This is a genomic window from Streptomyces sp. NPDC048211 (assembly GCF_043202315.1).
Lineage (GTDB): Bacteria > Actinomycetota > Actinomycetes > Streptomycetales > Streptomycetaceae > Streptomyces.
This window is the reverse complement of sequence record NZ_JBIDAD010000001.1, coordinates 812,616-926,848: the sequence shown is the minus strand read 5'-3', so window position 1 is coordinate 926,848 and position 114,233 is coordinate 812,616. Positions and strand designations below refer to the sequence as shown.

The 114,233-nt window shown below is 71.2% G+C and carries 100 protein-coding genes, 2 tRNA genes, 1 pseudogene and 1 riboswitch; of the genes and pseudogenes, 42 read left to right on the top strand and 61 right to left on the bottom strand.

The features are described 5' to 3' along the window. Positions 1-66: 66 nt before the first annotated feature. Positions 67-219 carry a helix-turn-helix domain-containing protein gene (locus ACGFZA_RS04300; protein ID WP_393677635.1) on the bottom strand — a complete coding sequence of 51 codons (153 nt, stop codon included), beginning with the start codon at positions 217-219 and terminating at the stop codon, positions 67-69. 20 nt (positions 220-239) lie between these two features. Here ACGFZA_RS04300 and ACGFZA_RS04295 point away from each other — a divergent pair, with 20 nt between their 5' ends. After that, positions 240-362, top strand: a complete 123-nt coding sequence (locus ACGFZA_RS04295) for a hypothetical protein (protein ID WP_393677667.1) — start codon at positions 240-242, stop codon at positions 360-362. A 1-nt stretch (position 363) separates the two neighbouring features. Next, positions 364-924, top strand: coding sequence for an NUDIX domain-containing protein (locus tag ACGFZA_RS04290; RefSeq protein WP_393677014.1), 561 nt, complete (start codon positions 364-366; stop codon positions 922-924). A 75-nt stretch (positions 925-999) separates the two neighbouring features. Here ACGFZA_RS04290 and ACGFZA_RS04285 read toward each other — a convergent pair whose 3' ends face one another. After that, complete coding sequence (locus ACGFZA_RS04285; protein ID WP_385276291.1) at positions 1,000-1,383, bottom strand: hypothetical protein; 384 nt, start codon at positions 1,381-1,383, stop codon at positions 1,000-1,002. A gap of 407 nt (positions 1,384-1,790) precedes the next feature. Further along, complete coding sequence (locus tag ACGFZA_RS04280; protein WP_385276294.1) at positions 1,791-3,293, bottom strand: MFS transporter; 1,503 nt, start codon at positions 3,291-3,293, stop codon at positions 1,791-1,793. A gap of 101 nt (positions 3,294-3,394) precedes the next feature. On the opposite strand from ACGFZA_RS04280, the gene ACGFZA_RS04275 reads away from it, so the two are divergent. Further along, positions 3,395-4,006: a TetR/AcrR family transcriptional regulator gene (locus ACGFZA_RS04275; protein ID WP_393677011.1), complete on the top strand. Its 612-nt coding sequence runs from the start codon at positions 3,395-3,397 to the stop codon at positions 4,004-4,006. Between the two features lie 10 nt (positions 4,007-4,016). Here the strand turns inward: ACGFZA_RS04275 and ACGFZA_RS04270 are convergent, their stop codons facing one another. From ACGFZA_RS04270 to ACGFZA_RS04245, 6 genes are all read right to left on the bottom strand, one after another. After that, entirely contained in the window at positions 4,017-4,649 is a 633-nt protein-coding gene (locus ACGFZA_RS04270) for a nucleotidyltransferase domain-containing protein (protein WP_393677009.1), read from the bottom strand. A gap of 5 nt (positions 4,650-4,654) precedes the next feature. Further along, positions 4,655-5,590, bottom strand: coding sequence for an SDR family oxidoreductase (locus ACGFZA_RS04265; protein WP_393677007.1), 936 nt, complete (start codon positions 5,588-5,590; stop codon positions 4,655-4,657). Then, the gene (locus tag ACGFZA_RS04260) at positions 5,587-5,943 is read right to left on the bottom strand and encodes a DUF952 domain-containing protein (protein WP_393677005.1); all 357 of its coding nucleotides are present in this window, start codon (positions 5,941-5,943) and stop codon (positions 5,587-5,589) included. Before ACGFZA_RS04260 ends, ACGFZA_RS04265 begins: the two co-directional genes overlap by 4 nt. Positions 5,944-5,952: 9 nt before the next feature. Beyond that, a complete protein-coding gene (locus ACGFZA_RS04255) occupies positions 5,953-7,305 on the bottom strand; it encodes a choice-of-anchor A family protein (protein WP_393677002.1) in 1,353 nt (450 codons plus the stop codon). 151 nt (positions 7,306-7,456) lie between these two features. After that, positions 7,457-8,458, bottom strand: a complete 1,002-nt coding sequence (locus ACGFZA_RS04250) for an NAD-dependent epimerase/dehydratase family protein (RefSeq protein WP_393677633.1) — start codon at positions 8,456-8,458, stop codon at positions 7,457-7,459. 244 nt (positions 8,459-8,702) lie between these two features. Then, a complete protein-coding gene (locus ACGFZA_RS04245) occupies positions 8,703-9,653 on the bottom strand; it encodes a LysR family transcriptional regulator (protein ID WP_393677000.1) in 951 nt (316 codons plus the stop codon). Between the two features lie 258 nt (positions 9,654-9,911). Between ACGFZA_RS04245 and snpA the strand changes: the two genes are divergently transcribed. Beyond that, on the top strand, positions 9,912-10,592 hold the full coding sequence (gene snpA, locus ACGFZA_RS04240) for a snapalysin (RefSeq protein WP_385276316.1): 681 nt from the start codon (positions 9,912-9,914) through the stop codon (positions 10,590-10,592). A 68-nt stretch (positions 10,593-10,660) separates the two neighbouring features. Here the strand turns inward: snpA and ACGFZA_RS04235 are convergent, their stop codons facing one another. The 5 genes from ACGFZA_RS04235 to ACGFZA_RS04215 all read right to left on the bottom strand — a co-directional run bounded on the left by ACGFZA_RS04235 (position 10,661) and on the right by ACGFZA_RS04215 (position 16,004). After that, positions 10,661-11,020 carry a GntR family transcriptional regulator gene (locus ACGFZA_RS04235; RefSeq protein WP_385276319.1) on the bottom strand — a complete coding sequence of 120 codons (360 nt, stop codon included), beginning with the start codon at positions 11,018-11,020 and terminating at the stop codon, positions 10,661-10,663. A 2-nt stretch (positions 11,021-11,022) separates the two neighbouring features. Then, positions 11,023-12,015: a DUF1648 domain-containing protein gene (locus tag ACGFZA_RS04230; RefSeq protein ID WP_385276322.1), complete on the bottom strand. Its 993-nt coding sequence runs from the start codon at positions 12,013-12,015 to the stop codon at positions 11,023-11,025. 400 nt (positions 12,016-12,415) lie between these two features. Continuing rightward, positions 12,416-13,084 (bottom strand): DUF6304 family protein, encoded by a 669-nt coding sequence (locus tag ACGFZA_RS04225; RefSeq protein ID WP_385276325.1) that lies wholly within the window; start codon positions 13,082-13,084, stop codon positions 12,416-12,418. A gap of 326 nt (positions 13,085-13,410) precedes the next feature. Beyond that, positions 13,411-14,457 (bottom strand): family 2 encapsulin nanocompartment cargo protein polyprenyl transferase, encoded by a 1,047-nt coding sequence (locus tag ACGFZA_RS04220; protein ID WP_393676996.1) that lies wholly within the window; start codon positions 14,455-14,457, stop codon positions 13,411-13,413. A 140-nt stretch (positions 14,458-14,597) separates the two neighbouring features. Continuing rightward, positions 14,598-16,004, bottom strand: coding sequence for a family 2B encapsulin nanocompartment shell protein (locus ACGFZA_RS04215; RefSeq protein ID WP_385275292.1), 1,407 nt, complete (start codon positions 16,002-16,004; stop codon positions 14,598-14,600). A gap of 179 nt (positions 16,005-16,183) precedes the next feature. Here ACGFZA_RS04215 and ACGFZA_RS04210 point away from each other — a divergent pair, with 179 nt between their 5' ends. The 4 genes from ACGFZA_RS04210 (at position 16,184) to ACGFZA_RS04195 (ending at position 19,650) form a co-directional block, all read left to right on the top strand. Further along, positions 16,184-16,633 (top strand): RrF2 family transcriptional regulator, encoded by a 450-nt coding sequence (locus ACGFZA_RS04210; protein WP_385275289.1) that lies wholly within the window; start codon positions 16,184-16,186, stop codon positions 16,631-16,633. A gap of 91 nt (positions 16,634-16,724) precedes the next feature. Continuing rightward, positions 16,725-17,921, top strand: a complete 1,197-nt coding sequence (locus tag ACGFZA_RS04205) for a globin domain-containing protein (protein WP_393676993.1) — start codon at positions 16,725-16,727, stop codon at positions 17,919-17,921. A 179-nt stretch (positions 17,922-18,100) separates the two neighbouring features. After that, a complete protein-coding gene (locus ACGFZA_RS04200; RefSeq protein WP_385275284.1) occupies positions 18,101-18,691 on the top strand; it encodes an N-acetylmuramoyl-L-alanine amidase in 591 nt (196 codons plus the stop codon). Positions 18,692-18,732: 41 nt separating this feature from the next. Continuing rightward, complete coding sequence (locus ACGFZA_RS04195; RefSeq protein ID WP_385275281.1) at positions 18,733-19,650, top strand: 1-aminocyclopropane-1-carboxylate deaminase/D-cysteine desulfhydrase; 918 nt, start codon at positions 18,733-18,735, stop codon at positions 19,648-19,650. 175 nt (positions 19,651-19,825) lie between these two features. Here ACGFZA_RS04195 and ACGFZA_RS04190 read toward each other — a convergent pair whose 3' ends face one another. Next, on the bottom strand, positions 19,826-21,427 hold the full coding sequence (locus ACGFZA_RS04190; protein ID WP_385275278.1) for a Na+/H+ antiporter: 1,602 nt from the start codon (positions 21,425-21,427) through the stop codon (positions 19,826-19,828). A 35-nt stretch (positions 21,428-21,462) separates the two neighbouring features. Here ACGFZA_RS04190 and ACGFZA_RS04185 point away from each other — a divergent pair, with 35 nt between their 5' ends. The 3 genes and pseudogenes from ACGFZA_RS04185 to ACGFZA_RS04175 all read left to right on the top strand — a co-directional run. Continuing rightward, the gene (locus ACGFZA_RS04185) at positions 21,463-21,723 is read left to right on the top strand and encodes a UBP-type zinc finger domain-containing protein (protein ID WP_385275276.1); all 261 of its coding nucleotides are present in this window, start codon (positions 21,463-21,465) and stop codon (positions 21,721-21,723) included. Positions 21,724-21,954: 231 nt separating this feature from the next. Continuing rightward, positions 21,955-22,368 (top strand): anti-sigma regulatory factor, encoded by a 414-nt coding sequence (locus tag ACGFZA_RS04180; protein ID WP_067163834.1) that lies wholly within the window; start codon positions 21,955-21,957, stop codon positions 22,366-22,368. Next, positions 22,329-23,345 (top strand): annotated as a pseudogene (locus tag ACGFZA_RS04175) (RNA polymerase sigma factor SigF); the annotation flags it as partial. The gene ACGFZA_RS04180 and the pseudogene ACGFZA_RS04175, both read left to right, overlap by 40 nt. A 191-nt stretch (positions 23,346-23,536) precedes the next feature. Here ACGFZA_RS04175 and ACGFZA_RS04170 read toward each other — a convergent pair. Next, entirely contained in the window at positions 23,537-23,929 is a 393-nt protein-coding gene (locus tag ACGFZA_RS04170; RefSeq protein ID WP_385275786.1) for a hypothetical protein, read from the bottom strand. Positions 23,930-24,173: 244 nt separating this feature from the next. Here ACGFZA_RS04170 and ACGFZA_RS04165 point away from each other — a divergent pair, with 244 nt between their 5' ends. Together ACGFZA_RS04165 and ACGFZA_RS04160 are read left to right on the top strand one after the other, a co-directional pair. Then, entirely contained in the window at positions 24,174-25,142 is a 969-nt protein-coding gene (locus ACGFZA_RS04165) for a diacylglycerol kinase family protein (protein WP_327708920.1), read from the top strand. Between the two features lie 318 nt (positions 25,143-25,460). Continuing rightward, positions 25,461-25,718: a WhiB family transcriptional regulator gene (locus ACGFZA_RS04160; RefSeq protein WP_003953983.1), complete on the top strand. Its 258-nt coding sequence runs from the start codon at positions 25,461-25,463 to the stop codon at positions 25,716-25,718. Positions 25,719-25,876: 158 nt separating this feature from the next. Here ACGFZA_RS04160 and ACGFZA_RS04155 read toward each other — a convergent pair whose 3' ends face one another. Beyond that, entirely contained in the window at positions 25,877-27,343 is a 1,467-nt protein-coding gene (locus tag ACGFZA_RS04155) for a sensor histidine kinase (RefSeq protein WP_385275783.1), read from the bottom strand. A 364-nt stretch (positions 27,344-27,707) separates the two neighbouring features. Continuing rightward, on the bottom strand, positions 27,708-28,778 hold the full coding sequence (locus ACGFZA_RS04150; protein WP_385275272.1) for an SIS domain-containing protein: 1,071 nt from the start codon (positions 28,776-28,778) through the stop codon (positions 27,708-27,710). Positions 28,779-28,995: 217 nt separating this feature from the next. Between ACGFZA_RS04150 and nagB the strand changes: the two genes are divergently transcribed. Beyond that, positions 28,996-29,781: a glucosamine-6-phosphate deaminase gene (gene nagB / locus ACGFZA_RS04145; protein WP_385275269.1), complete on the top strand. Its 786-nt coding sequence runs from the start codon at positions 28,996-28,998 to the stop codon at positions 29,779-29,781. A 205-nt stretch (positions 29,782-29,986) separates the two neighbouring features. Here the strand turns inward: nagB and ACGFZA_RS04140 are convergent, their stop codons facing one another. The 4 genes from ACGFZA_RS04140 to ACGFZA_RS04125 all read right to left on the bottom strand — a co-directional run bounded on the left by ACGFZA_RS04140 (position 29,987) and on the right by ACGFZA_RS04125 (position 34,832). Continuing rightward, on the bottom strand, positions 29,987-31,522 hold the full coding sequence (locus tag ACGFZA_RS04140; protein ID WP_385275267.1) for a glycoside hydrolase family 3 protein: 1,536 nt from the start codon (positions 31,520-31,522) through the stop codon (positions 29,987-29,989). 9 nt (positions 31,523-31,531) lie between these two features. Beyond that, a complete protein-coding gene (locus ACGFZA_RS04135; protein ID WP_385275265.1) occupies positions 31,532-32,395 on the bottom strand; it encodes a carbohydrate ABC transporter permease in 864 nt (287 codons plus the stop codon). Next, complete coding sequence (locus tag ACGFZA_RS04130) at positions 32,392-33,405, bottom strand: carbohydrate ABC transporter permease (RefSeq protein ID WP_385275262.1); 1,014 nt, start codon at positions 33,403-33,405, stop codon at positions 32,392-32,394. The genes ACGFZA_RS04135 and ACGFZA_RS04130 overlap by 4 nt, the downstream gene beginning before the upstream one ends. A gap of 128 nt (positions 33,406-33,533) precedes the next feature. After that, complete coding sequence (locus ACGFZA_RS04125; RefSeq protein WP_385275296.1) at positions 33,534-34,832, bottom strand: sugar ABC transporter substrate-binding protein; 1,299 nt, start codon at positions 34,830-34,832, stop codon at positions 33,534-33,536. Positions 34,833-35,113: 281 nt separating this feature from the next. Here ACGFZA_RS04125 and ACGFZA_RS04120 point away from each other — a divergent pair, with 281 nt between their 5' ends. The 6 genes from ACGFZA_RS04120 (at position 35,114) to ACGFZA_RS04095 (ending at position 42,364) form a co-directional block, all read left to right on the top strand. Further along, positions 35,114-35,878 carry a GntR family transcriptional regulator gene (locus tag ACGFZA_RS04120; RefSeq protein WP_385275789.1) on the top strand — a complete coding sequence of 255 codons (765 nt, stop codon included), beginning with the start codon at positions 35,114-35,116 and terminating at the stop codon, positions 35,876-35,878. A 244-nt stretch (positions 35,879-36,122) separates the two neighbouring features. After that, entirely contained in the window at positions 36,123-36,377 is a 255-nt protein-coding gene (locus tag ACGFZA_RS04115) for a DUF3311 domain-containing protein (protein ID WP_093706373.1), read from the top strand. Next, positions 36,374-38,008, top strand: coding sequence for a monocarboxylate uptake permease MctP (gene mctP / locus ACGFZA_RS04110; RefSeq protein WP_393676983.1), 1,635 nt, complete (start codon positions 36,374-36,376; stop codon positions 38,006-38,008). The genes ACGFZA_RS04115 and mctP overlap by 4 nt, the downstream gene beginning before the upstream one ends. Positions 38,009-38,131: 123 nt before the next feature. Then, entirely contained in the window at positions 38,132-38,644 is a 513-nt protein-coding gene (locus ACGFZA_RS04105) for a GNAT family N-acetyltransferase (protein WP_393676981.1), read from the top strand. A 52-nt stretch (positions 38,645-38,696) separates the two neighbouring features. Continuing rightward, a riboswitch (cobalamin riboswitch) is annotated at positions 38,697-38,833 on the top strand. A 139-nt stretch (positions 38,834-38,972) separates the two neighbouring features. Then, positions 38,973-41,351, top strand: coding sequence for a ribonucleoside-diphosphate reductase subunit alpha (locus tag ACGFZA_RS04100; protein ID WP_393676979.1), 2,379 nt, complete (start codon positions 38,973-38,975; stop codon positions 41,349-41,351). After that, entirely contained in the window at positions 41,351-42,364 is a 1,014-nt protein-coding gene (locus ACGFZA_RS04095) for a ribonucleotide-diphosphate reductase subunit beta (protein ID WP_385275308.1), read from the top strand. The genes ACGFZA_RS04100 and ACGFZA_RS04095 overlap by 1 nt, the downstream gene beginning before the upstream one ends. 5 nt (positions 42,365-42,369) lie before the next feature. Here ACGFZA_RS04095 and ACGFZA_RS04090 read toward each other — a convergent pair whose 3' ends face one another. After that, positions 42,370-42,582 (bottom strand): hypothetical protein, encoded by a 213-nt coding sequence (locus ACGFZA_RS04090; protein ID WP_393676976.1) that lies wholly within the window; start codon positions 42,580-42,582, stop codon positions 42,370-42,372. 81 nt (positions 42,583-42,663) lie between these two features. Here ACGFZA_RS04090 and ACGFZA_RS04085 point away from each other — a divergent pair, with 81 nt between their 5' ends. Beyond that, positions 42,664-43,638: a helix-turn-helix domain-containing protein gene (locus ACGFZA_RS04085; protein ID WP_385275314.1), complete on the top strand. Its 975-nt coding sequence runs from the start codon at positions 42,664-42,666 to the stop codon at positions 43,636-43,638. A gap of 103 nt (positions 43,639-43,741) precedes the next feature. Next, a complete protein-coding gene (locus ACGFZA_RS04080; RefSeq protein ID WP_393676974.1) occupies positions 43,742-45,649 on the top strand; it encodes a family 20 glycosylhydrolase in 1,908 nt (635 codons plus the stop codon). Positions 45,650-45,693: 44 nt separating this feature from the next. On the opposite strand, the gene ACGFZA_RS04075 is transcribed toward ACGFZA_RS04080, so the two are convergent. The 9 genes from ACGFZA_RS04075 to ACGFZA_RS04035 form a co-directional block, all read right to left on the bottom strand. Continuing rightward, the gene (locus tag ACGFZA_RS04075) at positions 45,694-46,425 is read right to left on the bottom strand and encodes a D-Ala-D-Ala carboxypeptidase family metallohydrolase (protein ID WP_385275320.1); all 732 of its coding nucleotides are present in this window, start codon (positions 46,423-46,425) and stop codon (positions 45,694-45,696) included. Positions 46,426-46,593: 168 nt separating this feature from the next. Next, positions 46,594-47,232, bottom strand: a complete 639-nt coding sequence (def, locus tag ACGFZA_RS04070; RefSeq protein WP_385275323.1) for a peptide deformylase — start codon at positions 47,230-47,232, stop codon at positions 46,594-46,596. 106 nt (positions 47,233-47,338) lie between these two features. Then, positions 47,339-48,331 (bottom strand): hypothetical protein, encoded by a 993-nt coding sequence (locus ACGFZA_RS04065; RefSeq protein ID WP_219567555.1) that lies wholly within the window; start codon positions 48,329-48,331, stop codon positions 47,339-47,341. Between the two features lie 90 nt (positions 48,332-48,421). Next, entirely contained in the window at positions 48,422-49,714 is a 1,293-nt protein-coding gene (locus ACGFZA_RS04060) for an HD-GYP domain-containing protein (RefSeq protein ID WP_393676970.1), read from the bottom strand. Next, the gene (locus ACGFZA_RS04055) at positions 49,711-51,141 is read right to left on the bottom strand and encodes an HD-GYP domain-containing protein (RefSeq protein WP_393676968.1); all 1,431 of its coding nucleotides are present in this window, start codon (positions 51,139-51,141) and stop codon (positions 49,711-49,713) included. The genes ACGFZA_RS04060 and ACGFZA_RS04055 overlap by 4 nt, the downstream gene beginning before the upstream one ends. 116 nt (positions 51,142-51,257) lie before the next feature. After that, the gene (gene rsrA / locus ACGFZA_RS04050) at positions 51,258-51,578 is read right to left on the bottom strand and encodes a mycothiol system anti-sigma-R factor (protein WP_385275332.1); all 321 of its coding nucleotides are present in this window, start codon (positions 51,576-51,578) and stop codon (positions 51,258-51,260) included. Continuing rightward, positions 51,575-52,231, bottom strand: a complete 657-nt coding sequence (locus tag ACGFZA_RS04045; RefSeq protein ID WP_018105559.1) for a sigma-70 family RNA polymerase sigma factor — start codon at positions 52,229-52,231, stop codon at positions 51,575-51,577. Before ACGFZA_RS04045 ends, rsrA begins: the two co-directional genes overlap by 4 nt. A 306-nt stretch (positions 52,232-52,537) precedes the next feature. Then, positions 52,538-53,188 carry an alpha/beta family hydrolase gene (locus ACGFZA_RS04040; RefSeq protein ID WP_385275335.1) on the bottom strand — a complete coding sequence of 217 codons (651 nt, stop codon included), beginning with the start codon at positions 53,186-53,188 and terminating at the stop codon, positions 52,538-52,540. 49 nt (positions 53,189-53,237) lie between these two features. Continuing rightward, positions 53,238-54,053 carry an SOS response-associated peptidase gene (locus ACGFZA_RS04035; protein WP_385275338.1) on the bottom strand — a complete coding sequence of 272 codons (816 nt, stop codon included), beginning with the start codon at positions 54,051-54,053 and terminating at the stop codon, positions 53,238-53,240. A 65-nt stretch (positions 54,054-54,118) separates the two neighbouring features. On the opposite strand from ACGFZA_RS04035, the gene ACGFZA_RS04030 reads away from it, so the two are divergent. The 4 genes from ACGFZA_RS04030 (at position 54,119) to ACGFZA_RS04015 (ending at position 57,831) form a co-directional block, all read left to right on the top strand. Continuing rightward, complete coding sequence (locus ACGFZA_RS04030) at positions 54,119-54,832, top strand: M50 family metallopeptidase (RefSeq protein ID WP_385275341.1); 714 nt, start codon at positions 54,119-54,121, stop codon at positions 54,830-54,832. Positions 54,833-54,978: 146 nt separating this feature from the next. Beyond that, positions 54,979-56,319: a 3-phosphoshikimate 1-carboxyvinyltransferase gene (gene aroA / locus ACGFZA_RS04025; RefSeq protein ID WP_385275344.1), complete on the top strand. Its 1,341-nt coding sequence runs from the start codon at positions 54,979-54,981 to the stop codon at positions 56,317-56,319. Between the two features lie 3 nt (positions 56,320-56,322). Continuing rightward, positions 56,323-57,339, top strand: coding sequence for a ribosome small subunit-dependent GTPase A (rsgA, locus tag ACGFZA_RS04020; protein ID WP_326658055.1), 1,017 nt, complete (start codon positions 56,323-56,325; stop codon positions 57,337-57,339). Positions 57,340-57,507: 168 nt separating this feature from the next. Beyond that, complete coding sequence (locus ACGFZA_RS04015) at positions 57,508-57,831, top strand: multidrug efflux SMR transporter (RefSeq protein ID WP_266414540.1); 324 nt, start codon at positions 57,508-57,510, stop codon at positions 57,829-57,831. A 34-nt stretch (positions 57,832-57,865) separates the two neighbouring features. Here ACGFZA_RS04015 and ACGFZA_RS04010 read toward each other — a convergent pair whose 3' ends face one another. Beyond that, on the bottom strand, positions 57,866-58,486 hold the full coding sequence (locus ACGFZA_RS04010; protein WP_393676963.1) for a TetR/AcrR family transcriptional regulator: 621 nt from the start codon (positions 58,484-58,486) through the stop codon (positions 57,866-57,868). A gap of 122 nt (positions 58,487-58,608) precedes the next feature. Between ACGFZA_RS04010 and hisN the strand changes: the two genes are divergently transcribed. Beyond that, positions 58,609-59,409 carry a histidinol-phosphatase gene (gene hisN / locus ACGFZA_RS04005; RefSeq protein WP_385275350.1) on the top strand — a complete coding sequence of 267 codons (801 nt, stop codon included), beginning with the start codon at positions 58,609-58,611 and terminating at the stop codon, positions 59,407-59,409. 196 nt (positions 59,410-59,605) lie between these two features. Beyond that, entirely contained in the window at positions 59,606-60,007 is a 402-nt protein-coding gene (locus tag ACGFZA_RS04000) for a cyclic nucleotide-binding/CBS domain-containing protein (RefSeq protein WP_385275353.1), read from the top strand. Between the two features lie 127 nt (positions 60,008-60,134). Here the strand turns inward: ACGFZA_RS04000 and ACGFZA_RS03995 are convergent, their stop codons facing one another. Then, positions 60,135-61,637, bottom strand: a complete 1,503-nt coding sequence (locus ACGFZA_RS03995) for a catalase (protein ID WP_393676960.1) — start codon at positions 61,635-61,637, stop codon at positions 60,135-60,137. 123 nt (positions 61,638-61,760) lie between these two features. On the opposite strand from ACGFZA_RS03995, the gene ACGFZA_RS03990 reads away from it, so the two are divergent. The 4 genes from ACGFZA_RS03990 to ACGFZA_RS03975 all read left to right on the top strand — a co-directional run bounded on the left by ACGFZA_RS03990 (position 61,761) and on the right by ACGFZA_RS03975 (position 65,302). Continuing rightward, complete coding sequence (locus tag ACGFZA_RS03990; protein WP_393676958.1) at positions 61,761-62,180, top strand: Fur family transcriptional regulator; 420 nt, start codon at positions 61,761-61,763, stop codon at positions 62,178-62,180. Between the two features lie 256 nt (positions 62,181-62,436). After that, a complete protein-coding gene (locus ACGFZA_RS03985; RefSeq protein WP_393676956.1) occupies positions 62,437-63,255 on the top strand; it encodes an ABC transporter ATP-binding protein in 819 nt (272 codons plus the stop codon). Beyond that, positions 63,252-64,121 (top strand): ABC transporter permease, encoded by an 870-nt coding sequence (locus ACGFZA_RS03980; protein ID WP_385275365.1) that lies wholly within the window; start codon positions 63,252-63,254, stop codon positions 64,119-64,121. Before ACGFZA_RS03985 ends, ACGFZA_RS03980 begins: the two co-directional genes overlap by 4 nt. Before the next feature lie 65 nt (positions 64,122-64,186). After that, complete coding sequence (locus ACGFZA_RS03975) at positions 64,187-65,302, top strand: ABC transporter substrate-binding protein (RefSeq protein WP_393677629.1); 1,116 nt, start codon at positions 64,187-64,189, stop codon at positions 65,300-65,302. 73 nt (positions 65,303-65,375) lie between these two features. On the opposite strand, the gene ACGFZA_RS03970 is transcribed toward ACGFZA_RS03975, so the two are convergent. The 4 genes from ACGFZA_RS03970 to ACGFZA_RS03955 all read right to left on the bottom strand — a co-directional run bounded on the left by ACGFZA_RS03970 (position 65,376) and on the right by ACGFZA_RS03955 (position 70,875). After that, positions 65,376-65,449: transfer RNA gene (locus tag ACGFZA_RS03970), tRNA-Met, on the bottom strand. Positions 65,450-65,544: 95 nt separating this feature from the next. Further along, positions 65,545-67,602 carry a tetratricopeptide repeat protein gene (locus ACGFZA_RS03965; RefSeq protein WP_393676954.1) on the bottom strand — a complete coding sequence of 686 codons (2,058 nt, stop codon included), beginning with the start codon at positions 67,600-67,602 and terminating at the stop codon, positions 65,545-65,547. Positions 67,603-67,815: 213 nt separating this feature from the next. Next, positions 67,816-67,889, bottom strand: a tRNA-Met gene (locus tag ACGFZA_RS03960). 52 nt (positions 67,890-67,941) lie between these two features. Then, positions 67,942-70,875: a UPF0182 family protein gene (locus ACGFZA_RS03955; protein WP_393677627.1), complete on the bottom strand. Its 2,934-nt coding sequence runs from the start codon at positions 70,873-70,875 to the stop codon at positions 67,942-67,944. A 127-nt stretch (positions 70,876-71,002) separates the two neighbouring features. Between ACGFZA_RS03955 and ACGFZA_RS03950 the strand changes: the two genes are divergently transcribed. Then, positions 71,003-71,572: a PPA1309 family protein gene (locus ACGFZA_RS03950; protein ID WP_326738626.1), complete on the top strand. Its 570-nt coding sequence runs from the start codon at positions 71,003-71,005 to the stop codon at positions 71,570-71,572. Between the two features lie 27 nt (positions 71,573-71,599). On the opposite strand, the gene ACGFZA_RS03945 is transcribed toward ACGFZA_RS03950, so the two are convergent. The 4 genes from ACGFZA_RS03945 to ACGFZA_RS03930 form a co-directional block, all read right to left on the bottom strand. Continuing rightward, the gene (locus ACGFZA_RS03945; protein ID WP_385275376.1) at positions 71,600-72,688 is read right to left on the bottom strand and encodes a PDZ domain-containing protein; all 1,089 of its coding nucleotides are present in this window, start codon (positions 72,686-72,688) and stop codon (positions 71,600-71,602) included. A 144-nt stretch (positions 72,689-72,832) separates the two neighbouring features. Further along, positions 72,833-73,021: a hypothetical protein gene (locus ACGFZA_RS03940; RefSeq protein WP_328950384.1), complete on the bottom strand. Its 189-nt coding sequence runs from the start codon at positions 73,019-73,021 to the stop codon at positions 72,833-72,835. 128 nt (positions 73,022-73,149) lie between these two features. After that, positions 73,150-73,611 (bottom strand): molybdenum cofactor biosynthesis protein MoaE, encoded by a 462-nt coding sequence (locus ACGFZA_RS03935; protein ID WP_385275379.1) that lies wholly within the window; start codon positions 73,609-73,611, stop codon positions 73,150-73,152. A 200-nt stretch (positions 73,612-73,811) separates the two neighbouring features. Further along, positions 73,812-74,966 carry an SDR family oxidoreductase gene (locus ACGFZA_RS03930; protein WP_385275382.1) on the bottom strand — a complete coding sequence of 385 codons (1,155 nt, stop codon included), beginning with the start codon at positions 74,964-74,966 and terminating at the stop codon, positions 73,812-73,814. 190 nt (positions 74,967-75,156) lie between these two features. Between ACGFZA_RS03930 and ACGFZA_RS03925 the strand changes: the two genes are divergently transcribed. After that, the gene (locus tag ACGFZA_RS03925; protein ID WP_393676949.1) at positions 75,157-76,611 is read left to right on the top strand and encodes a zinc-dependent metalloprotease; all 1,455 of its coding nucleotides are present in this window, start codon (positions 75,157-75,159) and stop codon (positions 76,609-76,611) included. Then, positions 76,608-77,168 carry an NUDIX hydrolase gene (locus ACGFZA_RS03920; RefSeq protein ID WP_393676947.1) on the top strand — a complete coding sequence of 187 codons (561 nt, stop codon included), beginning with the start codon at positions 76,608-76,610 and terminating at the stop codon, positions 77,166-77,168. Before ACGFZA_RS03925 ends, ACGFZA_RS03920 begins: the two co-directional genes overlap by 4 nt. Before the next feature lie 148 nt (positions 77,169-77,316). On the opposite strand, the gene ACGFZA_RS03915 is transcribed toward ACGFZA_RS03920, so the two are convergent. The 4 genes from ACGFZA_RS03915 to ACGFZA_RS03900 form a co-directional block, all read right to left on the bottom strand. Next, positions 77,317-78,072, bottom strand: coding sequence for an AIM24 family protein (locus ACGFZA_RS03915; protein ID WP_385275389.1), 756 nt, complete (start codon positions 78,070-78,072; stop codon positions 77,317-77,319). Positions 78,073-78,091: 19 nt separating this feature from the next. Then, positions 78,092-78,772 (bottom strand): AIM24 family protein, encoded by a 681-nt coding sequence (locus ACGFZA_RS03910; RefSeq protein ID WP_385275392.1) that lies wholly within the window; start codon positions 78,770-78,772, stop codon positions 78,092-78,094. An 11-nt stretch (positions 78,773-78,783) separates the two neighbouring features. Further along, positions 78,784-80,400, bottom strand: a complete 1,617-nt coding sequence (locus ACGFZA_RS03905) for a TerD family protein (RefSeq protein WP_385275394.1) — start codon at positions 80,398-80,400, stop codon at positions 78,784-78,786. 133 nt (positions 80,401-80,533) lie between these two features. Next, a complete protein-coding gene (locus ACGFZA_RS03900; RefSeq protein ID WP_385275397.1) occupies positions 80,534-81,157 on the bottom strand; it encodes a M48 family metallopeptidase in 624 nt (207 codons plus the stop codon). Positions 81,158-81,359: 202 nt separating this feature from the next. Between ACGFZA_RS03900 and ACGFZA_RS03895 the strand changes: the two genes are divergently transcribed. Continuing rightward, positions 81,360-82,505 carry a ThiF family adenylyltransferase gene (locus ACGFZA_RS03895; protein WP_393676943.1) on the top strand — a complete coding sequence of 382 codons (1,146 nt, stop codon included), beginning with the start codon at positions 81,360-81,362 and terminating at the stop codon, positions 82,503-82,505. 41 nt (positions 82,506-82,546) lie between these two features. After that, positions 82,547-84,076, top strand: coding sequence for an ABC1 kinase family protein (locus ACGFZA_RS03890; RefSeq protein ID WP_393676941.1), 1,530 nt, complete (start codon positions 82,547-82,549; stop codon positions 84,074-84,076). Between the two features lie 108 nt (positions 84,077-84,184). Here the strand turns inward: ACGFZA_RS03890 and ACGFZA_RS03885 are convergent, their stop codons facing one another. From ACGFZA_RS03885 to ACGFZA_RS03865, 5 genes are all read right to left on the bottom strand, one after another. Continuing rightward, positions 84,185-84,388, bottom strand: a complete 204-nt coding sequence (locus ACGFZA_RS03885) for a hypothetical protein (RefSeq protein WP_385275406.1) — start codon at positions 84,386-84,388, stop codon at positions 84,185-84,187. Between the two features lie 354 nt (positions 84,389-84,742). After that, positions 84,743-85,066 carry a hypothetical protein gene (locus ACGFZA_RS03880; RefSeq protein ID WP_385275797.1) on the bottom strand — a complete coding sequence of 108 codons (324 nt, stop codon included), beginning with the start codon at positions 85,064-85,066 and terminating at the stop codon, positions 84,743-84,745. A 32-nt stretch (positions 85,067-85,098) separates the two neighbouring features. Next, entirely contained in the window at positions 85,099-85,467 is a 369-nt protein-coding gene (locus tag ACGFZA_RS03875; protein WP_326738612.1) for a WhiB family transcriptional regulator, read from the bottom strand. Between the two features lie 173 nt (positions 85,468-85,640). Then, positions 85,641-85,976: a hypothetical protein gene (locus ACGFZA_RS03870; protein ID WP_385275410.1), complete on the bottom strand. Its 336-nt coding sequence runs from the start codon at positions 85,974-85,976 to the stop codon at positions 85,641-85,643. A 166-nt stretch (positions 85,977-86,142) separates the two neighbouring features. Beyond that, on the bottom strand, positions 86,143-88,332 hold the full coding sequence (locus ACGFZA_RS03865) for an ATP-dependent DNA helicase UvrD2 (protein ID WP_385275413.1): 2,190 nt from the start codon (positions 88,330-88,332) through the stop codon (positions 86,143-86,145). Positions 88,333-88,553: 221 nt separating this feature from the next. On the opposite strand from ACGFZA_RS03865, the gene ACGFZA_RS03860 reads away from it, so the two are divergent. Continuing rightward, on the top strand, positions 88,554-88,811 hold the full coding sequence (locus ACGFZA_RS03860) for a glutaredoxin domain-containing protein (protein WP_326738609.1): 258 nt from the start codon (positions 88,554-88,556) through the stop codon (positions 88,809-88,811). A 639-nt stretch (positions 88,812-89,450) separates the two neighbouring features. On the opposite strand, the gene nudC is transcribed toward ACGFZA_RS03860, so the two are convergent. From nudC to ACGFZA_RS03845, 3 genes are read right to left on the bottom strand one after another with little or no spacing between them, the layout of a single operon-like run. After that, positions 89,451-90,395 (bottom strand): NAD(+) diphosphatase, encoded by a 945-nt coding sequence (gene nudC, locus ACGFZA_RS03855; RefSeq protein ID WP_385275416.1) that lies wholly within the window; start codon positions 90,393-90,395, stop codon positions 89,451-89,453. A 44-nt stretch (positions 90,396-90,439) separates the two neighbouring features. Further along, the gene (locus ACGFZA_RS03850; RefSeq protein ID WP_393676936.1) at positions 90,440-91,834 is read right to left on the bottom strand and encodes a dipeptidase; all 1,395 of its coding nucleotides are present in this window, start codon (positions 91,832-91,834) and stop codon (positions 90,440-90,442) included. A 10-nt stretch (positions 91,835-91,844) separates the two neighbouring features. Next, on the bottom strand, positions 91,845-95,366 hold the full coding sequence (locus tag ACGFZA_RS03845) for a UvrD-helicase domain-containing protein (RefSeq protein WP_393676934.1): 3,522 nt from the start codon (positions 95,364-95,366) through the stop codon (positions 91,845-91,847). A 213-nt stretch (positions 95,367-95,579) separates the two neighbouring features. Here ACGFZA_RS03845 and ACGFZA_RS03840 point away from each other — a divergent pair, with 213 nt between their 5' ends. Next, on the top strand, positions 95,580-96,485 hold the full coding sequence (locus ACGFZA_RS03840) for an SAM-dependent methyltransferase (protein ID WP_393676932.1): 906 nt from the start codon (positions 95,580-95,582) through the stop codon (positions 96,483-96,485). Positions 96,486-96,667: 182 nt separating this feature from the next. Here ACGFZA_RS03840 and ACGFZA_RS03835 read toward each other — a convergent pair whose 3' ends face one another. Both ACGFZA_RS03835 and ACGFZA_RS03830 read right to left on the bottom strand, forming a co-directional pair. Next, complete coding sequence (locus ACGFZA_RS03835) at positions 96,668-100,093, bottom strand: ATP-dependent helicase (protein ID WP_393676930.1); 3,426 nt, start codon at positions 100,091-100,093, stop codon at positions 96,668-96,670. Positions 100,094-100,321: 228 nt separating this feature from the next. After that, positions 100,322-100,732, bottom strand: a complete 411-nt coding sequence (locus tag ACGFZA_RS03830; protein WP_385275430.1) for an MGMT family protein — start codon at positions 100,730-100,732, stop codon at positions 100,322-100,324. A gap of 221 nt (positions 100,733-100,953) precedes the next feature. Between ACGFZA_RS03830 and ACGFZA_RS03825 the strand changes: the two genes are divergently transcribed. The 3 genes from ACGFZA_RS03825 (at position 100,954) to ACGFZA_RS03815 (ending at position 107,115) form a co-directional block, all read left to right on the top strand. Beyond that, a complete protein-coding gene (locus tag ACGFZA_RS03825) occupies positions 100,954-103,752 on the top strand; it encodes a lysylphosphatidylglycerol synthase domain-containing protein (protein WP_393676928.1) in 2,799 nt (932 codons plus the stop codon). A 75-nt stretch (positions 103,753-103,827) separates the two neighbouring features. Further along, positions 103,828-105,414, top strand: a complete 1,587-nt coding sequence (locus ACGFZA_RS03820; protein ID WP_385275436.1) for an alpha/beta hydrolase — start codon at positions 103,828-103,830, stop codon at positions 105,412-105,414. A gap of 129 nt (positions 105,415-105,543) precedes the next feature. Further along, on the top strand, positions 105,544-107,115 hold the full coding sequence (locus tag ACGFZA_RS03815; RefSeq protein WP_393676925.1) for an alpha/beta hydrolase: 1,572 nt from the start codon (positions 105,544-105,546) through the stop codon (positions 107,113-107,115). Between the two features lie 63 nt (positions 107,116-107,178). On the opposite strand, the gene moeZ is transcribed toward ACGFZA_RS03815, so the two are convergent. The 5 genes from moeZ to ACGFZA_RS03790 form a co-directional block, all read right to left on the bottom strand. Next, on the bottom strand, positions 107,179-108,357 hold the full coding sequence (moeZ, locus tag ACGFZA_RS03810) for an adenylyltransferase/sulfurtransferase MoeZ (protein WP_385275442.1): 1,179 nt from the start codon (positions 108,355-108,357) through the stop codon (positions 107,179-107,181). A gap of 85 nt (positions 108,358-108,442) precedes the next feature. After that, positions 108,443-109,285, bottom strand: a complete 843-nt coding sequence (locus ACGFZA_RS03805; protein WP_385275445.1) for a spherulation-specific family 4 protein — start codon at positions 109,283-109,285, stop codon at positions 108,443-108,445. Continuing rightward, complete coding sequence (locus tag ACGFZA_RS03800; protein ID WP_385275448.1) at positions 109,273-110,238, bottom strand: NAD-dependent epimerase/dehydratase family protein; 966 nt, start codon at positions 110,236-110,238, stop codon at positions 109,273-109,275. The genes ACGFZA_RS03805 and ACGFZA_RS03800 overlap by 13 nt, the downstream gene beginning before the upstream one ends. Positions 110,239-110,375: 137 nt before the next feature. Further along, entirely contained in the window at positions 110,376-111,725 is a 1,350-nt protein-coding gene (locus tag ACGFZA_RS03795) for a hypothetical protein (protein WP_393677625.1), read from the bottom strand. Positions 111,726-112,206: 481 nt separating this feature from the next. Beyond that, a complete protein-coding gene (locus tag ACGFZA_RS03790) occupies positions 112,207-114,051 on the bottom strand; it encodes a DUF3492 domain-containing protein (protein ID WP_385275803.1) in 1,845 nt (614 codons plus the stop codon). Positions 114,052-114,233: the final 182 nt, after the last annotated feature.

Here is a 114,233-nt window from a genome sequence, read left to right as displayed (position 1 = left end):
AGTCGCGCACCTGATCTCCCTGCCTCGTAACGCAGGGCCGCCGACGGTCGGGGTCCGGAGCGGGGGCTACTCGCGCACGAGATCAACGAGCGTAGTTCCGAGGGCGTCGGCTTTGCGGATGAGGTGGCTGTATCGCGGGTCGCCGCCGCGCTCGATGCGCTGGAGCGTCCGACGTTTGATATCGGCACGAGCAGCGAGGCCACGAACAGCAGGCCGCAGCCGCCGACGAGGCGATGGGCATGACCTCCGACCGCACCCGCAAGGCGATCACCTCGATCCGCTCCATGCTCGCGGTGTACCAGCGCCGCCGCGTTCCAGGCGTACCAGATCTCGCCCGTCATGGCCGCGAGGCCCGCACCTAACATGCCCAACAACCCGCTCGACGAAGGGAACCCCGTGGCCCAGCAGACCGAAGACCGCCCCCCAGCCCTCAAGCCGGCGCTCGACTCGATGACACTGCTGGTCGCGGCCGTCATCGTCCACGACAAGGCCACCAACCGCGTCGTGCTCCTCCAGCGCAGCGAGAACGCGAAGTTCGCCCAGGGAATGTGGGACCTGCCCGTCGGCAAGAGCGAACCAGGCGAGCCCATCACCGAGACGGCAGTCCGCGAGCTCTACGAGGAGACCGGCCTCACGGTGAAGTCCGAGTCTCTCAAGGTCGCGCACATCATTCACGGAGCCTGGGGGGTTGAGTCCCCCAATGGCTTCCTCACGGTCGTCTTCGCCACCCACGAATGGACCGGCGAACCCGAGAACCGCGAACCCCGCAAGCACTCCCAGGTCCGCTGGGTCGGCGTCAACGCCATCCCCGAGGAGTTCGTGGAGACCACCGACAGCGCGCTCCATCGCTACCTCGGAGGCGGTCCGCAGGTCTCCCTGAACGGCTGGAGCCAGGCTCACCTCCATTCCCGGTCCAGCACCTGACTGTCGTCTGCATGCCTTGATCAACCAGTGCGGTTCTTTCTTCGCCGACGACGCCGTTCGGCCCGCCGCGCGGGATCAGCTCGTGGCGGCGTCCCGTGCCGTCGCGGCGTCCTGCGCCGTCGCCGCTTCCAGCGCACCGCGCAGGCGGCGGATCTCGGCGATCAGGCGGGGGATGTCCTGGCGGGCATTGGCGATGAACTGGGCGTTCTCGTCCCAGCGTTCATCCGCGACATCGACGTAGCGCGGCTGCTGGACAAGAGTGGCGGCCACGATCTCGTGGTGGTCGAAGCCGGGCCATCGTTCGCCGCGTCCGGTGTCGGGAACGGTGCTGACGGCGACGAGGCCCATGGCCCAGTCGTCGTCGAGGATCCGGAGGTACCAGGGACCAGGGGTCGTGGCCTCGGTGAGCTCCTCGATATCGGCAAGTTCTTCGTCCGTCAGCGGTTCAGGTGTGCTCATCAGCCCTGCCAAATCCTCGCGTTCGACCAAGTGCCCGGCCTCGGACCGCGCACCGGCGGCCCCGGCCGACCCCGTGAGCGGAGGGACCAAGGCCGCGCCGGCCACGACCGGGCCCGGAGGGGATGGGGCTGACCGGATTCGAACCGGCGTCCTCCCCCATGCGGTGAAGGCGCGACGACCACTGCGCTACGGGCCCCATCCCGGCCTGGAGCGTACAAGCCGCCCCTGCCGCGCCGCTCCGAATTATGCGGCCCATCGACGGATCGCTCGGCTCGACGTCGGCCCGGCGAACGAGGCTATGCCCATCGTCGAGGCGACGGGACCCGTCCCCGGACGCGCCGGACGCGGGGCCGCTGCGGCCCCGCGTCTTCGGTCGGTCGTGTGCGTACAGTGCGCGCTCCCCGCCGTCACCGCAGGTCGCCGCTCCTCGCGCTCCGGGGGCGGAGGAAGGCTCCGGCGAGCAGGGCGCCGGCGAGGACCAGGGCGGAGTTGACCAGGATCGCGACCGAGACTCCGGAGAGGACACCCTCGGGTCCCGTGTCACCGAGCGCGGACATCCGGGCGGTGGCGATGGCGCTCATGACCGGGATGCCCAGGGTGATGCCGACCTGCTGGGTCATCGTGGCGAGGCCGGTGGCCAGGCCCTGTTCGTCGTCGGGGAGGCCGGAGGTGGCGGTGACCATGAAGCCGACGATCATCAGCATGTTGCCGATGCCGCCGATGAACGTGGCGGCCAGCAGGAGCCAGATCCAGGCCCCCGAGGTGCCGAGCGCCACCAGCGAGAGCGTGGCCACGGCCTGGATGATGCCGCCGGCGACGATGGTCGTCCGGTTGCCGAAGCGGCCGACGGCCCGGCCGCCGAGCGTGCCGCCGATCACGGTGCCGATGCCCAGGACTCCGAAGGCGAGGCCGGTCGCGAGCGGCGAGTAGCCGAGGACCTCCTGCAGGTAGAGCGTCAGCAGGAAGACCAGCGAGGTCTCGGTGACGAAGGCGATGAGACCGGTGGCGTTGCCCCAGATGACGCTGCGGCGCTTGAGGATGCGTACGGGGACGAGCGGTGCGGCCGCCTTCTTCTCGACGAACCAGAAGCCGATGAGCAGGGCGATGCCGGCGGCGAGCGCGGCCAGGGTGGTGGGCGTGGTCCAGCCGGTGGCACCGGCCTGGGTCAGGCCGAAGACCAGGAGCAGCAGTCCGCCGGTGACGGTCGCGGCGCCGGGGACGTCGAGCTTGGGCCGCTCGGCGGGGCGCGAGTCGGTGATGACGGACGGGGCCAGGGCGACGACGAGGGCGGCGACGGGGACGTTGATGAAGAAGGCCCAGCGCCAGGAGAGCAGGTCGGTGAGGAGCCCGCCGAGGATCGCGCCCGCCGTGAAGCCCGCGGACATCAGCGCTCCGTTGAGGCCGAGGGCGCGTTCGCGCAGCGGGCCCTCCTTGAACGCGGTGGTCAGCAGGGCGAGTCCGGCCGGGGTGACGGCCGCGGTGGCGAGGCCCTGGAGGACTCGCGCGGTGAGCAGGACCTCGGGGGAGGTCGCCAGTCCGCCGAGCGCCGAGGAGAGACCGAGGACGACCATGCCGCCCACGAAGAGGCGCTTGCGGCCCACGAGGTCGGCGATGCGGCCGAACAGGAGGGTGAATCCGGCGGCGGCCAGGGCGAAGGCGGTGGCGATCCACTGAAGGTTCGGGAGGGAGAAACCGAGTCCCTCGCCGACGACGGGCAGTGCGACGTTCAGGATCGAGAAGTCCACGGCGATCATGAACTGGGCGCCGAGGAGGAGAGCGAGGACGAGCTTCTGCCGTCCGGTCATACGGGGGGACGCCGACGGCGCGGCGGTGGTGTCGGGAGCGGCGACTGCGGCGACCGTGGGGGCAGCATCGGCGCTGCGCTGCGGGGTCTGACTGGGTGCGGACATGGTCGTCCTTCCTCGGACGGGAGTTTTAACGGTTCTGTGGTTCCGTTAAGATGGAACGACCGTAGCAGAGGAACGGCCATTAATGGAACTGGAGGACCGTTATGACGTCCGACCGTGTGGAACCCGGTACCGTCCGGCCCGGCGGGCGCACCGCCCGCGTCCGCGAATCCGTCCTGCGCGCGGCGGGTGACGCGCTGGCCGAGCAGGGCTTCGACCGGCTCGACCTCGCCGATGTCGCGCGCCGTGCGGAGGTCGGCAAGACGACCGTCTACCGGCGCTGGTCGACCACCACCGGCCTGATCGCCGACCTTCTGGACGACATGGCCGAGCAGTCCCTGCCACGGGCCCGCACCGGTTCACTGACCGAGGACCTCAGGGCCAACGCCCGGCTCGTGCTCTCCACGCTCACCGACCCGCGCCAGGGCGCCCTGTTCCGCTCCGTGATCGCCGCGGCGACCTGCGACGCGCGCACGGCACAGGCGCTGCACCGGTTCTACGCGGTCCGCATCAAGGAGTGGTCGGGCTGTGTCACCGAGGCCGTCGAGCGCGGCGAGCTCCCCGCCGGCACCGATCCGGACGAGGTGATCCGCGCCGTCTCGGCCCCCCTCTACTACCGCCTGCTGGCCAGCGGAGACCCGCTCGACGAGGCGGCCGCCGACCGCGCCGCCGAGGCCGCGGTCGTGGCCGCGAAGGCCGGTACGTACGTGATCTGAGCCCGCCGCCTCACCCGCGGAAGTGTTCGTCGGCCGCCCGCAGCCGGGCCGCCCAGGGGTGACCGGCGCCCTCGGCCAGGGTGATCGTCTCGGTCAGCCAGGCCCGGCGGTCCGCACCGAGAACGGGCAGGGCTGCCGCGAAGTCCTGCTCGTCCTTGGGCCGCCGGGACCTGGCCTTGTAGAGGAGCTGCACCTCGGGAGCGAGGTAGGGCACGCCGTCCCCCGAGACCCTGCCGAGCCGGTCCAGCGGAAGGCGGATCCTCGGGTCGCGGCGGAACACCCAGTCGCCGTCCTCCGCGTCGTCGAGCATGAACTGCACGCGCCACGGCTCGCCCGCGCCCGGCCGGCACCAGATGTCGTGGACCTGCGGGGGCAGGATCTCGCCGGGGAGCCAGGGCCGCAGGGTGCCGGGCGGATCGGCGGCCCACCACTGTCCGTCCGGCAGGATCCGCTGGACGGCGAGCTGGTCCCGGCGCAGCAGCAGCACGTCGATGTCGCCGTGGTCCCGGAAGGCGCGGCCCACGGCCAGCTCGACCGCGTACCCGCCCGCGATCCACCACGGTGTGCGCAGTGGGGAGAGCAGGCGCACGGCGTCGCCGAGGGGCATCGGGTCCCAGGGACCCCAGGGGGTTTCCGTGCGCATCCCCGTCAGCCGGGGGTGAGGAGGTGGCGGTAGCTGTTCGGATGCTCGCGGAGGTACGTGGCCAGGTTCATGGCCGGCCTGCCGGTGAGCGCCGGCACGGCGTCCGAGACCGTCGCCATCTCCCCCGCCGCGATCGCTTCGTACGACGTCACCCAGCCGGCCACCTCCCAGTCCTGGGCGCCGTACCGGGACCGCGAGGCGTAGGCCTCCTCCCGGGTCTCCGGCACGTAGGTGATGGTCCGTCCGGTGACCCGGCTCAGCTCCTCGGCGGCCTCGGCGAGGGTGAACGCCTCGGGTCCGGTCAGGTCGTACGTCTCTCCGTCGTGCGTCGGGCCGGTGGGGTCGGTGCCGGCCAGCAGGACGGCGGTCGCCGCGTCGGCGATGTCCTCGTGGGCCACCGCGGCGACCCTGCCGTCGCCGGCCGGGCCGCGCAGGACACCGTCGGTGCCGGTCATCGCCGGGAGGCCGGCCAGATACCAGCTGTCGCGCAGGAAGGTGTGCCGGACACCGGAGACCCGGATATGGGCCTCGGTGTCCCAGTGGTCGCGGGCGAAGGTGAACGTCGCGTCGGGTGCGGCGCCGAGGAAGGAGACGTACACGATCCGTTCGACGCCCGCCGCGACCGCCGCGTCGACGGCCGTCGTGTGCTCGCGCACCCGGTCCGGACTCTCGTGGGCCGAGACGAGGAACAGCGTGTGCGCTCCGGCCAGGGCGCGGCGCATGGCCTCGCCGTCACCGTAGGGGGCGGCCGGGGCGGTGTCGGCACCGGGGAGTTCGGGGAGCCGGGACGGGTCGCGGCCCAGCAGTCTCACGGGGACACCGGCCCGGGTCAGCCGCTGCGCGACGCGGCCGCCGAGTGCGCCGCTCGCACCGGTGACCGCGGTGAGGGGGCCGTTCGTGACGTCTTCGGAATCCTGCGTGCGGTGGTCTGTGGGGTTCATGAGGGGTTGCCTTCCTTGTGCGGCCAGGGGCGCACCTCCACGACCGCCTCGACCGGGACCGGTCCGTAGATGTGCGGGAACTCCTCGCCGCCGGGCGGGAGCGACTCGTACCGCACGGGCGCGGGGAGCCGTTCGGTGTCGATGACGAGCACCACCAGGTCCTGGTCACCGGACCCGGCCCGGCTCCCGGCCCCGTACAGCAGTTCGGCCACACCGGCGAGCTGGTGCGGCAGCGAGCAGTGGATGAAGCCCTCTTCGTGCAGGGTGCGGCCGCGGGTGGACATCTCGTACGTCCCGATCCCGCGGGCCGCCTCCCACAGCGGGCGTTCGGTCAGGTGCAGCAGTTCGGCCATGGGCCAAAACTAGCCGCGGCGGCGTCCCCTGCGGGCCATCAGCGCGGCCGCCGATCCAGCGATCAGCAGACCCGCCGCGATCCCGCCGATCACCCATTCACCGCCGCGCGCGCCCGTGTCCGGGAGCTGTCCGCCGGGATGGGGCGGTCCGGGCGGGCCGGGCGGGCGGCTGTCCGTCGGGGTGGGGTGCGGGGCCGGTGTCGACTCCGAGGGGGACGGCCCCGGGCTGTCGGACGGGGTGGGCGTCGGCGAATCCGTCGGCGACGGGGTGGGCGTCGGCGAATCCGTCGGCGACGGCGTGGGCGAGTCCGTCGGCGTCGGCGACGGCGACGGCTCCTCGCCGCAGTCCGGCAGATCGCCGTCGAACGGATAGGCGTGCAGCTCCTGGCCGCCCGACTCCCCTTCCGAGGTGTGGGTCAGCGAACCGGCGCTGTAGAAGCGTCCGTTGGTGCCGCTCATCGCGAGCGTCGCCATGCTGGACTGCTGCCCGATCAGCACGCTGCCCTGGAACTGCCCGGTGCCCTTCAGCCCGATCGCGGTCGCGTCCGGGAAGTTCCACATCAGGTGCTCGCGGAGCCCGGACTGCGGCAGCGAGCCCATGTACGTACTGATGTTGCGCGTGCTGCCGTAGACGTTGACCAGCACGGTCGCACCGTCCGGGACGTTGTCGAAGACGATGCCCTGCTGGCCGCCCGCGGCCGTGGTCAGATCGGCGTCCACCGCGAAGACCTGAAGAGCGGAGGTGCCGTCACCGGTAAAGACCGTCTCGGCGCCGCTGTTCTGCACCGTCCCGGTCACCGGACGGCGGTGCTCCTCGTTGTCGTCGTACGCGTAGCAGTGGCTGGCAGCCGTCAGCTGGTCGCGCAGTGCGGTGTACGGATCGGTGGCGTCGGCGTCGTGGACCGGGTCGGGGATGACCGTCCCCGTGAGGTCCTGGGCGTAGCGGACCACCCCGCTGTTCGGCCCCTCCTCGGCCAGGAGCCGTTTACCGCTCTGAATCGTCACGTCACCGCCCACCGTCAGGTAGTCGGAGCCGTTGGGGGGCGGGACCCGTGATCCCCCGCCGGCGACGCCGACGTTGTAGATCTCGGAGACGCCGTCCCGCTTCATCATGTCGAACTCACCGAGGGTGACGATCTTGCCCTCGGCCTCCGCGGCGGCTTCCCTGACCAGGTAGTCACCACCGACGAAGATGTTGATGTTGCTGTCGTGATAGATCACGTCGTCGCTGTTCGGATCGGGCCACGTGGCAGGACAGTCGTCGCCGAGGCACGGACCGAGGCCGCCGGGCAGCGGAGCGGCGGCAGCAGTCGGGGCGAAGGCTCCCACCATGACTGCCGCCGCCGCTACCGTCACCGCCACGCGGTGGTTTTTACCGTTTCTGCGATCTTTTGCTCCCATACAGCGCAATATGCAGCTTTTTCGCGCGCACATCGGTCATGCCACGCCGGGCGGCGGACGGCCATTCACCGAGTGCCTGCGGCCGTGTGCCGCCTCTCCGGGGCCGTTGGCGTCAGCCCTCCAGCAGCTTGGCCTCGGTCGCCGGGTCGACACCCTTCAGCGGCCGGTCGGCGCGGTGCGGCGCCGTACCGCCGATGTCGCACAGCCAGGCCCAGGTGTCGGCGACGGTCTCCTCGACCGGGCGGCAGCGCAGCCCCGCTCCGTGCGCCCGGCTGACATCTCCCTGGTGGAGGGTGTCGTACAGCTCCCCCGGCGGCAGCCAGACCGGCAGCCCCGTCCAGGGCTCGACGCCCGCCGCGAGGATCCGGTCCGCGTCGGTCCAGCGCAGCTCGGCATCGGAACCGGTGGCGCGCACACAGGCGTTCAACAGACCACCCATCGTGGTGTGCCCGGGGCGGCTGACCAGGTTGTACGGCCCGGCCAGCCCCCTCCCGGGGGCATCCAGCAGCCATTCGGCGAGGTCGCGCACGTCGATGTACTGCAGGTCCAGGTCCGGTGTGCCGGGCGCGAGCACGGGGCCGCCCCGGGCGATCCGCGTCAGCCACCACGGCAGTCTGCCGACGTTCTCCCAGGGGCCGATGATCAACCCGGCCCGGGCGAGGAGCGCCCGGTCCCCGAAGGCGTCCAGCACGGCCAGTTCACCACCGCGCTTGGCCAGGGCGTACGAGACGTCGCCCCCGGCGTCCGGCGAGGCGCCCTCCACCAGCGGACCGTCCTCGGGCAGGCCCGCCGGGGCCGGGTAGTCGTACACCGACCGGCTGGAGACGTACGTGTAGCGCGCGGCCCGGCCGGCGAGCAGCCGGGCGGCGTCCCGCACGGCCGAGGGCGCGCCGCTCCAGGTGTCGACCACCAGGTCCCAGGTGAAGGTGCCGTCGCCCGGCTCGGCGACCCCGGCGAGCGCGGCGAGACCGCCCTCCACGGTGCGGTCGCCGAGCAGCTCGGCCACTCCGGGCGGGGGTGCGTGACGACCGCGGTGGAACACCGTGATCTCCCACCCGCGTGCCAGCGCGGCCTCGGTGACGGCCCTGCCGACAAATTCCGTACCACCCAGTATCAGAAGCCTCATGCCCCGACTCTGCCCGCTCGCACCCCGGACCGGAACGGTCCTCGCTCTCGGCTGAATCGCCCCGAAGCGGCGCCGGAGAGCAGCGATTCGGCGTCCGGGCGGCGCGACACGGCTCCCCGCGCCCCGGGGCGGCGGCGCGCCCGAGCGGCACGATGCGGCTCCCCGACCCGCAGGGCTTTGGCGCGCCCGAGCGGCACGATGCGCCCCCTCGCGCCCCGGGGCGGCGGCGCGCTCAGCTCCGGGCGAGCGGGCTGCGGTGGCGCACCAGCCACTGGTGATATCCGGCCGCACGCTGGGCCGCCTCGCGGTAAGCGGCCTCCAGTTCGCCGTACACCACCGTCATGTCGGCGCCCGGCCGGGAGACCAGGAGCAGCCGGACGGCGAGCGGGTCGTCGCGCAGCGGGCGGATCGCCATGTCGTCGCGGGGGCCCGAGGTGGGCTGGCACGGCGCCACCGCCTCACCGAGGACGACGAGCGATGCGGCGGTGAGGTAGTCGCCGTGCAGTACGGTCGGCGCGACCCCCGCGGCACCGAACACCCGGCGCAGACCTTCCCATTCGCCGTCCACCGTGGGGTCGACCATCCATCGGTCGGCGGCCAGGTCGGCCAGGTCGACGACGGGCAGCGCGGCAGCCGGATGATCGCGGGCCATGGAGATGAACTGCGGTTCACGGTCCAGCAGAACGCGCTGGTCCAGGCCGTCGGGGACGGACAGCGGGCAGCCCTCCACCTCGTGCACGAAGGCGACGTCGAGCCGGCCCTCCCCGACCGCACGCAGGAGCGCGCCGGCCGACACGTCGACCCGCAGCGAGATGTCCGTGCCGGGCAGCCTGAGCCGCAGTCCGCGCAGCCAGCCGCCGACGACCCGGCTGGCTGTGCAGCCGATCCGCAGGTGCGGCCCGCCGGCCCCGGCCGCGTCCGCCTCCGCCTTCGCGTCGGTGACCAGCGCGCTCATGCCGTCGACGAGGGGGCGGGCCCTGCTGAGGACGGCGCTGCCCAGCAGGGTGGGGCGGCAGCCGGTGCGTTCACGGCTGAACAGTTCGGCGCCCAGGGCGTTCTCGATCCGGCGCAGCTGAGTGGTGAGCGAGGGCTGGCTGACACCCAGTCTGCGGGCCGCCCGGTGCAGGCTGCCGGTCTCGGCGATGGCGCACAGCGCCCTGAGGTGCCTCACCTCAAGCTCCATGCTGCTGAGGGTAGGGCGGCGGAGTCGTACCGCACCAGATGCCGGAACCCCATCAAATGCCTTCAATTCAGCGACTGTTGGGGCGGCGTACATCAGGCGTGCGCTCATGGGGCCCGAAGGGGCGATAGGGCGGCGCTATCGCCGGTTGGCATCATCCGCGCGGCGCCTCATTCCCCGACACTCGCTGCGTACCACCCCCGTCCGTGTCCGCTGACCGGACGGGGTCCCCCCTGGCAGGTAACCGGCAGGAGACCCCCCATGAGACACCCCAGGACCGTCATGTCGGCCGTGATCGGCCTCGGCTTCGGCCTCGCCGCCGCACTGGGCACCGCCCCCGCGATCGCCTCCGCCACCCCGGCGCCGGTCGCTCCCCCCACATCCGCCTCGGCGCTCCACTCCGCGTACACCTCGCACTCCGGATCGCACGAGAGCGCGGCCGCCAACAAGGCGTTCTTCGAGGCGGTGGCGAAGTCGGTGGCGGAGAAGCGCGCCGCCCAGCCGGGCGTGCAGGCCGTCACCATCGTCTACAGCACCGCCAACGCGCCGAGCTTCCGCACGGAGATATCCAACAGCGCGCAGATCTGGAACAGCTCGGTCTCCAACGTCCGGCTGCAGGAGGGCTCCAACGCCGACTTCTCGTACTACGAGGGCAACGACCCGAGCGGCTCGTACGCGAGCACCGACGGTCACGGCAACGGCTACATCTTCCTGGACTACGCGCAGAACCAGCAGTACGACTCCACCCGCGTCACGACCCACGAGACCGGGCACGTCCTCGGCCTGCCGGACCACTATTCGGGCCCGTGCAGCGAGCTGATGTCCGGCGGGGGCCCCGGCCCCTCGTGCACCAATCCGTATCCGAACTCCAATGAGCGCAGCCAGGTGAACTACCTCTGGCAGAACGGCTTCGCGGCCGCGCTCGCCCGTAGCGGGTCCTGACCGCACCGTGAAGGGCCACCGCGCAGGACGCGGTGGCCCTTCACGGCTGCCGTAGGCGACCGCGGACGTCAGCCGGCGGTGAACCGGCTACGGACCAGAGTCAGCAGCTCGTCCTCCGTCATCCCGAGTTCACGCGCCTCGGCGACCATCTCGCGCACCCGTTCCAGCAGCCTGGCGCGGTGCGGGGAGGCGCCGTCGGCGACGACCGCTCCGCGGCCGCGGCGCAGCTCGATCAGCCCTTCCTCGCGCAGCCGCTGATAGCCGCGCAGGGCGGTGTGCACGTTGACGCCGAGCGATTCGGCGAGCGCCCGGGCGGCGGGCAGCCGTTCACCGGGGGCCACCGCCCCGTCGGCGACGGCACGGCGCACACAGGCCGCGATCTGGTCGCCGAGCGGCACGGTGGAGGTGGGGTCGACCCTGAAGAGCATGGTCAGCGCCCCGTCCGGCGCCGGTCGATCAGCGTGTTGAGGAGCGCGGCAGCAGTCGCCGAGTCGTCGACCGTCACCGCGAAGTCCCGGCCGTCGGCCAGCCGTGCGACGATCCCCTCACCGGAACGGATCATGACGCCTGTGCGTCCCGGCCGGATCCGGTATCCCCAGCCTCCGTACTCGGCGAGTGGCCTGATGTCCCGGCTGGCCGCCGCCTCGATCCGGTCGAGCGGCACGTGGACGCGCGGCCACGGCAGCATCCCGGACACGGTGATCCCGCGCCGGTCCACGGCCACGGACGGACGGGCGAAGCTCACGAGGAGCACTCCGACCAGGAGAGCCGGAACCGCGGCGACCCAGCCCGCGGTGAACTGCAGCGCGACCCCTCCCGCACAGGCCAGGAACGCCACCGGCAGCAGCCACCGGTTCCCGGCGCTGCGCGCCCACCCCGCGACCTCCCCGGCAGCCAGCGCGATCCGTTCGCCGCCCCCGTCCCCGCCCCCGTCCAACCCGTCCGCCGGCGGCTCCGGTACGGGAAGGAGCGCGGCGAACAGCAGCCCGACCCCGAAGGCGAGCACCGCGACCCCCAGCGCTGCGGCCAGGTGCCACATCGGAAACGAGACGTCCTGTGCGCGGCCCCGCGCATCCTGGGCGGCGTCCACGTTGACGAGCAGGACCACCGCCATCAGGTAACCCAGGAACCCGGCGGTGGCGTATCCGCCGGCGACCACCCTGCGGAGCTCACGGCCGCGGAACCGTCCCCCGGCGGCCATCAGGGTCCACAGTGCGCCGATACCGACGAGCAGCACCGTGGTGACGACGACGTACGCGGTCCGGCCGGCGTAGTCGTTCGCCCGGCCGTCGCCCACGAAGTGGCTGGCCAGCTGCGCGGGCAGCCGGTCACGACGCGTGGCGAAAAGGATGAGGTCCACGGCAAGGGCAAGCAGGAACGGCAGAGCGGTGAGAGCCGCGCGGCCGATGTTCTTCCGGTTCATCAAAACCTCCATTGTTTGCATGTTAGTAGAACAATGGAGGCCCGGCAATGCGCCGATCTCGCAATCTCGCGGTCAAGGGCTCGGGAGATCGGAGGCTTGGGAGATCGGAGGGTTGGGAGGGGCGGGCCGAGCGGGGCGGGACGGACCCGGAACCAGGAGGAGCAACGGGCCTAGCCGGCCGCCGAGCGGCCACAACAACGAAGAACCGGCCCAACGGTGTCACTCCGTCAGGCCGGTTCGAGGAACCAGGTGGTTCGTGGGATCAGGGAGTTCGGGGGATCAGCCGGTTCGGAGGATCAGGCGGTTCGGAGGATCAGGCGGTTCGGGGCAGGGCGAGAGAAGGGAGAAGGGCAGGGGAAGGAGAGGGGGAAGAGGCAGAGGCGCCGGCCCTCTGGTGCGGTCAGGCCGTTTCGAGCGGGAACGCACCGCGATGGCCGGTGCCCGCGCCCGCCTCCGGGCGCGGTTCGAACTCCCGGCAGCTCCAGATCTCCTGGACGAATCCGCTGCGCCGGTCCCACAGGTCGAGGAGGTCGTCCTCGCCTGTCGCCCCTCGGTAGGCCTCCTTGGCCCCCCGGAAGCAGGCAAGGCCGCCGGAGAGGCCTCGACCGGGTGCCGGGAAGTAGTCGGAGAAGGCACAGGCGATGCACGTCTGGAGCCGGATCCCTGGCGGAAGAGACCGCTGGATGGTGGCGAGTGCCGCCCCGAAGTCGCTCTCCGCCCGGTGGGACCGGAAGGCCGCACCGCCGTACTGCAGCTCCAGATAGAGATACGGGTCGGGCCTGCGCAACGACAACAGGCAGCTCAGCGTGGCCTGCTGGGCTGCGCCGTCCGCGGTGACGGGGAACGGCAGGTCCCATTCCAGGACGCAGTCGTTGAGCGCCCCGTCCGCGAGAGCGAACATCCCGCTCTCCGGCGGCATGCCCGCCACGGGGCACAGTCCGTCGAAGCTCTCGCCCTCGAAATCCACGCCCCGGATGCGAAGCCGGAGTTGCTGTCCGTCGGTGGTGAGGATGACGGCATCGGAGCCCTGCCGGTCCCGGTACCACCCTGCCCACGACTCATCTGTCATGGGCACGGACTGTAGCCCGTGGCTCGGACACTCCCCCTGCCGCCCTCCACTTCGCCGCCCGGCCCCTGTGACCTCGACCGATTCCCGATCCGCTCCGGCCTCTCCCCCGCTCCACCCTCGCCCTCATTCGCACCCTCCCCCGCGCTCTCCCCTCGCCCTTCGTCACACCCCCTTGCGCTCTCCCTTCGCCCTCATTCGCGCCCTCCCCTGCGCTCGCCCCCTGCCCCTCCTCGCGTCGCCCCCTCCCCCCTTCTTCGCACCCCCTTGCGCTCTCCCCTCGCCCTCCCATGCGGCTTACGTTCCGATGGCGCGGAACCTGCGGTCAGTCAGTGCGTCCGACGCGTGACGAACTCGGCCAGGGCCAGGAGGTCGCCCGCCGCCGACAGGTCGGGCACGGCCCGGGACAGGTGGTGCACCGCTCGGGCCATCCGATCCGCGGCACCGGCCTGGGCCCAGTCGCGGCCGCCCGCCCGCTCCACGGCGTCGGAAGCGCGGCTCACCTCACTGGACGTGTTCATGGGGCCCCGGTAGAGCGCGGCGAGCTCCGCCGCCGCCGGGGTGCCCGAGGTCAGGGCCGCGACGACGGGCAGCGACTTCTTGTGGGCCGAGAGGTCGGCGCCGACCGGCTTCCCGGTCTGGGTGGGGTCGCCCCAGATGCCGATCAGGTCGTCGATGAGCTGGAAGGCGAGTCCGGCCTCCCTGCCGAAGCCGTCCATCGCGCTCACGGCACGCTCCTCCACGCCCGCGTAGAGCGCACCCAGCGCGCATGCGCAGCCGAGCAGCGCACCCGTCTTCGCCGTCGCCATGGTGAGGCACTCGTCCAGCGAGACCTCGTCCGGTCCGCGTTCCTCGAAGGCGCAGTCCGCCTGCTGGCCCGCGCACAGCTCGATGACGCAGGTGGAGAGCCGGGCCGAGGCGCGGGCCGACACCGAGCGGGCGTCCTCGGCGAGGAGCCGCTGGGCGAGGGCGAGCATGGCGTCACCCGCGATGACGGCGTCCGGGATGCCGAAGACCGTCCAGGCCGTGGCCCGGTGCCGGCGGGTGCGGTCCTCGTCGATGACGTCGTCGTGCAACAGGGTGAAGTTATGGGCCAGTTCCACCGCGACGGCCGCCCGTACGGCCTCCCTCGGGTCACCGCCGAGCGCCCTGGTGGCGGCGAGGACGAGCGCCGGTCTGATCGCCTTTCCGGAGCCGCCCGCGGCGGGGCTGCCGTCGGCGTGCTCCCAGCCGAAGTGGTACATCGCCACGCGCCGGATCGACCCCGGCAGCGAGGCGACCGCGGCCCGCAGATGCGGATCGACGAGGGTCCGGGTGTACTCCAGGAGTGCCGCGGCCTCATTGCCCTCGGTGGCGGCGGCGTCGGTACGGGTCATGGTCAATCGGTCACCCCGGTCGTTGCCGCCCCCGGCCCCGGTGGCTGTCGCCCCGGGGCCGGGGACGTGGGTGGTTGCTGTGGGTGCGCCGGCTGCGGCCGACGGGGTCCCGGACCCGGCGGGACCGGGACCCCGTGGACTCACCGCCAGCGGCTGACCTCGACGTTCTCCAGGACACCGAGGGCGTCCGGGACCAGTACGGCCGCGGAGTAGTAGGCCGTCACGAGGTAGGAGATGATCGCCTGCTCGTCGATCCCCATGAAGCGGACCGACAGGCTGGGTTCGATCTCGTCCGGGATGCCCGTCTGCTGGAGGCCGATGACGCCCTGTTCGGCCTCGCCGGTCCTCATACAGATGATCGACGTGGTGCGCGCTTCCGTGACCGGGATCTTGTTGGACGGGAAGATCGGGACCCCGCGCCAGGCCGGCACGTGGTGTCCGCCGACGTCCACGCTCTCCGGCACCAGACCGCGCTTGTTGCACTCCCGGCCGAAGGCGGCGATGGCCCGCGGGTGGGCGAGGAAGAGCTTCGATCCGCGGCGGCGCGACAGCAGTTCGTCCATGTCGTCGGGGGTGGGCGCCCCGTCGTGCGGCTGGAGCCGCTGCCCGTAGTCGCAGTTGTTGAGCAGGCCGAACTCCCGGTTGTTGATGAGCTCGTGCTCCTGGCGCTCACGCAGCGCCTCGACCGTGAGCCGCAACTGCTGCTCGGTCTGGTTCATCGGCTGGTTGTAGAGGTCGGCGACCCTGCTGTGGACCTTCAGCACGGTCTGCGCGACGCTCAGTTCGTACTCGCGGGGCGCGGCCTCGTAGTCCACGTACGTGTGCGGGACGACGGCCTCGCCGACATGGCCCGCGGACAGGTCGATCTCCGCCTCGCCGTAGTTGTTGGTGCGCTGCTGCGGAATGGCGAGCAGCCCGGCGAGATGGCTGCTCAGCGATTCGGCCCGCTCGGCGAGGTTGAGCACATCGGCCCGGCTCAGTGTCAGAACCGTGCACGCCGTGACGGCGCGGGCCGTGTACTCCCAGACGGCGTCGCCCTCGATCAGGGAGTGGTCGCCGAAGTACGCCCCGTCCGCGTGGACGCCGAGCACCGTCTCGTCCCCGTAGGGACCGGTGCCGACCTTCTCGACCTTTCCGTGCGCCAGCAGGAAGACCCGGTCCGCCGCCTCTCCCGCCGTCGCCAGGAGCTGGCCGGCGGAAATCTCGCGCTGCTCGCACCTCCTGGCCAGTTCGGCGAGGACTTCCTCGTCCCCGAAGTCCCTCAGGGCCGGCAGTTCACCGAGCTCGGCCGGAATGACCGAGACCCGGTCCCCGGTCTGCACGAACGTCACCCGGCCGTCCCCGACCGAGTAGCTCAGCCGGCGGTTGACCCGGTAGGTGCCGCCCTGCACCTGGACCCACGGCAGCATCTTCAGCAGCCACCGCGAGGTGATCTCCTGCATCTGCGGAGCGGACTTGGTGGTCGTCGCGAGGTTCCGCGCGGCTGCCGTGCCAAGACTCTGCTGCGGCGGCACCTGCGCGTTCTGAACCTCTTCGCCAACGGACATCTGTCGTCCTCTCGATTCATCAGCTGACCTGCGAGAAGAACCTTTCAGCATGAGGACTCGGCACGCCATTACACAAAAGAGTGTGACTAATCGGGCTTTGGGTTGGGCACAACGCTGCGCGACGCCCGCCGAGTCGAATAATTTGCATACGGAATGCAAATTCACTTACCGTGACCGGCATGCGGCTGACGAGATTCACGGACGTGGCGTTGCGCGTGCTGATGCGCCTCGCTGTCGTGGAGGGCGAGGATCCGCCGACCACCCGGGAGGTGGCGGCGACCATGCAGGTGCCGTACACCCACGCCGCGAAGGTCGTGGCCCGCCTCCAGCACCTCGGCCTGGTCGAGGCGCGGCGGGGCCGCGGCGGCGGACTCTCCCTCACCCCGGCCGGGCGCTCCGCCTCCATCGGCGGGCTCGTCCGCGAACTGGAGGGCCCGGGCGACGTCGTCGAGTGCGAGGGCGCCACCCCGTGCCCCCTGCGGTCCGCCTGCCGGCTGCGCAACGCCCTGCGGGCGGCCTCGGAGGCCTTCTACGCCTCACTGGACCCGCTGACCGTCGCCGAACTGGTCTCCTCGCCGACCGGCCCCCTGCTGATCGGGATCAGCAGCAGGCCGCCGGCAGGCGACTGACCACCCCCGCCACACCGGGCCGACGGCCCGGTTCCTACACTGCTCTTAAATACGCATCTGAGATGCCAATTATGAATCCGAGGAGTCACCGATGCTCTCCGAGCCGTCGACCGCCACCGTCCGTGCCACCCTGCCCGCCGTCGGCGCGGCCATCGGGGACATCGCCGATCTCTTCTACCGCAATCTGTTCGACGCCCATCCGGAGCTGCTGCGCGACCTGTTCAACCGCGGGAACCAGGCCTCCGGCACTCAGCGCCAGGCTCTCGCCGGTTCCATCGCCGCGTTCGCGACCCAGCTGGTCGAACACCCGGACACCCGCCCCGACGTGATGCTCGGCCGCATCGCGCACAAGCACGCCTCGCTCGGTGTCACGGCCGCCCAGTACGACGTCGTGCACACACACCTGTTCGCCGCCATCGCCGAGGTGCTCGGCGACGCGGTGACGCCCGAGGTCGCGGCCGCCTGGGACGAGGTCTACTGGCTGATGGCCAACGCGCTGATCGCCATCGAGGAGCGGCTGTACGCGCAGCAGGGCGTCGTCGCCGGTGACGTGTGGCGCGACTGGGAGGTGGTCTCCCGGACCGAGGAGACCGCGGACGTCGCCACGTTCCGGATCCGCCCCGCGGACGGGTCCCCCGCCCCCGCCTTCCACCCCGGCCAGTACGTGTCCGTGCAGGTGGAACTTCCCGACGGCGCCCGCCAGATACGCCAGTACAGCCTCTCCTCAGCGCCCGGTTCGGCGGTTCGCTCGTTCACCGTCAAGCGCGTGCACGGCGACGAGGCCCCCGACGGCGAGGTCTCGCGGCACCTGCACGCAGAGGTCGGGGCCGGCGACCGGCTCCGGGTCTCGGCCCCGTACGGCGACCTCGTACTGAAGTCCGCCGACGCCCCGCTCCTGCTCGCCTCCGCGGGCATCGGCTGCACCCCGATGCTGTCCATGCTGGAACACCTCGCGGACGCCGGTCACCGCGCGCCGGTGACCGTGGTGCACGGCGACCGCTCTCCCGCCGACCACGCACTGCGCGCCGACCACGCCCTGTTCACCGCCGGTCTCCCGGACGCATCGGCGCACTTCTGGTACGAGTCCCCCGAGCCCGGCCACCCCGCGGACCGCACCGGCCGGGTCGACCTCACCGGTGTGGTGATCCCGTCCGGGACCCACGCCTACCTCTGCGGCCCGCTGCCCTTCATGCGGGCCGTGCGCACCCAGCTGCTCGCCAAGGGGGTCCCGGCGGCCGACATCCACTACGAGGTGTTCGGCCCCGACCTGTGGCTCGCCCAGGACTGAGAGGCAGCCCCGGCCACCCGGCCGCGCCCGGATCCCGGGCGGTGTTCGCGGAATTGACCGGATCGGCTCGCACAGCGCCCGAACAGGGCCCCGGATTCCACCCGTGGCTGGTCCGGGGCCCCTCCCGTCGGGTACAAGCGCTGTACGGACAAACTCCCCCACGCACGAAGGAGTCGGTCATGTCCTCACCCATGTCCGCGAGCACCTTTCTCGACGCCCTCAAGGACGAAGGGCTCACCGTCGTCCAGGTCGGCGACTGGCGCACGCACAACCGCAACCACAAGGGCCCCTGGGGGCCGGTCAACGGCGTGATGATCCATCACACCGTCACCAGCGGCACCGCCGCGACCGTCCGGATCTGCCGCGACGGCTACCCCGCACTGCCGGGGCCGCTGTGTCACGGCGTCATCGCCAAGGACGGCCGGGTCCACCTGGTCGGCTACGGACGGGCCAACCACGCCGGGCTCGGCGACGACGACGTGCTGCGCGCCGTCGTCGCGGAGAAGCGCCTGCCGTCGGACAACGAGGCCAACACCGACGGGAACCGGCACTTCTACGGCTTCGAGTGCGAGAACCTCGGCGACGGCAAGGACCCCTGGCCCGCCGTCCAGCTCGAAGCCATCGAGAAGGTCGCGGCCGCGATCTGCCGCCACCACCACTGGACCTCCCGGTCCGTCATCGGCCACCGGGAGTGGCAGCCCGGAAAGGTCGATCCGCTCGGCTTCTCGATGACCACCATGCGGGCGCGGATCCACGACCGGCTGAAGTAGCCGGACACCCGCTCCGGCCGGGGCGCGGCCACAATGGAGCCATGTCCTCCGTGCCCGCCGACGCGCTCGGCCTCTCCCGCCTGCAGCCGGTGCTCCCCTCGCCCCTGCAGCCGGCCGAGGACGAGCGCTTCGCCCGGCACGGCGTGACGCTGCTCCTCAAGCGCGACGACCTGATCCACCCGGACCTGCCGGGCAACAAATGGCGCAAGCTCGCCCCGAACCTCCGCGCCGCCGCCGGCCGCCCCGTGCTGACCTTCGGCGGCGCGTACTCCAACCACCTGCGGGCCACCGCCGCAGCGGGCCGGCTGCTGGGCTTCCGCACCGTCGGCGTCGTCCGGGGAGACGAACTCGCCCACCGCCCGCTCAACCCGTCGCTCGCCCGGTGCGCGGCCGACGGGATGCGGCTCCACTTCGTGGACCGGCGGACCTACCGCGCCAAGGCCGATCCGCAGGTCCTGGCCGCCCTGCTGAGCGCCCACGGCGAGTGCGAGGTCATCCCGGAGGGCGGCAGCAACGCTCCGGCCGCACAGGGCTGCACAGAGCTCGGCCGTGAACTGCGCGGAGCCGTCGACGTGGCGGCGGTGGCCTGCGGCACCGGCGGCACCCTCGCCGGACTCGCCGCGGGACTGGCACCCGGGCAGCGCGCACTCGGCATCCCGGTGCTGCGCGGCGGCTTCCTGGGGGACGCGGTGCGGGACCTCCAGCGGGAGGCGTTCGGCGGTCCCGCCGGCACGTGGTCCCTCGACGACCGCTTCCACTTCGGCGGGTACGCCCGCACCACCCCCGCGCTGCATGCCTTCGCCGACGACTTCGAGGACCGTCACGGGCTGCCGGTCGAACGGCTCTATGTGGCCAAACTCCTCTACGCGCTCACCACGCTGGCCGAGGAGGGTGCCTTCCCCGCCGGAACCGCCGTCGCGGCCGTCGTCACGGGCCGCCCGGACCAGGGCGTGTGGTGAAAGTGGCGTCGTCCGCCCGGAGGGCGGGGCTCGCGGCGTCCGGGCGGGTCATCGCAAAGCGGAGGGTCGCCCGCGTACCGGACGTACTCGGGCGATCCCGACAACGCGGCGAGGTGCCGTGCCAGGTGTCGCGAGCCAGACGGGACTTTCACCACACGCCCCAGCCCCTGGAGGATCAGCCGTCCGCATCCTCCCGGTAGGCCGCGGCCTCCTCCAGGTCGAGGCGCCTGAGCAGGGTCCGCATCATCTCGTCGTCGATGCTGCGCTCGTCCCGCAGCCGTACGAAGACCTCACGCTCCGCCTCGATCATCTCGCCGGCCAGCCGCCTGTAGGTGTCGTCCGCCGACTCCCCCGTCACCGGATTGGCCGCACCGAGCCGCTCCCAGACGGCGTTGCGGCGGCGCTCCAGGACCGTGCGCAGCCGGTCGGTGAGCGGCTGGGGCAGGCGATTGCGCCGGTCGGTGAGCAGTTCCTCCAGGCGCGCCTCCGCGGCCGCGGACGCCGTGCTCTGGGCCTGCGCCTCGGCGAGCGTCTCGGCCTGCCGGTCGCGGCCCGGAAGCTTCAGGACCTTCACCATGACCGGCAGGGTGAGCCCCTGGACGACCAGGGTGCCGATGACCGTGGTGAACGTCAGGAACAGCACGAGGTTGCGCGCCGGGAACGCCTCGCCGTCGCTCGTGACCATGGGGATGGAGAAGGCGATGGCGAGTGAGACGACGCCGCGCATCCCGGCCCAGCCGACGATCAGCGGCGAGGTCCAGTTGGTCTCGGGCTCGCGTTCCCTGATGCGTTTCGACAGCAGGCGTGGCACATAGGTCGCCGGATAGACCCAGACGAACCGGACCACGACGACCGCGAGGAACACCGCCACCGCGTACCAGAGGGCCTCGGTCACGGCGTACGTACCGAGCCCCTTCAGCACGAAGGGCAGCTGGAGACCGATCAGGGCGAAGACGGCGGACTCCAGGATGAACGCGACCATCTTCCAGACGGCGGCCTCCTGGAGTCTGGTGGCGAAGTCGACCTGCCAGGAGCGGTGGCCCAGATAGAGCGCGACCACGACGACGGCGAGCACTCCGGAGGCGTGCACGCGTTCGGCGGCGGCGTACGCCACGAACGGGATCAGGAGCGACAGGGTGTTCTGGAGCAGGGGCTCCCTGAGGTGGGTGCGGAGCCAGTGCAGCGGCACCATGAGGACCAGGCCGACCCCCACCCCGCCGACCGAGGCCAGCAGGAACTCGCCGATCCCGGCGCCCCAGCTCATGCCCTCGCCCACGGCCGCGGCGAGCGCCACCTTGTAGGCGGTGATCGCGGTGGCGTCGTTCACCAGGGATTCGCCCTGCAGGATCGTCGTGACCCGGGCGGGCAGGCCGACCCGGCGGGCGATGGCCGCGGCGGTGACGGCGTCCGGCGGGGCGATCACGGCGCCCAGCACCAGTGCCGCCGTGAGCGGCAGCTCGGGCACCAGCCGGTACGCGAGCCAGCCCACCGCGACGGTGGCGAACAGCACGTAGCCGACGGAGAGCAGGGCGACGGGGCGGATATTGGCCCGCAGGTCCAGGTAGGAACTGTCCACGGCCGCCGTGTAGAGCAGCGGCGGCAGCAGGAGCGGCAGCACGATGTGCGCGTCCAGCGTGTACTCCGGCACCCCGGGCAGGTAGGCGCCGATCAGCCCGAGGGCCACCAGCAGCAGGGGGGCCGGCACCGGCGTCCGGCGAGCCAGACCGGCTGTCGCCGCACTGGCCGCGACCAGTGCCACCAGTGGCAATGCGTCCATCTCACGGTCCTCGCATCCGTCGTAACCTGGCCATCATGAGCGAGTGCCCGCATGTACCGGACCTGCCGCGCCCCGAACCCGCAGCCCTCTCCGAGACCTGTCTCGCATGTGTGGCGGCGGGCACCCACCCCGTGCAACTGCGACTCTGCCTGACCTGCGGCCATGTCGGCTGCTGCGATTCGTCGCCCCTGCGGCACGCCACGGGGCACTTCGAGGAGACCGGCCATCCGGTGATGCGGAGCTTCGAGGCCGGCGAGAGCTGGCGTTGGTGCTTCGAGGACGGTTCGATCGTCTGACGTCTGGGTACGTCAAACCGGCGCCTGTTGTTCGTAATTGACCGCCGCAGACCTCTAGCCACTGTGTGTACTCATGGGCTTACCATGAGTGACAGTCATGGGATGGGGTCTCGGCGACACGGCATCATGGATCGCGATAGCGTCGCCGGACCAAGAACCGAAGACGTACCGCATGGCTCCGGGCGACCCTTCCCGGATCCTCGAAGAGTTTGTGCCACCTTGGAGGTGAGGGTGTCCCAGATCGCAGGCGAGCCCGGGAATCAGGACTTCGTAGAGGTCCGGCTGCCCGCTGCGGGTGCCTACCTGTCGGTGCTGCGTACGGCCACGGCCGGCCTCGCAGCGCGTTTGGACTTCACTCTCGACGAGATCGAGGATCTTCGCATCGCGGTCGACGAGGCCTGCGCGATCCTGCTCCAGCAGGCCGTGCCCGGCTCCGTCCTCAGCTGCGTGTTCCGGCTCGTCGACGATTCTCTTGAGGTGACGGTGTCGGCCCCCACGACGGACGGCCGGGCCCCGGAGCGCGACACGTTCGCCTGGACGGTGCTCTCCGCACTGGCCGGAAAGGTCGACTCCTCGGTCGCCGATGACCGTACGGTCAGCATCAGCCTGTACAAACAGCGCGGCGCGGGACCCGGGCCGGCGTGAGCAACGGGAACGGGGACGGTCCTGTGCGGGACGAGACGATCCGACCAGGGGTGGTGCGCTCAGCAGGCATCCCGGAACAGCAGGCCCTGCCTCATCCGGTGGACGGGGCGGACCTGCCCCGTGCGGTGGACGGGACGGACGGGCCCGCCGGCATTACGGTCGCGGTGGAGCAGTCGCAGGCGGAGCGGGCAGGCCAGATGAGCGAGCACGGGCACCACGATCCACACGACCGCAGCGGAGCGCGGGCGTTGTTCATCGAGCTGGGCAAGCTCCCGGACGGCTCGCCCGAGAAGGCGGAGCTGCGCAACCGGCTGGTGCGGATGCACCTGCCGCTGGTGGAGCACCTGGCCCGGCGCTTCCGCAACCGGGGCGAGCCGCTGGACGACCTGACCCAGGTCGCCACGATCGGCCTGATCAAGTCGGTGGACCGGTTCGACCCGGAGCGCGGCGTCGAGTTCTCGACGTACGCGACACCCACGGTCGTCGGTGAGATCAAGCGGCACTTCCGCGACAAGGGCTGGGCGGTGCGCGTGCCGCGCCGCCTCCAGGAGCTGCGGCTCTCGCTGACCACGGCGACCGCGGAGCTCTCCCAGCAGCACGGCCGCTCGCCCACAGTGCACGAGCTGGCGGAGCGGCTGGGCATCTCCGAGGAAGAGGTCCTGGAGGGTCTGGAATCGGCCAATGCGTACAGCACGCTCTCGCTGGACGTGCCGGACACGGACGACGAGTCCCCCGCGGTCGCGGACACGCTCGGCTCCGAGGACGAGGCGCTGGAGGGCGTCGAGTACCGGGAGTCGCTCAAACCGCTGCTGGAGGACCTGCCACCGCGGGAGAAGCGGATTCTGCTGCTGCGGTTCTTCGGCAACATGACCCAGTCGCAGATCGCGCAGGAGGTCGGCATCTCGCAGATGCATGTGTCCCGGCTGCTGGCCCGCACACTCGCACAGCTGCGCGAGCGGCTGCTCGTCGAGGAGTAGACGAGCCGGGGGCGGACGGTCCGCGTCCCCCCTGGCCCGGCCGAGCGACTGCCCGGCCGTCTCGCCCTGCCCCGTCGCCCCTGGTCCCGCCGAGCGGCTGGCGGGCCCTCCGTCCCCGGTCCCGCCGAGCGACCGGCGGGCCGTAGCTCCCGGTCCCGGGCCGGCGGCTGCCGGGCCGCCCCGTCGGGTCCTCAGGCGTCGGCGCCGTCCGCGTCGGAACGCGTGCCCGGCCGGCGGATGCCGAGCGCCTCGATGGTCGCCGGCCGCGCCAGCTGGTAGAGCGCGGTCAGCGCCGCCACCGCGAGCACGATCCCGGCCGGGATCAGCACCCCGTGGGACCGCAGCAGCGTCCAGGCCACCGGGAGCGCGATGATCTGCGTGATGAGCGCGGGTCCGCGGCTCCAGCTGCGCCGCTGAAGCAGTCCACGGGCGGCGAAGACCGGAATCAGCCCCAGCGCGATCACCGTCAGACCGCCCATTTCGGCCTGCTGCGGGCTGTCGGGGCGGCCGAGCAGCCCCATGACCAGCATGTAGACACCGCCGATGACAAGGGCCGCGCCTTCGAGGGCGTTGAGTCCGGCCACGAGTGTGATCCTGGCCGGCTTCGGCGATGCGGCCGAGGGCATCGACGAGGGCGCGTTCTGCTGAGTACTCACCCTTGCAGGTTGGCATCCCCGGCGCACGAAAGGGAAGCCGGGGTCGGAACACCACCGGACCACCCCGGGACGGCGCACACGACCCGTCGCCCCGCAGCCCCTCCGTCACTCAGCGTGAAGGTGACCGGGCAGGACTTCAGGCCGATACCTCGCGGTAGGTAGTCTGGCAGTCATGCGCGCACTTCTTGTGGTCAATCCAGCTGCCACCACCACCAGTGCGCGGACCCGTGACGTGCTGATTCATGCACTGGCCAGCGAGATGAAGCTGGAGGCCGTGTCCACGGAGTACCGCGGACACGCCCGTGACCTGGGACGACGGGCCGCCGACAGCGACGACATCGATCTCGTGGTCGCGCTCGGCGGCGACGGCACGGTCAACGAGGTCGTGAACGGGCTGCTCCACAACGGCCCCGACATCGACAACCTGCCGAAACTCGCCGTGGTCCCCGGCGGCTCCACCAATGTCTTCGCGCGCGCCCTCGGCCTGCCGAACGACGCGGTGGAGGCGACCGGCGCCATCCTGGACGCCCTGGCGAACCGCACCGAGCGCACCGTTGGCCTGGGCCTGGCGGCCGGCACCCCCGGTACCGAGGACGAATCGGTCCCCGAACGTTGGTTCACCTTCTGCGCCGGCCTCGGATTCGATGCCGGCGTGATCGGTCGCGTCGAACAGCAGCGCGAGCGCGGCAAGCGTTCGACCCATGCGCTGTACGTGCGCCAGGTGATGCGCCAGTTCCTGGAGGAGCCGCATCGGCGCCAGGGGCTGATCACGCTCGACGTGCCCGGCCAGGACCCGGTCACCGACCTCGCGCTCTCCATAATCTGCAACACGGCCCCCTGGACCTACCTGGGGAACCGGCCGATGTACGCCTCTCCGAAGGCGTCGTTCGACACCGCCCTGGACGTCCTCGGCCTGCAACGTCTGTCCACCGCGGCGGTCACCCGGTACGCCACCCAGCTGCTCACTTCGAGCCCCGAGAAGGGCCCGCGAGGCAAGCACGCGGTTTCACTGCATGACCTCACGGACTTCACCTTGCATTCAAAGGCCCCACTGCCCTTCCAGATGGACGGTGACCACCTGGGGCTGCGTACAAGTGTGACGTTCACAGGCGTACGCCGTGCACTGCGTGTGATTGTGTGAGTGGAAGGGACCAAAGTCCTTTAACTCGAACGTTTGGACTGGCTTCCACCCTCTAGAAGTACGGCTGTGACCTAGCCGACACCGAGGAATCAAAAAAAACTTTCCAGAAGGGGTTGTATCCGTCGCCGAGGTTTGCGAATCTCTACATGGCGATCGGGACGGCCCGCAACAACGGCCTCCACTGAGAGCCAGAACCCCTCCTCACTGCACAGGACCACAACCAGTTCATCTGGGCGTCGGCCCGACACTTGCGGGGGGATTCGTGAAAGCGTTCACATTCACAAGCCACAGTACGTATACCAAGGAGAGGTAGCAGCCATGGACTGGCGTCACAACGCCGTTTGTCGTGAGGAAGACCCGGAGCTGTTCTTCCCCATCGGCAACACCGGTCCTGCGCTGCTGCAGATCGAGGAAGCCAAGGCCGTCTGCCGTCGCTGCCCCGTCATGGAGCAGTGCCTGCAGTGGGCGCTCGAGTCCGGCCAGGACTCCGGCGTCTGGGGTGGCCTCAGCGAGGACGAGCGCCGCGCAATGAAGCGCCGCGCCGCTCGCAACCGGGCGCGCAACGCAAGCGCCTGACCGACGCCACCGCTACGAACCTCAGCCAGGCGGCGCGTACAGAGCGTACGCATCACCCCGCCCCCCGAGTCGCAGCGCGCAGTACCCCCGAAGCGCATGCTTGACCAGAGAGCCCGGACCGTTCACCAACGGCCCGGGCTCTCTGCTGTGCGCACGTCCTACTTGTCGACGCGGACCGGGATGTCGAGGACGACCTGAGTACCCCGCTCGGGTGCCGGCACCATGCCGAACGAACCGCCCAACTCGCCCGCGACCAGCGTCCGCACGATCTGGAGTCCCAGATTTCCGGCACGCTGCGGGTCGAAGCCCTCGGGCAGACCGCAGCCGTCGTCCTGCACGGTGATCAACAACCGCCCCTCGGTGGGCGAACCGCCGCGCACCGCGGACACCTCGACGGTGCCGGACTCGGCCACGCCGAACGCGTGCTCCAGAGCGTTCTGCAGCACCTCGGTGAGGACCATCGCCAGCGGTGTGGCCACTTCGGCGTCGAGGATGCCGAAGCGTCCCGTGCGACGGCAGGTGACCTTGCCCGGGGAGATCTCGGCGACCATCGCGATGACGCGGTCGGCGATCTCGTCGAACTCCACCCGCTCGTCCAGATTCTGGGACAGCGTCTCATGGACGATGGCGATCGAACCGACGCGCCGCACCGCCTCGTTGAGCGCCTCGCGGCCCTGCGGGGAGTCCATCCGCCGGGCCTGCAGGCGCAACAGGGCGGCAACCGTCTGGAGGTTGTTCTTCACCCGGTGGTGGATCTCCCGGATGGTGGCGTCCTTGGTGATCAACTCGCGCTCGCGGCGACGCAGTTCGGTGACGTCACGCAGCAGGACCAGGGAGCCGATGCGGACCCCCTTGGGCTTGAGCGGGATCGCCCGGAGCTGGATCACTCCGCCCGTGCACTCCACCTCGAACTCACGGGGGGCGTACCCGCTGGCGAGTTTGACGAGCGCCTCGTCCACCGGGCCCCGGGAGGGCGCGAGTTCGGCGGTGATCTTGCCGAGGTGCTGTCCGACCAGGTCGGAGGCGAGACCGAGACGGTGGTAGGCGGAGAGGCCGTTGGGGCTGGCGTACTGGACGACGCCGTCGGCGTCGAGGCGGACCAGCCCGTCACCGACCCGCGGCGAGGCGTCCATGTCGACCTGCTGGCCGGGGAACGGGAAGGACCCGGCCGCGATCATCTGGGCCAGGTCGGAGGCCGACTGGAGGTAGGTGAGCTCCAGTCGCGACGGCGTGCGGACCGTGAGCAGGTTGGTGTTGCGGGCGATGACGCCCAGGACACGGCCGTCCCTGCGGACGGGGATCGACTCGACCCGTACGGGAACCTCCTCGCGCCACTCCGGGTCACCCTCGCGCACGATGCGGCCCTCGTCCAGCGCCGCGTCCAGCAGCGGACGGCGGCCGCGCGGGACCAGATGGCCGACCATGTCGTCCTGGTAGGAGGTGGGGCCGGTGTTGGGCCGCATCTGGGCGACGGACACGTAGCGGGTACCGTCACGCGTCGGGACCCAGAGGACGAGGTCGGCGAAGGACAGGTCGGAGAGCAGTTGCCACTCCGAGACCAGCAGATGGAGCCACTCGAGGTCGGTGTCACTCAGGGCGGTGTGCTGGCGGACGAGGTCGTTCATGGAGGGCACGTGTGCGAGCGTACCTGTGGATGTGCACAGGTTCCGAACCGGACGTCACGCCCGTACGTGAAGGGGGAAGGACCGGAATTCACCGTGCACCACGGATGGACACGGGTGAATGGTCTAGTCCACAATGCTCAAGACAGAGCCTCCGCTCTCCCCGCACAGGAGAGCGGAACGAGGTACCCGCGCTCTCTGCCCTGACTGCGCCGGTATCTCCCCCGGCCGGGGGCACCGCACACCGCCGGCCGGAACGACCGCCCGTAACGGGCGGTCCTGCTCCGGGCTGCGGTGCTGGTCGGGCTGAGGGTCCCGGCCCGGCGCCGCGGCCCGCGGGTGTTTCCGGGGGCGGATCAGGCGCCCCTCAGCGGGTCTCGGTGACCTTCGCGAGCGCGCGCGGCGCGTCCGGGTCCTGGCCGCGCGCGATCGTCACCTCGTAGGCCAGCATCTGCAGCGGCAGGATCTCCAGGATCGGCTGGACCTCCTCCGCGACGCCGGCCGTCGGCAGCACGAAGCCGGCGGAGGCCGCTTCCACCTGGGCCTTCGGGCCGACCACGAAGAGGTCCGCCCCGCGGCCGCGCAGCCGGTCGAGCACCGGCTGGAGGGCCTCGCCGCCCCGGCCATCGGTGACCACGGCGATCACCGGGGAGATGTTGTCGACCATGGCGAGCGGGCCGTGCAGCAGATCGGCGCCCGAGTAGGACAGGGCGGGGATGTAGCTCGTCTCCATCAGCTTCAGGGCGGCCTCCTTGGCGGTGGGATAGCCGTAGCCGCGCGAGGTGATGACCATGCGCTCGGCGAAGCGGTAGCGGGAGGCCAGCGCCTTCACCTCGTCCTTGCGGGCCAGGATCGCCTCGGCGAGTTCGGGCAGGATCCGGGCGGCGGCCCCGTCGCCGCCCCGCAGGCCCTCGACGAAGAGGTACAGGGAGAGCAGGGAGGCGGTGTAGGTCTTGGTGGCCGGCAGGGCCTTCTCCGGGCCCGCCAGGATGTCGATGTGGTACTCGGAGACCGCGGCGAGCGGCGAGTCCGGGCTGTTGGTCACCGCCAGGGTGACCGCGCCGGCCTCCCGGGCCGCCTTCGTCGACGCCACCAGGTCGGGCGAGCCACCGGACTGGCTCACGGTGATGACCAGGACGTCCTTCAGGTCGGGCTTCGCGCCGTACGCGGTGGTCGTGGACATCGAGGCCAGACCACAGGGCAGTCCGAGCGTGATCTCCATCAGGTACTTCGCGTAGAGCGCGGCGTTGTCCGACGTGCCGCGGGCGGTGAGCAGGACGAAGCGGGGCTTCCTGGCCGCGATCTCGGCGGCGACGGCGCGGATGGCGGGCGCCCCCCGGTCGAGGATGCGCCGGAGCATCCCGGGCTGCTCGGCCATCTCTCCGGACATGATCCGGCCCGGCTGCTCGCCCTCGCCGGCCGGGTACGTGGCGGACATGTCTGGTGCCTCCCGGGGGTGTCATGGTGCGTCGGTCAAGTCGAACACGGGGCACCGGGGACCCGCCAGCGGACGGCCTCCCGGCCCGCCCGTGCCCGGGTGTTCCGAAACGTCCCCCGAAGGCTTCCGGGGACCGTGTCCAGGGGCGCGAGGTCTGCTAGATTAGACTTAGATTGGTCTATACCACATATCGTCACTCCAGATCGGCAGGCCCCGCGTGGAAGTTGTCATCGTCCCGGACGCCAAGGCAGGCGGCGAACTGATCGCGGGGGCCATCGGCGCCCTGCTGAGCCGCAAGCCCGACGCCCTTCTCGGCGTTGCCACCGGCTCGACCCCGCTGCCCATCTACCAGGCACTGGCGGACAAGGTCCGCTCCGGCGCCGTGGACGCCTCGCGTGCCCGCATCTGCCAGCTCGACGAGTACGTGGGGCTGCCGGCGGGCCACCCGGAGTCGTACCGCTCCGTCGTACTGCGCGAGGTCGTCGAGCCGCTCGGGCTCTCCGAAGCCTCGTTCATGGGTCCCGACGGCTCCGCCGAGGACGTCCAGGCCGCCTGTGAGGCGTACGACAAGGCGCTCGCCGAGGCCGGTGGCGTGGACCTCCAGCTGCTCGGCATCGGTACCGACGGGCACATCGGCTTCAACGAGCCGTGCTCCTCGCTCGCGTCCCGTACCCGGATCAAGACGCTGACCGAGCAGACCCGGGTCGACAACGCGCGCTTCTTCGACAACGACATCGAGCAGGTGCCGCACCACGTCATCACCCAGGGCATCGGCACGATCCTGGAGTCCCGCCACCCGATCCTGCTCGCGACGGGCGAGGGCAAGGCCGACGCCGTGGCGCAGACGGTCGAGGGGCCGATCGCCTCGATCGTGCCCGCGTCCGCGCTGCAGTTGCACCCGCACGCGACCGTCGTGGTCGACGAGGCGGCGGCGTCCAAGCTGAAGCTGGCGGACTACTTCCGCGCCACGTATGCGGCGAAGCCGCTGTGGCAGGGCATTTAGTCCCTGGCGGTACGCGAGAGGGCCGGGACACCGTGTGGTGTCCCGGCCCTCTCGCGTGCGGGTGTCCCGCCTGCTGCCTTTTGTCCTCGGACGCCGGACGGGCTTGGTCGCGCCCGGCGCCGCCCGCCCCGCCCGACGTCCGTCCTCGAACGCCGGAGGGGCCTGGCTGCGCCCGGCCGGCCCGAGGGCGTGGGGCGGGGGTGGGTCAGTGGCCGGTGATGGCCTCCGCCGCCGCCAGGCCGCAGACCCTGGCAGCACCGTGGGTGGCGATGTGCAGGGCGCCCCTGGGCTCGGCCTGGGGGACGCCCATCTCGACCACGATCGTGTCCGGACGCGCCGCGAGCACCGCGTCGAGGGCCTCGGTCATCCACGGGTGGCGGTGCGCGTCGCGGACGACCACGACGATGCGCCGCTCCCCCGCGGCCCGCAGCACACCGGCCGCGAGCGCCTCGGTCTCGCCGCTGTAGGTGTCGGTCCCGGTACCGGGCACCAGCCGGGCCAGTTCGGCGGCGACGCCCCACGGGGTCTCGGCACCGACCGCGATGTTCGCGACCGGGGTGAGCGCGGCGACGTACGCCGGTCCGGTGAGCGGTTCGCCCGTGCCGGTCACCTTCACCGCACGGCGGGCGGCGATCAGACCGATGTCCGAGCCGATGCCGGCACTGTCTCCGGTGCCGGGCGCGATCCCCTCCTGCGCTGCCGCGCCCGGCTCCGGGACAGCCCCTCTGACCCGCTGCGTCCAGGACGCGAGGGCCCGTACCCGGGCGGCGGCATCCGCCAGCCGCTCCTCGGGCAGTTCACCGGCACGGACCGCCGCGACCAGCGCGTCGCGCAGCCGCAGGACCGTGCTGTCGTCGTCGAGGCCGCCGCCGACGCAGAGCGCGTCGGCACCCGCCGCGATCGCGAGCACCGAGCCGCGCTCGATCCCGTACGTCGAGGCGATGGCCTGCATCTCCACGGCGTCGGTGACGATCAGGCCGTCGTAACCCAGCTCCTCGCGCAGCAGACCGGTCAGGATCTGCGGGCTCAGGGTCGCCGGGCGGTGCGGGTCGAGCGCGGGAAGCAGGATGTGCGCGCTCATCACCGACTTGGAACCCGCCGCGATGGCAGCCCTGAAGGGCACCAGTTCACGGGCGTGCAGGGTCTCCAGGTCCACGTCGATGCGGGGCAGCGCGTGGTGCGAGTCGACCGCAGTGTCGCCGTGCCCCGGGAAGTGCTTGGTGCAGGCGGCGACGCCGGCGGCCTGGAGGCCCTCGACGTACGCGGCGGTGTGGCGGGCGACCAGGTGGGGGTCGGCGCCGAAGGACCGGACCCCGATGACCGGGTTGCCCGGGTTGGAGTTGACGTCCGCGGAGGGCGCCCAGTTGAGGTTGACGCCGCAGTCGGCGAGCCGGCGGCCCAGCTCCCGGGCCACGGCGCGGGTCAGTGCGACGTCGTCGACGGAGCCGAGCGCCAGGTTGCCGGGGAAGGACGAGCCGTGACGCACCTCCAGCCGGGTGACGTCGCCGCCCTCCTCGTCGATGGCGACGAGCACGTCGTCCCGCTCGGCGCGGAGCTGCGCGGTGAGCGCGGCGAGCTGCTCGGGCGTCTCGATGTTGCGGCCGAACAGACCGACGGAGGAGAGACCTTCGCCTACGCGGCGCAGCAGCCAGTCCGGTGCGGTGGTACCGGTGAAGCCCGGCTGCAGCACGGCGAGGGCGTCACGGGTGACGGTGTCCGTGGTGGATACGAGGGTGGTCATGGGGAGGCGTTATCCCTTCACGGCGCCGGAGGTGAGGCCCGCGGCCATCTTCTTCTGGACGATCATGAAGAAGATGACGACCGGAAGGGCGATCATGGTCGATGCCGCCATCAGGGCGCCATAGTCCGTACCGCGCTCACTCGTGAACGTCATCAGCCACACGTTGAGCGTGTACTTGGAGTTGTCGTTGATCAGGATGTACGCGAAGAGGTATTCGTTCCACGCGTTCACGAGCGCGAAGATCGACGCGGCGGCGAGGCCGGGTGCGAGCAGCGGCAGGATCACGCGGCGGAAGGCGCCGAAGCGGGTGCAGCCGTCCACCATGGCGGACTCCTCGAGCTCCACCGGGATGTTCACCACGAAGCCGCGGATCATGATCGTCGCGAACGGCAGGGTGGAGACCAGGTAGACGACGATCAGGCTCCAGTACTCGTCGATCCCGCCCATGGCGTTGAGCTGGGCGTAGATCGGGATGAGCATCGCCGTCGGCGGCAGCATCTGGACCAGGATGAGGATGAGGACCAGGGTCTTGCGGCCGAAGAAGCGGAACCGGCCGATGGCGAGCGCCGCCAGGGTGGCGATGATCATGCCGCCGACGACGGCGGTGACGGAGACGATCAGGCTGGACTGGATCGCGGTGCCGAAGTTCGGCTGCTCCGTGGCCCGGACGAAGTTGTCGAAGGTGATCGACGAGGGCCAGAGCGTCTGGTCGTACGAGCGGATCTCGCGGCTGGGCCGCAGTGCGCTGATGACCAGCCAGTAGACCGGGAAGACCATGACCAGGGCGATGCCCAGACCGAGGATGTTCAGGCCGACGCGGGTCTTCTTGCGGTCCGGGCGCAGGACCTGTGGTGTGTCGGTCGTGGTGCTCATTCGACCTCTCCCGTCTTCATGAGCTGGCGCAGGTAGTACACGGCCACGCCGGACAGCAGCAGCACCGTGATCAGGGCGATCGCGGTGCCCTGACTGAAGGAGGTGGACTCGAAGGCCTTCGAGTAGGAGTAGAGGCCGAGGGTCTCGTACTCCGGCTCGGGCTTGCTGCCGCGCAGCAGCCAGATCTGGCCGAAGACGTTGAAGTCCCAGATCACCGAAAGGGTGGCCACCATGCTGAACACCGGCTTGATGACCGGCCAGGTGACGAAGCGGTAGACGCCGTAGCTGCTGGCGCCGTCGAGCGAGGCGGCCTCTTCCAGTTCCTGGGGGACCTGGGTGAGGGCCGCGTACAGCGTGACGACGACGAAGGGGATGGCGCCCCAGACCACCAGCAGGGTGATGATCGCGAAGCCCTGGATCGGGTCCAGGTACCAGTTGTGGCCGAGGAAGTCCTCGCCGACGACCTTCGCGATGAGGGTGTTGATGAGCCCGTAGTCGGAGTCGGCCATGAACCGGAAGATCGAGGCGGCGACCATCAGCGGCATCGACCAGGCGGCGATCAGGCAGAACGTCAGGATCAGCCGGACCCAGTTGGACAGGCGCCGCATCAGCAGGGCGATCAGCAGGCCGATGCCCATGGTCAGCGACACGCAGATGGCCATGAAGACGATCGTGCGGAAGGTGACCCACCAGAACTCGGAGTCGCCGAGGATGTTGGTGAACTGGTCCAGTCCGACCCAGGGCGCGGGTTCACCGCTCCACAGCTCGCGCCGGCCCATGTCCTGGAAGGACATGATGACGGTCTTGCCGAGCGGGTAGAGGTAGACGGCGGCGATCGCCACGATCGCCGGGAGGATCAGGAAGTAGGGGAGGAGTTCGCCCTTCTTCCGCTTCCTCTTCTGTGGACGGGGGCCCTTGCCGTCCTCGGCGGACAGCGGGCTCTCCGCCAGCTTGGGATCACGTGGTACGGGGACCGGTGGCCCGGCGGCCTTGGTATCGGCGGCAGTCACGTGGCGACCTTCCATCGCGGGTCCGAGGCAGTCCCCGGAAAACACGGCGTTCTTTGCGAAAGGAGCGGGGGCCCGGCGCAGTGCCGGGCCCCCGCCTGGCGATCAGAAGGCGAAGGCCCTCTTGTTGATCAGGCCTTCTTGTTGATCAGCGCGTCGATCTCGCTGTCCGCCTTCTTGGCGGCGTCGGCGACCGAGGTGCCCTTGAGGATCTTCAGGAGCATGTTCTCCAGAATCTCCTCCTTCTCGATCGAGGCCCAGCCCGGCGCGATGGGCGTGAACCAGGCGTCCGGCACCGCGTTGGCGATGGCGGCCGTCTCGGGCTTGGCCTTCAGCGGCTCAAGCTGCTTCTCGTTGTTGGGGAGGATGTTCTTCGACGCGAGGACCTCCATGGACTTCGCGTTGGTGAAGAGCGAGATCCACTCCTGGCCGAGGTCCTGGACCTTCGACTTGGAGACGACGGCCAGGTCGGAACCACCGATGAAGGACGGGAGCGCCTTGCCGTTCGGGCCGGGCATACCGGCCGTCGCGATCTTGCCCTCGAGCTTCGGGTTGCCGTTCTCGCCGGTGGTGACGCCGCCGGCCTCCCAGGCCTGGCCGTAGATGACCGCGGCCTTCTCGTTGGCCATGACGTTGGCGTGGTCCTGCTCGTCCTTCGTCTGGTCGGCCTTGTTGTACTTCTTGACCAGGTCGACGAAGTGCTGGATGCCCTTCTGCGCCTCGGGGCTGGAGAGGCTGGCCTTCCACTCCTTGGAGCCCTCGTCGTACTTGGCGATCTGGCCGCCGTACGCCGCGACGTAGGACATGGCGGCGTACCAGTAACGGCCCGGGTAGTAGAGGGACGAGGCGCGCTTGTCCTTCTTCGCGAGCTCGGCCGAGACCTTGTCCATGGCCTTGAGGAACTCGTCCTCGTTCTGCGGGAGGACGTCGCTGCCGGTACCGGCCTTCAGCATGTCCTTGTTGTAGACCGCGAGACGGGCGCTGGCGTAGTACGGGACGCAGTAGGTCTTGCCCTCGTAGGAGCAGGTGTCCTTCAGACCCTTGATCCAGGTGTCCGAGTTCTCGTACTTCTTGGTGTCGACCTCGGCGAGCGCACCATTGAGGATGTACTGCATGGTCTCGGTGTTGCCGAGCTCGACAACGTCCGGGAACTTGTCGCCACCGAGGGAGGTGTCGAGCTTCTTTACCTTGTCCGCCCACTGCTGGTACTGGACCTTGACCGTGACGTTCGGGTACTTCTTCTTGAACTCGGCATTGGCGTCCTTGACCAGTTCCGGCCAGGTCGACTGGGCCTCGCCCATGAGCCAGACGGTCAGGTTCTCCTTGCGGTCCTTCGGGTCCTTCGACGATGCACTGTCGTCGGAACCACATGCCGCCACGGAAACCAACATGCCCGCGACGCCGATCGCCGCGATGAGCTTGCGCTTCACGCCACCCTCCTCAGGGATGCTGCAACCCCCCGCCCACCGCGCAAAATCGTCGACGAGTACTACTGGGGCTGGGACCTGGTCTTTAATGGTTTAGACCAGTACCGGGAGCTTGGCCTAGACCTTTAGGGGTGTCAAGGGTGTATAAGAAGTGCACTCGCGTCCGTTATAGGACCGACACCTGAGGGAGGGCGACGAGCCGTGACCGGACCGTGCCACCATGTGAGCCGCGACAGACGGAGGAGCCGGTGACGGCAGCAACGCAGCAGTCGGGAAGGCGGGCCATGGGTGCCGACGGGGGCAGTACGGGGAACGAGACGGGCGCGGGTACGCGCACCGCGCGCGTCCCGAAGTACTACCGGCTGAAGCGACATCTCCTCGACATGACGGACACGATGCCGCCGGGCACCCCTGTGCCCCCGGAGCGGACCCTGGCCGCCGAGTTCGACACCTCGCGCACCACCGTGCGCCAGGCACTCCAGGAACTGGTCGTCGAGGGCCGGCTGGAGCGCATCCAGGGGAAGGGCACCTTCGTCGCCAAGCCGAAGGTCTCGCAGGCCCTGCAGCTCACCTCGTACACCGAGGACATGCGCGCCCAGGGACTGGAACCGACGTCCCAGCTCCTGGACATCGGCTATGTCACGGCCGACGACATGCTCGCCGGGCTCCTCGACATCAGCGCGGGCGGCCGCGTGTTGCGGATCGAGCGGCTGCGCCTGGCGAGCGGTGAGCCGATGGCGATCGAGACCACCCACCTTTCGGCCAAACGCTTTCCCGCGCTGCGGCGTTCGCTGGTGAAGTACACGTCCCTCTACACGGCTCTCGCCGAGGTGTACGACGTACGGCTGGCCGAGGCCGAGGAGACCATCGAGACCTCCCTCGCCACCCCGCGCGAGGCCGGCCTGCTCGGCACGGACGTGGGCCTGCCGATGCTCATGCTGTCCCGGCACTCGCTGGACGGACAGGGCGAGCCGGTCGAGTGGGTGCGCTCGGTCTACCGGGGCGACCGCTACAAGTTCGTGGCCCGTCTGAAGCGACCGCTGGACTGAAACCGCCGCAGCTCCGTGCACAACGAACAGCCCCCGTGGACCCCTTCCCACGGGGGCTGTCCGGCGTCCCGCGCCTGCCGGCCCGGACCGACGCGCCGACGTATCACGTTATGTCGGCCAACTGTGCGACGCCCGAAGACCGTTGCCGGACCGCAATGCGGACAGGGGGTGACGATGGGCGGAACCCTCGCCTAGATTTCCTGGCCTTACACCAGGTGATCAGTGAGGGGACGGAGTCGCCGCCATGCCGGAAGAACCAGAAGGAAAGCCACCCACCGTCACACCCGTGCGGGTGGTCATCGCCCTCTGCCTCATCGCGCCGTTCGTGGCGATGCTCTGGGTGAGTTCGTACGCCAAGGTCGACCCGACCTTCATCGGCATCCCGTTCTTCTACTGGTACCAGATGCTCTGGGTGCTGATCTCCACGGCGCTCACGATGATCGCGTACAAGCTGTGGCAGCGTGACCAGCGCGCCCGCAAGGGGGGTGCGTCAGCATGAAGGACGGCGTGAACGGCGTCGCACTCGGCGTCTTCATCTTCTTCTTCCTGGCCGTCACGGTCGTCGGCTTCATGGCCGCCCGGTGGCGCAAGGCCGAGAACGAGGCCAGCCTCGACGAATGGGGGCTGGGCGGACGGTCGTTCGGCACCTGGGTCACCTGGTTCCTGCTCGGCGGCGACCTGTACACCGCGTACACCTTCGTCGCCGTTCCCGCGGCGATCTACGCGGCGGGCGCGGCCGGCTTCTTCGCGGTGCCCTACACCATCCTGGTGTACCCGCTGATCTTCACCTTCCTGCCGCGCCTGTGGTCGGTGTCGCACAAGCACGGCTACGTCACCACCTCGGACTTCGTCCGCGGCCGCTTCGGCTCCAAGGGGCTCTCGCTGGCGGTCGCCGTCACCGGCATCCTCGCCACGATGCCGTACATCGCGCTGCAACTCGTCGGCATCCAGGCGGTGCTGGACGTGATGGGCGTCGGCGGCGGCGAGAACACCCACTGGTTCATCAAGGACCTGCCGCTGCTGATCGCGTTCGCCGTGCTCGCGGCGTACACGTACTCCTCCGGCCTGCGGGCCCCCGCCCTGATCGCGTTCGTCAAGGACGGACTGATCTACCTGGTCATCGCCGTGGCCATCATCTACATCCCGATCAAGCTCGGCGGCTTCGACGACATCTTCGCCAAGGCCGGCGAGGCGTTCTCGGCGAAGAACGAGGCGGCCGGGAAACCGGTCGCCGGACTCGCCCCCGGTGAGGCGGGCCAGTGGGGATACGCCACCCTGGCGCTCGGCTCGGCACTGGCGCTCTTCATGTATCCGCACTCGATCACCGCGACGCTCTCCAGCCGCAGCCGCAACGTGATCCGCCGCAACACGACGATCCTGCCGCTGTACTCGCTGATGCTGGGCCTGCTCGCGCTGCTCGGCTTCATGGCGATCGCCGCCGGCGTCAAGGTGGACAACGGCCAGCTGGCGATCCCGCAGCTGTTCGAGAACATGTTCCCCGACTGGTTCGCGGGCGTGGCCTTCGCCGCCATCGGCATCGGCGCGCTGGTGCCCGCCGCGATCATGTCGATCGCCGCGGCGAACCTGTTCACCCGGAACATCTACAAGGACTTCCTGAAGCCCGACGCCACACCCGCACAGGAGACCAAGGTCTCCAAGCTGGTGTCGCTGCTGGTGAAGGTCGGCGCGCTCGCCTTCGTCCTCACCATGGACAAGACGGTCGCGATCAACTTCCAGCTCCTCGGCGGAATCTGGATCCTCCAGACGATGCCGGCCCTGGTCGGCGGGCTGTTCACCCGGTGGTTCCACCGCTGGGCGCTGCTCGCGGGCTGGGCGGTCGGCATGGTCTACGGAACGGCTGCCGCGTACGGGGTCGCCAGCCCGACCCAGAAGCACTTCGGCGGGTCCTCCAAGGCGATCCCGGGCATCGGCGAGATCGGCTACATCGGCCTGACGGCCTTCGTGCTGAACGTCCTGGTCGTCGTCGTCCTCACCTTCGTCCTGAACGCCGTGAAGGCGCCCGCCGGGATCGACGAGACCTCCCCGGGCGACTACACCGCGGACGCGGGCGACCCGGGCGTGCAGACCGAGCTCCCGCCGGCCACCGCCGGTGCGCCGGGCGGTCACTGACCTCCGCCGCGCGCACGCGAACGGGCCGTCGCACCTCTCCGGAAGGGGTGCGGCGGCCCGTTCGCGCGTCCCCGCGGAAAAGCCCTTGCGGCCTCGGCCCGTGCCTGCGGCAGACTTCGGCCCATGGACATAGCAATCCGGCCGGTCGAGCCCGCCGAGCACGCGCTCCTCGGCGAGATCACCGCCGAGGCCTATCTGGGCGACGGGCTCCTGGACCTCGGCGCCGACGATCCGTACCTGGTGCAGCTGCGCGACGTGCCCCGCCGGGCCGCCGAGGCCGAGGTGCTGGTGGCCGCCGACGCGCGGGGCCGCGTCCTGGGCGGGGTCACCTACGCCCCGCCGGGCAACCCGTGGGCCGACATCGCGGCGGCCGACGAGGCCGAGTTCCGGATGCTGGCGGTCTCCCGCGAAGCCCGTGGCGCCGGGGCGGGCGAGGCGCTCGTACGGGCCTGTATCGACCGCGCACGAGGCACCGGCGGCGTCACGGGGCTCGTCCTGTCGACGCAGCCGGCGATGCGCGGCGCCCATAGGATCTACGGGCGCCTCGGCTTCGTACGGACCCCCGAGAAGGACTGGAGCCCCGTCGCCGACCTCACGCTGCTGACGTACCGTCTGGACCTCCGCCCCGCGCCATAAGGGCACACCGCGATCGCGTACGACACAACATGTGGGGGCTGCCGCATCCGGCAGCCCCCACATGTATGCTCGTGCTCGCTGTCGCCGCAGGGAAATCCGGTGCGAATCCGGAACTGTCCCGCAACGGTGTGTTCGGTGTGCTTTTGCGCACCCCGAGTCCGAAGTCCTGCCGACAGCGCATCCGGCTCGACCGATCCGGATGCCCAGACGTCCGGGCCTCGTGGATGGGCCGGTGGACGCCGCACGGAGTGCTGCCCTGCCCGGGTCCCGCTCCGCCCGGCTGCCCCCGCTCCCCGCAGGCCCCGAGCCGAGCGAGGGAGTGCACCACGTGACCATCGCGCCAGCCGATCCGGTAACAGCGGCCGAATCAACGGGAACCACGAGCGACGGACCGGGAACCGTACTGCTGCGGACCCTGACCGACCTCACCGCCGATCTGCCCGACACCGACCCCGGACGCGTCGCCGCCGCCGCGCTGCGCGGCCGCAACGCCCGGTCGGACGAGGCGGAGCTGCGCTCGCTGGCCACCGAGGCCGCCGCGGGTCTGATCTCCGAGGACCCCGCCTACTCCCGGCTCGCCGCCCGCCTCCTCACCCGCACCATCGCGGACGAGGCGGCCGGGCAGGGCGCGACGTCGTTCTCCGCATCCGTCGCCGTCGGGCACCGCGAGGGCCTGATCGCGGACCGCACCGCCGCGTTCGTGACGCTCCACGCGGCCGCGCTCGACGCTCTGGTGACGCAGTCGCTCGCCGACGGGGCCGACGACCGCTTCGGCTACTTCGGCCTGCGCACCCTGCACAGCCGCTACCTGCTGCGCCACCCGATCACCCGCCAGGTCATCGAGACACCGCAGCACTTCATGCTCCGGGTCGCCTCCGGGCTCGCCGAGGACACCTCCGAGCGCGCCCTGGACGAGGTCGCCGCGCTGTACGGCCTGATGAGCCGGCTGGACTACCTGCCCTCCTCCCCCACGCTCTTCAACTCCGGCACCCGCCACCCGCAGATGTCCTCCTGCTATCTGCTGGACTCGCCGCTGGACGAGCTCGACTCGATCTACGACCGCTACCACCAGGTGGCACGCCTCTCCAAGCACGCGGGCGGCATCGGCCTCTCGTACTCCCGCATCCGCGCCCGCGGTTCGCTGATCCGCGGCACCAACGGGCACTCCAACGGCATCGTGCCGTTCCTGAAGACGCTCGACGCGTCCGTCGCCGCGGTCAACCAGGGCGGCCGGCGCAAGGGCGCCGCCGCCGTCTACCTGGAGACCTGGCACGCGGACATCGAGGAGTTCCTGGAGCTGCGCGACAACACGGGCGAGGACCAGCGGCGTACGCACAACCTCAACCTGGCGCACTGGATCCCCGACGAGTTCATGCGCCGGGTCGACGCGGACGGTACCTGGTCGCTGTTCTCCCCGGCCGACGTCCCCGAGCTGGTCGACCTGTGGGGCGACGAGTTCGACGCCGTCTACCGCGCGGCCGAGGCCAAGGGCCTGGCGCGCAAGACCATGCCGGCCCGCGAGCTCTACGGCCGGATGATGCGGACGCTGGCCCAGACCGGCCAGGGCTGGATGACGTTCAAGGACGCCTCCAACCGGACCGCGAACCAGACCGCCGAACCCGGCCGCGTCGTGCACTCCTCGAACCTGTGCACCGAGATTCTCGAAGTCACCGACGACGGCGAGACGGCCGTCTGCAACCTCGGGTCGGTCAACCTCGGCGCGTTCGTCGAGGGCGGCACGATCGACTGGGAGCGGCTCGACGCCACCGTCCGTACCGCCGTGACGTTCCTCGACCGGGTCGTCGACATCAACTTCTACCCGACCGAGCAGGCCGGCCGGTCCAACGCGCGCTGGCGTCCGGTGGGCCTGGGCGCGATGGGTCTCCAGGACGTCTTCTTCCAGCTGCGGCTGCCGTTCGACTCCCCCGAGGCGCGCGCCCTGTCGACGAAGATCTCCGAGCGCATCATGCTCGCGGCGTACGAGGCGTCCTGCGACCTCGCCGAGCGCTCGGGCCCGCTGCCCGCGTGGTCCGAGACGCGTGCCGCCCGCGGCGTGCTGCACCCGGACCACTACGACACCGAGCTGAACTGGCCGGAGCGCTGGGACGCGCTGCGCGCCCGGGTCGCGACGACCGGGATGCGCAACTCGCTGCTCCTGGCCATCGCGCCGACCGCGACGATCGCCTCGATCGCGGGCGTGTACGAGTGCATCGAGCCGCAGGTCTCCAACCTCTTCAAGCGCGAGACGCTCAGTGGTGAGTTCCTCCAGGTCAACGCGTACCTGGTGGACGAGCTGAAGAAGCTCGGCGTGTGGGACGCGCGGACCCGGGAGGCGCTGCGCGAGGCGAGCGGCTCCGTGCAGGGCTTCGCCTGGATCCCGGAGGAGGTGCGGGCGCTGTACCGCACCGCGTGGGAGATCCCGCAGCGCGGCCTGATCGACATGGCGGCGGCCCGTACGCCGTTCCTCGACCAGAGCCAGTCGCTGAACCTGTTCCTGGAGACGCCGACGATCGGGAAGCTCTCCTCGATGTACGCGTACGCCTGGAAGCAGGGGCTGAAGACGACGTACTACCTGCGCTCCCGCCCGGCGACCCGGATCGCCCGTGCGGCGTCCGCCGCCCCGATCCCGGAGCAGGCACCGGCGCCCGACGCGGACGCGATCGCCTGCTCCCTCGAAAACCCCGAGTCCTGCGAGGCCTGCCAGTAATGAGCTCGAACGACAAGAACCTGCTGGACCCGGGCTTCGAACTGACGCTGCGGCCGATGCGCTACCCGGACTTCTACGAGCGCTACCGGGACGCGATCAAGAACACCTGGACCGTGGAGGAGGTCGACCTCCACTCCGACGTCGCGGACCTCGCCAAGCTCTCGCCGGGCGAGCAGCACATGATCGGCCGGCTGGTCGCGTTCTTCGCGACGGGTGACTCGATCGTCTCGAACAACCTCGTGCTGACGCTCTACAAGCACATCAACTCCCCCGAGGCGCGGCTGTACCTGTCGCGGCAGCTCTTCGAGGAGGCCGTGCACGTCCAGTTCTATCTGACGCTGCTCGACACGTATCTGCCCGACCCGGACGACCGGGCCGCGGCGTTCGACGCGGTCGAGGAGATCCCGTCGATCCGCGAGAAGGCGCAGTTCTGCTTCAAGTGGATGGACTCGGTCGAGAAGATCGACCGGCTGGAGACGAAGGCCGACCGCCGCCGGTTCCTGCTCAACCTGATCTGCTTCGCGGCGTGCATCGAGGGGCTGTTCTTCTACGGCGCCTTCGCGTACGTGTACTGGTTCCGCTCGCGCGGTCTGCTGCACGGTCTCGCCACGGGCACCAACTGGGTGTTCCGTGACGAGACGATGCACATGAACTTCGCGTTCGAAGTGGTGGACACCGTCCGCAAGGAGGAGCCGGAGCTCTTCGACGACGCCCTCCAGCAGCAGGTCACCGACATGCTGAAGGAGGCCGTCGAGGCGGAGCTGCAGTTCGGCCGCGACCTGTGCGGCGAGGGCCTGCCCGGCATGAACACCGATTCGATGCGCCAGTACCTGGAGTGCGTCGCCGACCAGCGGCTCACCCGGCTGGGCTTCCCGGCGGTGTACGGGTCGGAGAACCCGTTCTCGTTCATGGAGCTCCAGGGTGTCCAGGAGCTGACGAACTTCTTCGAGCGCCGCCCGTCCGCCTACCAGGTGGCCGTCGAGGGCACGGTCGGCTTCGACGACGATTTCTAGATCCTTCAGATCCTCGCCCAGCTTCTGACGTACGGACGCCGTGCGGCCTTCACCGGCCGTGCGGCGTCCGCCGTTCGCGGGGGTTCGGTACTCGGGGCCCGTTCCGCTTCCCGGAGCTCGCGGTCGATGCGGTGTTCGCGGGCGATGCCGATCAGCGCCGGCAGCAGGACGAGAGCGAAAACAGCGGATATGCCCAGGACGTTCTGGAATGTGTTCATGCCTCTACTGTCGTCGCTTCCAGAAGGATCCGGCAGTGGCAGGACTGTCATGGAGCATCGAATTACTGCCACACTGAGGGCATGCTGAAAAACGTGGCCGCCCTGCTGCTCGATGACGTGAATCCCTTCGAGCTCGGGGTCCTGTGCGAGGTGTTCGGACTCGACCGCAGCGAGGAGGGACTGCCGGTGCACGACTTCGCGGTGGTCTCCGCCGAGGGCCCGGTCCTGCGGACCCATGCCGGATTCACCATCACCACCCCCCACGGCCTGGACCGCCTGGAGGAGGCCGATCTCATCGCCGTCCCGGCCGGCACCCACTTCGTGGACCGGGAGTACCCCGAGAACGTCCTGGAGGCGCTGCGCCGGGCCGTGGACCGGGGGGCCAGGGTGCTCAGCGTCTGTTCGGGGGCGTACGTGCTCGGCGCGGCCGGCCTGCTGGACGGCCGGCGCTGCACCACCCACTGGCGCCACGCCGTCGAACTGGCCCGCCGCTTCCCCCGGGCGGTCGTCGAGCCGGACGTGCTGTACGTCGACGAGGGCTCCGTCATCACCTCGGCGGGCACGGCCGCCGGGATCGACGCCTGTCTGCACCTGGTCCGGCAGGAGTACGGGACCGCCGCCGCCAACACCATCGCCCGCCGCATGGTGGTGCCGCCGCACCGTGACGGCGGTCAGGCGCAGTACATCCAGCGCCCGCTGCCCCGGACCCGCTGCGACACGGTCGGGGACACCCTGGCCTGGATGGACCGCCACCTCGACCAGGAGATGACCGTCGAGCAGCTGGCCGCCCAGGCGCACATGTCACCGCGCACCTTCGCTCGCCGCTTCCAGCAGGAGACGGGCACCACGCCGTACCGCTGGCTGCTGCGCCAGCGGGTACTGCTGGCACAGCACCTCCTGGAGACATCCGATGAAACGATGGACACCATCGCCGGGCAGACAGGCTTCGGGAACGCCGCGGCGCTCCGTCATCAGTTCGTACGTTCCTTGGGCACCACGCCGAACGCCTATCGCCGGACGTTCCGCGGGCCGACCGAATTGACCGAAGTGGCCTGATCGCTCACGGGACTTACGTCGGACCATTCGTCCAACTGATTCCCCCACCTGTCCATGGACCGGGCCCTTACCGGCCCGCCAGGGTCGGTGCATGGACATCCGGATGGCAAGACGAAGGACCGTCGGGGCCGTGGTGGCCGCGCTCGCCGCCACTGTGCTGCCCCTGCAGAGCGCCGTGGCGCAGGACGGGGCGACGACCGCTGCCGCACCGCCCGAGGTGCTGCCCTCCTTGCGCCAGTGGCAGCCCGGCGAGGGGGAGTTCACGCTCACCGACCGGGCCCGGATCGTGCTCGACGGGGTGCGGGAGCAGCGCACGTCGGCCGATGCGGCGCGGTTCGCCGGCGAACTGGCGGGGAAGGCCCCGGTGTCACGGGGCGGGGCCCGCTCCGGTGACATCGTGCTGCGCCAGGACCCTTCGCTGAAGGGCACGCTGGGCGCGGAGGGCTACCGCCTCGACGTCGGCGACCGGATCACGGTCACCGCCGCGACGTCGGCGGGGGTGTTCTACGGCTCCCGCACGGTACTCCAGCTGCTGAACGACGACGGCCGGGCGGCACGCGGTTCGGCGACGGACGTCCCCGCCTACCGCGAGCGCGGGGTCGGGGTCTGCGCCTGCTACATCAACGTCTCGCTGCCCTGGTTCGAGCGGCTGATGAAGGACATGGCCTCCCAGAAGCTCAACCAGCTGTGGATCGAGGCGAAGGTCAGGAGCGACACCGACCCGGCGTCGGCGTTCTGGGGCTACTACACGAAGCCGCAGGTCAGCGCCCTGGTCGCGATGGCGAAGAAGTACCACATCGACCTGGTGCCGGAGATCAACTCCCCGGGCCACATGGACACGTACCTGGAGAACCACCCGGAGCTCCAGCTCAAGGACAAGGCCGGCGTCGCCTCCCCGCCCCGGCTGGACATCTCGCGGCCCGAGGCGCTGGCGTACTACACCTCGATGGTGGACGAGGCCCTGGAGGTGTGGGACACCCGCACCTGGCACATGGGCGCCGACGAGTACATGATCGGCTCGTCCTACCCGGACTATCCGCAGCTGCAGACGGCCGCGACCGCGAAGTTCGGCGCCTCGGCCACCCCCGACGACCTCTTCGCCGACTTCATCAACCAGGTCAACGCCCATGTGAAGGCCGACGGCCGGTCACTGCGGATCTGGAACGACGGACTCGTCGGCCACAACGGCGTCGTCCCCCTCGACCGCGACATCACCGTCGAGCACTGGCTGGGCGGCGGCGCCATCCAGCAGCCGTCCGCGCTGCTGGCCGAGGGCCGGCCCGTGATGAACTCGGCGTACGCGCTGTACCTGGTGCGCGGCGGCTACACGATGAAGACCCAGGAGCTGTACGAGAGCGACTGGACGCCCCTGCGCTTCGAGGGCCAGACACTGCCCGCCACGGCGGCGAACCTGACCGGCGCGAAGATCAGCCTGTGGCCGGACAGCGCGGCGGCCGAGACCGAGAACGAGGTCGAGGCGAAGGTCTTCATGCCGCTGCGCTTCATCGCGCAGGCCACCTGGGGAGGGCCGAAGCCCAGTGGCACATACGCCGGATTCGAGGCGCTCGCCCGGCGGATCGGACACGCCCCCGGCTGGGAGAACACCGACCGTACCCCGCTGGCCGACGGTACGTACCGGCTGACGGCGGGCGCGAAGGCGCTGGCACCCGGCGCGGACGCCGGAGTCTCGCTGACCCGGGGCTCGCAGGCCGCCTGGACGCTGACGGCGACCGCCGACGGCTACTACACGGTGAAGTCCGCCGAGAGCGGCCTGTGTATGGACGCGGCGCGCGGGAAGAAGTACCTGGGCGCTCCGCTGGAGGTGGGGGCCGAGCTGTCGCTCGGGACCTGCGCGGCGGGCGCGCGCACGCAGCGCTGGCAGCTGGACGCCGGAGGCGGGGCCCTGGTCCTGCGCAACGCCGTCTCGCAGCTCCGGCTGACCGAGCGGTCCGCCGACGGCGCCGCGGTACAGACGACGGGCGGGACGCGCCTGACAGCGAAGTCCGCCTGATCGCAGCTGTGGGGCCCGCCGCACCGGCGGGCCCCACAGTCGTGTCAGATGCCGCAGTTGGGCGCCGACCAGTAGTGGCTGGGGCCCTGGTTCACGTGGACGTGGTCGTTGTGGTCGGGGTAGCCCGGGCCGAGGATCCCGTTGAACCCGTGGTTGCGGGCCTGCTGGGCCAGGGTGCAGAAGGCGATCCCTCCCAGGTCCGCCGCGTCGCCGTACAGATGACGGCTGTTCGACGCACCGCCGGCCGCGCTGTTGCAGGACGTGGAACGGAAACCGCTGTTGACGGTGATCGGGCGGTCACCGAGCGCGTGGCGCAGCGCCTCCAGCTTCCACATGGTGCTCAGCGCGTTGGCCTTCGCGGTGCCCGCCGCGACGGCACCGCCCGCCCAGGTGCTGTTGCAGTGGTTGAGCTCGGCGTACGTGAAGTGGATGGGGGTGCAGTCGTTGTCCTGGAGCGCGTAGATCTTGGACTGCGTGGCGGGGCCCGCGACACCGTCGGCGGCGAGCCCGTAGGCGGCCTGGAAGCGCTTGACCGCGGCGGTGGTGGCGGGGCCGTAGGAGCCGTCGATGGCGAGTACGGAGTTGTATCCGGGATATCCGGCCACGCGGAGCTGCAGCTGGACGACATCGTTGCCGGTGGCGCCCGGGGCCAGGGTGCGGGTCCAGGTGTAGCAGCCGTCCGCCTGAGCGGTGCCGGCGGTCACGACCGCCCCGCCCAAGGCGAAAGCCATGGTCATGACAAGCCCGAGAAGGAGTCGTGCGGAACGTCTGAGCATGGGGGGGGCTCCCTACCACGGTGAAGGTGTGGAGCGACAGCCTGTCGGACGAGTCGACGCGCGTCAACTATGCCGAAAAGAACGGCAGTTGACAGCACGGGAACATGCCGGGAGCCCCGCCCCGGCGTACCGGACCGGGGCCCCTCGCAGCAGGCGCGTTCAGCCGGATCAGTCGTTCGGGACGACCTCGTAGCGCGGGGTGTTCTCCGCCATCTGCCGCAGGGCGTCCTTGCGGTCACGCTTGGAGAGCCGGTCGATGTACAGGTAGCCGTACAGGTGGTCCGTCTCGTGCTGGAGGCAGCGGGCGAAGTAGCCGTTGCCCCGCACCTTGACCGGGTTGCCCTTGGCGTCCTGGCCGCGCACCACCGCGTAGTCCGGGCGGGCCAGCGAGGCGTACGCCGTCGGAACCGAGAGGCAGCCCTCGTTGGAGTCGTCCAGGACGCGCTCCTCGGGCGGCAGCTCGTCGAGCACCGGGTTGCAGATGGCGCCCGTGTGCCGGACCCCGTCGTCGTCCGGGCAGTCGTAGACGAAGACCTTGAGGTCGACCCCGATCTGGTTGGCGGCCAGGCCCACGCCCTCGGCCGTCCGCTGGCTGGCGAACATGTCGTCGATCAGCTGGGCCAGCTCGTCGTCGAACGCGGTGACGTCCTTGCACTCCTTGTGCAGGACCGGGTTGCCCACGACCGTGATCGGGCGGGAGGTGCCGCGCTCGCGGTGTGCCGCCTCGCGCGCCTCACAGTCCTCGGTGTCGACCAGGAAGCCTTCCTCGTCGACGCTGATCTGCTCGTCCGTCTCCTGCTGGGCCATGTCCGCCGTACGCCTTCCTCACAACCTGAACCCCGGGATCCGCGGCTCGCGAGAACCCGGGCACCCGAGCACCGGAATCGGTGCGCGTACAGCCTACGGGCACCGGTCAGCAGACTTCTTCGAGATCCCGCCACTCCCGGCTGTCCGGGCTGTCCGCCACCCAGCCGTCGAGCAGCCCGCGCACCAGCCCCGCGGGGGCCGCGAGACCGCATTCGCGCTCGGGCACCCACAGCTCTCCCGCGGTGCGGTGGCCCAGCGGACCGGGATGGCCCGGCTCGCTGTGGTCGTGCGGGTCGAGGTGCTCGCCGTCGCCCTCGTCGCTCTCCATCCGGCTCTCCGAACAGGCCCGGCACAGCAGCCGGACGGATGACGACCAGTCCTCGGCGGCGAAGCCGGCGTCGGACGCCAGCTGCTCCAGCGCGTCCCGATCCGCCTCGGTGGCCGCTTCGAGCAGCACCACCCAGGTCGGAACGGGGGACGGCGCCCACAGCTCGATCTCGTCGAACACGGGGTACGAGGGTCCGGCCGCGGTGATCCGCTCACCGTGCGGGACCCCGTCGTGCAGCACGACCTCGCCCCAGCGCCGCCCGGACGACGGCAGCGGGATCGACAGCACTTCGATCCGTGCCGGATCCAGCCTGCGGCCCCAGACGACCTCCGCCTCGCCCTCGGGCGACAGCCGCACCGCCGCGCTGCCCAGCTCCATGCCGACCGGCTCACTGCCCGCCGCCGGAGTCTGCTGCCCGCCGCCGGGCACCTTCAGCCCGTACGCCTGCCAGGCCCTGCGGGCCAGCGGCCAGTCCTGGAGCGCCGTGGCGGCGATCCCGACGTTCCACCAGTCCGGGGCGCCGGACTCCTTGTCGAGCAGCGCGACGGCCCGCAGGCCCGCGGCTCTCGCCTGTTCCCAGTCGTGCCGGAACTTGTGCAGCAGCGCCAGGTTGAACCACGACTCGGAGAGCCAGGGCTCCAGGTCCGCCGCACGCGTCAGCAGCGCGCCCGCGTCCTCGTACCGGCCGTCGCCGATCAGCGTGAACGCGCGGTCCGTGGCCTGCCGCCAAGAGGCGGAGGGCCGATGCCGTACCTTCCCGAAGATCCTCACGATTCCCGCCTGTCCCGACTGGACACCCTCGTTTTCCACTCTCTTCGCATCCAACCATGCCTGGCCGGACGCCCGCTCATTACCCATGGGTTACCCAGGCGGGACGGGGGTCAGACCGCCCCTGGCCAGAACCCTGGCGAGCGATTCCACGACCTGGGGCTGGTAATCGCGGCCGGTCCCGAGCCTGAGCTGTTCCAGGGCACCGAGCGGCCCGCTGAGACATTCCCCGCACAGGTCGTCGTATGCGTTGACCGCCCGGACGATCCTGGCGGAGAGCGGCTGCTCGCGGTAGGGGTCCGCCTGCTGCTCCACGACGACGGCGACCTCGGTGTCCACCCCGGTCTGCCGGACCACCGCACCGCCCAGCAGCGCGATCCGTCGCTGCTCGGCGGCCGGCAGGGTGGCGGTCGCCCCGGCCGGCACCGGGTCGACGAGCGAGAGCTGTCCGATGTCGTGCATGAGCGCCGCGTACTCCAGGACCGTGAGCTCGGGTCCGGAGAGGCCCATCTCGCGCCCGACGGCCGTACAGAGCACCGCCACTCTCCGGGCATGACCGTGCGGGGTGTAGCCGGCGATCTCCGTGGACCGGGCAAGCGAGGCGATGGTCTGCCGGTAGGTGGTGCGTACGGCGGCGAACCGGCGGAAGGACACCTGCGTGAGGAGCAGGGGTACACACAGGACGGGCAGCGCCCACAGCCCGGCGACGGCGACGGCGAGCGCCATCACGCTGCCGGTCGCGCAGACAGCCGATCCGATGCCTCTCAGCGCCCTCAGCTCGTCGCGGAGCAGTGGCCCGTACGGGACAGGGGTGGCGCCCGTCGCGCGGAGGCCGCGGGGCAGCGTGCGGGCACGCAGCAGCAGGGCGCCCAGCACGGCGTCGCACAGGGCGGTGAGGCCGAGCAGCACGAGGAGGAAGGCCACGTAGTACGGGCCGTCGCCGAACCAGCTGGCGGACCGGCCGGAGTTGTACAGCGGCTGGAAGCAGACCGCCGCGAACGCGACGGTCAGGATCCGGCGGGCCACCTGGTCGGGACCGGGACCGCTGCCGCGCGCGATGTGGGGCACGGAGGCGACGAGCTGCGCCGTGACGAGCACGGCGATCACCTGGAGCACCCCGTGGCTGGTGGGCTCCCCGCCGCTGCGGCCGAGCAGGGCGTACGCGAGCGCCCCGGCCGCACCGAGCGGCGCGGGCTCCCGCTCCCCCGGCTGGGCGCCCCAGCGGGCCAGCTCGCCGATGGTGATGAGCGTCCCGAAGGCGAGGGCGTGGCCGGGTTCGTGGACGCCGTGCCAGAGGGTGTGCCCGAGCCCGGCGACGGCGAGCGCGAGGGCGGCGCCGCGCACGGCCAGGACCACGGGTGACAGCCGTACCCACCGCGGGTTCACCGGAGCCGGTCCGGCAGCCCGGGATCCAGCCCGTCCGGCGGCCGAGGACGAACCGGATCGCGGACGGCCCCGGCGCCGACGTCCCCGCCCTCTCCCCCTTCCCGCGGCGGCGGGACCCTCGACTCGTCCGCCGTCACGGCTGTCGCCGACACCGACCACCCGTTCCGTTCCAGCCCCCGTGCCAGCGCCCGCACCATCTGCGGATCGAACTGGGTGCCCGCACAGCGCTTCAGCTCCTCCACGGCGACCGGCACCGGGCGCCCCGGCCGGTAGGAGCGGGTCGAGGTCATCGCGTCGAACGCGTCGGCCACGGCGACGACGCGGGCGAACTCGGGGATCCGGCGGCCGGTCAGCCCGTACGGGTACCCGCTGCCGTCCAGCCGTTCGTGGTGGTGCAGGATCGCGGCCCGCGCCTCGCCGAGGAAGCCGATACCGCGGACGATCTCGTGCCCGTACTCCGGGTGCAGCTCGATCACCCGGCGTTCCTCCGGTGTCAGCGGCCCGTCCTTGCGCAGCACCCGCGTCGGCACGCCGAGCTTTCCGACGTCGTGCAGGATCCCGGCGAACCGGAGCACCTCGATGCGCTCCTGCGCCATGCCCAGCTCCCGGGCGATGAGCACGGACGCGTGCCCCACCCGCTCGCTGTGCCCCCTGGTGTAGGTGTCCTTGATGTCGACGGCCTGCACGAGGGCCCTGATCGTGGCGCGGTGCGCGCCGTGCTCGCGGTGATACTGGGCGAAGACCCAGCAGGAGATGTACATCGGCAGCAGGACGAAGAGCGCGGCCAGCGGCCCGTACGAGCTGTTCCACAGGATCGCCATCATCAGCCCGGCGAGGCCGTGCACCAGGTGCGGGCCCAGCGAGCGCGGCAGCAGCCCGCTCCAGGCACGCCGCAGGGTCAGTTGTTCGGCCGCGGCGAGGATGGACCCGTCCAGGGCGGTCAGCACGAGGCTGAAGACCAGCGCGGCGGCGCAGGCGGGCAGCAGGGCGTACGGGAGTTCGGGGAGCCTGTCCGGTCCGGATCCGCCGAGCGCGGCGGGCCCGCCGAGCAGGGAGTGCACGGACGAGGCCGCCCAGACGGTGACGGGCAGCTGAGCCGCCCGCCAGATCCGGCGCGCGGCGGCGGGCGGCTTCTCCACCCGGCCGGCGAGCGAGCCCGGGATCGCGACCAGCGCGGCGGCCGGGGGCGGCAGCAGGAAGGCCGCGGCGAGCAGCAGGGGAAAGAACGACCCGGAGCTGACCGGCACGGAGCTGCCGAAGAAGGGACAGCGGCCCGGCAGCTCACAGACCAGGTAGAGCCCGGCGAGCATGCCGAGGGTGGTCCATGAGGTGCCCGCGCCGGGGCGCAGCGCGGGCAGGACACACAGGGCGGCGGCGAGTGCGACGGCCAGGATGTACGCCCGCGCCGCGCCACGTATGGCTCTCACCCGTTCCGCCCGCCCCTGGGGCGCATCCCCAGCATCGCCGATAAAGGCGTCAGGCTAGCGAGTGGGGCGTCCCGGCTGAGGGCCGACGGCCGCGATTAGCACGTTCGGGTGATGCGTCATTCGCCGGCGGCGGCCGGCAGTCCGGTGTCCGAGACCGTGACGTCCTGGTCCGGCACCGCCTGCCCGGACCGGATCAGGTCGATCCGGCCCATCACCTTCGAGCGCAGGTCGGACGGCACGTCGTCCTGACCGCAGCAGCGCTTCACCAGCTTCTTCACGGCCTGCTCCAGGCCGTACTTCTCCAGGCAGGGTGAGCACTCGCCGAAGTGCACCTCGAACTTGGTGCAGTCGCTGTCGGGCATTTCCCGGTCGAGGAACTCGTAGAGGTGATCGAGGACCTCAGCGCACTCCGTCTCGTGCGGCTCTCCGCAGCTCATGAGCCCGAGCCTTTCCGATCGTCCGACTCACCGGCGCCCGCCGGGACGAGCCCGCGGTCACGGGCGTAGTCCTCCAGCATGCCGCGCAGTTGACGGCGGCCCCGGTGCAGCCGGGACATCACCGTACCGATGGGAGTCCCCATGATGTCCGCGATCTCCTTGTAGGCAAAGCCCTCTACGTCGGCAAGATAAACCGCGATACGGAACTCTTCGGGGATCGCCTGCAGCGCAGACTTCACATCGGAGTCGGGCAGATGGTCGAGGGCCTGGGACTCGGCGGAGCGCAGACCGGTCGACATGTGCGACTCGGCACGGGCCAGCTGCCAGTCCTCGATCTCCTCGGCGGCACTGCGCTGGGGTTCGCGCTGCTTCTTGCGGTACGAGTTGATGAAGGTGTTCGTGAGGATGCGGTACATCCACGCCTTGAGGTTGGTGCCCTCACGGAACTGATGGAAGGAGCCGTACGCCTTGGCGTACGTCTCCTGGACCAGGTCCTCGGCGTCCGCGGGGTTGCGCGTCATGCGCAGCGCGGCCGAGTACATCTGGTCGAGGAAACCGAGGGCATCACGCTCGAAGCGCGCGTTGCGCTCGGCGGTCGTCTCCTGCGGGCGGCCGTCGTCGGTCCCTGTGTCGGTCCCAGTGACCGGACCCACCTCCTCCAACGCTGTGGCGGAGCCGAAACCGGACCCGCTCGAATCGGAGAATAGTCGACCTTGGTCCGACGCGGGCTGTCGATCCGATCCGCTCAGTGCCCGCTCGGGAGTGGTCTTGGCCGCATGCAGCACCGTCCACTCCAGGTCAGCGGCGTTCGAGCGACGCGAGCAGATGGTCGAACCCATGCGACGGACTCCCTCTCCACATACGACGTTGGTGTACCGACGTCCCGAACAACAGTGGCCCCCCGTCCAACATTCCCGGGTCGTACGTCACAGGATCCGGACCGGATTCCCGGCCGTGTGTCACACGAGGCCGGCCAGCCATCCCGTGACGGCCGTGGTGAGGATCTCCATCGCCTGATCCTCGGTCAGCCCGGACCGCTTGGGTACGGCGAAGCCGTGGTCCCCGTGCGCCACCTCGGCCATCCGGTACTCCCCCGGCGGGAATTCGGCGGGCTTGCCGAAGGGGTCGTTGCCGCCCTGGACCACGAGCGTGGGCAGGCCGGAGGCCAGGAGTTCGTCCGCGCGGGACTTCTCCGGGCGGCCCGGGGGGTGCAGCGGGAAGCTGAGCGCGAGGACCGCGCGGGCACCGAGGCCGGCCGCGGTGCGGCAGGCCACCCTGGCCCCGGCGCTGCGTCCGCCCGCGACGACCGGGAGCCCCGGGGCCGCCAGCGCCGGCCACAGGCCGCGCCAGCCGGTGTCCAGGGTCTTCGGGGCGGGCGCGAGCTTCTTCCCGGCGACCCGCCAGGGCTGCTCCACCAGGGCGACGCTCACCCCGTGCGCGGGCAGCACGGCGGCCAGGGCCCTCAGGTCCCTGGCCTCGATGCCGCCGCCCGCGCCGTGGCCGAGCGCGAGCAGGAGGCGGGGCTTCGCCGCGGGCACCCAGGTGATCCGGGCCGGGCCGGCGTCGGTGTCGACCGTTTCGGTGCGGGGGTCTGACTCATTGGCTTTCACGCCCCCATCCAACCAACCCGTGGCGGGCCGTCCGGGGGAGGCGCGTCCCTCAGAAGAGGGTGCTCACCTCGGGTGCGGCCAGCTCGTCGAGCAGCTCGGGACCGTTGTTGCGGACGTTGCTGACGGCCGTGGCCACGGGATAGGCCCGCATCAGCCCGCCCGGCGGGGGCGTGAGCAGTCCGCGCAGCTCCTCGATGTCGGTACGGGAGGGGTCCAGCCAGTCGTCCCAGCGGTCCGGGGTCAGCATCAGCGGCATCCGGGGGTGGATGTCGGCGAGCGCGGCCGGTCCCTCGGCGGGGGCGACGGCGAGCGGGCTCGTCTCCGCCTCGGTCGTGATCACCGAACAGGTCACCCACCAGGCCTGGGGGTGGTCGTCCGGCAGGGTCCGGTCGCGCCAGAACTCGTACAGCCCTGCCATGGCGAAGACCGATCCGTCGGCGGGCGTCACGAAGTACGGCTGCTTGCGGGGCCGCTTCTTCCGGCCCTTCTCCTCCAGCTGCCGCTCCTCGCTGCCGGTCACCCACTCGTAGTAGCCGTCGGCGGGCAGGATGCAGCGCCGGGAGACGAAGGGGCGCCGGAAGGACGGCTTCTCGTGGACGGTCTCGGCACGGGCGTTGATCATCCGGGCGCCGCCCTCCGGGGATTTGGCCCAGGAGGGGACGAGCCCCCATTTCAGGGCGCGCAGCTGGCGAACCGGACGCGGGTCGTCGGCGTCTTTCACAGGACGTTCCAGTACGGCGTAGACCTCCTTGGTCGGCGCCACGTTGTAATCGGGCTCCAGCGTCTCTGCCGGTTCCCACTTCTCCACCTGGAAGAGTCCGGTCAGATCCTCGGGCCGCCGACTCGCTGCATACCGTCCGCACATAGGTGCCAGACTGCCACGACCGTCATCCCGACCGGATGCCCGTACCGCAAGGAGCCGCCCACGCCATGGACAGCACCGATCTCGGCAATCTGTGGGACCGCGTCTTCGGCACCCAGCCCGCCCCCGAGCAGTGGCTGGTGGTGGTGACCGCCACGGCCGCGCTCATCGCCGTCGTACCGAACGTCCTGTGGCGGCTGTCACGCAACGCGATCACCATCGCCCACGAGGGCGGCCACGGGCTGGTCGCCCTGCTCACCGGACGGCAGCTCTCGGGCATCCGGCTGCACTCGGACACCAGCGGACTGACGGTGAGCCGCGGCAAGCCGACCGGGATCGGCATGGTCCTGACCGCGGCGGCGGGCTACACCGCGCCGTCGCTGCTGGGTCTGGGCGGTGCCTGGCTGCTCGTGAACGGCCGGATCACCCTGCTGCTGTGGGTGGCCACGGCACTGCTCGCGGTGATGCTGGTGATGATCCGCAATGTGTACGGGGCGCTGACGGTGATCCTCACCGGTTCCCTCTTCCTGCTGATGTCGTGGCTGGCCTCACCCGCCTGGCAGTCGCTGTTCGCCTACAGCGCGGTCTGGTTCCTGCTGCTGGGCGGCGTGCGTCCGGTGTTCGAGCTGCAGTCAAAGCGGCGGCACGGCGGGGCACCGGACTCGGACGTGGACCAGCTGGCCAGACTGACGGACGTACCGGCCGCACTGTGGCTGTTCCTGTTCCACGCGGTGTCTCTCTGCTCGCTGATCGGCGGAGGCCGCTGGCTGCTGGGTCTGTGAGCATGCGGTCATGCCGGGTCCGTGAGCCTGTGGAGTCCGTCCGCGCCCCGTCTGTGAGCCACATCCCCTATCACTCCCGCGTTACGCCCCGATTTCATCGTTTTTGATCAGAATCCAGGTTCGCGGTGAGCCACTAAAGTGAGCTCATGACCGAAAGTGCCGTGCACCCCGCCCTCTGGCCCGCCCCTCACGCGAGCGGAGCCGTCGACGCGACCGTCACCGTGCCCGGATCGAAGTCGGTCACCAACCGTGCGCTGGTGCTTGCCGCCCTCTCCTCCGAGCCCGGGTGGCTGCGCCGCCCGCTGCGCTCCCGCGACACCCTGCTGATGGCCGAGGCGCTGCGCGCGATGGGCGTCGGCATCGAGGAGACGGTGTCCTCCAGCTCGTCGGTCGCCGGCGGCCCGGACGGTTCGGGCGAGGCCTGGCGGGTCATCCCGGCCGGTCTGCACGGCCCGGTCACCGTCGACGTGGGCAACGCCGGTACGGTCATGCGCTTCCTGCCCCCCGTGGCCACCCTGGCCAACGGGCCGGTCCGTTTCGACGGCGACCCCCGTTCCTACGAGCGCCCGCTGACCGGGGTGATCGACGCCCTGCGCGTGCTCGGCGCCCGGATCGACGACGACGGCCGCGGCTCGCTGCCGATGACCGTGCACGGCGGCGGCGCGCTGGACGGCGGTCCGGTGGCCATCGACGCCTCCTCGTCCTCCCAGTTCGTCTCGGCGCTGCTGCTGTCGGCGCCGCGCTTCAACCAGGGCGTGGAGGTACGCCACACCGGCGCCCGGCTCCCCTCGATGCCCCACATCCGGATGACCGTCGACATGCTGCGGGCCGTCGGCGCCCAGGTGGACGAGCCGGAGACGGGCGGCGAGCCGAACGTCTGGCGGGTCTCCCCCTCGGCCCTGCTCGGCCGCGACCTAACCGTGGAGCCGGACCTCTCCAACGCCCAGCCGTTCCTGGCCGCGGCGCTGGTCACCGGCGGCCGGGTCACCATTCCGGACTGGCCGCTGCGCACCACGCAGCCCGGTGACGCGCTGCGCGAGATCTTCACCGCGATGGGCGGCAGCTGCGAACTCACCGAGCACGGACTCACCTTCACCGGCTCCGGCCGGATCCACGGCATCGACGTCGACCTCGGCGAGGTCGGCGAACTGACCCCGGGCATCGCCGCCGTCGCGGCCCTGGCCGACTCCCCCTCCACCCTGAGCGGCGTCGCCCATCTGCGGCTGCACGAGACGGACCGGCTGGCCGCACTCACCAAGGAGATCAACGAACTCGGCGGCGACGTGACCGAGACCGCCGACGGCCTCCACATCCGGCCCAGGCCGCTGCACGGCGGTACCTTCCATACGTACGACGACCACCGGATGGCCACCGCGGGGTCGATCATCGGCCTTGCCGTCCCCGGAGTGGAGATCGAGAACGTGGCGACGACCGCCAAGACCCTGCCCGACTTCCCGCAGATGTGGACCGGAATGCTCGGGGCCTGAGACATGCGCCGCTACGGCAAGAACCCCGACGAGGACGACATCCGGGTCCGCCCCAACCGCAAGGGCAACCGGCCTCGTACGCACATCCGTCCCAAGCACGAGGACGCCGAGGAGGGCATGGTCCTGACCGTGGACCGCGGCCGCCTCACCTGTCTCGTCGAGGGACGCACGGTCGTCGCGATGAAGGCCCGTGAGCTGGGCCGCAAGGCGGCGGTGGTGGGCGACACCGTCTCCATCGTCGGCGATCTGTCCGGCGAGAAGGACACCCTCGCCCGGATCGTCCGGATCGGTGAGCGCCGGACGGTGCTGCGCCGGACGGCGGACGACGACGACCCGTTCGAGCGGGTGGTGGTGGCCAACGCGGACCAGCTGGCGATCGTCACCGCACTGGCGGATCCGGAACCCCGTCCGCGCATGATCGACCGCTGTCTGGTCGCCGCGTACGACGGTGGTCTCTCCCCGCTCCTGGTGCTGACCAAGTCCGATCTGGCGTCCCCGGACAAGCTGCTGGAGGCGTACACCCCCCTGGGGGTGCCGTTCATCGTCACCAGCCGCGAGGAACTGGAGAACGGCGACGCCGCCGACCGGGTCCGCGAGCAGCTGAACGACCGGGTCACCGCCTTCGTCGGGCACTCCGGTGTCGGCAAGACCACGCTGGTCAACGCGCTCGTGCCCAAGGACAGGCGGCGCACCACCGGCGTCGTCAACGCGGTCACCGGCCGCGGCCGGCACACCACCACGTCGGCGCTCGCGCTGCCGCTTCCCGACTACCGGGGCTGGGTGATCGACACCCCCGGCGTCCGCTCCTTCGGGCTGCACCACATCGATCCGTCCCGGGTCATCAACGCCTTCCCCGACCTCCAGCCCGGCACCGAGGAGTGCCCGCGCGGCTGCACCCATGACAGCCAGCAACCGGAATGCGCGCTGGATGCCTGGGTGGCGGCGGGGCACGCCGATCCGGCACGGCTCGACTCGCTGCGCCGGCTGCTGTCCACCCGGGAACGGCGCGAAGGCGACTGACGTCGGAGCGACGCGCGCGGGACTCGTCGGGAGCCACCTGAGGGTGGCTCTCCCGGGAGTGAAGCGAAGGCGGCGGGCCCCGCCACGTTTGCGATCACTCGCGCTTGGTAAGTGCATAATCACACCCAGCGGTACAAGGCGGTCAACGACGCGGGAGGGGCACTGACGATGGCGTGGCTGCTGGTCGTGGTCGCGGGACTTCTGGAGACCGGCTTCGCGGTCTGCCTCAAGCTCTCGCACGGCTTCACCCGGCTCTGGCCGACCATCGCCTTCTGCGTCTTCGCCCTCGGCAGCTTCGGTCTGCTGACCATGTCGCTGAAGAAGCTCGATGTCGGGCCCGCCTACGCGGTGTGGACCGGCATCGGCGCTGCGGGCACCGCGATCTACGGCATGGTGTTCCTGGACGACGTGGTCTCCACGCTCAAGCTGGTCTCGATCTCGCTGGTGATCCTCGGCGTGATCGGGCTCCAGCTCTCCGGCTCGTCCCACTGACGAACCCCTCCGCCGGCGTCTCCCCCGCCGCGCTTCAGGCCGCCACGTCCGGCAGCCGGCCCACCACGTCCCGTACCAGCGGCACGCCGTCACCCGCCATGCCCGGAGGCGGCGGCACCAGCGCATAGGACAGGGCGAGCCGCAGCGCGAGCTCGCACGCCGTGGCCAGGGCGGCCGGGTCGTGCGGCGGGCGCCCCTCGTCCAGTGCGGCCACCGCGCGGTCCCTGACCTGACCGAGGAGTTCGGCCGGGGTCGGCGGACCGGCATCGGCCCGGCGCTGGGCCGGCACGGCGGAGGCGGAGCAGCGCACCCCAGCGCCCGGGTGGGGCAACCGCTCGCCCCATAAGCCGGTGAGCAGTCCCCTGACCAGGACGTTCGCCCGGGTGGCGCGGACCGTCCAGGCGGCGGTGGCGGCCAGCCTGTCGCCCGTACCGCCGGCGGATCCCAGCGCGCGCTCGACACCGGCCAGATAGCTGTCGGCGGCGCCTCGGAGCAGGGCCCGGGCCAGCCCGTCCTTACTGCCGAACTCGTTGTAGAGCGTCTGCCGGGAGACCCCGGCGGCCGCCGCCACCTCGACCATCCGCACGGCGGGCCAGGGCCGGGCGGCCAGCGCCGCGTGGGCCGCGTCCAGCAGTGCTTCCCGCGCTGTCGGCATCGTCGCCTCCCCCACCGAGGGCTCTGCGTTTCAGAGTTGAGGCGCCCCTGCGCACTGTCAAGGGTCCGCGCGGCGTCCGGGGCCCTGTGGCTCCGTTCACCGGCGGTGGATACTGTGACGGCATGCCCGATTACCACGATGATCTGCGCCTCGCCCACGTGCTGGCGGACGCCGCCGACGCGACGACGATGGACCGGTTCAAGGCTCTGGACCTCAAGGTCGAGACCAAACCGGACATGACGCCGGTGAGCGAGGCCGACAAGGCCGCCGAGGAGCTGATCCGCGGCCACCTCCATCGGGCACGGCCGCGCGACGCGATCCTGGGCGAGGAGTACGGGATCGAGGGGACGGGTCCGCGCCGCTGGGTGATCGACCCGATCGACGGCACGAAGAACTACGTGCGCGGCGTGCCGGTCTGGGCGACGCTCATCTCGCTGATGGAGGCGGGCGAGGACGGGTTCCAGCCGGTGGTCGGCGTGGTGTCCGCCCCTGCGCTGCAGCGGCGCTGGTGGGCGGCGAAGGGAGCGGGGGCGTTCACCGGCCGCAGCCTCACCTCCGCGACCCGGCTGCACGTCTCGAAGGTGGAGCGCATCGCGGACGCCTCGTTCGCGTACTCCTCGCTGACCGGCTGGGAGGAGCAGGGGCGGCTGGACGGCTTCATGGACCTGACCCGGGCCTGCTGGCGCACCCGTGGGTACGGGGACTTCTGGCCGTACATGATGGTCGCCGAGGGTTCGGTCGACATCTGTGCCGAGCCGGAGCTCTCGCTCTGGGACATGGCGGCGAACGCGATCATCGTCCAGGAGGCGGGTGGCCGGTTCACCAGCCTGGACGGGGTCAGCGGGCCGGGTGGCGGAAATGCCGCGGCCTCGAACGGGACGCTCCACCACGAGCTGCTCGGCTATCTGAACCAGCGCTACTGACCGTGCCGGTCCGGACCGCCCGGGCCTGAGCAGGCAGAGGAATCCGACGAGGGGCGTGCGCACCACCGCACGCCCCTCGTACGATCTTCGCTCCCCCTTGTTGCCGCCCCTCATCGGTGCGACTCTGAGAGTCCCCCCACTTGTGAACTTGTGAATCGGCTCACGGAGTCGCTTCACGAAGGAGGTGGCTCCTTTCATGCTCGTCCGCGACGCCATGAGCACGATGGTCCTCACCATCGGCCCGGCCCACACCCTCCGCCAGGCCGCCCGGCTGATGTCGGCCCGCCGTATCGGAGCAGCCGTCGTCCACGACCCGGACACCTGCGGGCTCGGCATCATCACCGAGCGCGACATCCTCAACGCGGTCGGATCGGGGCAGGACCCCGATGTCGAGACCGCTTCCACCCATACGACGACCGATGTGGTCTTCGCCGCACCCACCTGGACCTTGGAGGAGGCCGCCGAAGCCATGACGCACGGCGGCTTCCGGCATCTGATCGTGCTGGACGCCGACGGACCGGTCGGCATCGTCTCGGTGCGCGACATCATCCGCTGCTGGGCACCGGCCCGGCGTCACCCGGTGGAGCTGGCCGTCTGACGAGCCGCACGGACGAACGGCCGGCCCCCGCGTACGGGAACCGGCCGGCCGTCCGGGCGGAGGGAGCCACGGCTTTCGTCCGGACCGGGCCGGACCTCGCGGGCCCGGCCCGGTCGCCGGAGGGTCCTCAGCCGCGCAGAGCCTGGACGGCCGCCTCCAGCCGCTTGCCGAAGTCGCCGTCGGCCTGGCGGAAGTTGTTGATCGCGCGCTCGGCGATGTCGTCGCGCGAGACCTTCGCTATGAACCCCGCGAGGTTGTCGATCAGGCGGCTCTTCTCGTCCTCGGAGTAGAGCCGGTAGAGGTTCCCGGCCTGCACGAAGTCGTTGTCCTCGGCGTGGCTCGGTGCCTCGTGGGTACCGGTGCCGCCCGTGACCTGGGTGGCCTCCCACAGGGGGCGGCCGGTCTCGGCGGGACCGCCGAAGCTGTTCGGCTCGTAGTTCTTCGCGCCCTTGTGGCGGCCGTCGTACAGATACCCGTCGCGGCTGTTGGTCCGCGCCTCGGTGGCGTGCGGGCGGTTGACCGGCAGGTGGTCGGCGTTGATGCCGACGCGGTAGCGGTGCGCGTCGCCGTATGCGAAGAGGCGGCCCTGGAGCATCTTGTCCGGGGACGGTCCGATGCCGGGCACGAAGTGCGCGGGGCTGAAGATCGACTGCTCGGTCTCGGCGAAGACGTTCTCCGGGTTCCGGTTGAGCTCCAGCCTGCCGATCTCGACCGGCGGGTAGTCCTCGTGCGGCCACACCTTGGTGAGGTCGAACGGGTTGAAGCGGTACGTCGCCGCCTCGGCCGCCGGCATGATCTGGACCTGCACGGTCCAGGACGGGAACTCACCCCGCTCGATGGACTCGCGCAGATCGCGCTGGTGGCTGTCCGGGTCCTCACCGGCGAGCTTGTTGGCCTCGTCCTGGGTGAGGTTCTTGATGCCCTGGTCGGTCTTGAAGTGGTACTTGACCCAGAAGACCTCGCCGGCCTCGTTGTTCCACTGGTAGGTGTGCGAGCCGTACCCGTTCATGTGGCGGAGCGTGGCCGGGATGCCCCGGTCACCGAAGAGCCAGGTCACCTGGTGGGTGGACTCGGGCGACAGACCCCAGAAGTCCCAGACGTTGTCCGCCTCCTGCGAACCGGTGTACGGGTCGCGCTTCTGGGTGTGGATGAAGTCGGGGAACTTGATGGCGTCCTTGATGAAGAACACCGGGGTGTTGTTCCCGACGAGGTCGTAGTTGCCGTCCTCGGTGTAGAACTTCAGCGCGAATCCGCGCGGGTCCCGCACCGCGTCGGCGGAGCCGAGGTTGCCGGCGACCGTGGAGAAACGCAGGAAGGTCTCGGTCTGCTTGCCGACCTCGGAGAGGAACTTCGCCCGCGTCCACTGCGAGACGTCACGCGTGAGCGTGAAGGTGCCGTACGCGCCGGCGCCGCGGGCGTGCACGATGCGCTCCGGAATGCGCTCACGGTTGAAGTGCGCGAGCTTCTCCAGCAGCGACTGGTCCTGCACCAGGACCGGACCGCCGACGCCCGCCGTCTGGCTGTTCTGGTTGTCGGCGACCGGTGCGCCGGCCTCCGTCGTGAGCGGTCCCTGTGTCACGTGCGCCTCCTGCGTCGTTCCTGCGCATGCGTCATGCCGTCGTTGCGTCATGGCGAGCACAGCCTGTCCTGCCCTATGTCGTATCCGATCCTACAATGGACTAAGTCCAAGTCAAGGTGACATCCAAAGCCGAACCCATTCGGAATCCGCTGACCGCGCTGCTAGGCTGGCGCCATGAGTGACCTGCTGGAACGACTCCGTGGACGCGGCTGGCGCATGACTGCGCAGCGGCGCGTCGTGGCCGAGGTTCTCGACGGGGATCACGTGCACCTGACAGCCGACGAGGTCCACGCACGGGCCGTCGCCAAGCTGCCCGAGATCTCTCGCGCCACCGTCTACAACACCCTGGGCGAGATGGTGACCCTCGGCGAGGTCATCGAGGTCTCCACCGACCGCCGGGCCAAGCGCTACGACCCGAACGCACACCGCCCCCACCACCACCTGGTCTGCGCGAAGTGCGGCGCCATCCGTGACGTACACCCGGCAGGCGACCCTCTCGCGGACCTGCCGGCCGGCGAGCGCTTCGGCTTCATGGTCTCCGACGTCGAGATGACCTACCGCGGCATCTGCCCGAACTGCGCCGCGGCCGCCTGACCGCAGCCGCTCCCCCACCCGCACCGGACGTTCCGGTGGGGGCGTTCCGTATGACCCCGGACACCTACGCGGGCGTTCCTGCGGGGGCATTCCACCGAGGGCGGCCCGCATCGCTCCGCACACCCCCGAGGCACACCCTCTTGCGCACACTCCCCGCGCACCCCCTTCCCGAATCTGACGGGTCGTCATATCGTCATCGGCGATCACGGCCGCCCCCGCGACGGCCGCGCACCTCGATGTGTACGAGGAGGGACCCGTGGGAGACCCGCACCCGAACCCACCCCAGGCAACCGCGTCACCGACCCCCATCCCCAAACTCCGCGCCCGCGCGCTCTCGCGCTCCTTCGGGCGGGGCGTCAGGGCTCTGGCAGCCCTCGGTCCCGTCGATCTCGACATCGCGCCGGGCGAGTTCACCTGCATCGTCGGACCGTCCGGCTGCGGCAAGTCCACCCTGCTGAGGATCGCGGCCGGACTGCTGCGCCCCAGCGCCGGTGAGCTGTCCATCCGTACGACATCGCCCCGGCCGGCCGCGATGATCTTCCAGGACTACGGGATCCACGACTGGAAGACCGTCCTCGCCAACGTCCGCTTCGGCCTCGACGTCCAACGCGTGCCCCGCCGGGAGGCCGACGCCAGGGCGCGCGACTGGCTGGCCCGGCTGGGTCTCGCCGACTTCGCCGGCGCCTATCCCGCCGAGCTGTCCGGCGGGATGCGCCAGCGGGTGGCCATCGCCCGCGCGCTCGCCGTCGAGCCCGAGATCCTGCTGATGGACGAGCCGTTCGCGGCGCTCGACGCACAGCTGCGCACGATCCTGCAGGACGAGCTGCTCGACCTCACCCAGACCACCCGCACCACCACTTTGTTCATCACCCACAGCCTGGAAGAGGCGATCGTGCTGGGGGACCGGGTCCTCGTGATGTCCGCCAGACCGGGCCGGATCATCGCCGAACACCGCCCGCCGTTCGCCCGGCCGCGCACCGGTGACATCCGCTCGGCACCCGAGTTCACCGCGCTGAAGAGCGAGTTGTGGGAGCTGCTGCGTGGCGAGGTCGGCACAGAGGCGGCCGCGGTATGAGCACCGCCGTGAAGTCCGCGAGCGTCGGCGAACAGGTCCTGGTCCGCCGGCCGGGTCCGCAGGAACTCCATCCCGTACGCACCCACCGCAGGCGCCGGACCCTGGAGATCGCGCTCGCCGTCGCCGTACCCCTGCTCCTGGTACTGCTGTGGCAGCTGGCCGCCGCCAGGTCCTGGATCGACGACCGCGTCTACCCCGCGCCCTCCACCATCCTCGCCGACGGCTGGGACCGGGCGGCCGACGGCGATCTGTGGCCGGACGTGTGGGCCACCCTCAAGCGGGTCCTCGGCGGCTATGCGATCGGCACGGTCGCGGGCTACGCCCTCGGCCTGCTGATGGGTTCCCTCGCGCTCGTCCGGGCCGCGCTGGAACCGCTGCTCGACGCCCTCTACGTCGTACCGAAACTGGCGCTCCTGCCCGTCTTCCTCAATATGTTCGGCCTCGGCGAAGGGCCGCAGATCGCTCTGGTCGCCGCCACCGTCTTCTTCTTCGTCTGGATCTCCACGATGGCGGCCGTGCTCGCCGTTCCGGCCGGTCACCGCGACGCCGGGCAGGTGTTCGGCGCCTCGCCCTGGCAGATGTTCCGGCACATCCTGCTGCCCGCCTCGCTCCCCGCCGTACTCGTCGGGGCGCGGATCGCCGCAGGGGTGGCGGTGCTGGTCATCGTGGCCTCGGAGCAGATCGCGGCGGCCGACGGGCTGGGTCACCTGATCTTCGACTCCCGCGCCCTGTTCCAGAACGACGTGATGTTCGTCGGCATCGTCTGCGTGGCGGTGCTCGGCGTCGTCTTCTCCGAAGTGGTGCGGATCGCGGGCCGGCTGCTCACCCCGTGGGCCCCGCGCGACCGCGGCCGCGGGCAGTCGTGAACAGCTCCACCCGCTCCCCCTACGGAGGAACTGTGCGTACACGTACCCCTTTCACCTGCACCGTCATACTCGTGGCGGCGTCCTTGCTCGGCGCGGCAGGCTGTGCCGGGACCGACTCGTCGGACGGCGCCGACGCCGCAGACGCCGCACCGCGCACCGTCGAGCCGGTCGCGGGCTGCGGCGCCGGCGGCTGGACCGATCCCTCGGATCTCGCACCCGACCGCAAGCCCGCCCGCTGCGACAAGGGAGCTCCGGCCCCCCGGCCGCTCGCCGAGAAGCGGAAGATCACCGTCGCCACCGGCACCCTGAGCGCGGAGTACGTCGCCCCGCTCCAGGTCGCGGTCGCCAAGGGCGAGTTCGCGAAGGAGGGGCTCGACGTCTCCCTGAAGGTGCTCCCCACCCCGGACGCCCTGCCCCTGCTCGCCAAGGGGGACGTCGACGCGCAGTGGGCGGCTCCCGAGGCCGCGGTGATGAACGGCATCAACGGCGGCTTCGCCATCAAGTGGGTCGCGGGGAACTTCTCCCCCGACCCGGCCTCGAAGAGCGGCCTGTGGGTACGCCTCAAGGACGGCGAGAGCGCCGATCACGTGGACATGGCGGGGCGGAAGCTCGGCACGATGATCGGCAAGGGCTCGGTGATCGCGTATCCGATGGACACCTCGCTGAAGAAGCACGGTGGCGGCCTCGACAGAATCAGCTTCCAGCAGCTCGGCTCCGCGGACGTGCTCACCGCCCTGCAGAACGGCGGCGTGGACTCCGCCTGGCTGCTCGACCCGATCTGGCGGAAGGTCGACGGCGACAAGAAGTACGCCTTCCTGGGCGGCCAGCCGGTGGGGGAACCGCTCGGCGGGCTGCTGTTCGGACCCAACCTGCTGCACAAGGACCCGGACGCGGGCGTCGCCTTCCTCCGGGCCTACATCCGCACGGTGAACACCTACTTCGCCGGCGACTACAAAGCCGACCCCGCCTTCGTCAGCGAACTGGCCGGGCTGATGAAGACCGACGAAGCGACCCTGCGGTCGACACCGTCGATGCGGATGGACTGGGAGATCCGCAAGGGCACGACGGACCGGTTGCAGAAGGCGTACGCGGACTCGGGCGTCTCGGAGGGCGCCGTGGTGCCGGAGGACCAGGCCGTGGACCGGGCGATGTACGGGGAGGCGGTGGGCCACAAGCCCTGAGCCGGGCAGCACGGAACCCCGCGGCATGCACAGAGGGCCGGATCCTCGAAAGGATCCGGCCCTCTGTCTTCAGTAGCGGGGACAGGATTTGAACCTGCGACCTCTGGGTTATGAGCCCAGCGAGCTACCGAGCTGCTCCACCCCGCGTCGTTGTGATCCCCACAGTACGTCACGCCCTGGACCAGCGCAAATCCCTTTCCCGGGGGCCCGACGGGGCTCCCGGGAGCCCCCGGAGGCGGTCGCTACGCGGTCAGCTCCTGGTGCAGCGCCTCGCGCAGCCGCGCGGCACGCTCCGAGACCTCCGCGGGCCCCAGCTCGACGGCCCGGGCACACCACCGCTGCCCCTCGGTCAGCTCACCGCGGCGCGCGGCCAGCAGGGCCAGGCGCAGTGCGGCCCGTCCGTGTCCGTCGTCGGCGGCACGGCTCCACCACAGTGCGGCCTCGCGCTCACTGCCCTCGCGGGCGAGCAGCAGCCCGAGGTTGAAGGCGCCGTTGCGGCTGCCTGCCTCGGCCGCCTCGCGGTACCAGCGGGCGGCGCTCTCCAGGTCCCCCCGGGCGGCGGCGAGCATGCCGACGCGCACCTGAGCCCGGCGGTGCCCCTGCTCGGCGGCGCGCTCGTACCACTCCTCGCACTCGGTCTTGTCCGGCATCGGCTCGCCGAGCGCGGGCGGACCGGGCGGCGGGCGGCGCGCGTCCAGCAGCCCGGCCAGCCGGAAGGCCGCCTCCGGGCTCCCGCCGCCCGCCGCGCACCGCAGGTGGCGCTCGGCCTCGCGCTCCTGGCCGTGGTGCAGCAGCGCCATGCCGACCTGGAGCGCCGCCTCGGTGTGACCGGCCGCCGCCGCACGCTCGTACCAGAGCAGCGCCGTACGGTCCTCGTCGCGCCCGGCGTGCAGGATGCCGAGGTTGAAGGCGGCGTCGACGCTGCCGGCCTCGGCCGCCTTGGAGAACCAGGGCTCCGCGCCGGTCGCGTCACCGGCCTGGAGCAGGAGCACGGCCAGCGCGTTGGCGGCCTCGCGGTGGCCGGCGTAGGCGGCACGCCGGTACCACTGCTCGGCCTGCGGCGTACGGTCCTGGGCGGCGCAGAGCAGCCCGAGGTTGTACGCGCCGTTGACGTCGCCCGCGTCCATCGCCGCGCGGTACCAGCGCTCGGCGGTCTGCTGCTCACCCCGGGCCGCGTGCAGGGCACCGAGCGCGTTGGCGGCATTGCCGTCGCCGTCCTGGGCGGCGCGCAGCCACCACACGGCCGCGCTCTCCTGGTCCCCCGCGTCGCGCAGCAGGAAGCCGAGGGCGCAGGCTGCCCGCGCCTCGCCGGCCTTGGCGGAGATGAGGTACCAGCGGCCGGCCTCCTTGAGCTCGCCGCGCTGTTCGAGGATGGCGCCGAGGTGCAGGGCGGCACGCCGGTGCCCGCGGGCGGCGGACTGCCGGTACCACTGCTCGGCCTCGCCCACGCGCCCCGTGTCGGGGCCTGCGACCGGGCTGTCGTCCTTGCGCGCGACGGGCGCGGGCGCTGCGGCGCCCGCCTCGGAGCCGGGTCCCGAGCGGGGGCCCAGGCCGGGGCGGCCGAACGCGTCGTGCGCACCGTCCTTCGCCTGGCGCTCCAGCATGCGTGCCAGCCGGTACGCCGCCTCACGGTGTCCCTGCTCGGCAGCGGCGCGCAGCCAACGCTCGGCGCCCACGTCGCTGCGGTGTTCCAGCAGGTCGGCGAGGGCGTACGCCCCCAGCGCGTGGCCCTGCTCCGCGGACTGACGCAGCCAGTACTCGGCGCCTGGCTCGTCACCGCGCTCGCGGTAGTGGCGGCCCAGCGCGTGCGCGGCGGCGGCGGAACCGGCAACGGCCGCGATCCGCCACCAGCCGGCCGCCTCGTCCGCGTATCCACGCTGGTGCAGGAGGACGCCCAGGTTGTTGGCCGCGGCACGGTCGCCGTCGGCGGTGGCCGCGCGCAGATAGGACTCGGCGCCGCTCAGGTCGCCCCGGCGCAGCAGCAGCGCGCCGAGCACGCTCATCGAGGTGGTGTCCCCGGCGTCGGCCGCACGGCGGTGGCGCGCCTCACTCTCGGCGTTGTCCGCGCTCGCCGCGGTCTCCGCACTCTCGGCGTTCTCCACACCGTCGGCGGTCTCTGCGGTCTCTGCACTGTCGACGGTCGCGGCACACTCCGCAGTCTCGGCGGTCTCGATGTGGTCGTTGTACTGCGCGGCGGCACCGGCGAATGCCACTTCCGCCACTTTTTCCGCCGGATGGACGCGTCGTTGCACAAACCGCCCTGTCTCCAACAGAGTTGCCCTGTCCCCCATAAATACCATCGTCGCACCACCCGCAACCCGCGTACACCTGGTATATCGCGGCCAGTGAGGTCACTTCAGCGTTTTGTCGACATGCCCACAGAGAGACAAGTCAAACACGCTCGTGCCCAACTCGCGCCATATGAACCGCACTTCACGCAGACTGCACAAAAAAGTCGCCACGACACGACGAAGGCCCGGATCCCCTGGAGGATCCGGGCCTTCGTCTTTCAGTAGCGGGGACAGGATTTGAACCTGCGACCTCTGGGTTATGAGCCCAGCGAGCTACCGAGCTGCTCCACCCCGCGTCGTTGTGTTCAAACCGTACCACGACGCGGGGATGAAGCTTTACCGAGTTACTCAGCCACCGCTGTCGGCACTGGCCGACGTCGCCGGCTTCTTGGATTCGTCCGCCGTGCTCGGACTGCCGGACTTGGGCTGGGCGGCGGCTGCCCGCTCCAGTGCGTCCTGCAGCTCGTCCTGGGCCTTGCCGTAGGCGGTCCAGTCCTGTTCCTTCAGGGCCGTCTCACCTGCCGTGTAGGCCTTCTGCGCATCGGCGATCGCCTTCTTCAGCGCGGCGTCACCGGTGGCCGGCGGCTCCGTGGTGTCACCCGGCGGTTCCGTGGTGTCGCCCGGTGGCTCGCTCGTATCGGATCCGTCCACCCCGAAGACCGCGTTGAGCGCCTCCCCGAGACTGTTCTCGAAGACGATCTTCGATCCGTACGAGGCGGCAACCTTGCGCAGCAGCGGGTAGTTCTGCGTGCCACCGCGCGTGTACACCGGCTCGATATAGAGGAAGCCCCCTTCGAGCGGCACCGTGAGCAGGTTGCCGTACTCGATGTCGGAGTCGGTTCCCTTGAGGTTTCTCACGAACTCGGCGACATCGTCGTTGCCGTTGAGCTCACTCTGTACCTGGCCGGGGCCCTTCACCGTGGTGGTTACTCTGAGCAGCCTTATCGTGCCGTAGTCCTTGCTGGCGGCATCGGCGTCGACCGCCATGAACGCCCCGAGGTCGGGTCGGCCCTTGGGAGTGAACGTCGTCGTCAGCGAGAACTTCTGAGCCGTCTGATCCGGCATCTTTATGCTCAGGTAGTACGGCGGAACGGCACCGGACTCCTTGTTGGTCGGATCGTCCGGGACCTGCCAGGCGTCACTGCCGCTGTAGAACTGCGCGGGGCTCGTGACGTGGTAGCGGGTGAGCAGTTCGCGCTGCACCTTGAACAGGTCCTGCGGGTAGCGCAGGTGGTCCATGAGGTCCTGCGGAATGTCCGCCTTGGCCTTCACGGTCCCGGGGAACGCCTTGCGCCAGGTCTTGAGGACCGGGTCCTCGGTGTCCCACTCGTACAGCGTGACCTTGCCGTCGTACGCGTCGACGGTGGCCTTCACCGAGTTGCGGATGTAGTTGACCTGGTTCTGCTGGGCGACGACCGCGCGCTGGTTGGTGGTCAGCGAGTCGGCCGTGGTGTCACCGAGCGTCGTGCGCGAGGCGTACGGGTAGCCGTTGGTCGTGGTGTACGCGTCGACGACCCACTGGATCTTCCCGCCCACCACGGCCGGGTAGGCGTCGCCGTCGATGGTCAGCCACGGGGCGACCGCCTCGACGCGCTCCTTGGGCGTGCGGTTGTAGAGGATCCGCGAGCCCTCGCCGATGGCTCCCGAGTACAGGATCTGCGGCTCGCTGAAGGCCACCGCGTAGGCGGCGCGGTTGAACGCGCTGGAGAGGCTGACGCCGCTCTTGCCCTTGTAACTGGTGGTCTTCTCGCCGTCCTCCTCGTAGTCGAGCTCCTTCTGGGGCCCGCCGACGATGGAGTACTGCTCGGTCTTCTCGCCGTAGTAGATCTCCTGCTGGTACGTGCCCAGCTCTCCGGTGGTCGGCAGACCGGACTCGGTGAAGTCGGGAGATCCCTTCGGGTTCTTGCCCGTGGTGGTGCCCCGGGCCGCGATCGCGCCGTAGCCGTGGGTGTAGGTGAAGTGGTCGTTGATCCAGTTGCGCTTGGGGATGCCCTGGAGGTTGAGCTCGCGCAGACCGATGACCGTGTCCTGCTCCTTGCCGGCCGCGTCCTTGTAGCGGTCGACGTCCAGCGTCTTGGGGAACTGGTAGTAGTTCCTCTTCTGCTGGAGCTGCTGGAAGGCCGGGGAGACGACGTTGGGGTCCATCACCCGGTAACTGGCCGCGGCGTCCGCACTCGCACGAAGCTTCGTGTCGTCGTCCGTGGTGGACTTGCCCGCGTAGTCGGTGACCTTCGCGTCATCGATGTCGTAGGCGTCGCGCGTGGCCTTGATGTTCTTCTGGATGAACGGAGCTTCCTTGGCCTGCTCGTTCGGCTGGACCTGGAACTTCTGCACGATCGCCGGGTAGAGCCCGCCGATCAGGATCGCGGAGAGGACCATCAGTCCGAACCCGATCACCGGGAGCTGCCAGGTGCGGCGCCAGAGCGTCGCGAAGAACAGCACGGCGCAGATCGCGGCGATGCAGAACAGGATCGTCTTCGCCGGCAGATAGGCGTTGGCGTCGACGTACCGCAGGCCCGTCCAGTTGTCCGTGGCCTTGAAGTCGCTGGACTTCACGGCCAGCCCGTAGCGGTCGAGCCAGTAGGCCACGGCCTTCAGCGCGACGAAGATGCCGAGCAGCACCGAGAGATGGCCGGTGGCCGCCCCCGTCGCCCGCGCGCCGGGGCTGGTGATGCGCAGCCCGCCGTACAGGTAGTGGGTCAGCGCGGCGGCGATCAACGAGAGCACCGTCGCCGCGAAGCCGAAGCCCAGCAGGAAGCGGTACCACGGCAGGTCGAAGGCGTAGAAGGAGACATCCAGGTGGAACTGGGGGTCCTTCTGGCCGAACGACACCCCGTTCACATACATCAGCCAGGTACGCCACTGGCCGGAGGCGGACGCCCCGGCGATCAGACCGACGAGCGCGGTGATCGCGAGCAGCACCCACTTCTTGTACGGGGCGAGACTCATCCGGTAGCGGTCAAGGCTCTGCTGCTCCAGCGACATCGCGCTCAGCGGCGGCCGGAGCCGGTGCGCGAGCCAGATGTTCACACCGATGGCGAGGGCCATCAGCAGTCCGAAGACGAGGAACAGCCCGATCTTGGTCCACAGAGTGGTGGTGAAGACGGATGAGAACCCGACCGACCTGTACCAGAGCCAGTCCGTCCAGAACCCGGAGAACATGACGAACGCCATGGCGAGGACCGCCAGGACGCCCAGTGTCATGAGCAGGGTTCGGGCGCGCCGGGACGGGCGGCCGACTCTGATCCGTGGCCCGGTCGGGCCTCCGCCGCGGTCCGGCATCTGGAAAGCCAACGTGCGCACCTCGAAGTTCGCGGTCGTGTGGAGCGGGCCCAGCGATCGTAGAGCCCACCTATGCAACTTACTGAGGCTTTACCTAGTTCCCGTTACCGGGGCGGAAGGAGGCAGGATGTTGTCCATGCCCAACGTTTCCCCCTCAGGCCCCCCGATGGCCGCGAGCCCCCTCACCGTCGCCGTGCTCGAAATCGACGAGTACATCTCCGGCCTCGGCTGGGACCAGCCCGCCCGGCTCTTCGCCCTTGTCGACACCGCACGGCTGCGGGTCCAGGAGCCGGGCCTCGCCGCTCAGCTCGGCCTCGACGACGACGGCTCGAAGACCGCCGCACTCACCCCTATCGAGCAGGAGGAGCTTCCCGCAGGGACCGCACTGGACGAGTTCCTCGCCACGATCGCCTGGCCCGACGCGGTCGTCGGGTGCGCCATGACGGTCGAGCGGCTGATGCTGCCGCCGTCCGCCGAGGCCTCCGTACCGGAGGGCCTCAACGACGCCCAGCTGACCAAGTGGGTGGCCAAGCACCCCGACCGGCAGGAGGTGCGGATGACCGTGGCCGTCCTGCGTGACGGCGCCCGCGAGTCGGCCGTACGTCTGCGGGAGAAGGACTCGCCCAACGATGTGCTGACCGGCGCCGGCCTGGTGCCGGGGCTGGCCGAGGCACTGGCCGCGACCTTCGAGTCCTGACCCTGCCCTCCCGTTCCGGGGGCGCGGTCAGCCCGTCGAGCAGCTCGGCAGTGCGGCCGCGTCCCCGGTGCGGATCTTCTCCAGCGACTTCTTGGCGTCGTCGATGTTCTTGACCCGCACCAGCGTCAGTCCGTCCGGGGTGTCGGAGGCTGCCGCCTTGCAGTTCTCGTCGGGCGTCAGGAAGTAGCGTGCGCCGGCGTTGCGCGCGCCGACCAGCTTCATGTTGATCCCGCCGATCGGCCCGACCTTGCCCTTGTCGTCGATCGTGCCGGTGCCGGCGATGAACTTGCCGCCCGTCAGCTGTCCCGGGGTCAGCTTGTCGACGATGCCGAGGGAGAACATCAGACCGGCGCTCGGACCGCCCACGTCGGCGAGCTTGATGTCGATCTCGAACGGGAAGGTGTGGTCCGTCCCCGCCTGGATGCCGACGATCGCCCGGTTCTCCTTCGGGGCCTTCTCCGTGGTGATGGTGATCTTCTCGGCGCCCTCGGGCTCCTTGCCCGCCTTCTCGGCCGCCGCGGCGGTCTTGGCCGGGATGACCGTGAAGGTGACGTCCTGGCCGGGCTTGTGCAGGGTGACGAGCTTCGCCACGTCCTCGGGCTGCTTGACCGCCGCACCGTCGACGGCCTTGATCACGTCGCCCGCGTGCAGCTTGCCCTGGGAGGGGCTGTCCTTGAGAACGGTAGAGACCACGACCCGCGACGACACCGGGATCCCCAGCTCGGTGAGGGCCGCGACCTTGGCGCTCTCCTGGGACTGGCTGAACTCCTCGGCGTTCTCCTGCGTCGACTGTTCCTCGGTCTTGCCGTCCGGGTACAGCGTGTCGTGCGGCACGACCACACTGTCGTGGCCAAGCCATCCGTAGACGGCCTCCACCAGGTTCATGTGATAGTCGGCGCCGGTGACCCTGACCGTCGTCATGTTGAGGTTGCCGGAGGTCTCGTACGTCTTGTGCCCGGTGATCTGCAGCACGGGCGCGCCGTCGACCTCGCCGAGTGTGTTCACGGTCGGCCCGGGGGACATCTCCGAGTACGGCACTTTGATCAGCACGCCTGCGCAGAGCAGCGCGATCAGGATCAGGGTGGAGGCGAGCATCGTCGCGGTGCGGCGTGGCATGGAACGACAGTACGGGAAGGGCCTGTCAGTGCACCGCCGGGGCCGGTCCGTACGTGGGCCGTGACCGGGTGCGGCAGAAGCACCGGACGGCTGGGGCGAAGGCCGCGGACGGCGGGTTGGCGTCTGCGTACGACCGCCGTGGTGTCAGACGTTCGATATCTGCTCGACCGGCTCGGAAGCGGAGTGCGAACGCTCCATCGCCTCCCGGAACCGGGCGTAGCCGGCGAGCTCGGTGACGTCGCCGGTCGTGCGATTACGGGCAGCCCAGCTTCCCCATATCGCGGCACCGAACGCAGCGAAAAGCGGAATCAACAACCAGGCGAGTGCTGCCATGACGACCTCCCTGCCTCATGAGCAACCGCAACCGAATGATCAGCAGATTAACCATCTGCAGAACCAACGCTCATGGCAGGGGTGTGGTTACGCAAATCGGGGTGGATGACCGTCTGCACGGTTTGCGCTCAGCAGGCGCCGACCCACTCCTCCGTGCCGTCGGAGAAGCGCTGGTGCTTCCAGATCGGAACCTCGTGCTTGAGGTCGTCGATGAGCTTGCGGCAGGCCTCGAAGGCCTCTGCGCGGTGCGGGCAGGAGACGGCCACGACCACCGCGATATCGCCCACCTCCAGTTCACCCACCCGGTGGATGGCGGCCAGGGCCCGGACCGGGAACCCGGCGACGACCTTCTCCGCCACCCGGCGCATCTCGTCCTGCGCCGAGGGGTGGCACGAGTAGCCCAGCGCCCCGACGTCCTGTCCGCCGTCGTGGTTGCGCACGGTGCCGACGAAGAGCGCGGTGCCGCCCGCAGCTTCGTCGCCGACGGCACGGAAGACCTCGTCCACGGACAACGGTGTGTCGCGGATCTCCAGCAGCCGGATGGGGTCCTGTGCTGCCTGCTCGCCGGGGTGGTCATACGTGGGTGCCATGGCAACCATCGTGCCGTACCGCCGCGCCGTCGCGGAATACGGCTTTCACCCGGCGGGCCGCCGGGCGCCTTGGAGCCTCCTACAGCCGCAGGCACCGCGGTCACCGCCGTCACCGCACAGGGGGCGCCCACAGGGCGGGCCCGGGGCCGTCCGGCCCTGCCACCCGTCGTCGGACTGCCGCCTGCCGTGGGGCGTCCGGCCTAGAAGCGGCGGCGGGCCTTGCGCGCCCGGCGTACCAGGGCCGCGGTGCCGAGCAGTGCCACGGTCGCACCGGCGGCCCCGGCCGCGGTCGCGTCCTTGCGGCCGAGCCGACGGCCGGCGACGGTGTGGCGCCCCTCCACCTCTTCGAGGAGTGCCGCGAGCACCTCCTCGTTGGTCCAGCTCGGACGCCACCCCACATCGTGCAGCCGGCTCACGCTCACCACCCAGGGATGCATCGTGTACGCCAGGTCGCCCGCCGGCGACGGGGTCAGGCCGATCCGGTGCAGCCGGGCCGCCGCGCCGAGCGCCACGGCGGAGGGCAGCTCCATCCGGCGGACACCACTGAGCTCCTCGACCTCCGCCTGCTCCAGCCAGCCGTCGCAGCCGACCGCGAACTCCCCGTCGATCTTCTCCAGCGCGGCGTACTCCAGCGCCGTGACCAGGTCGTCGACGTGGCAGAACTGCCAGGTGGGGCGCGATCCGGCGACGACCAGGAGGCGCGGCGACTCGAAGTAGCGGGTCAGTGCCGTGTCCGTACCGCCGACCAGCACGGTGGGACGGACCACGGTGACGTGGAGTCCGGGGTGGGCGCGCGGCGCGCGGCGGCCGAGCCGTTCGATCTCCAGCAGGTCGCCGACGCCGGTCGCCTCGGCCGTGGCGCGGAGCTCGGCGTCCTCGGCGAGCGGGACGTCGTTGTCGGGCAGCGCGCCGTAGACCATCGCCGAGGTGCACAGGACCACGCGGTGGACACCGACGGCCGCGGCCGCGGTCAGCACGGTCTGGGTGCCGCGCACGTTGTACGCGGTACGGGCGGCGGGATCGGTCTCCAGGTCGAGATCGAGCGCCAGGTGCACCACCACATCGGCGCCGCGCAGCTTCTCCGCGATGGCCGGATCGCGCACGTCGAGGATGTGCCACGTCGCCTCGGAGGCCTCTCCGCGACGCTCGTCGATGGCGATGACCTGCTTGATCTCCTCGGAGGCCGCCAGACGTGCGGTGAGCAGCTCACCGACACCCGTCGCGGCTCCGGTGACGGCCACGACGGGGCCGCGGCTTCTGGAGCGGCTGCGGACGGACTTGTTCTCGGTCGTGTTCTCGGGCGAACGGTCGGCCAGGTTTCGCGCTGCGCGAACCTGAGGATCTGGGGAACTCACCGGGCGTCTCCAGCGGTTGTCTTCAGTACGTACCCGAATGACGCGTACGTACCAGGTGGCGTCCATCCTGCCGCAGGCCGGGAGCAGGCGTAGCACTGAGGCCCCGAGCGGACTTGGTGTCTACGCTGGATGGTGATGTCGGGCAGTCGCCGTCGGTTCGAGCCGGCGGCCCTACGAGCCGAGGAAACCCGTGAGTGACACCCCATTCGGATTCGGCCTTCCGCCGGAGGAGCCGGACGACGGCGACAAGGGCAAGAAGAACGACCCCACCGGAGGTGGGCAGGGTTCGGGCGGTCCGGCGAACCCGTTCGGCTTCGGCCCCGGTGCGGGCGGTGACAACCCCTTCGCCGCCATGTTCGGCTCCATGAACCCGAACGATCTGGGCGCCGCCTTCCAGCAGCTCGGTCAGATGCTGAGCTACGAGGGCGGTCCCGTGAACTGGGACATGGCCAAGCAGATCGCCCGCCAGACGGTCTCGCAGGGCACCCCGGACGGCACCAAGGACGCGAGCGTGGGCCCGTCCGAGCGTTCGGCGGTCGACGAGGCGCTGCGCCTGGCGGATCTGTGGCTGGACGGCGTGACATCCCTGCCCTCGGGCTCCGTCTCGACCGTGGCGTGGAGCCGCGCCGAGTGGGTCGAGGCTTCCCTTCCCGCCTGGCAGAAGCTCGTCGACCCGGTGGCCGAGCGTGTCGGCCTCGCCATGGGCGATGTGCTGCCCGAGGAGATGCAGGCGATGGCGGGCCCGCTGATCGGCATGATGCGGTCGATGGGCGGTGCGATGTTCGGCCAGCAGATCGGGCAGGCCGTCGGCGTGCTGGCCGGTGAGGTGGTCGGTTCCACCGACATCGGGCTGCCGCTCGGACCGGCCGGCAAGGCCGCGCTGCTTCCGCTGAACGTCGAGCGGTTCGGCAAGGACCTGAGCGTGCCGCAGGACGAGGTGCGGCTGTACCTGGCCCTGCGCGAGTCCGCTCACCAGCGGCTCTTCGCCCATGTGCCGTGGCTTCGCTCGCATCTTTTCGGCGCGGTCGAGGGCTACGCGCGCGGCATCAAGGTCGACACCAGCAAGCTGGAGGACGTGGTCGGGCAGTTCGACCCGTCGAACCCGGAGCAGCTGCAGGACGCCCTTCAGCAGGGCATGTTCCAGCCGGAGGACACGCCGGAGCAGAAGGCCGCCCTGGCCCGTCTGGAGACGGCGCTCGCGCTGGTCGAGGGCTGGGTGGACGCCGTCGTGCACGAGGCCGCGAAGTCCCGGCTGACCTCCGCCGACGCGCTGCGCGAGACGATGCGCAGGCGCCGCGCCTCCGGTGGGCCGGCCGAGCAGACGTTCGCCACGCTGATCGGTCTCCAGCTGCGTCCGCGGCGACTGCGCGACGCCTCGCGGCTGTGGGCGTCGCTCACGGACGCGCGGGGTCTCGACGGGCGCGACGCCCTGTGGGAGCACCCCGACATGCTGCCCACCGCCCATGACCTGGACGATCCGGACGGTTTCGTCCACCACGAGCAGCTGGACTTCTCCGAGCTGGACAAGATGCTCGGCGAGGCGGCGAAGGGGCCGCAGAAGCCCTCCCCCGGCACGGACGCCGCCGAAGGCTCCAAGGGTGACGGGACCGAGGACGGCGACAGCAAGGACGACGGCGACAAGTGAGCCTGTACGACGACGCCGTTCTCGTCCTGAAGGACTACCCGGCCGGTGGGAGCGGGGCGGACACCGCACAGGATGAACTGCGGCGCGCCTACCTGGACCACTTGGCGCTGCACCCCGACGGCATGTGGAAGGCCTGCGAGGCCGGACATCTGACGGCCAGCGCCCTGGTCATCGACCCGGAGCGCGGAAAGGTGCTGCTCACGCTGCACCGGAAGCTGCGGATGTGGCTGCAGATGGGTGGCCACTGCGAACCCGGGGACGCCACGCTGGCCGCGGCCGCGCTGCGTGAGGCGACGGAGGAGTCCGGCATCGCCGGCCTGACCCTGCTGCCGGGCGGCCCGGTGGTCCTGGACCGCCATCCGATTCCCGCGCCGTGCCACTGGCACCTGGACGTCCAGTACGCGGCGCTGGCGCCGTCGGGCTCGGCGGAGCGGATCAGCGAGGAATCGCTCGATCTGCGCTGGTTCGCCTACGACGAGGTCGCCGGGGTCGCCGACTCCTCTGTGGTCCGTCTGATGGAACGTACGCGCGCTGCCCTGGACGGCGGGCGAGCGTAGGAAGCGCGACGGCGCGGGTGAACGAGTAAGGGGCGGCCTCTCAGGAGGCCGCCCCTTACGTCGTGCGCGTCGCGCCCCTCTCACCCCTCGTACACAGGGGCGGCGGCGCACTGCCCGGTTCCGGGCACTGCCCGGCCACGGGCGCTGCTCAGTTCCAGGCGTTGTTCTGGTTCTGGGCGTGGGACCCGTGCTGGCCCATGCCGTACTGGGCACCCAGGCCCTGGCCGATCTGGGCGCTCTGCGGCGGCAGCACCTCGCTCGGCTGCACCAGGGCGAAGCCCTGGCCGAGGAAGCTCAGCTCCCATCCCTCGCCCGTGTTGCCGCGGCGGCGGAAGACGCCCGAGGAGTGCGTCTGGGCCTGCATCTGCACCCGCAGGGAGCTGGACCAGGCGACGATCGCGTCGGCGTCGGCGTTGACGTACTTGTCGGGCGTGACCTGCATCATCAGCGGCTGGCCGGAGGTCATCAGCGCGACCTTGCCGGTGCCGGAGATGTTGAGCTGGTACTTGCCGGTGCCCGAGATGCCGTACTGGCTGTCCACCGCGATGACCTCGGTGTGGAGGGACGAGTCGAGCGCCAGTACATAGGAGCTGTCCACCGTCAGGCCGTCGCGGTCGACGTCCACCACGTGGACGTACTGGGCGAGGTTGGCGAGGTAGACCGTGCCCTGCCCGGAGCAGCGCATCAGGTCGAGGCCCTCACCGGTGGTGGCGCGGGCGCGGCGCTGTCCGTGCGACTGGTACTCGCCGTCGAACTCCATCAGCCCCTGGTACGCGACCATGGCCCCCTTGCGGGCGAGGACATCGTCGTGCCCGGTCAGCGAAACCCGCAGGAGCTGCGGGTTCTGGACCGTGTAGCGCTCCTGGGACTGCTGTTCCGTGTAACTGAAAAGCGGACTCTGCATGGTGTGTTCTCCCTCCCCGTCAGGCCCGGACGCGCAGGCGGTCGGTACTGTCCTCGCTCGGCTGGACGACGACGATCCCCTGGCCGGAGAAGGCCATCTGGAACGCCTCGCCGCTGCCCCGCCCGATGAGCGAGGATGCCTTGAAGCTGCGCTTGCCCTTCACCTTGAGGTTCGGGGACCACGCGACGAGGGCGTCCGGGTCGACGTACGTCTCGTCCTCGCCGCGTCCGCAGTCGACGACGATCGGCGTACCGCGCGAGGTGATCGCGACCCAGCCGGTGCCGGAGATGCAGACGTTCCACAGGCCCTGGCCGGCGAACTTGGCCAGTCCCTTGACCCTTTCGACGCCCCAGGTGAGGTGGCTGTCGAAGGCGAGGACGTTGGTGCCGTTGACCGAGAGGGAGTCGTTGTTGAGATTGATGACGACCACATCGGCGCCGTAGTCGGCGAGGTAGAGCAGCCCGTCGCCGGCGCACTTCATCAGGGGCGCGCCCTCGCCGGTGATCCACTGCGAGGCCATCTGACGGACGGCCGGCGGGTTGGGCTCGTACTGGATGAAGCCCTCGTACGCCACCATCGAGCCGGTGCGCGCGTACAGGTCCTGGCCGGTCGCCATGGCGACCTTCAGCATCGAATGGCCGTGGTTCTCCATCCGGGCCGTGACGGGGGTCGGGGCGTAGCCCGCGAGTTGCTGATTCATGACGGGCTCCCTCAGACCTCGTAGGGCTGGACGACGATGAAGTTGCCGGGGGCTCCCCGGAACTGGAGGTTCACGGTCTCTCCGCTGTGCCCGGGGTACGCGTTGCGGCGCAGCCGGACCTGGCTGGAGATGATCACCTGGGACGCGGCCGACCACGCCACGACGGCGTTGCAGTCGGCGAAGGTGGTCGGGGTGACCGGCAGGACGACGGGGACACCGTGCGTCTTGACGACGATGGTGCCGGTGCCCTGGAACTGCATGGTGAACAGGGCGCCGCCGGGAATGCCGTGGCCCTCGATCCTGCGGACCTCGTACTGGAGCGACTCGTCGAAGGCGAGGACGCTCTCCGCCGAGACGCAGATGCCGTCGCCCTGGAGCTCGATGGCGTGCAGATGGGAACCGTCCTCGGCGAGGAAGACCTGCCCCCGGCCGGTACAGCGCATCAGCTGCATTTCCTGACCGGTGGCGTTGCCGACCATCCGGCCCGCGAAGCCCGCGCCCTTGTAGCCGAAGTCGACCTTGCCCTGGTACATCACCATGCTGCCCTGCCGGGCCAGCACTCCCGCTCCGCCCATGGTGAGGTCGACGCGCATGAGCTGCTGGTTCTGCGGGGTCCAGCGCTGTCCGGTGGCCGTCTCCTTGTACGGCTGGAGCGCGGCCAGCAGACCGGCTCCGGCCTGCGGCGCACCCTGCGGCACACCTTGGGGCATTCCGGGCGGCTGCTGCCCGAACGGATTCGGGGCCGGCTGCCCGTACGGCGCGGGGGCCGGCTGTCCGAAGGGAGCGGGCGCCTGTGCCGGGACCTGACCGAACTGCGGCTGCTGGGGCGGCTGCACCGGCTGCCCGTACGGAGCGGGCGCGGGCGGCGGCGGAACGACGCCACCCTGCGGAGCCAGTGGCGCCGCTATGGTCGGCGCGGCATGGATCTGCTGATGCTGCGGAGTGGGGGCCGGTGCCTGGGCAGCCGGTGCGCCGAAGGAAGGCGCGGGCTGCGGGGCCTGCGGCGCGGCCGGGGCTCCGAACGACGGCGGCGCCGCAGCCTGGGCCGGCGGAGCGAACGACGGGGCCGCGGCCTGGGGCTGCGGAGCGGCCGGGGCCTCCTCGGCGACCTCGCCGCCGAAGTTCTTCAGCAGCGCGTCGAGCCCGCCGTCGAAGCCCTGGCCGACGGCGGCGAACCGCCATACGTCCTTGAGGTAGAAGTCACCCAGCATCACCGCGCGCTCGGTGGTGAACTCCGAGCCCGTGAAGGCGTACCTGACGACCTCTTCGCCGCCCGCGACGATCCGGATGTACCCGGGACCGACCTGGGACATCTGTCCGGCGCCGTCCAGCGTCGCGGTGAAGGAAAGCTTGTGGATGTTCGCCGGAATGCGGTCGAGCGTGACGCGGAAGGACTCCGTGTCACCTGCCTGCGCGCCGAGGAGCTGAATGGACTCCTCGGGCGATTTCGGCTGATTGAAGAAGATGAAATAACGGTCGTCGGAGAGCTGCTCATTGACATCGAGGCCGAAGCAACTGATGTCAAAGGTCAGCCCCGGGCCGGCGATCTGCACACCTACGTACAGGTCCGTCCCCGGCGTGAGATCGCTGATCTTGGCCTTGTGGCCGCGTTGGAATTCCCTGGCCATGCGTAACGACCGTCCCCCATCCGGAAGGTGAATGCGTCGCGTCAGGCTAACCGCAAAGTCCGGCATTGGGCCAAGCCGGTACAGACCCGGTACAAAATCGCGAACGTCACTCGCCGCGCGCGGCGGGCGAACGTCACTCGCCGCGCGCGGCGGGCAGGTGGGGCAGCCGGTCGGCGGCCACCACCCCTTCGAGATAGCCGCGAGCCCGCTCGGTACGGGGGTAGGCATCGAGGAGCCGCCAGAACCGCGGCCCGTGTCCGGGCACCAGAAGGTGGGCCAGCTCGTGGAGGAGCACGTAGTCGACGACGTATTCCGGCATGCCCTGCAGCCGGTGCGAGAGCCGGATGCTGCCCTCGGCCGGGGTACACGACCCCCAACGGGTGTTCTGGTTGGTCACCCAACGCACCGAGACGGGCCGGGCCCGGCTGTCGAGGTACTGGGCGGACAGGCGCTCCGCCCGCTCGGCGAGCTCGCTGTCGCCGAGGATCCGCTTGTTCTCCTGAGCGGCGAGCTTGTCGAGCATCACGCTCACCCAGCGCTGCTCCTCGGCCTCGGACATCCGGGCCGGAATCAGCACGATCGTGCGGTCGCCCTCGCGGTACGCGGAGACCGTTCTGCTGCGGCGGGCGCTCCTGCGGACCTCCACCGCGCTCGTCGCCGAGACACGGGTCGGATGATCAGCCGCACTGCGCCGGCGGGTTCCGGCGCCGCGCGCGGAAGTCTCCCCGGCGAAGCCGGGTGACGAGTCGGCGGGCACGCCACGACGTTACCCGCTGTCAGTGGGGGAAGTCCCGCCTCCGGCACGGTTCACACATGATCCACCCCATGGCATGCACCATTTGAACGACTAATACCCCCGCCTGTGGATAACTTTTCGCACGGTTCCGCGGCTCGCCTCATTCTGGCAATGGATCTCACGCAGCCACTCAGCGACAGAGCCACACAGACCGGAGGAAGCCGTGCATCCGATGTTGAAGCCCGCACTGCGCCGCGCATGGCGTGGCACTGGCACCGTGCAATTCGGCGTGACACCTGCGCACGCCGTCAAAGTCGGCCCGATGGATATCGCGACCGGCTGTTTCCTGGACCTGCTCGACGGGACGCGCGGGATGCCTCTGCTGCGCGAAGTAGCCAGGACCCTGGACCTGAACAATCATCAAGTGGACACGCTCGTGGCGCGGTTGATGGATGCCGGACTCATCGACGACGTGCGGGCGGGCGGCCCGGAAGCCGATGCGTTACGGAACCGGACGGACGTCCTGGAGCGCCATCGACCCGACCTGGCGTCACTCTCCGTCGTCCATCCCGAGCCAGGAGGGGGGATGCGCCGGCTGGCGGCCCGACGCTCCATGCGCGTTCAGGTACGGGGAGCGGGCCGGGTCGGTGCGGCAATCGCGGCGGTGCTCTCCGGGGCCGGGGTGGGCCGCGTCGAGGTGCTGGACGGCGGATGCGCCGAACCGTGCGACGTATCGCCCGCGGGCCTGCCGGCCGCTGCGGTCGGCGAGCGTCGGGACTCGGCGGCGCGGCAGCTGGTCCGCCGCTCCTCCCCCGGTCCTGCGCCGCGCACCGGGCAGTCCCCGGCCGGGCGTGCGGGTGGCGAGCCCGGCCTGTCCCTGATCGTCGTCGCCCCTCGCGACGGCCTCTCCGGCTACGTTCCCGATCAACGCACCGCCGAACCGTGGATCACATCGGGCACACCCCATCTCTACGCAGGGGTCATCGAGGCCACCGGGTTCGTCGGCCCGCTGGTGCTGCCGGGAGGCACGGCCTGCGCGGGCTGCCTCGATCTGAACCGGCGGGACCGGGACCCGCAGTGGCCGCGGATGCTGGCTCAGTGGCAGTCCGGGCGCCGCACCGCCGTGCAGGCGTGCGACCTGGCACTCGCGACAGCGGTGGCGGGGCTCGCGGCATCCCATGCGCTGGCCTTCCTCGACGGCGAGCTGCCGGCCAGCACCGGGTCGCGCTGGGAGGCCGCACTGCCGCTGTTGGACTGGCGGTCCGACCAGATCGGGGCGCACATCGACTGTTCCTGTGGAGCGGGTGGGCACACTGAGGGGGTGCGCACCTCCGGGGCCGGCACGGCGCACGACACAATGGCCGGGTAACCGCCGCATGCAGCGCGGCAGTCTGGGATTTGGAGGGGCATATGTCTGATCTTCCCCGGAAGGCGGTCACCCGAACCGCCAAGCTGGCCGCGCTGCCTTTGGGGTTCGCCGGCCGTGCCACGTGGGGCCTTGGCAAGCGCATCGGCGGGAAGTCCGCGGAGCTGGTCGCCCGCGAAGTGCAGCAGCGCACCGCCGATCAGCTCTTCAAGGTGCTGGGCGAGCTGAAGGGCGGGGCCATGAAACTGGGGCAGGCCCTGTCGGTCTTCGAGTCCGCCCTGCCGGAAGAGGTCGCAGGTCCCTACCGGGCGGCCCTGACCAAACTGCAGGAGGCCGCCCCTCCCCTGCCGAGCGCCACGGTCCACGCGGTACTGGCGGAGCGGCTCGGCGAGGAGTGGCGGGAGCTGTTCCTGGAATTCGAGGACAAGCCCTCGGCAGCCGCCTCGATCGGGCAGGTACACCGGGCGGTGTGGCACGACGGCCGGAAGGTGGCCGTGAAGGTGCAGTATCCGGGCGCCGGTGAGGCGCTGCTCTCGGATCTCACACAGCTCAGCCGGTTCGCCAGGCTGCTCGGCCCGCTGATCCCCGGCATGGACATCAAGCCGCTGATCAAGGAGCTGCGCGACCGGGTGTCCGAGGAGCTGGACTACGAGCAGGAGGCGCAGTCGCAGCGCAGGCACGCCGAGGAGTTCGCGGACGATCCCGATGTGGTGGTCCCCGGGGTGGTCCACCAGTCCGACCAGGTGCTGGTCACCGAGTGGATCGACGGTGTGCCGCTGGCCGATGTGATCGCCGACGGGACTCCCGAACAGCGGGACCGGGCCGGGCAGCTGCTGGCCAGGTTCCTTTTCTCCGGGCCCGCTCGCACCGGACTGCTGCACGCGGACCCGCACCCGGGCAATTTCCGGCTGCTGCCCGCGGCCCCCTCCGTCGCGACGGACGGCGAGGGCGACCTGGACGATGCCATGGACTCCGGTGCGGCTCGGTGGCGCCTCGGGGTACTGGACTTCGGCACGGTGGACCGGCTGCCGGGAGGGCTGCCGCAGACCATCGGGGACTCCTTGCGGCTGACGCTCCAGGGGGATGCGGCCTCCGTGTACGAGCTGCTGCGTGAGGAGGGGTTCGTGAAGGACTCGATCGACCTCGAACCGGACGCGGTCCTCGACTATCTCCTCCCGATCATCGAACCGGCCGAGGTGGACGAGTTCACCTTCAGCCGGACCTGGATGCGTCAGCAGGCCGCCCGCATAGCGGACCCGCGCTCTCCCGCTCATCAGCTGGGCAAGCAGCTGAATCTGCCGCCTGCCTACCTGCTGATACACCGGGTGACGCTGAGCACGATCGGGGTGCTGTGCCAGCTCGGCGCCACGGTCAGGCTGCGCGAGGAGCTGGAGTCCTGGCTCCCGGGGTTCCTGCTTCAGGACGAAGAAGAACAGGACGAAGCAGGACAGGCGGAGGAAGAGCAGGCCGAGGAGGACTGGGCCGAGGAGGAGTGGGCCGAGGATGCTCCGACCGGGTTCGAGGCGGCGGAGCCCACGGCTGGCGCAGCCGCGGCCGGCGCGGAGTCCAAGTAGCGGGCCTGCGGCTGGGTAGGAGCGCGGCGGGCAGACCTGCCCCCACCCCGCCGGAGTCCAAGTAGCGGGCCCCGACGGGGTAAGAAGGCGGCGGGGCGGCCCGGCCTGTCACCACCAGGCGGAGTCGAGGCGCCCCTCGATGGCCCTGATGTGGGTGCGCGCGCAGTCGTCACAGTAGTAATGGCGACTGCCGTTCTCCACGGAACAGAGCCAGGTCGGCGGTGCGGTATCGCTCCCGGAGCGGGTGCCGCACCGGGCGCATACGACTTCCTCGGAACCGCCCGCTCCGGGGCGATGAGTCTGCTCGTCCACCTCGTGACGATAACTCCGCCGTCGCCTTCCGGCTCGTCGCGGCAGTGCGCCCCCGCACCGCAGCCCGCAACGCGCAGCCCGCAGCCCGCAACACGCAGCCCCACGGCACCGGCCCGTCACACGGTCCGCCCACCGCACCGCCGAGCGCCCGGCGACCGGCGACCGGCGACCGGCGACCGGCAACGACGACCGGGCTTTCGGCCGCGGACAGCACCCGGAAACGCAAACGACCGCGGGGCCGGTCCGAGTGGACCGGCCCCGCGGTAGGGGTACTGGCGGTGCGGGTACTGCTTGCTGGGGAGCAGAGAGCGGCTGTCCCTCGGCAAACAGTGCCGGTGTGCGCTCCTGCTCAGGTCAGTGCATGACCGCCATGGCCAGCGCACGGCGGGCACGCATCGAGGCGCGCTCGGCCCGGCGCTGCATCCGCCGCGCGTTGATCAGGCGCACGGCCTGACGTTGCGCGTCGGCTTCCCGCAGGCGGTCGTGCATATGCGCACGAGCCAGGGCTTCTGGGATGAGTTGCATTTCGCGGGTCCTGTTCTGACGCGAGTCGTTCGCGCCGATGATGGTGACGTCCGGTGTCGCGGAGCCGACGGGCTCCCTCGTGGGGATGGTCATTGGTGCCTGGTTTCGGGGGTCGTGGGTCAGGGGACGGTCGATGGTTCCGATGCGATTCATGGGCTTGGGGGCCGTGACCCCCAGGTCGGCGGTCACGCCGCGACCGGGTTCTTGCGCGGACGGCCACGCGGACGCTTGCGAGCGACGACGACGCCCTGGATGAAGAGCTCGCCACCCCAGACACCCCACGGCTCGCGGCGCTCCTTGGCGCCGGCGAGGCAGGCCTCGACGAGCGGACAGGTGCGGCAGAGGGACTTGGCGTACTCGACGTCGGCCGGCGACTCGGCGAAGAAGACCTCGGGGTCGTAGGAACGGCAGGGGACGGGCACGCCGAGGTTCTCGATGGCGTCGTCGAGCGCGGTGAGCGCAGTGAGCGGGATCAAGGTGGAGTCCTCCGTGAGGCCGGGCGGGGAGATCGTTTCGGAAGGCGGTACGGACGGGGCGTGCGCTTCGAGTTGCACGGTGGTGGTGTCCTCGTCTGGTCGTTTCCGGCCTGTTGGCCGGGGGGCGGCTGGTACCAGGTCTTGCTTGTCCCGAGGCTCCTTCGCGCTGTCTCGTCCGTTCGGACAAAACAAAAGGGCCGCGGATCCCGAGTGGGGTTCCGCGGCCCTGAAGGCGCCGGCCTGATCGTCGATCAGGCTGGATCACTCCAGGGTTCAGGCCCACGGAAGGCCCACATCGTGTGGTGGTGCGTCGTCTGCTTCTTGGCTCCGGCTTCCGCTCCCGCACCGACGGCCGCAAAGGCATAGGCCTGGGCCTGTCCCTTCGCTACTGCTGCTGCCGGTGCCTGGGTCGGTCGCTCATTACGCTCCCGCACGGGAAGGCTTGCCAGGGACAGCGGGCTGACGGCGGAAATGCCGGACATACCGGTGCCACGCAGCGAGGAAGCCGAAGAGCGGGCGAGGCCGAGCGAGCAGGCGGAGACGACCGAGAGATCGGTCATTTTGTTGGTCTCGATGATGCTGATCACTTCAATCGCCTCCTCTCGGCGTCTCGGGCGGACCGGCCGAACCGGTCCTACGTATTCGGATAAGTACAGCACAGGATCAGGGCTTCAGAGAAGTCGCTGTTCCCGTGGGTAAGAACCTATGGTGATGACTGGGGCGCGCGCAAACTATTTTTTCGACGAGTTTTTCTCACATCTCCCCGTCGGCCTCCGCAGCCCCCTCGGCACCGTCCCCACCTGCACAGATGTCCAGCACGGCGGCGCCGAACCGGCCCAACTTCCGCGCGCCGACCCCGGAGATCCCGGCCAACTCGCCCTCGCTTGCGGGCACTGCCTCGGCGATGGCCATCAGCGTCTTGTCGGTGAACACGCAGTACGCGGGCTGGCCGATGTCCTGCGCCCGCGCCGCGCGCCAGTCGCGCAACCGCTCGTACAGCGCCTCGTCCATGTCTGACGGGCAGTCGTCGCAGCGCATCAGCTTCATCTCGCCGGCGTCGGTCAGGGTCTTGCCGCAGACCCGGCAGAGTGCGGGTCCGCGCCGCTTGCGCCGGACCGCGGCCGGACGCTCGATCCCGCCGCTGCCGCCGGCGGTCGCCCGGCCGCCGAGCGCCGTCGAACCAGGACGCATCCCGTTCAGGAACCGGCTCGGGCGGCGGCCCGCCCGGCCACCGGGTGAGCGCGCCAGGGACCACGACAGGGAGAGGTGGAAGCGGGCCCGGGTGACGCCGACGTAGAGCAGCCGGCGCTCCTCCTCGATCTGCTCGTCCGTCTTGGCGTAGGTGATCGGCATCATGCCTTCGGTCAGCCCGACCAGGAACACGGCGTCCCACTCCAGGCCCTTGGCCGAGTGCAGCGAGGCCAGCGTGACGCCCTGGACCGTGGGGGCGTGCTGGGCGGCCGCCCGCTCGTCCAGCTCGGCGACCAGGTCGGAGAGGGTCGCGCCCGGCCTCGCCTGTTCGAAGTCCTCGGCCAGCCTGACGAGGGCGGCGAGGGACTCCCAGCGGTCGCGCACCGCTCCTGATCCGGCGGGCGGCTCGCTGCTCCAGCCCTTGGTGGAGAGCACCGCCCGCACTTCGGAGGGCAGCCCCTCCGCGTCGTCCAGCAGGGAGTCGTTGCCCCCCGCCCTGGCCGCGCCGCGCAGCGCGACGCCCGCTTCGCGTACCTCCGGACGTTCGAAGAACCGCTCCGCGCCCCTGAGCTGGTAGGGCACTCCCGCGTCCGCGAGGGCCTGCTCGTAGACCTCGGACTGGGAATTGACCCGGTAGAGCACGGCGATCTCGCCGGCCGGGACACCGGCAGCGATCAGGTCCCGGATACGGCGGGCGGTGCCCTCGGCCTCGGCGGGCTCGTCCGCGTACTCCAGGTAGGCGGGTTCGGGGCCGGACTCGCGCTGCGAGACCAGTTCGAGCCGGTGGTCGGCGGCCCGGCCGCGGGCCTGGGAGAGCAGCCCGTTGGCCAGATGGACGACCTGGGGCGTGGAGCGGTAGTCCCGGACGAGCTTGACCACGGTGGCCCCGGGGTGGCGCGTGCGGAAGTTGAGCAGATGGTCGGGGGTGGCTCCGGTGAAGGAGTAGATCGTCTGGCTGGCGTCGCCGACGACGCAGAGGTTGTCCCGGTCGCCGAGCCAGAGGTCCAGCAGCCGCTGCTGGAGCGGGCTGACGTCCTGGTACTCGTCGACGACGAAGTGCTGGTACTGGCGGCGCACGTGGTCGGCGATGTCGTGGCGGTCCTGCAGGATGCCGACGGTGAGGAGCAGGACGTCCTCGAAGTCGATCACCGTGCGGTCGCGCTTCAGCTGCTCGTACATCGCGTAGACCTGGGAGATCTCGGCAGGATCGCGCGGGGCGTCCCGCTGGGACTTGGCGACCACGGCCGGATAGTCGGCGGGCACGGTCTGGGTGACCTTGGCCCACTCGATCTCGCTCGTGACATCGCGCAGCTCGTTGCGGTCGAGCCGGATGCGGCAGCGGGCCGCCGCCTCGGCGACCAGCTGGACCTTGCGCTCCACCAGCCGCGGCAGCTCGCCACCGACTGCTTTCGGCCAGAAGTACTGGAGCTGGCGCAGCGCCGCGGAGTGGAAGGTCCGCGCCTGCACCCCGCCCGCGCCGAGCTGGCGGAGGCGCCCGCGCATCTCGCCGGCCGCGCGGTTGGTGAACGTGACAGCGAGCACACTCGACGGCTGGAGTATTCCCGCGCGCACCCCGTAGGCGATGCGGTGCGTGATGGCCCGCGTCTTGCCCGTACCGGCTCCGGCCAGCACGCAGACCGGGCCCTGCAGGGCCACGGCGACCTCGCGCTGCTCGGGGTCGAGCCCGTCGAGGACGGCGTCGGCGGAGTCGGGGACCTGGGGGAAGAGGCTGGAGTGCGTTGCTGATGTCACCCCGCCATGCTGCCAGGTCGGAAGGGGCGGAAGAGGAAGTTGTCCACAGGGACGTCCCGTCAGTCGTACTAATCGGAGGCGGGTCCGGGAATGGTGGCCAGGTCACGTGCGTTGTCCCTCCGTGCGGCAACCCATGTCCCCGTCTCGCCGTGTGACGGACGAGACGCAGAACGGGATGTGGCGGGATTGCCGGGACCGATGAGACAGAGGAGCGCGAAGACATGCCGGGCACTGTGACGATGTACAGCACCACGTGGTGCGGCTACTGCCGTCGGCTCAAGGGCCAGATGGACCGCGAGGGCATCGCGTACACCGAGATCAACATCGAGCAGGACCCGGAGTCGGCGGCCTTCGTCGAGAAGGCGAATGGCGGAAACCAGGTGGTTCCGACGGTTCTGGTGACGCCCTCCACCGGCGGTGAGAACGTCGTCATGACGAACCCGAGCCTGGCCCAGGTGAAGCAGGCCCTCACCGCCTGACCCCGCCGCACAGCACCCCCCCCCTCCGGACAAGACCGCATCGGAGGGGGCGGTGCTGTATGCGGAGGCGGACGGCGCGCGGGCTGTGGACGGTCTGCGGGCTGCGGGCTGCAGGTTGAAGGCTGCGGACCGGCTGCGGGCTGCGGACGGTCTGCGGGCTGCAGGTTGAAGGCTGCGGACCGGCTGCGGGCTGCGGACGACTACTGGTTGCCGACTGCGATGAGGTGGGGCGGGGCCGGGCGGGCGCCGGCCGTACACGTGCCCTGGAGCGCCTGAGTCCGCCCTGCCCGGAGCGCCTGCAACAGCCGCGCCCGGGAGGCCCGAGACCGGCCCCGCCCGGACCACACGGTGTCCGTCACAGATCGTGGGCGGCGCGACGAGCGTGGACAACGCGGCGGCGTCGGGTCTTCCGGCGACGAACAGAACCGGTGCCGGGAAGTCCCGTAGGCGGTCCCGCACGTCGAGGGTCTTGTACGCCCGCCAGGTGGCGGCCCGGTCGGCCGGATCGACACGGCGGATGCGCTCATTGGCGAACCGCACGCCCCGGCCGTCGTCGGCAAGTGCCTCCGCGGTGAACCGGTGGGTGAGAGTGGGTGCGACCTGCGCGGCCCTGCCGTCGGCCCCGCCCGCGCGGGCGGGTCAGCTCGCCCGGACCGGCCTCGGGAGCGGCTTGCCGTACCAGATCTCGATCAGGCGGGCCGCGATCGAGATGCCGAACGGCGGCAGGATCTCGCCCGACTCGAAGGCGGCCGTCAGCTCCTCGCGGGAGAACCAGCGGGCCTCCTCGATCTCCTCGCCGTCGACGTTGATGTCGAACGTCGTGGCCCGTGCCATGAAGCCGAGCATCAGGCTGGAGGGGAAGGGCCAGGGCTGGCTGGCGATGTACTCGACCTCGCCGACCGTGATGCCCGCTTCCTCGAACACCTCGCGGGCCACGGACTGCTCGATCGACTCGCCCGGCTCGACGAAACCGGCCAGCGTGGAGAACCGGCCCTCGGGCCAGTGCACCTGGCGGCCCAGCAGGGCGCGGTCCTGGTCGTCGGTGACGAGCATGATGACGGCCGGGTCGGTGCGCGGGTAGTGCTCGGCGCCGCAGGCCTGGCAGCGGCGGATGTGGCCGGCCGCCGCGATGACCGTGCGTTCGCCGCAGCGCGAGCAGAAGCGGTGCAGCCGCTGCCAGTTCTCCAGCGCGACCGCGTGCACCATCAGGCCGGCGTCGCGGGCGCCGAGGAGCAGGCCCGCCTCGCGCAGGCCCGCCGGGCGCGCCGACTGGTCCATGCGGCCCGGCAGCGTGTCCTTCTGGAGGGCGAAGTAGCTGACGCCGTCGTCATCGGTGCCGAGGAAGTAGCGGTGGGTCTCGGTGACCGGGGCCTCGAAGGCGGGAGTCATCACGAGTTCGGTGCCGTCGGCGGTGTCGTCGATCAGCACCTGCCCGCCGGAGACGACGAAGACACGGGTCGTCGGGTGGCTCCACGCGGCGGACAGCCATGCCTCGTCGAGGCGGTGGTGCGCCGCGCGGTCGATACCGCTCGGCGCGGTCAGACCGATGGGCCGGTCCGTGGTGGCGTTGTCGAAGGTGCTCACAGGTGCTTCCTACTCCCCCGGGATGGATCGGGTGTTCAGAGGATTCAGCGGAGTGCGGCTGCCAGTTCACCCCAGAGGTGGGCGGTGGTCTCCACACCCTTGAACAGCAGGTCGAGTTCGACCTTCTCGTTGGGGGCGTGCCAGCCGTCGGACGGGACGGAGATGCCCAGGAAGAGGACGGGTGCGCCAAGCACGTCCTGCAGGTCGGCGGCGGGTCCCGAGCCTCCTTCGCGGGTGAAGAGGATCTTCTGGCCGAAGGCCCGTCCCATCGCGCGGGCCACGGCCTGCAGCGCGGGGTGGTCCAGGGGCGTCAGGCAGGGGCGGGTGGCCGGGAGGAAGGTGATCCGGTGGCGGATTCCGGCCGGGATGCGGTCCTCGGCCCAGGCCTGCACGGCTTCGCGGACGCGGTCGGGGTCCTGGCCGGCGACCAGGCGGAAGCTGATCTTGACTCGGGCGGAGGACGGAATGATCGTCTTGCTTCCGGCGCCCTGGTAGCCGCCGCCGATGCCGTTGACCTCGGCGGTGGGGCGGGCCCAGATCCGCTCCAGCGTGGAGTAGCCGGCCTCGCCGGACGCGGCCCCGGACTTGGCGGTGCGCAGCCAGGTGGCCTCGTCGAAGGGCAGCTCGGCGAAGAGCGCGCGTTCGGTGTCGGTGAGTTCGGCCACGCCGTCGTAGAAACCGGGGACGGCGACCCGGCCGTCGGCGTCGTGGAGCGCCGCGACGAGTCGGGCGATCTCCGTGGCGGGGTTGGGGACGGCGCCGCCGAACGATCCGGAGTGGATGTCCTGCGCCGGCCCGTGCAGCTCGATCTCGCACTCGGCGAGGCCGCGCATGCCGGTGCAGACGGTCGGGGTCTTCTCGTCCCACATGCCGGTGTCGGAGACGATCACGGCATCGGTGGTGAGGCGTTCGGCCCGCTGCTCGACCAGGGCGCGGAAGTGCGGGGAGCCGGACTCCTCCTCGCCCTCGACCAGGAGCTTGAGGTGGACGGCGGGGGCCGTGCGGCCGGTGGTGGCGAGGTGGGCCCGGACGCCGAGCGTGTGGAAGAACACCTGCCCCTTGTCGTCGGCGGCGCCGCGCCCGTACATCCGGCCGTCGCGGATCACCGGTTCGAACGGATCGGTGTCCCAGCCGTCCTCGCGGGCGGCGGGCTGCACGTCGTGGTGCCCGTACACGAGGACGGTGGGGGCGTCGGGATCGTCGGAGGGCCATTCGGCGAAGACGGCGGGTGCGCCGTCCGTCTCCCAGATCTCCGTGACCGGGAAGCCGGTCTCCCGCAGCTTGGCGGACAGCCACGCGGCACTGCGCCGTACGTCCCCGTCGTGCTCCGGCTGCGCGGATACGGAGGGGATGCGCAGCCACTCGGCGAGGTCGTCGAGGAAGGCGGCGCGGTGCTGCTCGGTGTACGTACGGACGGCGCTGTCCGGGGTGTCGCTCATGACCTTCAGCTTATCCGCCTGCGGGAGGTGGCTCGTCCAGCAGGATGCGCTCCAGTTCCGGGCGGCCGGGAAGGCGGCTGGGGCGGACGCTCTCACCGCTGCGCACGAAGAGGAAGGTGGCCGTGACGTCGGTGAGCGGCAGCCCGTGCAGTTCGGCCCAGGCCAGCCGGTAGACGGCGAGCTGGAGCGGGTCGGCGGTGTTGGTGCGGCTGGTCTTCCAGTCGACGATCTCGTACGTGTCGCCCGTGCGGTACACCGCGTCGATGCGGCCCCGGATGATCCGTCCGGCCAGCGTGATCTGGAAGGGCGTCTCGACGCGGTACGGGGTCCGGCGGGCGTACGGGGTGCGTTCGAAGGCCTCCTTGAGCTCGGCGAGATCGCGCTCGTCGGCGATGTCGGCGTCGCTCTCGTCGCCGCCGGGCAGCTCGTCGGGGCCCAGCATGGGCAGCGGCAGCTCCTCGAAGCGGGACTCGACCCAGGCGTGGAAGCGGGTGCCGCGGCGTGCCGCGGGCTGCGGAGGGCGGGGCATGGGGCGGGCCAGTTCCTGGGCGAAGCCGTCGGGGTCGTCGGCGAGGCGCAGCAGCTGGGTGGCGGAGAGCGACGCGGGCACGAGGACGTCGCGCACGGTGGCGCGGGCACGGCGCAGCTCGCCGGCGAGGGCGTCGAGGTCGCGGTCCCAGGAGGCGAGGGTGCGGGACTCCTCGGGGGTGAGGCGCGCGGGCACCCGCTCGGGCGCGCGGGCCGCCGGGACGTGCGGGGCTGGGGGAGACAGGTCCGGGGCAGGGGGAGACGCGGGAGGCGGGTGCGGGGCGTCGGAGGAAGGCGGGTGCGGGGCGGCGTCCGGGAACGGGGCATCGTCCAGGAAGGGGTCGTCCTCGGGGAACAGCTCCTCGTCCGCGAACGGCTCGTCGACCGGGAACGGCTCCCCGTCCGGGAACACCTCGTCGAAGGCGGGCTCGTCCGATGCGGACGGCGGGGCCCCCGGCACGTATGCGTCGGATGCCGGGCCCGCCGTGGCCAGTGCCTCCAGATGGGCCATCACCGTGTCCGCGGCGGCCCGGCGGCGGGCCAGCGCGGTCTCGTCCAGCGGCAGCGGCCAGGCGTGGTCGGCCGTGGCCTCTCCCAGGGCCGGGTTCTCCTCGTCCTCGGCCGGTGCGTCCGCCCACGCCTCGATCTCGCCGTACCCGGCCGCGCAGTGTGCGTACAGCGCGTCCAGGAAGGCCGAGGGGCCGCGCGGCTTCTTCTGGCTCGGGCCCCACCAGTGGCCGGAGCCGAGCAGCAGGGTGCGGGGCCGGGTGAAGGTGACGTAGCCGAGGCGGAGCTCCTCGGTGTGCTGGTGCTCCTTCATCTCCGCCTTGAACTCCTTGAGCCCCTTGGCGTCGAAGGAGTGGACGACGGGCAGCGTGGCCGTGTCGCCGCGCAGCGCGTGCGGGAGGACCTGGGACTGGGAGGTCCAGGCGTCCCGGGACTGGCCGCTCGGGAACTGGCCGGTGACCAGGCCGGGCACGGCAACGACATCCCATTCCAGGCCCTTGGACTTGTGGGCGGTGAGGACCTTGACGGTGTTCTCGCCGCCCGGAAGCGCGTTGTCCAGGCCCTTCTCGTACTGCACGGCGGTACGCAGGAAGCCGAGGAAGGCGAGCAGTGTCGCTTCCCCGTCGACGGCGGCGAACCGCGCGGCGACATCGAGGAAGTTGGCGAGGGTCTCGCGGCGGCGGGCCGCCAGGGCCTGCGGCGAGGCGGAGAGCTCGACCTCCAGGCCGGTGGTGGCGAGGACCCGGTGCAGGACGTCCATCAGCGGGTCGGCGAGCGAACGGCGCAGGTCGCGCAGCTCGGTGGCGAGGCGGGCGAAGCGGATCCGGGCCTCGGCGGAGAAGGGCAGGTGGTCGTCCTGCTCGCCGCCGGAGTCGAGGAAGGTGTCCAGGGCGTCGGCGAGCGAGATCACCTCGGCCGGGTCGATGCCCTCGACGGCTTCGGCGAGCCGGCGGTCGGGGTCGAAGTCCTCGTCGTCGCCGTGGGCGGAGCGGTGGACGAGGAGGCGGGCGCGGCGGCCGAGCAGAGCCAGGTCGCGGGGGCCGATCCGCCAGCGGGGGCCCGTGAGCAGCCGGACCAGGGAGGCGTTGGCTCCCGGGTCCTGGAGGACCTCGCAGACGGCCACGAGGTCGGCGACCTCGGGGAGGTGGAGCAGCCCGGAGAGGCCGACGACCTCGACCGGGATGTCCCGGGCGACGAGCGCGGCCTGGATCTCGGGGAAGTCACCGGCGGTGCGGCACAGGACGGCTATCTCGCCGGGGGCCTTGCCGGTGCGCACGAGGTGGGCGAGGGAGTCGGCGAGCCAGTCGATCTCCTCGGCGTGGGTGCGCAGCAGCGCGCAGCGGACGAGGCCGTCGCGCTCGGCGCCCGGGGCGGGGCGCAGGGCTTCGACGCCCTCGTGCATGGCGCGCAGGGGTGCGGCGAGTCCGTTGGCGAGGTGCAGGAGCCGGCCGCCGCTGCGGCGGTTCTCGCTGAGGGAGTAGCGGGCGGCCGGGGTGCCGTCGGCGTGCGGGAAGTGGCTCGGGAAGTCGTCGAGGTTGGCGACGGAGGCGCCGCGCCAGCCGTAGATCGCCTGGCAGGGATCGCCGACGGCGGTGACCGCGTGCCCGGAAGCGGCGCCGTCGGGACCGCTTCCGAAGAGGGCGGACAGCAGGAGGCGCTGGGCGACGGAGGTGTCCTGGTACTCGTCGAGCAGGACGACCCGGTACTCCTCGCGCAGGATCGCGCCGACCTCGGGGCGGGTGAGGGCGAGCTGCGCGGAGAGGGCGATCTGGTCGCCGAAGTCGAGGAGGTCGCGGCTGCGCTTCGCCTCCCGGTAGCGGCTGGTCAGCGAGAGCAGCTCGCGGCGGGCCGCGGCGGTCTCGGGGATCTTGCGCAGTTCCGCGTTGCTGAGCTTGGCGGTCTCCAGGGCGCGGAGCAGTTCGGTGTCGTACTCCGCGAGCTGTTCGGGGCGCACGAGATGTTCGGCGAGCTCGGCGTCCAGGGCGAGCAGATCGCTGACCAGGCTGGGGAAGGACCTGGTCAGGGCCGGATAGGGGCCGGGCGCCTCGCGCAGCACGCGGGCCGCGAGCTGGTAGCGGGTGGCGTCGGCGAGGAGACGGGTGGTGGGTTCGAGCCCTATCCGCAGCCCGTGTTCGGTGAGGAGCCGGCCGGCGAAGGCGTGGTACGTGGAGATGCCGGGTTCGCCCGGGGGGTTGTCCGGGTCGATGGTGTCCGGGTCGGTGACGCCGGCGGCGATCAGGGCCTTGCGGACGCGCTCGGCGAGCTCGCCGGCCGCCTTGTTGGTGAAGGTGAGCCCGAGAACCTGCTCGGGCGCGACCTGCCCCGTCCCGACCAGCCACACCACGCGGGCCGCCATCACCGTGGTCTTCCCCGACCCGGCTCCGGCGACGATCACCTGCGGGGCGGGCGGCGCGATGATGCACGCCGTCTGCTCCGGGGTGAAGGGGATCCCGAGCAGTTCCTTGAGCTGCTCGGGATCGGTGATACGTGAGGACACTCCACAGAGGCTAACCGGAGGGACCGACAACCCGTGAAGCCGCGAGGTCGGCGTCCGAGGTCCGGAAGGAGGCCGCGAAGCCGCGACGGCGGCGTCCGGGGCCCGGAAGGAGGTCGGGAAGCGTCTCGCCCCGGACCCCATGACCGGTCTAAGTTGCATCTGATCACCAAGGATCACCACGGAACGCATCAACATCCTTACGAGGACGGTCACATGAGCGCCGACGCACCCGCCCCGAACGCAGCAGATCTCAGGGAGCGCATCGACACGACGAAGGCGCACCCGGCGCGGGTCTACGACGTCTTCCTCGGCGGCAAGGACAACTACCCGGCCGACCGCGAGGCCGCGGCCATGGCCCTGGCCGCCAATCCGCGCGGGTACCTCACCGTGCGGCACAACCGGGACTTCATGCGGCGGGCTGTCACGCTCGCCGCGAAGGACGGCATCCGGCAGTTCCTGGATGTCGGCACCGGTCTGCCGACCCAGCAGAACGTGCACCAGATCGCCCAGGCGATCGCCCCCGACGCACGCGTGCTGTACGTCGACAACGACCCGGTCGTCCTCGTGCACGCGCAGGCCCTGCTCACCAGCGGGCCCGAGGGCCGCACCGAGTACATCGAGGCGGACCTGCGCGACCCCGCCAAGATCCTCGAAGCCGCCCGCCGCACCCTGGATCTCGAACGCCCGGTCGCCCTCGTCCTCGCCGCCGTCCTCCACTTCATCGAGGACGACGCCGCCTACCCGATCGTCAAGCAGCTCCTGGACGCGCTGGCACCCGGCAGCTTCCTCGTCCTGAGCAATGTCAGCTCGGACCTCAACCCCGAGCAGGTCGGCCAGATCACGAAGTCGTTCAAGGAGCGCGGTTTCGCGATGGTCCGCCGCTCGCACGCGCAGGTCGAGCGTTTCGTGACGGACAACGGCCTGGAGATGCTCGACCCCGGCGTCGTCCCTGTGCACCGCTGGCGTCCCGAGCGGGTCGTCGATCTTCCCGAGGCCGCGGACCCGGACCCGGAGTTCGTGGCGGGGCTGGACGAGCTGGACCGGACGCGCTACCAGGGGATCAACGACGTCACGGACGCGGACGTCAGCGTGTACGGAGTGGTGGCCCGCAAGCGCTGACGGGTGCACGGGATGGAGGCCGCCCGCAAGCGCTGACGTGCACGGGACGGAAGCCGCCCGCAAGCGCTGCCGGGGTCTGCGGAGTGGTGGCCCGCAGGCCAAGCGCTGACGGGTGCACGCGGCGGCGGCCCGCAGGCCAAGCGCCGCTCGGGCCCGGCGAGCCGGAGGGCGAGGCCGCCTCCTCACTCCAGGACGTGCCGGCCCTCCGGCTGCGCGCTGCACGAGGCCCTGAAGGAGCAGTGGGTGCAGTGCTGGCCGGTCGAGGGGGTGAACCGTTCGTCCAGGACCCGTCCGGCGGCGGTCGCCAGGAGGTCGGAGACCCACTCCGTGTCGGGCGGCTCCTGGGCCTGCACCTTGGGGACGGCGTCGCCGCCCTCCTTCTTGGGGGCGGGCTGGCGCAGCTGGACGAGTTCGGCGCCTCCGGATGCGGGGCGCGCGCCGTCGAAGACCTCGTCGACGGCGCCTTCCCGGACCGCCAGCTGGTACACGGCGAGCTGGGGGTGGCGGGCGACCTCGTCCTTCGTCGGGGACTGCTTGCCAGTCTTGAAGTCGACGACGTAGGCGCGGCCGTCGGCGTCGCGTTCGACGCGGTCCATGGAGCCCCGGATGCGCACCTCGTACTCCCCCGCCTCCAGCGTCACGTCGAAATCGTGCTCGCTGGCGGCCGGGGTGCGGCCGGTGCGGTCCATGACGTGCCAGCGCAGGAAGCGTTCGAGGGCGATGCGGGCCTGCTGCTTCTCCTGCTGCGACTTCCAGGGCGCGTCGAAGACCAGCCCGTCCCAGACCGAGTCGAGCCGCTCCATGAGGACGGCCAGATCGGCGGGCGTGCGGCCGGACGACACCTCGTCGGCCAGGACGTGGACGACGTTGCCGAACCCCTGGGCCGCCGTCGCCGGGGCGTCGGCCTTCACCTCGCGGCCCAGGAACCACTGGAGCGCGCAGGTGTTGGCGAGCTGGTCGAGCGCGCTGCCGGACAGGGCGACGGGCTGGTCCCGGTCGCGCAGCGGAACGGCCGAGCGGGTCGGTTCGTACAGGCCCCACCACCGGTAGGGATGGGCCGAGGGCACGAGCGGCTGTCCCTCGTCGTCGCTGAGCGCCGCGAGCCGGGCGAGGCGGTGGGCGGCCTCCTCGCGCAGCGCGTCGGATGCGGCGGGGTCGACGGTCGTGGCACGCAGTTCGGCGACGAGGGCGGCGACGGCGAGCGGGCGACGCGGGCGGCCGGTGACGTCGCGGGGTTCGACGCCGAGCTCGGTGAGGAAGCGGGACGGCTGGTCGCCGTCGTCGGCGGGGGCCTTGACGGCCGTGACGACCAGGCGTTCGCGGGCCCGGGTCGCCGCGACGTAGAAGAGCCGGCGCTCCTCGGCGAGGAGCGCGCCGGGGGTGAGGGGTTCGGCGATGCCGTCGCGGCCGATCCGGTCCGCTTCGAGCAGCGAGCCGCGGCGGCGCAGGTCGGGCCAGAGGCCCTCCTGCACCCCGGCGACGACGACCATGCGCCACTCCAGGCCCTTGGAGCGGTGCGCGGTCATCAGCCGTACGGCGTCGGGCCGCACGGAACGCCGGGAAAGGGTGTCGGCGGCGATGTCCTGGGCGTCGACCTCCTCCAGGAAGTTGAGGGCGCCGCGGCCTCCGGTGCGTTCCTCCGCGCGGGCCGCGGTGTCGAAGAGGGCGCAGACGGCGTCGAGGTCGCGATCGGCGTTACGGCCGCCCGCGCCCCCGCGCAGTGCGGCGCGCTCCAGCCTGGCCGGCCAGGGGGTGCCGGACCACAGGGCCCACAGTGCCTCCTCGGCGGTACTGCCCGCTTCGAGGAGCTCGCGCGCCGTGCGCAGCAGCGTGCCGAGGCGCTGGGCGCCGCGGGCGTACGCCGGATCGTGCGCCACGAGCCGCTCCGGTTCGGCGAGCGCGCGGGCGAGGAGTTCGCCGGAGGGTGCGGGCACCCGGTTGCCGGCGGCGCGCTCCTCGTCGCGCAGAGCCCTGCCGAGCCGGCGCAGGTCGGCGGCGTCCATGGACCCCAGCGGGGAGGCGAGAAGGGCGAGGGCCGTCTCGGTGTCGAGCCAGGCCGCGGGCGCGGTTGCGGCCGCGGGCGCAGGCGTAGGCGTAGGCGTAGGCGCGGGCCCGGTCGCGGCCGCGGGTGCGTCGTCGGATTCCGCCCCGGCACCGGCCGCGCGGTCCGCTTCCGTGTTCCGGCGGAGCGCCGCCGTGGCCACGGTGCGCAGGGCCGTCAGCAGGGGGGCCACAGCCGGTTCGTGGCGCAGGGGCAGGTCGTCGCCGTCGACCTCCAGCGGGACGCCCGCCGAGGTCAGGGCCCGGCGCACCGCGGGGATGGTGCGGCCGCCGGCCCGGACCAGGACCGCCATCTCCTGCCACGGCACCCCGTCCTCCAGATGTGCCCGGCGCAGCAGGTCGGCGATGTTGTCGAGCTCGGTGGACGCGGTCGGGTAGGTGTACGTCTCGACGCTGCCGCCCTCACGGACCGCGCCGAGCTCCCGGTGGGCGCGGACCTTCGCCGACGGCAGCCGGGTGAGCGGCATCCGGCGGGTGAGGAGCCGGGTCGCGGTCAGCAGCCGGTCGCCGGAGCGGCGCGAGGTGGTGAGGACGCCGACCGGGGCCGGGGCGCCGTCCGCGCGGCGGAACACCTCGGGGAAGTCGAGGATGCCGTTCACATCGGCGCCCCGGAAGGCGTAGATCGACTGGTCCGGGTCGCCGAAGGCGATCAGGTTCCGGCCCCCGCCGCCGCCCGGCGTGCTCCCCCGGTTCCCGGCCAGCGCGTGCAGCAGCCGCACCTGCGCCGGGTCGGTGTCCTGGTACTCGTCGACGAACACGGTGTCGTAACTGCCGGCCAGCAGCGCCGCCACCTCCGGGCGCTCGGCGAGCAGCACCGCGCGGTGGACCAGCTCCGCGTAGTCCAGCACTCCCTGGGCGTCCAGGACGTCGAGGTACTCGGCCAGGAACGCGGCGGCCGCGCCCCAGTCGGGCCGGCCGGTGCGCCGGGCGAAGTCGGCCAGGGCGTCCGGGCCGAGGCCCAGCTCACGGCTGCGGGCGAGCACGGCGCGCACCTCGTCGGCGAAGCCGCGCGTGGTCAGGCAGGCCCGCAGTTCGTCGGGCCAGCGGATGTGGTCGTGGCCCTCCTTCTCCAGGTCGAGCTGGCCGGCCAGCAGGTCGCGGACGGTGACGTCCTGCTCCGGTCCGGAGAGCAGCCGCAGCGGGTCCGCGAACAGGTCGGCGTCCTGATGGGCGCGCACCAGGGCGTAACAGAAGGAGTGGAACGTGGTGGCCTGCGGTCCGCGGACGGCACCGAGCCGGGCGGCCATCCGGTCGCGCAGTTCCACGGCGGCCTTGCGGCTGAAGGTGAGGACCAGGATGCGGGCCGGGTCGCCGCCCCGGGCGATGCGGGCGGCGACCGCTTCGACGAGCGTGGTGGTCTTGCCGGTCCCGGGACCCGCGAGGACCAGCAGCGGGCCGCCGGTGTGGTCAACCACCGCCCGTTGCGCCGCGTCCAGGAGAGGGGGGTCCGCCGAGCCCGGCAGGGTACGCACCAGCCGGTACGCGCCCGCGGTCCGCCGCCGTGCCTGACGGTGCGGACTGTTCCGGGTGGTGGAGGAGGAGCTCACGTGGGGATCGCCGGTCCTGGTGGGTGTGCTGGGGTGCTGGAGGTGAGGGCGCGGCGCGTGCCGCGAACTGACGACGCTACTCCGGCGGCGCCGCCGATAGGTGCGGGACGGATGCGTGGATCGTCACGTTCCGCCGGGCGGAAGGACCCGGCACGGTTTCCGCTTCACGCTTCCTGTACGTCGTACGGGCCCGGCTCCGCCCGATGTGCGGCCGGATGGCCGAAGCTGTCAGGTGTGAGATCCCCCGCCGTCGCCCTTCGTGCCCGGCCCGTCCGGTGCACCCCCCGTCGCCCCGTCGGGCACGCCGTCCCACCGTGCGCGCCGCATGTCGAGACGTGGGACATGGCCGTCCGCGGAGCGCGAGGCCTCGCGCAGCGGGGTGTTCTCCGCACGGTAGTGATCCAGCGCCCGCAGCTCGTGGCCGGGCAGCAGCGCACCGTCGGCGCGCACCACACGCCACCACGGCACCGCTCCCCCGTACAGCGCCATGACCCGGCCGACCTGGCGCGGCCCGCCGTCCCCCAGCCACTCCGCGACATCGCCGTAGGTCATGACGCGGCCGGGCGGGATCAGTTCGGCGACGTCGAGCACGCGCTCCGCGTACTCCGGCAACGCGTCACTCGTCGGGTGTTCGCTCATCCGGCCCATCCTGCCGTACGCCACCGACAGTCCGCCCTGTTCCGTGTCCGGCCGGACACGGAGTGTGCACGGAAGGGGAATGGAGCGTATCTTGCGCATCGCGCGCCCTCGCATCGCACCCTGATGCCTCCCTCCGCCCGTCGGCCGTGCCACCATCATGCGGGCGGTGACCGGTGATACGAGAAAACGAAGACCAATCAGAGGCGACGAAGGAGCAGGGCGTGCAGCCACCGAAGGCGGCCGACGCCTCTGATGCGGAGCCGCACCCCGAGGAGAGCGGGCAGCAGCCCGACGCCGGCCCGCAGGGCTCCTCGGACCGTCGCGACACCGGCCCGCAGGCGTCTTCGGATCGTCCCGGCACCGCCTCGCAGGGTTCCTCGGATCATCCGGAGGGCTCGACGCTCGCGACCTCCGAGGGGGCGCTGTCCGACCGTGTCTCGGGGGACGAGCCCCTGCTCCCCGCCCGGGTGCACCGCCCTTCCGACCTGATGCGGCTCCTGATCGGGGTCCTGGCGATCGTCCTGCTGTTCGCCGTCGCCGCATTCGCCCACGGCACGACGGCGGGCCTCGAACAGGACATCAACAAGGGCACCGGCCAGGCACCCGATCTGCTCATCAAGATCGCCGGCCTCGTCTCCAGCATCGCCGTGCTGCTCGTCCCGGTGGCCTTCGCCATCGAGCGGCTGATCAAACGCGACGGGCTGCGGATCGCGGACGGCGTCCTGGCCGCCGTACTCGCGCACGGGGTGACGCTCGCCACGGATCTGTGGGTGTCCAACTCCGCGGCCGGCACCATCCAGGACGCCCTGACCCAGCCGCAGCCAGGTGACGCGGCGCTCACCGACCCCGTCCACGGCTATCTCGCTCCGGTGATCGCCTATATGACGGCGGTCGGCATGGCGAGACGGCCGCGGTGGCGGGTGGTGCTGTGGGTCGTGCTGCTGCTCGACGCCTTCACCATGCTGGTGGGCGGGTACACGACTCCGCTCTCGATCATCCTCACCGTGCTCATCGGCTGGACGGTCGCCTACGGCACGCTGTACGCGGTCGGCTCGCCGAACGTCCGGCCGACCGGCCAGCACCTGATGGCCGGTCTGCGCCACGTCGGTTTCCGCCCGGTCACCGCGATGCGGGCCGAGGACGCGCCCGACTCGGGTGACCAGAACGACCGCGGACGCCGGTACGTGGTCTCGCTGGAGGACGGTCCACCGCTCGACGTGACGGTCGTGGACCGCGAACAACAGGCGCAGGGCTTCTTCTACCGGGTGTGGCGCAGGCTCACCCTGCGCGGCATCACCCAGCGGCGTTCCATCCAGTCGCTGCGCCAGGCGCTGGAGCAGGAGGCGCTGCTCGCGTACGCGGCGATCGCCGCCGGCGCCAACGCCCCCAAACTGATCGCCACCTCCGAGCTCGGCCCCGACGCCGTGATGCTGGTGTACGAGCACATCGGCGGGCGCTCGCTGGACGCGCTGGAGGACTCCGAGATCACCGACGACCTGGTGCGCGGCGCCTGGCGTCAGGTGAAGGCGCTCCAGTCCCGCCGGATCGCACACCGCAGGCTCACCGGTGACGCCATCCTGGTGGATCGTTCCGGCAAGGTGTTCGTCACGGATCTGCGCGGCGGCGAGATCGCGGCCGGTGACCTGGTCCTGCGGATGGACGTCGCCCAGCTGCTCACCACCACGGGTCTGCGGATCGGCGCCGAGCGGGCGGTCGCGTCCGCACTGGCGGTGCTCGGCCCGGACGCCGTCGCCGACTGCCTGCCGCTGCTCCAGCCGATCGCGCTCAGCCGCTCCACCCGCGCCCATCTGCGCAGGCTCGCCCGGGAGCGGTCGCAGCGCGAACGCGAGGCCGTACTGGACGCCTCGGACGCGGCGAAGCGGGCCAGGGCGCAGGACGCGGAGCGTACCGACGACGCCGGCCGCAAGACCGCCCGCAAGTCACAGCGCACCGAGAAGCAGGCCGAGAAGCGGGCCATGGACGACGCACTGGACGGGGCCCGCGAGGAGGATCTGCTCTCCCAGATCCGCCAGGAGGTGCTGCTGATCCGGCCGCAGGCCCCCGTCGAGCCCGTCCGCCTGGAGCGCATCAAGCCGCGCACCCTGTTCAGCTTCATCGCCGGCGCCATCGCCGCGTACTTCCTGATCTCGCAGGTCACCGAGGCCGACTTCGGCGCGGTGGTCGAGCAGGCGGAGTGGGGCTGGGTGGCCGCCGCGCTCGGCTTCTCGGCGCTCAGTTACATCGCGGCCGCGATGAGCCTGCTGGGCTTCGTGCCCGAGCGGGTGCCGTTCGGCAAGACGGTGCTGGCGCAGGTCGCCGGCTCGTTCGTGAAGATCGTGGCCCCGGCCGCGGTGGGCGGTGTCGCGCTGAACACCCGGTTCCTCCAGCGTTCCGGTGTGCGTCCGGGGCTCGCGGTCGCGAGTGTCGGCGCCTCGCAGCTGTTCGGGCTCGGGTGCCACATCCTGCTGCTGGCCGCGTTCGGCTATCTGACGGGTACGGAGAAGACGCCGTCCTCGCTCACCCCGTCCAGGACCGTGATCGCGGGGCTGCTGACGGTCGCCGTGCTGGTGCTGGTGGTGACGGCGATCCCGTTCCTGCGGAAGTTCGTGGTGACCCGGGTGCGGTCGCTGTTCGCCGGAGTCGTACCGCGCATGCTCGACGTCGTGCAGCGGCCGCAGAAGCTGCTCACCGGCATCGGCGGGATGCTGCTGCTGACCGGCCTGTTCGTGATGTGCCTGGACGCGTCGGTCCGGGCGTTCAGCGGTCCGGATACGCCGCACCTGAGTTACGCGAGCATCGCGGTGGTGTTCCTCGCCGGCAACGCCCTGGGGTCGGCGGCACCGACGCCGGGCGGCATGGGCGCGGTCGAGGGTGCGCTGACCCTCGGTCTGATCGCGGTCGGCCTGCCGAAGGAGGTCGCGGCACCCGCGGTGCTGCTGTTCCGGCTGATGACGCTGTGGCTGCCGGTGCTCCCCGGCTGGCTCTGCTTCAACCATCTGACGCGCAAGGGCGAGCTCTAGCTCCTCCGCGGACGGGGCCACCCGCTTGGACCGGCGCCCCGTGCACCCCCCGGGGCGCCGTCGCACGATGGAGCGATGAGGACCTCCCCTGCCCTGCGCGCCGCGGCCCTCGCCGGCGTCGTCACCGTGCTGCTTCCCCTCGCCGGCTGTTCGGACGGGGGCGGCGAGGAGAACTCGCCCCACGCCGCCGAGGCCGCCGCGGCCACCACCCCGGCCGGCCTCGCCTCCCAGCAGCTGAAGTGGACGCCGTGCCCGGCCCCTTCCCAGGCACAGGGCGGCGGCGCCTCGCCCTCCCCCTTGCCGGGCGGGGCCGTCTGGGAGTGCTCGTTCATGAATGTCCCGCTCGACTACGCGGAGCCCGACGGCGACACCATCGAACTGGCGCTCGTCCGGGCGAAGGCGATGGACGCGAAGAAGCGGATCGGTTCGCTCATCTTCAACTTCGGCGGCCCCGGCGCTTCCGGTGTCGCCACGCTGCCCGCCTTCGGTACGGAGTACGACAAGCTCCGCACCCGCTACGACCTGGTGAGCTTCGACCCGCGCGGAGTCGGCCGCAGTGCGGGCGTCGAGTGCGAGGACGACGCTCAGCTGGACGCGCGGTACGAGGGCGACGGCACGCCCGACGACGCGGCGGAGGAGAAGGCGTTCACCGAGGACACGAAGACGTATGCGGACGCCTGCGAGAAGAACTCGGGCAAGGAGCTCCCCTTCGTGGGGACGACCAACGCCGCCCGCGACATGGACCTGATGCGCCAGGTGCTCGGCGACGACAGGCTCTACTACTTCGGCATCTCGTACGGCACCGAACTGGGCGGCGTCTACGCGCACTTGTTCCCCGGGCACGTCGGCAGGTCGGTCCTGGACGCGGTGGTCGACCCGACCGAGGACGCGGAACAGTCCTCTCTCGGCCAGGCCAAGGGATTCCAGCTCGCCCTGGACAACTTCGCCGCGGACTGTGCCGACCGGGGCGACGCCTGCAAGCTGCCCGGCGCCACGGCCGAGGAGGTCGAGCAGGGGGTGTCCGCCCTCCTCGACCGGCTGGAGAAGAAGCCCGTACCGGGCATCGGTTCGCGGAAGCTGACGCAGACGCAGGCCACCACCGGCATCGCGGCGGCGCTCTACTCCAAGGAGACCTGGCCCCTGCTGGAGCAGGGCGTCGACGAGGCCGACGGCGGCGACGGCGCACTGCTCCTCGCCCTCGCCGACTCCCTCAACGGGCGCTCCGAGGACGGCCACTACGACAACTCCGCGGCGGCCAACACCGCCATCAACTGCGCGGACTCCAAGGAACGGTTCACCCTCGACGGGACCAAGGAGAGGCTTCCCGCGTTCCACGACGCCTCACCGGTCTTCGGCGACTACCTCGGCTGGGGTCTGATGGCGTGCACCGGCTGGCCGGTGGCGGGCGCCTGGGACACCCCGGACGTCAGCGCCGCGGGCGCGGCCCCCATCCTCGTTATCGGCAACACCGGCGATCCGGCGACTCCGTACGCGGGCGCGAAGGCGATGGCCGAGGAGCTGGGCGAGGGCGTCGGCGTGGAGATGACGTACAGGGGCGAGGGCCACGGCGCGTACAACAGCGGCGACTCCTGCGTACAGAAGGCGGTGGGCGGCTACCTCCTGGACGGAAAGGTGCCGGCCGACGGGACGGTCTGCGGCTGAGAGCTGTCCGTCATCCGTGGTGGATCAGCCCGGCATGATCCGGACGAGAGGCCCGGGAGTGCCGGTCAGCACGCCTACCATGGGCGCGAACTGCCGGACGGGCAGGCACGAACGGGGAGGGACGTACACGTGGTCGCATACGGACGGGCCGGGGCGCTGGCCGCCGCCGCACTGCTGCTGACGGGGGTGCTCGCGGGCTGCGAGGACGGCACGGACGACAAGCCGGGCAAGCGGGCGGACGCCGCCACGTCCACCGCGGCATCGCCGTCCGCCTCACCGTCAAAGGCGGCCGAGAAGCCCCTGCCCACCTCGCTCACCTCGCAGCGACTGGACTGGAACCGCTGCAAGGCCCCCGAGGGCGGCAGCGCCCCGGGCTCGGCCTGGCGCTGTACGACGGTCAAGGTCCCGCTGGACTACACGAAGCCGGACGGCGACACGATCGGGATCGCGCTGATCCGCAAGGAGGCCCGCGACAAGGGCCGGCGGCTCGGCTCGATGCTGTTCAACTTCGGCGGACCGGGCGGCTCGGGCGTCTCCATCCTGCCGCGCGCGGCCAGTTCGTACGGGAGCCTCAACACCCGGTACGACCTGGTGGGTTTCGATCCGCGCGGGGTGGCGGGGAGCGCCGGCGTGCGGTGCCGCACGGACCAGGAGCAGGACAGCACCAACCGGAAGATCGACATGACACCGGACACCGCGGCCGAGGAGGCGGCGTTCATGAAGGACGGCGCCGGCTTCGGCGCGGGCTGCGAGCGACGCTCCGGCAAGGTCCTGCCGTACGTCGGCACGACGAACGCCGCCCGGGACATGGACCTGATCCGCGAGGTCCTCGGCGACAAGCAGCTGACCTACTTCGGCATGTCGTACGGCACCGAGCTGGGCGGCACCTACGCGCATCTCTTCCCCGCGCACGTCGGCCGCACCGTCTTCGATGCCGTCGTCGACCCGACGGCGGACTCCACCGGTCACGCCCGCAACCAGGCCACCGGCTTCCAGCGGGCGCTGGAGAACTACCTCAAGGACCGCGGCCAGGACCCCGGGAAGGGCACGCAGCGGATCGCCGCGCTGCTGAAGCGGATCGACGCCAAGCCGCTGCCGACCGGGACGGGCCGCGAGCTCAACGAGTCGCTGGCGATCACCGGCATCGTGCTGCCGCTCTACTCCAAGGACAACTGGCCGACGCTCACGCAGGCGCTGGACGAGGCGGAGAGCGGCACCGGCTCCATGCTGCTGCAGCTCGCCGACTCGTACAACGGCCGTGACGAGAACGGTCATTACGACACCCAGAACCACTCGCAGCGCGCCATCTCCTGCGCGGACAGCAAGGCCAGGCCGACGGCGGCCGAGGCGAAGGCGTTGCTGCCCGAGTTCAAGAAGCTGTCCCCCGTCTTCGGTCCGTTCCTGGCCTGGGACACCGCGGGCTGGTGCTCGGACTGGCCGGTGGCGGGCGAGCACGACACCCCGGAGGCGAGCGCTCCGGGCGCCGGCCCGATCCTCGTCGTGGGGACCACGGGTGACCCGGCGACGCCGTACGAGGGTGCGCGCAAGATGGCGGACGAGCTCGGCAAGGGTGTCGGCGTCCTGCTCACCAACAAGGGCGAGGGGCACGGCGCCTACGGCGTGAGCAGCTGTGTGACGTCGGTGGTGGACGACTACTTCCTCGACGGGAAGGTGCCGGCGGACGGCAGGACCTGCTCGTAGCGGGGTGGTACACACGCCGAAGGGGCCGGCCCGCGTGATGCGGGCCGGCCCCTTCGCAGCGTTCTAGTACACCGGCTTCTCGGGCTCGATCTGGTTGACCCAGCCGATCACGCCGCCGCCGACGTGCACCGCGTCGGCGAAGCCCGCCGACTTGAGGACCGCGAGGACCTCGGCGCTGCGGACACCGGTCTTGCAGTGCAGCACGATGCGCTTGTCCTGCGGGAGGTCCTGGAGGGCGTTGCCCATCAGGAACTCGTTCTTCGGGATCAGCTTCGCGCCGGGGATCGAGACGATCTCGTACTCGTTCGGCTCACGGACGTCGATGATCTCGATCTTCTCGTCCGCGTCGATCCACTCCTTGAGCTGCTTGGGAGTGATCGTGGAGCCGAGTGCCGCCTCCTGGGCCTCCTCGGACACGACGCCGCAGAAGGCCTCGTAGTCGATGAGCTCGGTGACGGTCGGGTTCTCGCCGCAGACCGCGCAGTCGGGGTCCTTGCGGACCTTGACCTGACGGTACTGCATCTCCAGCGCGTCGTAGATCATCAGCCGGCCGACGAGCGGGTCGCCGATGCCGGCGAGCAGCTTGATGGCCTCGTTGACCTGGATGGAGCCGATGGACGCGCACAGCACGCCCAGGACACCGCCCTCGGCGCAGGAGGGAACCATGCCGGGGGGCGGCGGCTCCGGGTAGAGGCAGCGGTAGCAGGGACCGTGCTCGGACCAGAAGACGGACGCCTGGCCGTCGAACCGGTAGATCGAGCCCCAGACGTACGGCTTGTTCAGCAGGACCGCGGCGTCGTTGACAAGATAGCGGGTGGCGAAGTTGTCCGTGCCGTCCACGATCAGGTCGTACTGGGCGAAGATCTCCATCACGTTCTCGGCTTCGAGCCGTTCCTCGTGAAGGATCACGTTCACCAGGGGGTTGATCCCCTGCACGCTCTCCTTGGCCGACAAGGCCTTGGACTTGCCGATGTCGGCCTGGCTGTGGATGATCTGGCGCTGCAGGTTCGACTCGTCGACCTCGTCGAACTCCACGATGCCGAGCGTTCCGACACCGGCGGCGGCCAGGTACATCAGCGCCGGCGAGCCGAGACCGCCGGCGCCCACACAGAGCACCTTCGCGTTCTTCAGCCGCTTCTGCCCGTCCATCCCGACATCCGGGATGATCAGGTGGCGGGAGTACCTGCGGACCTCGTCGACGGTGAGCTCAGCAGCTGGCTCGACCAGGGGTGGCAGCGACACAGGAACCTCAACAATGCAGGTGGTCGGTTTCTACGTACTTCGACTACGTACGGTTGTTCTTGCGGTAACACTGCCACGCCCCCTCTCATTCCGAGATACCAGGTCCGATCCGCGAGACGATTTCGTCCCAGTACCTGGGCAGAGTCGCAAATGGATCGCTTTGTCCGCGCCCGTTTCCGGGATCGGCCTCTCCGCTGCGGTCCGTGAAGAAGATCGTCCCGGCGCCCTGCCAGCGGGCGACCCGCATCGCCTCCTCCAGGTGAGTACGGGGGACACCATGGACGAAGTGGGCGAAACGGCCGGGCGGATAGGCGGCGGTCCACTCCGCCACCTGCGACCAGCGGTAGTCGGTCCACGCGCCGCGGAAGGTGACGAGCTGGTCGGCGGCCTCCGCGTAGCCCGGATACGGATGGGTGTCGTGCCCGAGCACGAGGTGTCCGCCGTGCTGCGCGCTGTCGCTGTCCGCCAGGAGTGCGGAGAGGGTGCTGGTGAGACGGCGGACGGCCGGAAGGTCCGGGCGCCCGGCCGGGCAGCGGTTCAGGTAGAAGCCGTCGACGCGGTACCAGTCCAGGTAGGACTGCGCGTCGGCGACGAGATCGCCGAAGGGCCTGCTGCCGTGGGCCAGATCGAGCCGGCCGAGCAGCCGCCCGGCCGATGCCCGCACGGAATCGAGCGGTTCCTCGCCGTGCACGGCCCGTTCGCGGGCGTTGCGGAGCCGGCCCGCGGCCTCCAGGCAGTGCGGGTCGGGGCGGCTGCCTGGGCCGTTGTCGATGTCGAGGACGGCCCAGTGCAGCGGTGTTCCCGGGCGGGCGAGTTCGGCCCATTCGACCGGCGCGAGCAGCGGGTGCGCGTACCCCGGGACGCCGAAGCCGAGCTGTTCGGCGCCGCTGGTGCGGCGGGCGGTGCCGGTACTGGTCAGATACGGCACGCCGCCTCCATCCAGATGTCGGCGAGGGACTCCTCCAGATTGATCCGGGGGCGCCAGCCGAGCCGGTCCCTGGCGGTGCGCACGTCGGCCTGCTGCCAGGCACCGCAGCCGTCCGGGTAGGGGGACGGGGTGACCGCGAGGTGTTCCATGACCGATTCGGCGGAAGTGCGCGGCGCGCCGATGGGCAGGCGGGCGGGGGGCGTGTCCAGCTCGTGGAGCGCGCCCCCGTATCCGGCGACCTTGGCGAGGACGGCCGCGGCGTCGCGCAGGCGCACGGCGCGGCCGGTGCCGATGTTGACGACGCCCTGTGCGGCGGAGAGCGAGGCCGCGTGCACGGCGCGTGCGACGTCGCGCACGTCGACGAAGTCGCGCTGCACACCGAGGCCCCCGAGCTTCAGCTCGCCGTCGCCCGACTGCATGGCGCGGCGCATCGCCTCGGCGAGCCGGCCGAGCGGCGAGCCGGCCGGGGTGCCGGGGCCGACCGGGGAGAAGACCCTGAGCACGACCGCGTCGAGGCCGGAGCCGAGGACGAGTTCGGTGGCGGCGAGCTTGCTGACGCCGTACGGGCCGCCGGGGCGCGGGATGGCGTCCTCGGCCGTGGACGAGCCGGGCTGCGAGGGCCCGTACTCCGAGGAGCAGCCGACCTGGACCAGCCGGGCGGTGCAGCTGCTGCGCCGCATCGCCTCGCAGACGGTGGCGACGGCGACGGTGTTGTGACGGGTCAGGTCGCGGGCCCCGCCCCGGGTGGCGCCGGCGCAGTTGACGACGACTCCGGGGTGGACGGCGTCCAGAAAGCGGGTGAGCGCTCCCGGGCTTCCGCCTGCGAGGTCGAACCGTACGTCGGCGTCGTCGCCGCGGCCGAGCGCCGTGAGGTGGACGGCGGGGTCGGCGAGCAGCCGGTCGGCCACGAACCGGCCGAGGAAACCGTTGGCTCCGAGCAGCAGCACCCTCATCGTGCGTCCCCTCGGTGCCGACGGCGGGCTGCCGGTGCGGGGTATTGGGGGGTCATGTCCGGTGTCTCCTTGGGGCAGTTGTGTGCGGTACGGGAAGAGGCCCGTGGCGTCGGCTCCACGGGGTTCTGGGTGCGAGGTCAGGCGGCGGTGTGGGCGGACGCCCGGGAGAGGGCGACGGTGGCGGTGGTCAGCAGGCCGAGCGCGGCCGCGCCGCAGGCGACGGCGGGTACGGCCCCGGTGCCCGCCGCCGCGACGAGCGCGTCGACGGGGCGGGCGAGGACGTCGAGGCCGGGCAGCCGGCCGGCCAGCACGAGGGCGGGGGCGGCGGCCTCGACGGCACAGGCGGCGGCGAGGCCGGTGGCGGCCGGTTCGGGGAAGCCGTGGACGGTGAGGAGGCGGGCCAGCAGAAGCAGCACGCCCAGCGCCGCGGCTCCGACCGGGGAGCCGCCGGCGCCGATCCCGAGCCCGGCCAGGTACAGCAGCCCGCCGAGGACGCAGAGGAAGAAGGCGACGGCGGCGAACAGCAGGGGGCGCACACCCGCGGCGAACTCCTCCAGCGCACGGCTGCCGTTGAGTTTGCGGTGCGCGTGTACGGAGAAGAGGTGCGCGCACCAGGCTGCGGGAGCGACCGCCACGGCGAGGCCGAGGAGCGGGGCGGGGGTGATGTCCCAGGGGCCTTCGGGTCCGCCGCTGAGAACCTGGTGGAGCAGCGCGTCGCCGTACAGGACGTAGCCGAGCAGCCAGCAGCCGAACAGGCCCGCGGCGCCCGACGAACGGCCCTCGGCGCAGAGCGGACCGGTACGCAGGGCGCATACGAGCCCGACGAGGGCGAGGAGACCGCCACCGGTGCCGATGGCGAGCCGCGCCCCGCCGTCGAGGACCCCCTCGGTGAGCCGCAGCGCGACGAAGGTCGTGAGACAGGCGGCGCCGGGCAGCAGGGCCCGGAGCGACCACGCGGCGCGCGTCTCGATGTCGCGCGCCGGGGCGAAGGACGCGCCCACGGGCTCCCCCGCGACGGCGGGGACCCGGGCGAACAGTTCCTCGGCGAGCGAGAAGACATCGCGATGCCGGTAGCGGGCGGCGGTGCGGTCGGTGACTCCGTGGGCCTCCAGACCGGCGGCGATCTCCAGCGGGTCGACGGCTCGCTCGCAGAGCTCACGGTGCCGGTGCATCAGGGATTTCACGGGATCGACGGGCCCACGCCGCCCGGTGGCGAGTTTGCGCACCGAAGCGGTGTGGGCGACCTCGGGAGCCCGGGAGGTGGGGCGGCGTGCGAGGTGGTCGGAGTCGGCGAGGTCCGTCGTGGGTGCCGGATCCGGCGACGGACGTGCAGGGGTGCGCGGCGCGGCAAGGGCCTCGTCGGCGGGGGCGGAGGGCTCAGCACGGAGCTCACCGGCGGAGCCGGAAGGCGTGGCACGGGGCTCACCGGCGGGGGCGGGAGGCTGGGTGAGTGCCTCGTCCTCGGGGGCAGGAGATGCGTCGCCCATGGGTTCGGACGATGTGGGAGTCGAGGTCGGCGCAGGGGCGGGCGCCGCCGCGGCCATGGGGACGGGTGCGGCGTCGGGCTCCGGAAGCGGGCCGCTCCCGGTGGCGCCCTCCCGCGCCGGGCGCGCGCCCCCCGTCCCGCCCGCCGTCGCGCTGTCCGCCGCGCCCTGCGGCGCGCTCCCGCCCACGTCCACAGACGGGCTGTCCGTCCCGTCCGCCGGCGCAGTGTCCGCCTCCTCGTCCGGCGGTGTGGCGGACAGCCCCCAGGCCGGTTCGGAGACGTCCGCGAGCAGGGTTCCGGAGGCCGGCGCCCATGCGCGGTGGTCCCCGTCACTGCTGGTCATCGGCGTGCCGAGCGCCTCGGGCACTTCGGTCGGGCGGCCCATCGTCGTTCCTCCGTGCTCGTCACCCGGGGCGGCGATCGCACCGGGTGCACCGGTCGGCCCCGGTCGGTTCGTGCGGCCCGGCGCGGCCGTCTCCTGGTCACACATCGCCGTCCCCCGCGCCCGGCACTCCCGCGCCGACGCCCTGCCCGGCCCAGCTGGGCGTCCGCCCGGCCGGGCCGGGTCCGGAGCCGTCGGCCGGCTCCGGCCACAGACCGAGGACGTGCGCCTCCGGCGGGGTGGCGAAGGGGCGGGGCCCGCCGTCGGCGGCCCGCGACGCCTCCCTGCGCACCGGCGCCTGCGCGATCAGCTCCAGGTAAATGCCGCGAAATGCCGCGAGGTTCTGTTCGACGGTGAAGAGTTCGAGCGCCCGGGCGCGCGCCGCCGCTCCCAGGCGCGCCCGGCGCTCCGGGTCACGCAGCAGCGCCAGGCAGGCGTCCGCGAGGGCCCGTGGATTGCGCGGCGGCACCACGAGTCCCGTACCGCCGATGACCTCGACGACCGCGCCGACGTCCGTGGACACCGTCGCCCGGCCGCAGAACATCGCCTCGACCAGACTGATCGGGAAGCCCTCGACCACGCTGGAGAGCACCACGACCCCGCCCGCCGCATAGGCGTGGACGAGATCGGGGACCTCGGCCCCTCCGATGTCCTCGAAGGAGACCGGGCTGTCGCCCACGGCGTGCGCGTCCACGGCCTCGTCGGGGAACAACTGGTCGGCGAGCGCCCGGCAGTGGGCGAGATAGTCGGCACCCTCGGCCCCCTGGGCGGCCGCGCCGATGATGCGCAGCCGGGCATCGGGCTCGGCCCTGCGCACCTCGGCGAAGGCGTGCAGCAGGGCGATCAGGTCCTTGGCGGGCTCGATCCGGCCGACCCAGACCAGGGTGTCGGGGCCACCGTCGTCCTCGCTCTCGCCGAGCGCCGCGAAGCGGGCGGACTCCATACCGGGGTAGACCGTGCGCACCTTGGCGGGCTCGGCGCCGCAGCGCTCCTGCCAGCGGCGGGCGTGGGTGTTGCCGGGGGTGATGAGCGCGGCCTGCCGGTACACCTCGGCGGCGAGCCGTCCGTGGAAGTTCGCGAGCAGCGCGCGTACCGGCGCGCTCACCGGCGCACCGGTGTCGGCGAGGTAGTGGGCCCGCAGCTGCACGGCGTGCTCGGTGACGAGCAGGGGCACCCCGAAGAAGCGCTTGGCCAGCAGTCCCGGCAGCGCGGCGGCGCCGCCCGACGCGGCATGGCAGAGGTCGACGGCGCCGAGGCTCTCCTCGTCGTACCAGTCGAGGGAGAGCGGGCGCAGCACCCGGTCGAGCTCCGCGGCGAAGGCGAGGAGGTCGGGGACGGTGGCGGACTGGACGGTGCGTCCGGTGCCATGGGCGCGGCAGGCGGTCTCGAGGATCCGCACCGCGGTCTCGGAGCGCAGGGCCGCGGGCAGCCCCCCGTGCTCGCAGGCCAGTTCGGCGAGCCCGTAGAGGCCTTCCGTGAACTGCGCGTCGGCGATCTGCGCGTCCGCGATCCGCGGGTCCATGACGGGCGCAGCGCCGGCGGCCCCGCCCCGGCCTGCGTCCTCGCCGGCGTCGTCCTGCTCGCCGCCCGTCGTACCCGCCACGCACACCGAGGCAGCGAGCGCGGTGAAGTGGGTGACGAAGCGCCGCCGTTCGCGCCGCCCGTACGTGCGGGCGCCCCCGCCGGTCAGCAACCGCGGGAGCAGCCCTCTGGGGGCGTGGAGGCCGAGGGTGTCCTCGTCGGCGGTCCACAGGGGCGCCGTCCGCACGCGGCTGACCTGGACCGGGAGCTGGACCCAGCCCTGTGCCTCCTGCTCGGCGCTGCGGCTGAGCGCGAAGAGATCGAACTCGTGCTGCGCGAGGCCGCGCACCAGACGGTCGCACCAGAGTCTGGACTCACCGGACGCATACGGATAGCCACCTTCGGTGAGCAGTCCGATCCGCACGAGCACACCCCCGATCTCCCTTGTGAGCGGCCGCCGTTGGATCGGCGACTCGCAGCGGGACGACCGTAAGCGGATACGCCGGTGGTGGGGCGGGGCGGGGGGGGGGGCCGCCCCCAACCGGGGGGAGCGCGGCACAATAACACCCCCGCACGCGTGTGGGGGGGGGGGAGAGCAGAGCGGGA

Coding starts and splice junctions, on each gene's coding strand:
- ACGFZA_RS04210 (WP_385275289.1), top strand. CDS start 16,184: ATGCGGCTGACGAGATTCACGGACGTGGCGTTGCGCGTGCTGATGCGC.
- hisN (WP_385275350.1), top strand. CDS start 58,609: ATGCCCGATTACCACGATGATCTGCGCCTCGCCCACGTGCTGGCGGAC.
- ACGFZA_RS04095 (WP_385275308.1), top strand. CDS start 41,351: ATGAGCTCGAACGACAAGAACCTGCTGGACCCGGGCTTCGAACTGACG.
- ACGFZA_RS04290 (WP_393677014.1), top strand. CDS start 364: ATGCCCAACAACCCGCTCGACGAAGGGAACCCCGTGGCCCAGCAGACC.
- ACGFZA_RS04000 (WP_385275353.1), top strand. CDS start 59,606: ATGCTCGTCCGCGACGCCATGAGCACGATGGTCCTCACCATCGGCCCG.
- ACGFZA_RS03945 (WP_385275376.1), bottom strand. CDS start 72,688: ATGCCACGCCGCACCGCGACGATGCTCGCCTCCACCCTGATCCTGATC.
- ACGFZA_RS03850 (WP_393676936.1), bottom strand. CDS start 91,834: ATGAGCGACACCCCGGACAGCGCCGTCCGTACGTACACCGAGCAGCAC.
- ACGFZA_RS04185 (WP_385275276.1), top strand. CDS start 21,463: ATGAGCGAGTGCCCGCATGTACCGGACCTGCCGCGCCCCGAACCCGCA.
- ACGFZA_RS04260 (WP_393677005.1), bottom strand. CDS start 5,943: ATGGCCGAACTGCTGCACCTGACCGAACGCCCGCTGTGGGAGGCGGCC.
- ACGFZA_RS03880 (WP_385275797.1), bottom strand. CDS start 85,066: ATGAATCGCATCGGAACCATCGACCGTCCCCTGACCCACGACCCCCGA.
- ACGFZA_RS04270 (WP_393677009.1), bottom strand. CDS start 4,649: ATGCGCACGGAAACCCCCTGGGGTCCCTGGGACCCGATGCCCCTCGGC.
- ACGFZA_RS03860 (WP_326738609.1), top strand. CDS start 88,554: ATGCCGGGCACTGTGACGATGTACAGCACCACGTGGTGCGGCTACTGC.
- ACGFZA_RS03995 (WP_393676960.1), bottom strand. CDS start 61,637: ATGACGCAACGACGGCATGACGCATGCGCAGGAACGACGCAGGAGGCG.
- ACGFZA_RS04285 (WP_385276291.1), bottom strand. CDS start 1,383: ATGAGCACACCTGAACCGCTGACGGACGAAGAACTTGCCGATATCGAG.
- ACGFZA_RS04030 (WP_385275341.1), top strand. CDS start 54,119: ATGGACAGCACCGATCTCGGCAATCTGTGGGACCGCGTCTTCGGCACC.
- ACGFZA_RS04085 (WP_385275314.1), top strand. CDS start 42,664: ATGCTGAAAAACGTGGCCGCCCTGCTGCTCGATGACGTGAATCCCTTC.
- ACGFZA_RS04205 (WP_393676993.1), top strand. CDS start 16,725: ATGCTCTCCGAGCCGTCGACCGCCACCGTCCGTGCCACCCTGCCCGCC.
- ACGFZA_RS04265 (WP_393677007.1), bottom strand. CDS start 5,590: ATGAACCCCACAGACCACCGCACGCAGGATTCCGAAGACGTCACGAAC.
- ACGFZA_RS04155 (WP_385275783.1), bottom strand. CDS start 27,343: ATGAACGACCTCGTCCGCCAGCACACCGCCCTGAGTGACACCGACCTC.
- ACGFZA_RS03955 (WP_393677627.1), bottom strand. CDS start 70,875: ATGCCGGACCGCGGCGGAGGCCCGACCGGGCCACGGATCAGAGTCGGC.
- ACGFZA_RS04035 (WP_385275338.1), bottom strand. CDS start 54,053: ATGTGCGGACGGTATGCAGCGAGTCGGCGGCCCGAGGATCTGACCGGA.
- ACGFZA_RS04010 (WP_393676963.1), bottom strand. CDS start 58,486: ATGCCGACAGCGCGGGAAGCACTGCTGGACGCGGCCCACGCGGCGCTG.
- ACGFZA_RS04165 (WP_327708920.1), top strand. CDS start 24,174: ATGCGCGCACTTCTTGTGGTCAATCCAGCTGCCACCACCACCAGTGCG.
- ACGFZA_RS04140 (WP_385275267.1), bottom strand. CDS start 31,522: ATGACCACCCTCGTATCCACCACGGACACCGTCACCCGTGACGCCCTC.
- ACGFZA_RS04295 (WP_393677667.1), top strand. CDS start 240: ATGACCTCCGACCGCACCCGCAAGGCGATCACCTCGATCCGCTCCATG.
- ACGFZA_RS04080 (WP_393676974.1), top strand. CDS start 43,742: ATGGCAAGACGAAGGACCGTCGGGGCCGTGGTGGCCGCGCTCGCCGCC.
- ACGFZA_RS03905 (WP_385275394.1), bottom strand. CDS start 80,400: ATGGCCAGGGAATTCCAACGCGGCCACAAGGCCAAGATCAGCGATCTC.
- ACGFZA_RS04090 (WP_393676976.1), bottom strand. CDS start 42,582: ATGAACACATTCCAGAACGTCCTGGGCATATCCGCTGTTTTCGCTCTC.
- ACGFZA_RS04015 (WP_266414540.1), top strand. CDS start 57,508: ATGGCGTGGCTGCTGGTCGTGGTCGCGGGACTTCTGGAGACCGGCTTC.
- ACGFZA_RS04160 (WP_003953983.1), top strand. CDS start 25,461: ATGGACTGGCGTCACAACGCCGTTTGTCGTGAGGAAGACCCGGAGCTG.
- ACGFZA_RS03965 (WP_393676954.1), bottom strand. CDS start 67,602: ATGGTATTTATGGGGGACAGGGCAACTCTGTTGGAGACAGGGCGGTTT.
- ACGFZA_RS04230 (WP_385276322.1), bottom strand. CDS start 12,015: ATGAACCGGAAGAACATCGGCCGCGCGGCTCTCACCGCTCTGCCGTTC.
- ACGFZA_RS04195 (WP_385275281.1), top strand. CDS start 18,733: ATGTCCTCCGTGCCCGCCGACGCGCTCGGCCTCTCCCGCCTGCAGCCG.
- rsgA (WP_326658055.1), top strand. CDS start 56,323: ATGCGCCGCTACGGCAAGAACCCCGACGAGGACGACATCCGGGTCCGC.
- ACGFZA_RS04275 (WP_393677011.1), top strand. CDS start 3,395: ATGACGTCCGACCGTGTGGAACCCGGTACCGTCCGGCCCGGCGGGCGC.
- mctP (WP_393676983.1), top strand. CDS start 36,374: ATGAAGGACGGCGTGAACGGCGTCGCACTCGGCGTCTTCATCTTCTTC.
- ACGFZA_RS04235 (WP_385276319.1), bottom strand. CDS start 11,020: ATGCTCTTCAGGGTCGACCCCACCTCCACCGTGCCGCTCGGCGACCAG.
- ACGFZA_RS04190 (WP_385275278.1), bottom strand. CDS start 21,427: ATGGACGCATTGCCACTGGTGGCACTGGTCGCGGCCAGTGCGGCGACA.
- ACGFZA_RS03795 (WP_393677625.1), bottom strand. CDS start 111,725: ATGGGCGACGCATCTCCTGCCCCCGAGGACGAGGCACTCACCCAGCCT.
- ACGFZA_RS04200 (WP_385275284.1), top strand. CDS start 18,101: ATGTCCTCACCCATGTCCGCGAGCACCTTTCTCGACGCCCTCAAGGAC.
- ACGFZA_RS04105 (WP_393676981.1), top strand. CDS start 38,132: ATGGACATAGCAATCCGGCCGGTCGAGCCCGCCGAGCACGCGCTCCTC.
- ACGFZA_RS04135 (WP_385275265.1), bottom strand. CDS start 32,395: ATGAGCACCACGACCGACACACCACAGGTCCTGCGCCCGGACCGCAAG.
- ACGFZA_RS03910 (WP_385275392.1), bottom strand. CDS start 78,772: ATGAATCAGCAACTCGCGGGCTACGCCCCGACCCCCGTCACGGCCCGG.
- ACGFZA_RS03800 (WP_385275448.1), bottom strand. CDS start 110,238: ATGAGGGTGCTGCTGCTCGGAGCCAACGGTTTCCTCGGCCGGTTCGTG.
- rsrA (WP_385275332.1), bottom strand. CDS start 51,578: ATGAGCTGCGGAGAGCCGCACGAGACGGAGTGCGCTGAGGTCCTCGAT.
- ACGFZA_RS03980 (WP_385275365.1), top strand. CDS start 63,252: ATGAGCACCGCCGTGAAGTCCGCGAGCGTCGGCGAACAGGTCCTGGTC.
- ACGFZA_RS03950 (WP_326738626.1), top strand. CDS start 71,003: ATGTTGTCCATGCCCAACGTTTCCCCCTCAGGCCCCCCGATGGCCGCG.
- ACGFZA_RS04215 (WP_385275292.1), bottom strand. CDS start 16,004: ATGTCCGTTGGCGAAGAGGTTCAGAACGCGCAGGTGCCGCCGCAGCAG.
- ACGFZA_RS04225 (WP_385276325.1), bottom strand. CDS start 13,084: ATGACAGATGAGTCGTGGGCAGGGTGGTACCGGGACCGGCAGGGCTCC.
- snpA (WP_385276316.1), top strand. CDS start 9,912: ATGAGACACCCCAGGACCGTCATGTCGGCCGTGATCGGCCTCGGCTTC.
- ACGFZA_RS03830 (WP_385275430.1), bottom strand. CDS start 100,732: ATGAGCGAACACCCGACGAGTGACGCGTTGCCGGAGTACGCGGAGCGC.
- ACGFZA_RS03890 (WP_393676941.1), top strand. CDS start 82,547: ATGTCTGATCTTCCCCGGAAGGCGGTCACCCGAACCGCCAAGCTGGCC.
- ACGFZA_RS03935 (WP_385275379.1), bottom strand. CDS start 73,611: ATGGCACCCACGTATGACCACCCCGGCGAGCAGGCAGCACAGGACCCC.
- aroA (WP_385275344.1), top strand. CDS start 54,979: ATGACCGAAAGTGCCGTGCACCCCGCCCTCTGGCCCGCCCCTCACGCG.
- ACGFZA_RS03840 (WP_393676932.1), top strand. CDS start 95,580: ATGAGCGCCGACGCACCCGCCCCGAACGCAGCAGATCTCAGGGAGCGC.
- ACGFZA_RS04280 (WP_385276294.1), bottom strand. CDS start 3,293: ATGTCCGCACCCAGTCAGACCCCGCAGCGCAGCGCCGATGCTGCCCCC.
- ACGFZA_RS04075 (WP_385275320.1), bottom strand. CDS start 46,425: ATGCTCAGACGTTCCGCACGACTCCTTCTCGGGCTTGTCATGACCATG.
- ACGFZA_RS03990 (WP_393676958.1), top strand. CDS start 61,761: ATGAGTGACCTGCTGGAACGACTCCGTGGACGCGGCTGGCGCATGACT.
- ACGFZA_RS04150 (WP_385275272.1), bottom strand. CDS start 28,778: ATGTCCGCCACGTACCCGGCCGGCGAGGGCGAGCAGCCGGGCCGGATC.
- ACGFZA_RS04245 (WP_393677000.1), bottom strand. CDS start 9,653: ATGGAGCTTGAGGTGAGGCACCTCAGGGCGCTGTGCGCCATCGCCGAG.
- ACGFZA_RS04115 (WP_093706373.1), top strand. CDS start 36,123: ATGCCGGAAGAACCAGAAGGAAAGCCACCCACCGTCACACCCGTGCGG.
- def (WP_385275323.1), bottom strand. CDS start 47,232: ATGGCCCAGCAGGAGACGGACGAGCAGATCAGCGTCGACGAGGAAGGC.
- ACGFZA_RS03940 (WP_328950384.1), bottom strand. CDS start 73,021: ATGGCAGCACTCGCCTGGTTGTTGATTCCGCTTTTCGCTGCGTTCGGT.
- ACGFZA_RS03820 (WP_385275436.1), top strand. CDS start 103,828: ATGAGGACCTCCCCTGCCCTGCGCGCCGCGGCCCTCGCCGGCGTCGTC.
- ACGFZA_RS03915 (WP_385275389.1), bottom strand. CDS start 78,072: ATGCAGAGTCCGCTTTTCAGTTACACGGAACAGCAGTCCCAGGAGCGC.
- ACGFZA_RS04220 (WP_393676996.1), bottom strand. CDS start 14,457: ATGACCCGTACCGACGCCGCCGCCACCGAGGGCAATGAGGCCGCGGCA.
- ACGFZA_RS04120 (WP_385275789.1), top strand. CDS start 35,114: ATGGGTGCCGACGGGGGCAGTACGGGGAACGAGACGGGCGCGGGTACG.